Raw genomic sequence first — 90,777 nt, forward strand, 5'->3', positions numbered from 1 at the left:
CAAATAACGTTAGTATAACACTATTTGCCTTTGATAAAGGTGAAGAAATAAGTACACATTCAGCACCCGGAGATGCCTTAGTATATGTAACTGAAGGACAGGTTACAATAACAATTGGAGATAATGAGCCTGTTATAGTTAAGGAAGGTGAAATAATACTAATGCCGGCCAACATACCTCATGGTTTAGATGCTCATGAGAAATTTAAAATGATGTTAGTTATAGTCAAAGGATAAACTATATTGAGTTTTACAAATATAAAAAAGCTGCTTTTAAACTCGAAAATTCTTAACCTTAGGCTAAGAATTTTCGAGTTTTCACTCTTTTATTTTTATCAAATAATATTTGAATCAATTGTATTTTTACCTTCTTTGTAGTGATTCAATCTGCAAACAGCTGGGCCTTCTATAATATCACCTTCAAAAGTAAATCTTGACCCATGACAAGGGCAATCCCAAGATGATTCTGCACTATTCCATTTTAGTTCACAACCTATATGTGTACATGTTATATCAACTATATGAAGCTCACCATTTTTATCTCTATATGCTCCGTATCTTTCTCCATCAATTTCTACTATTTTCCCCTCATCACTTTTTAAATCAATATTATGTTGCCCCGCATTAAGTTTTCCTTTTATTAACTCCTTTGCAACATCGAAATTTTCCTTTGCAAAGTTCGTAATTCCTTCAGTTGAGATATGGCGCGATGGATTATAAACCTCCTCATAAGGGCTTTCCCTCTTAACTATAATATCCCTTAATATATTCGCAGCTGCCGTTCCATTTGTCATGCCCCATTCGCCATAACCTGTAGCCACATAAATATTTTCTGATTTAGAAGTAAGATTTCCTACATATGGCACACCATCTAGTGTTATGTAATCTTGAGTTGACCATCTATATAAAAACTTCTCAACATTAAAATTTTCCTCTGCAAACTTTTTTAAATTATCATAATGTTTCATCATGTCGCCGCCATGAGCGGTTTTATGGTCTTGGCCCCCAATAATTAACATCTGACCATCTCTATACTTTTGCATACGAAAATACCACCCTGCATCTCCTGCATCTACAAATGTACCTTTTGACAAATCATCTTTTATTTTAGCAGTTACCACATATGACCGCTCTGGTCGAAGTCTTGCAAAATATAATCCTAAACCATCATAAAAAGGAAAATGTGAAGCTAAAACTACTTTTGAAGCTATTATTTTAAATCCTGTATCTGTTATGACAGTATACAAATCATCATGCTTTATATCTACGGCTCTTGTATGTTCATATATTTGACTTCCATTTCCAGAAATGTTTTCAGCAACTTTAAGAAGGTATTTTCTAGGGTGAAATTGAGCTTGATTTTCAAAGCATAGTGCACCCTTTGTAGAAAATGGCAAATCCAACTTTTCTATGTATTTTGCTTTTATGCCTAGGCTTTTAGCTGCTTTAGCTTCTGCCTTAATAGTCTCTATATAGTTTTCATCCGTTGTATAGATATATGCTGGCAACCTATGAAAATCACAATCAATATTGTATTTTTTTATAGTGTTTTCAATAAAATCTATGGCACCTTCATTTGCATCCGCATATTGCTTAGCTTTTTCAATTCCCATACGACTTATTAAATTACTATATATTATATCGTGTTGTGAAGTAATATATGCCGTAGTATGTCCTGAAGTTCCCTGGGCTATTTTATCTGCTTCTACTAATGCAATTTTGAAGCCTTCATTTTTTAAAAGGAGAGCAGTTGTAATTCCTGTAATCCCACCTCCTATAATTACTATATCAACTTTGATATCTTTTTCTAAAGTAGGGTAGTTTGTTTCTGTAGTTGAATCAAGCCAATAAGATTTAGGGGTTAACTCATCATTAATACTAATATTTTTTTTTTCATTCATAAATTTACATCCTTCCTTAAATAATAATGGATGTATTTATTTTGTGTGTATATGTCTAAAAATATGTATATTATTAATAATGCCTTTACAGCTAATAATGAATATTAAAATTATCAATTAAGGGAACTATAAAAAAGCTAAAGTTTGCATAAGATAGACCCTTAGTCAGTTAATTTTGAGACAACTATGCCTCTTTTTTAACTGTCTACCTTATAGGGTCCATTTTAGTTTGCTTTAGCTTTTTTTAATTCAGTTATTTTAATTCAAATCAATGGAAAATTGCTATTAATCCTAGCATTTACATTTATCACTGATTCTTTCTTCCCACCAACCAAAAGCTATTCTACCGGAAGTTAAAAGTTCTGATGTTTCTGGATTTGATAAAAATACTAAAAAGTTACCACCCTCACCAATAATTATTTTTCCATTTTCACTCTCCACTAATGTTGTTTCAGGAAGGGCACGTCTTACAAAAGCCTTTATTCCTCCAGTTGGTTCACCGTTAACATTAGATGCATATTCTAATTTCACCTTTGCTATAGGCGATGGTTCAATAACTAAATTTGTAGGAGTTACAGGCGCGTATTTAATTTCTGACTCAGGAGGAGTTGAGTTAAACCAAAACTGTGCACGGAAAGGTGAATCTGAAACATCTGTTACAGTCCACACATTAACATACAGTGTAACTCCTGAATTAATTGGATTGTATAGTCTTGCCCAAGCACTTGTATTTTGCCCAAATACTAAATTATCAGCATATCCAATAAAATATTGTCCAAGCAAAGATTCATATAGCTCGATGGGGATATTAACACTTTTCGTTAAGGATTCTTTTATATTATTAATATTTTTATGACTCATTGTAATAACACCTCCCTATATTGTATTTAAATTATTAACATATCGTGACATTAAAATTTTCAATTAGGTGCCACCCACATGTCAAGTTACATGTGGGTGTTTGTACTATCTTGATTCAAACTAAAATACGATTTGACATAACACTCTATTCCTACTATAATTTGCTTAATATAAGATCATATATCACATAAGGAGATTTAAAATGAATAATAATAAATTTAAAGCAATGTTAGTTTCGGAAACAGAAAACAATGAATTTCAAAGAAAAATTGTAACAAGACAAATAAACGATCTACCAGAAGGTGATGTAATAATAAATGTAAAATTTTCTTCACTAAACTATAAAGATGCTCTTTCTGCTACTGGCAATAAAGGCGTAACTAGAAATTACCCACACACTCCTGGAATCGATGCTGCAGGTATCGTAGTTGAAAGCAATAATGATAACTTTAAGGCTAACGATAAGGTGCTTGTAACAGGTTATGCACTAGGAATGAGTACCTCAGGAGGATATGCAGAGTATATTAGGGTTCCGGCAGAGTGGGTTGTAAAACTTCCTGAAAACCTTTCTCTGCGAGAAAGTATGATTTATGGTACAGCAGGATTCACTGCTGCCCTATCAGTTTGTAAACTGGTTAACTCAGGTGTTAAACCCAGTGACGGAGATATATTAGTAACAGGTGCAACAGGCGGAGTAGGTAGTACCGCCATTTCAATCTTAAGTGTGCTTGGTTATAATGTCATTGCAGCTACAGGCAAAGCTTCTGAAAGGGAAATGCTCCTGGGAATTGGTGCAAAAGATATAGTTGATAGAAAAGATATGGATGACAATTCTGGAAAAGCACTATTAAAGAGTAGGTGGGCAGGAGTAATAGATACAGTAGGTGGAAATATTTTAGCTACTGCAATTAAATCAACTAATTATGGCGGTAGTGTCACTAGTTGTGGAAATATTGCAGACCATGAATTTTCAACATCTGTGTATCCCTTTATTTTGAAAGGCGTCACATTGTTTGGAATTGATTCTGTTAAATGTCCTATGGATACCAGGCTTATGATTTGGAATAAACTATCCTCGGATTGGAAGCTTGATAATTTAGAGGCTAATGTGGATGAAGTATCTTTAGAAGGATTAGATGAAAAAATTGATATGATATTAAAAGGTAAGCACAAAGGTAGAACTATAGTTAATCTTGATTTATAGATTGGCATAATACTATATATAGATTCGTTTAATATGAAAAATAGTCTGTGTATCTCTTAAGGATTACACAGACTACTTTGTTTTATAAGTTCTTATATTACTAATAGCTATTTGATTTATATCTAATCTGTTTTTGCTCCAAAGGTATAAATCAAAGTTTAGCAAATTTACTAAAAAAAGACACGTTATATTGAATCATAAGGCGACGCCCACTTGCCACGTTGGCGGCACCTTACTATTTCTTCTTAAATCTTAAACTTCTGTACCAATTCATTAAGCTTTTGTGCAAGTTCTGCTTGCATCTGTGAGGTTTGTGCTACTTGCTCCATAGCTTTTGTGGTTTCATCAAGACTAATTTGAATCTCTCCTGTACGTTCTGCTGAAAGCTGTGAATTTTCTGCCAAAGTTTGAACTGCCGTACTAACTTGATTTACTGTAGCTTCCACCCCTTCTGACATTAATGCAATTTCTTCTGACATGGCACTTATAAATTCCCCATCCTCGCCATATTGTTTTCCGGATTTTGAATATTCTTCTAAAACAGGTTTAATATTTTCTATAATAAATTTAAGTATCTCATTGCTGTTTCCAGATAAATTTTTAAATGCATCTTGGACTTTTACTATTGTACTTTGAATGGTGCTTACAGTTTCCGAGGATTTTTCTGCAAGCTTTCTTACTTCATCTGCAACTACTGCGAAACCTTTCCCCTGTTCTCCAGCTCTAGCGGCTTCAATAGCCGCATTTAAGGCAAGTAAATTAGTTTGTGCTGCAATTGCTGCAATTCCATCAGCCATAACTTTTATTTCATCTACAACTTTTCCGTCTTCTATAGCTTTTAATATATTCTTTTCCTTTTCTTCATAAATAGTATTACTTTTTTCCAATGCGTTTTTAGCATAGGTCTGAACTTTTTTGGCTTTGTCTTTAATTTGAACAGCATTACTACTACCCTCCATAGCCTTTGAAGATAGTTCTTCCATACTTGCGTTAACTTCTTCAACGGATGCAGTTATTTCCTCTGTTGTAGCACTAGCTTCTTGAACCGAGGTATTTATTTCCACTGTTGAACGGTCTATAACTTCTATTCTAGATGTTATTTCCTGAGTTGTAGCTGAAAGTTCTTCAGATGATGCACTCATATCAGAAGAATTGTTCATTATTTCTTTTACTAAGCTACTTACATTTTCCTGTGCAGCATCTAAAGCTAACGCTGTTTGTCCAAATTCATCTTTTCTTGTAATAGTAATTGGGGTAGAGAAGTCATAAGAAGCTAATCTCTGTGCTAACTCTTTTATCTTGGTTAATGGATCCATTATATTCTTACTTAATATGTACCCCATAAGAATTATTATTAAAAATGCTATGGCTGTATAAATTATAATTGAATTTTTAGCCTTATTAAATTGGGCTGTATTATTTGAATTTACCTGCTCAGCTGATTTTGTATTTGTACCAATTAATTTAACTAACTCATCAAAGACAGCTTGTCTTATTGAGCCTTCCTCTGCATTGTAAATTTTAACAGCTTCCTCATAGTTTCCTGTTTTTACAAGCTCATTGACCTTTGTTTTTAATTCTGTATATTTTGCTAATTGATTTTCAAAATTATTGTAAGTTTTTTCTTCTTCTGATGATATAATTAGGCTTTTATATTCATCTTGCATTTTTTTATTTTTATCTGTTAAATCGTTATTTACTTTTATTTGCTCATCTAATTTCGAGTTATCTCTTTCAAAAATAATTCTAAGTATATTAGCACTACCATAATTTAAATTTCCTTTAATTTCTTCCAAATCTCTAATTGCCATTAGATTGTTACTATAAATAGACTTAGAACCCTTATTTATCTTTGATGAACTTGATATACCCACCGTTCCTATTAAAACCATAAAAATACAAATCACTGAAAATACTAATATTAGTTTTTTCTTTACACTTAAATTAATAAAAAACTTCATTTTAACTCTCCCCTTCTTTTTTTATCATATGTTCTTTAAGATCCCGTACCTAAAGTGGTTTACTATAAAAAAATCTGATTATGCCATAACCACACTTTTTTAATATTTAAAATAATCCTCCTGTCGATCCCCCTTTAGGAATACATTCATGCCTAATCCTATATTTCTAAAGTAATCATTTAAGTTACGTGCTTTTTATTTTTAAATCTGTTCTGAAATAATTATAATCTTATACCCTATTATCGTTTAAATTACTATATACTTTACATTTATATCAGCCTTTTTTTGTAATTTTTTAACTAGTTTTGCAACTTACACTTATTAATAACATATTTCAATCATTTATTTGTTTTTTTTGCAATTAGTTTCGTCAAAATACCTGTTATTTTTACAAATCTAATCTTAATAAAACTCATGCCCCTATTATAATCAAAACAAAAACCAAATGCGCTGGTCCAAGAATTTCAATTCTCTCTACCAACGCATTAAATATATTATATTGGTGCCACCCACATGCCACTTGCCACGTGGGTGGCACCACCTATTTTAAATTTATTAAAAGTTCTCCGGCCTTTACTTGTTGGCCTTCTTTAACAACAATCGACTCAACTACACCTGCTACACTGGCGCTTACTCTAGTCTCCATCTTCATAGCCTCTACTATCATTAATGGTTGATTTTCAGTTACTGTATCACCCTGAGCAACTAAGATGGCTGAAACAGTTCCAGGTATTGGAGCCCCAATCTCTAATGGATTTGATGGATCCGCCATTTCTGTAGATAAAAATTCTTGTAGAGCTTTGTTATTTCTGTCTTTTATTTTTATTTCTCTTCTGTTTCCATCCACTTCGAAAGCAACAGCTTTGTTGCCTTCGAAATCCAATTTACCAATTTCAAGTAGCTTTATCATGTAGGTTTTTCCGTCAGCAATTTCAGCTTCACAAGTTTCACCTTCATTAAGCCCGTGGAAAAAAACATCACTTCCGATTCTACTTAAATCTCCAAACTCCTTAGTGTATTTTACATAGCCATCGAATACCTCAGGGTATAAGGAATAGCTTAGTAAATCTTTTTTATCTGGAACAATATTAAATTTTTCTATTAAGTGTTTTTCTATGGCAGCGAAATCTTCATCAGGAAGCAATTCACCTGGTCGTGTGGTTATTGGCTCCGCGCCTTTTAGAACTAATTTCTGAAGCCTTTCTGGAAATCCTCCCATTGGTTGACCCATCATTCCTTTAAAGTATGCTACAACAGAATCTGGGAAAGCCATATTAGCTCCTTTGTCGTATATATTTTCTGGTGTAAGTTCATTTTGAACCATAAATATTGCAAAATCTCCCACCATCTTAGAGGATGGGGTTACCTTTACAATATCCCCTACCATATCATTTACAACTTTATACGTTTCTTTAATTTCGCTAAATTTGTGTCCAAGACCAAAACTTTCTACCTGAGGTTTAAGATTTGAGTATTGGCCTCCTGGAATCTCATACCTATAAATTTCAGCGGAACCAGATTTAAGCCCTGATTCAAATTGGTAATAAACTGGCCTTACTGCATCCCAATAATCTGAAATGCCTTGAATTCCTTTGAGTTCTATGCCGGTATCTCTGTCAGTATTCTTAAGTGCTGCAACTACTGAGTTTAGTGCTGGTTGGCTTGTAAGTCCTGACATACTATTAAAGGCAGTATCTACAATGTCCACACCAGCTTGGGCCGCCATAAGGACTGTAGCAACTCCATTGCCCGTAGTATCATGGGTATGAAGATGAATAGGCATTCCTACTTCTTTCTTTAGTGCATCTATTAGCTTAAAGGCAGCATGAGGTTTAAGTAAGGCAGACATATCTTTTATTCCTAAAATATGAGCTCCTGTTTTTTCAATTTCCTTTGCCAGCTTTATATAGTAATCCAAATTGTATTTATCTTTTTTATTATTTAAGATGTCACCGGTGTAACAAATGCAGGCTTCTGCAACCTTACCACTTTTAAGAACTTCTTCTATTGAAATTTCCATTCCTTTTAACCAGTTTAGAGAGTCAAAAATTCTAAAAACATCAATGCCAGTATTTGCAGATTCTTTAATAAATTCACGGATTATATTATCCGGATAATTTTTATAGCCTACTGCATTTGCTCCACGTATTAGCATCTGTAAAAGTACATTTGGAATTTTCGTTCTAAGCTGAGAAAGCCTTTCCCATGGTGATTCATTTAAATAACGGTAGGCTACATCAAAAGTAGCTCCCCCCCACATCTCAAGGGAAAACAAATCTCCTCCATAAACAGAAGTAGCATTTGCTATCTTTAACATATCCTTTGTTCGCACTCTAGTTGCCATTAAGGATTGATGGGCGTCTCTCATAGTGGTGTCTGTTAAGAGTAATTTATTTTGATCTTTAACCCATTTTAAAAGGCCAACAGTTCCCTGCATATCTAAAATCTGTTTTGTTCCACTTAATTTTTCTGGTATTATAATTTTAGGAACTTGTGGCACATCATAAAGCTTTTTAATACCATTAGTTTCATTTACCACTTTTTCTCCAATGAATTTCAGCACTCTACTTTCTTCATCTGCCTTAGGCGCAATGGATATTAATTCAGGATTTTCTTCAATAAAATCTGTATTACATTCTCCCTTTAAAAAAGTAGGATGGTTTAATACATTAATTAGAAAACCTATGTTAGTCTTTACTCCTGTAATTTTAGTTTCCTCTACAGCTCTTATAGACTTCTTTATAGCATCTTGAAAGGTTCTAGACCAAGATATATTTTTTACGAGTAGACTATCATAGTAAGGACTAATTACAGCTCCCGCAAACCCATTACCACCATCAAGTCTTATTCCAAAGCCAGAGCCGGTTCTATATTCTTCTATTTTCCCAGTATCCGGTGCAAAATTATTAGAAGGGTCCTCTGTTGTTATCCGGCACTGAATAGAATAACCGTGAACTTTAACATCATCTTGGCAAGAGATTCCAATATTTTCGGAATCTAGTGCGTAATCTTCCGCTATCAAAATTTGACTTTGAACTATATCAATGCCCGTTACCATTTCTGTAACGGTATGTTCAACTTGAATTCTGGGGTTCATTTCTATAAAATAATGATTTCCATGAGTATCAACTAAGAACTCCAAGGTTCCAGCATTTCTGTAATTTACTGATTTAGCTATTTTTATTGCATCACTACAGATTTCATTTCTTTTTTCCTGAGATATTGAAAAAGCAGGAGTGTATTCTACAACCTTTTGGTGCCTTCTTTGAATAGAGCAATCTCTTTCATGCAAATGAACAATATTACCAAACTTATCTCCAAGAACCTGTACTTCTATATGTTTAGACTTTTCAAGATATTTTTCTATAAAAAGCTGATCAATACCAAAGGCTTTCTTCGCCTCACTTTTAGCACTTCTATAGGCAGAAGATAATTCTCCTTCATTTCTTACAATTCGCATACCCCGTCCACCGCCACCAGCAACCGCCTTTAGCATAACAGGATATCCACATTTCATGGCCAGGCTCTTTGCCTGCTCAAATGTTTCAATATTTTTTTCATCACCAGGTATAGTAGGTACTCCTACTGATTTTGCTACTATTTTAGCTTTAATCTTGTCTCCAAGCTTATCCATCATTTCCGCGGTAGGTCCTATAAATTCAATACCTGCACTAGCACACTTTTTCGCGAATTCAGGGTTCTCTGATAAGAAACCATAGCCTGGATGAATAGCGTCCACTCCTTTTTTAAGTGCGAGACTTATTATCTCCTCAATATTTAGATATGCCTCAACAGGACTTTTGTTTTCTCCAATTAAATAAGCTTCATCTGCCTTAGTTTTGAACAGTGAATATTTATCCTCATTGGAATAAATTGCTACGGTACGAATCCCAAGCTCATGACAGGCCCTGAAAATTCTTATGGCAATTTCGCCTCTATTTGCTACTAGTACTCTCTTAAATTTTTTCACTGTTATTACCCCCTGTATTAAGCTTTTGTGCACTTTATTATTCATTATTCACTATAAACTAGGATACAGTATTTTCACCTAAAATGCAATTTTATTTTTTCTAACCGTCAAAATGGTGCCACCCACGTGGCAAGTGGCATGTGGGTGGCACCATAGTATTTATGTCTAGTGTATTTTGGATCCAAAAGGGATGAGCCCAAGTTTAGCAAATTAAAATGCTGAATTCCAAATGGTATTCCAATAATTGCAATAATTGCAGTATAAGTTTTTGATTAATATATATTCCTAAATGCAATATATATTTGACATTTAGACTTTTAAGTATTACAATATTATTATAGGGAGGTTTTGCCATTGAAAAATAAACGTATGAAAATCGCTCGTGTAGAATGCGATTTATCACAAGAACAACTTGCAGAGAAGATAGGAGTCACAAGACAGACAATTGGTATGATAGAAACTGGAAATTACAATCCATCACTTAATCTTTGCATTGCCATATGCAATGCATTAAATAAAACTTTAAATGATTTATTTTGGGGGGAATGAAAATGAAAAACAGTAAAATTAAGGACGAGAGAGTTGTGCAGCAACAACGTAAAATAGCTAGCGGTGCGTTTCAATTAGTTTCTATGTTTTTATTAATCTCAATATTGTATAAACAATTTATATTAAATGAACCTTTTAAAGCTTATATGACGGAATTCATTGCATTTTTTGGTGGTTCACTCTATATTGTTTTGGGAAATCTCATGAAAGGTAGTGACGTATACAACAACTGTACTGTTGGTACAAAAAAACATGTGATGGGATGGTCCCTACTCAACAGTTTGGTTACAAGTTTAACCATCACAACAGTTTTAGTAATACAAAACCACACAAAACATTTACAAAGTCAACAAGAGAGTTTTTCTTTATTTATGGAAATCACTATTGTTTTTTTAATTACATTCGCTATGTCTCTTTTAATTTCTTGGGGATTGAGATGGATTTCAAAAAAACGTGCAGATAAAATTGCTAAACAATATGAAGAAGGGCAATAAAATGCCACCCACAGCATGTGGGTGGCACTTTATTATGTTTTAGAAATTAATTTAATTTGTTACAGTTTTTAGATTTCCAAAAAATCTACCCTCTCCTAATAAACTCTTCAATGTCCTTTCCAATAAGATTTAATGCTCCCCTCCAAAAATCTATTGAGTGAACATCTATATCCATTGTTTTTGCAATATCAACAATATTATTTTTACTTGAAACACTTAAGAAATTATTATATTGGGGTACAAAAGCCTCTCCACTTTTTATATATTCTGCATAAAGACCTTTAGAAAATATTACCCCAAATGAATATGGGAAATTTAAGAATTCATTATCAGCCATAAAATAACCAACTTTATTCATCCACATATATGGATGAACAGTTTGAGAATCAATACTCTCACCATAAGCTTCTATCATGCAATTGTGCATTAATTCATTAAGCTCTTCAGCAGACAATGGACCGGATCTTCTCGTTTCAAATAATTTATTTTCAAATAAGTACCTAGCATAAAAATCAACAATATAATAACCCGCATCTGAAATACTTTTTTCTAAAACCGATAACCCTTCATTGCTTGGCAAAATATTAAGTAATTCGCTGTTTACTATGGTCTCACAAAATATCGAAGCTGTTTCTGCAATCGGTGTAGGATAATCTGTATTTAGCATCTTTTCATTTCTAAGACAATAACTATGATAAGCATGTCCAATTTCATGCGCAATAATACCAACATCACTAAAGTTCCCTGTAAAACTCGTCATTATTCTGCTCTCTTTTATTGGAAAGATATCAACACATAGCCCATAGTTCCCTTTTTCATTTCTTGGCTCTGCATCAATCCATCTATCCTCAAAGGCCTTTTTTGCAAACCTTGCAAGTTCTTCACTGAAAGTTTTAAAGCTTGATATAATTAAATCTTTCGCATCTAAATATGATATTTTTGTATTAGCATTGCCCACAGGCGCAAAAACATCATAAAAGGGCAGGTTAGTTTTATGTCCCAGAATTTGCGACTTTTTATTATAATATTTATGAAACATGGGTAGGCTTTCTTTTATAGCAGAAACCATAACATTTAAAGTTTCACGATCCATTCTTGAGACCCTTAGTACTTTTTCTAAAGGTGATTTGTACCCTCTCATATCATAAATAGTAAGCGCTTCTCCACTAATTCCGTTTAGACATGATGCAGATGCTTGTGATATGCTTTTACATGCATTAGCCTCTCCATAATAAGCTGCTTTTCTTGCAGACTCGTTTTTATCATAAGCCATATTTCTCAGCTCAGAAAGTGACATTTTTTTTGATTCACCTTCAATACTTATATCAATTAGTGTGGTAGATGCAAGCTCCATATATAGTCTTTGCCATGCTTTAGAGCCTGTACTCTGCATTTTTGCAATTAGGACTTCTGTGTCTTCACTAAGTAAATATTTTGACTTAAAAAAAAGCTCTTTAAGATAAAAACGGTGATCTATAAGATATGGTGAATTATTTATTAGCTCATCTATATCATTAAGTGAATTAAACCATTTATTAAACACAACAAATGTCTCTATCACTGATAAATCCTTATACTCAATCTCATCTAAAACCTTCATTGCATCTAAATTTGTGCTATCTGAACTTGAAATTAACTCTGCATAACTAGATAAACAGGAATATAAACTTTTATATTCATTATAAAGCACTAAAAACTCTTCAATTTTTAAAGTAGCGCCCTTTCTATCTTTCAAATTTTTTGTGGTCCAATTTTTTAAATTTATTATATGATCATTAAAAAGTTCCATATCACCTTTAAATTTTAGGGAATTAAAGGAAATATAAAGTGTATCTAAATTCCATGTTAAATCCATATAACCAGCTCCTTAAATTATAATTTAGTTCTCTATTTTATCAATTCATAATTTTATTATACTCTAAATTTTATCATTATATCTTTATTTTGGTGATCATACTACTTTCTTTCTGGTATGTTACCACTTATTAAAAGCAGGATATGTTTAATTTTTCATATAATCCCAGTTCTAAAGAATTAACGCCATGGTCTTTAATTTATTATTAATATCAATATTATTTTTATATTTTTTGATACAATATTTGAGTTTTTTTAACATGCCTAATAATAAAGATTAAAATGGTAATACTAATTTTATACATACATCTTTATCAATTTATGAAGGTTAGGCATTTTCAAAAAAATAACATGTCAAAAATCTTAGAAAATGATTTGTTATTTTTTTAAAAATGCCTTAATAGGTGTAAACATGTTAAGCAAAATTCTAAGAAAAATTAAATATCTCAAAATAGTAAACAACACAAAAAATTACGAACAACCCATGAGCAATGAACAAATTACTCCTATTTCAAAAGACATTAAAGATAATTTCCAAAAAATTAAGGGTATTTTTGAAAATGACATGGATATAAATATACATCAGTTTCTAATAGGTAAAAATAATATGGAAGCCTTGGTTATTAATATGGAAGGCCTAAGCGAAACACGGGTAGTAAATAATAATATACTTGACACTTTAATGTGGGAAGTACGCAAAATCCCTATTGATTATATTCTTAACTTGGAAAACATTAAAAATTATGCAATAAGTAGTAATAAAATAAATGAAGTATCTACTATAGAACAAGCAGTAGATGGAATATTGAATGGTAATGCACTTCTTTTTCTAAATGGAGAAGACACTGCACTGGAAATAGGCACGCAATCCTGGGAGCATAGGGGAGTTGAAGCGCCACAAACAGAAGTTAGCGTAAGGGGCCCTCGGGAAAGTTTTACGGAAACAATGAGTGTAAATACATCACTTGTTAGAAGAAAAATAAAAAATTCTGATTTAAAGATTGAAGAGATGGTAATTGGTAAAAGGACTAAAACTAAAATATGTGTCGTATATCTAAATGGTATTGTAGATGTTAAAATTCTAGAGGAAGTAAGATATAGATTAAAAGCTATTAATATTGATGCTATTCTTGAGTCTGGGTATATTGAAGATTTTATTAAAGATGCACCATTTTCTGTATTCCCCACAGTTGGTAATACAGAAGTGCCAGACAAATTTGCAGCGAAAATACTAGAAGGAAGGGTTGGTATTCTCACAGAAGGTACACCAATAGCACTAACTGTACCCTTCCTTTTTGTGGAAAGTTTGCAGGTTGCTGAGGATTATTATTCCGCATCTTTTTTAGTGACACAGATAAGGCTATTAAGGTTAATGTCATTTCATTTGGCTATTTTCGGCCCTGCAATTTATATTGCTTTAACAACTTTCCACACTGCTATTATACCAGAACAGCTTCTACTTATAATAACGGCAACAAGAGAAAAAGTTCCTTTTCCTGCGGTTGTAGAAGCATTGCTTATAGCAATTGCATTTGAAATAATTAAAGAGGCTGCAGTACGTATGCCACGTGCTATAGGTCAGGCGGTAAGTATAGTAGGGGCTCTGATTATGGGGGAGATTGGAGTTAACTCAGGGCTCGTAAGCCCCATTATGCTTATAATAATATCATTAAGTGGAATTATGAGTTATTTATTACCCTCACAGATGGACTCAATTACATTACTTAAATTTCCATTGTTGATAGCTGGAGGTGCATTTGGGCTATTCGGAGTAATCTGGGGTTACATATTCATGATCATTCACCTTGCCTCCTTACGTTCTTTTGGAGTTCCATATTTTTCTCCAATTATGCCTTTTAATTTAAATGGTATGAAGGATTTTATCATAAGAGTTCCATGGTGGTTAATGAATACAAGGCCTAGCTCCATAGGGTGGAGAGCATCTGAGCGTGCTTCTAATAACGGTAAACCTGCTCCCAGTAATGGTAAGGTTGGTGATAAACAAAAATGAAAAAGAAGTTTAGCTTTATAATAGTGCTGATATTTAGTACCATACTCCTAACAGGATGTTGGGATTCAATTGAACTTAATGAAAAAGAAATAATCTCTGCAATTGGTATTGATAAAGCAGATGAAAAGGGTAAAATAATTGTTTCATTTCAAAGTATAATAACTGAGCGTATATCCACTGCCGTAAAGCCCGGAAGTGATAAATCTAATGTTCACTTAGTTTTGATAACAGCAAATTCTATATCAGATTCACTAGTAAAGTATAATGCAAGAATAAGTAAAATACCTGAATTTGACCACACTAGCATTTATATCCTTGGAGAGGATATCGCAAGAGAAGGCGTTAACTCATTCATTGATGGTATATTCAGAAACTACGAATTCCGTGCCAAAAGTGATATTATGGTATGCAAAGGAAAGGCATCTGATATTCTTCGTAAAAAAATTGAGACTACAAACCTATCAGCTGATTTTATAATTAATCTTTTAGACCGTGGTAATCATATGGAGACTGTTCCACGAGAGAGTTTACATACATTCATGCTGAAGCTTTCAAGCAAAACAACATCACCAGTGATTACACAAATTGAAATTAAAGAGAATAATGAATTGGAGGGTGGTGACATTGGCTATGGCGGATGTGGAATTTTTAAGAAAGATAAGCTGGTTGGATATCTTAATTCAGATGAAACTATGGGATTACTGTGGCTGACTACAAAAATGAATAGATTAATTCTGGCATCAGGATATCCAGGTACTGTCAGTGAAAATTTAAGCCAGCAAATACTAAACTCAAAAATAAAAATAAGACCTAAAATAATAAATGGAGAAATTATGATGTCTTTAGATATTTGGGAACACGGCAATATACGTGAAAATAATAAAGGTATAGGTATAAATTCGCCTGAAACCATCAAAATACTTGAAGATGGTTTTGCAAATGAAATTAAAAGACAAGTTGAAGGCACTCTTAAAAAGCTTCAAAAGGAGTATAAAACAGATTCTCTTGGCTTCGGTGAAATAATTCATAAGAAATTCCCCAAGCACTGGAAAAAGATTGAATCAAAGTGGGATGAGATATATCCAACCATAAAAGTAGAGGTAAATGTTAAAGTAACATTAAAAAGTACGGGCAAGATAATTAATTCTACAACCCACTAAAAGGAGTTGGAGTATTTTGTTTCTAAGAGAAGAAAAAATATCTGGTCATCAGGCTTTAATGCTTATACTTGCAGGTGCCGTAGGAGATATATTTGTAGTTATAAGTGTACCTGCAATTAAATATTCTGGAAAAGATGCTTGGCTTTCAATTTTGCTTGCATACTTTATTGCTACAATAGATGGCTTACTGTTAATTAGCTTGGGTCGTCGTTTTCCAAAAAAAACATTTATTCAATATCTGCCTGTAGTTCTAGGTAAATTCATAGGAAAACTCGCTGGCCTTTATTATATTTTAGGATTCTGGTTAATGGCTCCAATAATTATGAGGGATCTTTTAGAATCGCTGCACCCGTTCTTTCCTTTCACTCCACCAATTGTAGTAAACATTCTAATGTCTCTATTAATTATTTATGTGATGAGAAGTGGGTTTGAGGTATTTGCTAGAACAACAGAATTATTTATGCCAATAATCATTACTTTAATAATTTTGATTTTAGCTTTTAATGTTAAAAATGAAGATTTTTCAAATATATTACCTATTCTTGAAAATGGTTTTATGCCCATTTTGAGTAGTCAAGTTGTGCTCTTCCCCTTTGCAGTAGAAACAATACTTTTTATGGCATTGTGGCTTCCATGCTTGAACATAATAAAGGAAAGTAAAAAAGCTGTGCTTATAGGTATGACCACCACAGGAATACTTTTGATGTTTTTAATAATTTCAATAATAGGTTTTACTGGTATCAATATGACAACAGAACTTGTAAATCCTTTCCATTATATGACACGTTATATTAGTATTCCAAGTTTTCTTGGTGCATTTGATGCATTTTTTATTGCACTCTGGATGTTAGCCAGTTATATTGAATTATCAGTTTTCTACTATCCTGAAATTGTGGGAATGGCTCAATGGCTCAATCTAAAAGATTATAAGTCATTAATTATCCCCATGGTAGCTATTAATGCAGTTCTAGCTATGGTACCACCGAATATTATCCAACATTTGAATTTAGATCTTTTAAAAAATCCTATTATACTACTTCCATTAGGTATATTGATTCCAATTATATGGTTTATAGCAGTAGTTAGAAAGCTTGATGAATCAAAAAAATAACAAGCATACTCCCTTTGGGAAACACTTAACATATATTTTTAAGGAACATAAGAGCAGCCATTTAAATGGCCGCTCTTATGTTCCCTAGTTGTTAAAATATTTGGTTCAAATATCCCGTTTTCCAAAGACTAAATAACCTGCAAAGCAGAATATTATAGAATATATAGCAGATAAGCCTAATGCAAACGCAAGTGTTGTACCTTCAATAGTTGCTCCCACAGTAACAAATGTAGAAAAATTAGAGGTTCCAAAAGGAAGATATTTCCCCCAACTAAAATACATAGCCAATAATTGCGCAATATTGCTTCCCACTAAAAGTAAGAATAGTGAAAATCCAGTTGCAATTGAGCGTGAACGAGATACTGCTGAAATTGTAAAAGCTAATATCACATAAACAAGCACCTGAAGAAAATTAAGTGCGAAGATAATTGCTGTTTTTAATGCAGCTGATATATATATTATACTGCTACTTGTCCACATCATTTCCTTAATTCCTATGCCATTGAAACCAAAAAATATACCTATCATAATAAAGTTCAACAAAAATGTTGTTACCAAAAGTACAAGGCCATAAAGTATGGTAGTCAGTAGTTTTGCAGTAAGAATCTCCCACCGCGTGTAAGGACGTGATATCATCATCTTCATTGTACCTTCAGAAAATTCACCTGCAACTAAGGCCGAACAGGATATTATTAAAAGAAGTGCAATAATCCCACCATAACCAGCGTTTGTAGCAAACTCTGAGCTTCTTTGCCAAACACTTTTTTTAGATTCTGGCTTGATATTGTTATTAATTCTGTATTCACCTTCTGCTATACTCTTTTTCGTCAATCCTATGAGTACTTTTACCCCTTTATTTGTATCGCTTTCCGATTGTTTTAGCTGAATTTTTTGTAAGTCAACATTCTTCTGTAGTTCTTGTTTCCAATTTTCAGAAACACTAATAGTATTTTTAACCTTCTGAGATACAGTGTAATATTTAAAAATACCAGTTGCTGCTATTATAATTATAATCATTATTAATAACATTATTTTTGTAGAAAGTCTTTTCCATAACTTTGTATTTTCTATTGAAACAAGTGTAAAAAAACTGCCCATTTTATTTTCCCTCCCCTGTAAGCTTCATAAATACATCTTCAAGTGATTGACTCTCTTGTTTGTCCATACCCAAAATCGCTATGCCTTCTGACGTTAATGTTGTAACTATTTCAGGAACACGCTCCTTGGTTGTTTCTATATGTATTCCATCACCCAAGATACTACTATTTATATTGACACCTGTTAGAAGTGAAACTGCTTTTTCATTGTTATCAGATTTTAATATAAGAACTGTTTTATCATCCTTCTGTGTCATATTAAGAAGTTCTGCAACGGATTTTATTGTTATAATTTTGCCTTTATGGATTATACCCACACGGTCACACATCTGCTGCATTTCACCTAGAATATGACTAGAAACAAACACTGTAAGACCAGTTTCTGATGAAAGTTTTCGAAGCAGCTCTCTCATCTGCTTGATTCCTGCTGGATCAAGTCCATTTGTAGGCTCATCAAGTATAAGAAGTTTTGGGCTGTGCAGAAGCGCTTGGGCAATGCCTAGACGTTGCTTCATTCCTAAAGAGTAAGTTTTTACCTTGTCCTTTATCGCCCTCTCAAGATCCACAATTTTCACAACCTCATGAATTCTTGCCTCATCTACACCTTTGTATATTCTCGCAAATATTTTAAGATTATCCAGACCAGACATATAGTTATACATATCCGGATTTTCAACTATGCACCCAATATTGCGCATCGCTCCTTTAAAATCCTCTTTTACTGAGCATCCCCCCACATAGATATTTCCCTCAGTAATTTTAGATAATCCAACAATCATCTTAATAGTAGTGGATTTACCAGCTCCATTAGGTCCCAAAAACCCAAATATTTCTCCTTTTTTAAGTTCAATTGAAATATCTGAAACTATTGTTCGCTTACCAATTACTTTTTTTAACTTTTCAATTTTCAATACTTCATCAGTCATAATGTACCTCCCCAATTAATATTCTAATTTATATAAATGAATTCATTTTATTGCTTATAAAAGTATCATAAGTATGAATTTTTCTATAAATGATTTAGACCTCACTTATAAAAAATAGCACAAAAGATGAACTATATAAGCGATTGTGTGTGAAAGGCAAAAAAACGGCCACAATCGGAACAATAAAAGCATTATGCTATTTTAAAGTAGATTAAGATTGATTTATAGGGAGCTTAAGCTGATTGCCACTGCTAAGAACGAGTTATATATTATAAAAACTTGAAATTTCAGGTAAAATATAGTAAAGTTAAGGCAAGTTATTACAATAACCAAGGTAAAATTACATTCTTTTTTCACCATGAATGAGGTAATTTAATAGACCTTAATCTGAGTTGATACTAGGAGGATACACAGATGAATGTGTTAATAGTAGAGGATGATAAATTGCAAAGGAAAAATTTAAAAAACATGGTACAGCAAATAGATAAAAATATAACCATATATGAATGTGAAGATAAAGATGAAGCTCTAAAAATTTCAAATATCAATAATATAGATATATTTTATATAGATATTTCACTAAAAAATTCTTCAGGATTAGATTTTGCAATAGCTCTACGACAAAAACCAAGATACGAATTTAGTTTTATTATCTTTTTAACAACTCATATTGAATATATAAAACAAGCCTTTAAAGAAGTTCATTGTTATGACTATATCCTAAAGCCTTATGATATATCCGATGTTATGAATATGACAAAACGATATATATTAAATGGTAACAATATAGTAGAACCTAAAAAGGAAAAACGCTATGTGGTTTTTGAAGTTAGAAAAGGTATTAAGGTAAAGGTATTTGTTGATGAGATAATCTTTATAGAGGTTGATCTTCGAATATGTTTGGTTCATACAGTAAATGGTGTTTATAATATTAATAAATTAGCTCTAAAGAATATTATTAAGCTCGTAAATTGTATCAATATACTTCAGTGCCACAAGTCCTTTGCTGTTAATATTAATCATATAAGGGAGATACAACATATAAATAGTAAATTGAGTGAAATTCACTTTGAAAATTATGATAAAAATGCTCTTTTAGGCTACAAATTTAAAAGTACAATAATTGAGAGTTTTCAATAATCATATCAAATTAAATTTGTTATGTCAGGAGTTGAATAAATGAAATATATACTACAAGAGTTTTTAGTGAATTCTATAGAATTGACTGTATTTATACTATTATGGTCAAAGTTTTCTTTTAAAAATGAAAATAATTGGTTTAAAAATTTCTTTATAATTTTAATAGGCGGAAGCATAATGGTTGCGACGACCAGTATGAATGTTTACTTAAATGTATTTATTAATTTTATAAGTCTAATATTTTTAGTTAAATTCACTTATAAAAAACCATTTATCAGAACTACATTAGAATTTGTTATATTTTTTTCTATAAATATAGTTTTGCAATCACTTCTTATTGCTGTTGCTACCTTAATTGGATTTAAATATTCAGATACATTTATAATGAATATTACGCTTATTTTCTTTCAATTAGTTTTAGTCATTTTCACATTAAGATCCGATTTTGCTGAAAAAGCAAGAATTTTTCTCCAAGTAGATTCTAAGATATTATATTATTTTGTAATTAACTTAGGATTATACTCATTATTTTCCAAGTTTATATGGGAATATAATCAAAATATAATATTGAACAATTTACTAGTATATATTTTCATTATAATATTTATGTTATCTACAAACATATTTTTATATTATTATATAATTAAAATAAGCGAAGATAAAAAGGTTTTAGAAGTTCAGAATAAGTATGCCCCTATTTTAATTGATATAGTAGAGGATATAAGACGGAAACAGCATGATTTTAAAAATCATTTAAACACCATAAATGCAATAGTAGAAATATCAAGCCAGCAAGAAGTTAAGCATGAATTAAAGAAGTATATGAGTTCACTTAAATATTCAAATAATCTTATAGAAGATATTCTATATATAGATAATATTATAATTAAAGCTATACTCTATAATAAATTATCTGAAGCGGATAGATTAAATATAAAATTGTTATTTAAGGTTACAAATAATTCATTAGAGAATAGTTTAAATGACTATGAAATTTCTGATGTACTAAATAATCTCTTGGATAATGCTTTTGACGCCATTAAAAATAGTAACAATGATAAAATCGTTATATTAAATATTCTTACTGAAGGAAGTAGTAATATTGTAGAGGTGAAAAATAGTGGAATAACAATAAAACCAAATAATATAAGAAACATTTTTGATATAGGGTTTTCTACTAAAGAAGGAAAAAATAGAGGCTATGGTCTTTACAATATAAAAAGGATAGTTGAAAAAACTGGCAGTGATCTTCAGCTGTTCTTTGAAGATAATTATACTGTTTTTAAAATATCCTTCAAGCAACCTTCTATGGGGAGTAGGTTCCCCACAAAACACAGAATAAATAACATAAGTGTTAATGATTAAATTTCTTTTCATGTTGCTAAATAGCCGTTTTACGTGTTTTGAGTTGTATTAAATCAAAAAAACCATACAATATAAACTAGTAATGTATTTAACATTACATTGCTATAATTATAACAAATTTATTTATTAAAGGAGATCAACCTATGCTTATCGTGCAAAACCTTAGTAAAAAATATTCAAAAGAATTAGTTGTAAATAATATTAGCTTTCAAGTTAATGAAGGTGAAATTGCTATTCTTTTGGGACCAAATGGTGCTGGAAAAAGTACCACAATAAAATGCATTACTGGACTATTAAAATATGAGGGCTATATTGAAATTTGTGGATATAAAAATAAAAGTGTTGAAGCTAAAAAATTGTTTTCCTATGTTCCAGAGGTTCCGGCTATGTTTGATTTACTCACGGTTTATGAGCATATAGAATATATGGCGGCAGCTTATGGAATAAAGGACTATAAAGAAAAGGCGGAAGAATTACTTGAAAGATTTGACCTAAGTGATAAAAGAGGTAAGCTTGGCAAAGAATTGTCAAAAGGTATGATGCAAAAGGTAAGTATTTGTTGCGCCTTACTAACAGCCCCTAAGGTAATATTATTTGATGAGCCCTTAATGGGACTAGATCCTAAAGCAATAAAAGAACTAAAGAAGGCCCTTGTAGAACTCAAAGAAAAAGGCTCTTCTATTTTAATAAGTACTCACATTATAGATAGCGTTGATGAAATTTGGGACAAGGTGTTAATAATGAAAACTGGAAATATAGTTCTATCCGGTACAAAGCAAGAGCTTATGAATAGACATGAGAGCTTAGAAGAACTCTTCTTTGAAGCCACGGAGGATAAAGAATGAAACCATTAATCTATATACTAAAAAAATCCGTGAAAAATGGTTTTCTTGAACTAAAGCGAAAGCCAGCAAAGCTAATTGGCTATCTTGTAGTTTTTATACTTTTGTCTCTAACCCTTATTTTCAATGGCGGTAAAGATGGAAAGCAAGACATTTTAGATCCAGCCTTATACAATGCTATTGTAGGGGTGGTTATTTTACTATTTACCGTGCCGGATCTTTATTCCTCCATAAATAATGGAGCCACTTTTTTTCGTGGTGCAGACATAAACTTGGTGTTTACATCTCCTGCTAGTCCTCAGAAAGTTTTAGTATATGGATTTATAAAACAAATATACACTTCCTTTATAGCAGTATTTTTTATTTTATTTCAAGGCCCTACCCTTTATCGCTTTAGTAATATCAAGTCCTATGGAGTTATTGTAGCTGTCTTTGGCTTATTCCTTATGCTGATTTTCAACTCAATATTAAAGATATTATTATATTCAGTAGCTTCTAAAAGTGTTAAAAATAAATTTTTATTAAAATCCGCTTTTAAAATTTTAGGATCAGTTGTACTTATAGGCTACTTTATAGAATTATATGTGACTAAATCACCAGGAAATGCTATTGTATCCCTCTTAAATATTCCTGCTATTTCTTATATTCCTGTATACGGATGGGTAAGGGCAATTATAATGTCTTCAATGAATGGTATACATCCAACTTTCTTTGTTTACATAGCTCTGATTATAGCGTTTGCTACTCTTTGTTGTTATATAGTTTATTCTATTAAACTAGACTATTATGAAGATGTTTTAGCTTCAACGGAATTAAAAGAAACAGCTATCTCCGCCACCCGTCGGGGCGAAAAAGTATTTATGAAAACTGGCAAAAAGCCTAGAGTAAGAAAAGTTCAGTATACTAAAAAAGGAAAGTTCGCCTCTGCTATATTTTGGAGGCAAATATTGGAGTATAAAAAGACTGGTTTTGCATTTATAAACATAGGGTCTATTATGTATGGAGTTGTAGCCATAACCGCTGGATTATATAGCCCACTAAAGGATTTAAGAATGATTTTAGGTGGAATGATATATCTTCAATTGATCTTTACTTTTGCTAGCAAGTGGCAAAAGGATTTATCAAACCCCTATATTTATATGCTGCCAGATCATGCCTTTAAGAAAGTTATTTATGCTACCACAGTTGATAATTTTAAAAATCTCATTGATGGAACTATCGTATTTGTAATAACAGGCATATTATTTAAAAGTAGTATCCTTCTTATTCTTCTTAATATAATAGCCTTTGTATCAATAGGATCTCTTTTCATATATGGTGGAATTCTTACAAGGAGAATTTTAGGCAGTGGTAATAACATAGTGTTTACCTCTCTTATAAGAATGGCTATCTTAATTCTAATATTAGCACCTGGAATAGTTCTTTTAACTGCATTATATAGTTCTGTGGGAATGCTCCTAGCCTACATGATTTTTATCGCCTATAATCTCATATTTAGCAGTTTAATTTTATTCCTAGGAAAAGGAGTATTTGAAAATATTGAATTGTAGAGTTAGCGAACATAGGCTTTAAAAAAGTTCGACCCAGGTAGCGAAGGGTCGAACTTTTTTACTTGCTTAAAGATAAATATCAGAAAATACAACATTTATCTAATTCCTATCCATACACATTTATTTGAATTTATTTAACTTCTCTATTAATTCATCGAAATTCTTTTTAGCTATGATTTCTCTCTCCTTATAGTTTCCAATTTTTTGTTTATTTAAATTTTCATTTTTTTCTAAATTTACTAACTCTTCTTTTATAGTTTCTTTAAACCTTGGGATGATATTTATTATGTTTTTTACTCCATAAATATATTCATCATCGTAAAGCTTAAAACACTCAAATAAACCTGATGTAAGTCTACCATCTGAAAACATATAAATATATCTATCTCTCATTTCATCTGATAAATCAACTTCAATCTTATCCTTATACAACCTAAAAATAACATCATTCTCCTCAACAAAAATAGGAAATATCATAGAAAAAAGCACCATGTTTTTCTTTTCTTCCTCCATAAAGCCTGAGAAATCATTCTCATTGAGTTTCTCAATTATGTCCTCTGTAAAAATACACTTGCGTATTTCTTTTCCCAATTTACTTCTTAATTTTTGCTCCTTCTCATCAGATAACAGATTATCTATTGAATCAAATAATTTATTTAGTGGGCTTCTAACCTCATCTTTTTTCATAAACAATACCTCCACAATTAAACACATTATATTTATAAACACAATTTAGTTTTCCCTGAAAATATTATATACACTATAAATTTATTTTAAAAACACAAGAAACATCCTCCATAAAATAGGATATAAAAGAACAGCAACAATTCCTGAAATAGCCATAGTTATGCCACTCATCGCTCCCTCTGTTTCGCCTATTTCCATAGCCCTTGCTGTTCCCAGCGCGTGAGAAGATGCACCCATAGCAATTCCCAGTGCAACGCTATCATTAATTTTAAGTGCATTATATAAAAGTGGTCCACAAATTGAACCAATAATTCCTGTCATTATTATAGCTACAACAGTAATTGATGAAATTCCACCTAACTGATTTGATAATGCAATTCCTATAGGTGTTGTTATAGACTTTGGTATCAAGGATTCAATAAGTACATGGTCAAATCCAAATAATTTCGAAAGAAATACCACACATAAAAATCCAGAAATAGCACCGCTAAAAATTCCTATAAGTATTGCAATAGCATTTTTTTTAAATAGTGCAAATTTCTTATACATGGGCAAAGCAAGCGCCACTGTGGCAGGATATAGAAAAAAGGAAATTATTTGGCCTCCCCTATTGTAGTCTTCATATTTAATATGTAATTTTGCAAGAAAAAATATTAATATAATAATGGCTATCATAAGTGGATTGAAAATTGAAAGTTTTCCTTTCTTCTTTATATAAATTCCAATTTCATAAGCCATAAGGGATATTATTACACCAAAAACTGGTGAGGAAATTAGATCATTCATGTTTACATCCACTCCTTAGAAATTTAACTACCAATGCTGTTACAATCCAAACTAAACACGTGGAAACAACAACTATAATGATAAATGGTATCCATTTTCCTTTTAGCACGCCAAAAGCTGTCATTAGACCTACCCCAGCGGGAATAAAGAAAAAAGACATGTTTGATAAAAGAAACTCGCAAAGTTCTTCTATCATTTCAACTTTTACTATCCCTATTTGCAGTCCTAAAAACAGTAAAATAAGCCCAATAACCGCTCCTGGAATTGGTAAATTAAATACTAGTTGTAATACGGTTCCAATTAGATATGGAATCAAAATAATCATTAACTGTCTTAAGTACTTCATTATTTCACCTACTTCTTATATAATATTATCATGTCCAAAACATTAAAACCTATTTAGGTATACCATTTTTTCATTTAACAGTCAAAAGCGAGACATAGAAGTTTAGGGCTTAGTAAACGATAATCATAATTTCATAGATATAGAAATGTCTCATTTACTTACTTTCCCTAAAAAAGTGCTACACACGTTGAAAGTTGGTGGCATTTCGTAATTATTAACAAAAAAGGAATATAAGTAGACTTGCTTAAACGAATCTACTTACATTCCTTTTCAAATTAGGGTTTTATATATCTATTTTTTTCAAGCTTATCTATGCATTTGATAAATTGTACTGTTAATATATTCACTCATACAGTTCCCCCCTATTGAATTAACCCGTACTATAAATACTTTCCAAAAACTCTCTCATCAAATCCAAGCAAATTCCCTTACTATACTCAGCTGTAGACTTCTTATCATCACTAGGTGCTATAATTTTAATATACTCTTTCTCTAAATCTTTTAGAATAATTTGAAGTTCTTCCTTATTAACCCCTTTAAGACTATTTTCAAGCTCTCTGGACCGTACAACTCTAGACCCTACTGCTCCAAATGCCATTCTTATATCCACAATTCTCTCATGTTCCAAAATATAAAGCCCAATAAAAGACGCCTTTGCAAGAGAATTAGATCTTTTTGTGCCTACTTTCTTATAGTAAAATGATTTGAGCCCATTTGTAGGAATTCTAATTTCCACGAGAAGTTCCTCTGATTTTAAATCTTTTTTACCTGGCCCCAAAATAAAATCAGCTACTGCTATTTCTCTTGTTCCACTTAAGGACTCTATTATTAATATAGCGTCTAATGCATATAAAAGTGGTAGTATATCTCCTTCTGAGACCACATTGCATATATTTCCTCCTATGGTAGCAGCATTTCTAATAGTTGGAGATGCCATAGCTAATATTATTTCATTAAAGTAGTCCGGTAATAATATATTTTCTTCTAATTCAGCAAGTGTACAACCAGCTCCAATGAATAAATGCCTTTTATTTATGCTAATATTTTTAAGTTCTTGTAAATGCTTTATGAGGACAATATCACTATCAAAGTCAGATATTCCTCCAGACCATTTCTTTGTTTTTACCATTAAATTAGTGCCACCAGCTAAAATTATGCATTTTCTTTTATTTAAGAGCCCCAAGGCCTCTTCCTTGCTTTTAGGTATAAAAGTTTCTGTCACGGTACTTCCCCCTTTTTGAAGCTAAAGAAATTACTTTATATAATCATATTATACCATGTGTAAAAAGTAAACTTAAAGTAAAAACTCCATGGCTCAGCCATGGAGTTTTTATACATAATTTTATATTTATTAAGATTCAATATTCTCATCGGTTTTTATTTTGTATTCCTCATTCATTAAACCAAATTTATTTAGAATATAGAAAGTAAGTGATAATACAACGCCTGTTATAGCAGCAAATGCCATACCTTTGAACTGAACTTGCCCAACAGTAATACTAGCACCACTTACCCCAACAACAAATGTAACCGCACCTAAAACCATATTATAATTTTTACTAAAGTCAACTTTTTGCTCAACAAACATTCTAATACCTTGAACAGCTATTATCCCATAAAGAAGCATTGTAATGCCTCCCATAACTGGTGCCGGAATTGAAGATATGGCAGCAGCTATTTTACCTATGCAAGAGAAACAAATTGCAAGTATTGCAGCTCCTCTTATTACCCATACAGAATAAACACCTGTAATAGCCATTACACCAATATTTTCTCCGTAGGTTGTATTTGGCGGTGAACCTGTAAATCCTGAAATTACGTTACTGATACCATCTCCAAGTAATGAACGGTGGAGTCCGGGATCCTTCATTAAATTTGCTCCGGTTATTTTTCCAGTTACTATCAAATGACTGATATGTTCTGCAAAAACAACTATAAATGCAGGAGCCATTATAGCTATGGCACCAATATCAAACACCGGAGCCTGGAATTTGGGTAAAGCAAACCATGGTGCAGCCGCTATTGCAGCAGTATCAACCATTCCCATAAAAAGAGCAAGGATATATCCCAGTATTACAGCTGTAAGTATTGGTATGACTTGAAAAAATCCTTTAAAAATAATAGATCCAATTATTCCAACGCCCAATGTAAAAAGAGATACAATCAAAACATTAGGTACGACAACATATGGCAAAACTACCTTGCCTACAGCTGTTGCTGCAGGAGCTAGGCCCGCCTGTACCGCTGCAATTGGTGCAAGTTCAAGTCCAATAATCGCAACAACTGCGCCCATAACAGCTGGAGGCATTACGACATCAATCCATTTTATTCCAAATCGTTTCACAATAAAGGACATTAATATAAAGAATAGACCAAAACAAATAAATCCTGCCTGCGCGTGACTAAATCCTCCATATGATCCAATAATTAAGAAAGTTGGTGCTAGGAAAGCAAAGCTCGAACCAAGGTATGCTGGTATTCCGCCCTTAGTAACAACGCTGTAAATAAGTGTGCCCACACCATTCATAAGTAAAGCTATTGCAGGATTTATTCCAAATAGAATTGGTACTAGAATGGTGGCGCCAAACATTGCTGTCAAGTGTTGGAAACTGAGAGGTATAGTCTCTAGGATTGGTAGTTTGTCTTGAATTCCTACGATACGTTTCATTGTTTCACACTCCTTCTAAATATTTACGGATAAATAATTATTTAAAACAGTGCAATAAACTCTGGGTATAATTCACTGCACTGCAAATAAATCCATTAGATGGCAGGTTACTTATTTAGTGCTGCATATATTTTATTTGCTGTAAATGGCGTCTCAAATATCTCAACACCCGTGGCATCCGATATGGCATTTCCTATGGCGGAGGTTACCGAAATCATTGGGTGTTCTGCGCAGCCCCTTGCACCGTAAGGTCCATCAAGTTGTGGTGTTTCTACAAAATGAAGTTCTATGCCTCCTGGTAAATCCTGCATTGTTGGAATTTTATAATCCACGAAGCTTTTAGTTAATAATTTACCCTCTGAATTATAGATCATGATTTCTGACAATGCTGTTCCTATACCTTGTATTATTCCTCCAGTTACTTGCCCCTTAACCAACATTTCATTCATAACCTTTCCAATATCAAGAGCAGATACTACCTTTAAAATTTCCACATCCCCTGTATGGGTATTTACTTCAACCTCAATGGCATGAGCACCAAATGTCCAGTCAAGAGCTGGAAGTCCCTGCCCTGTTTCTTTATCCAAAATTGTTAACCCTTGTGCAATGCTCTTTCCCCTTCCTATAAGGGGTCCCCCAATGGAGTTTCCATTTGGATATGAATATCCCACTGCTATTTTGTCATAGTATAATTTATTCTCTGGCCGCTGCTTAACATAAACACATTCATCACCTATTTCAAGTTCATGGTGGGCCGCATGTAATACAACTGCTGCTAGCTCAAAAATCTGCTCCATCATATCATCACAGGCTTCAATTATGGCATTGCCAGCTAGAACTGTCATACGAGACGCAACAGTCTGCCAATCATATGGTGCAGTATCTGTATTTGTATCAGCTACCACATGAATTTTCTCAAGGGGTATATGGAGCCTTTCTCCAATTATCTGGCCAAGTGCTGTATAGGTACCCTGACCCATATCTATTCCTCCAACATTATACCTTATGGACCCGTCCTCATTCATTTGAATTATAGCTGATGAGGCTGAATTCGTTGGCATAGCTGGTGCCTTATGAAGTACTGCTATCCCCTTACCTCTATATTTACCACTACTGAATTCTAATGCTTTTTCTTCTTTCGTTTTAGTTTTTTTCCATTCAATTCCCTTTGCTACTATGCTTAGGCACTTACTAACATCTCCAGAGTTTTCTGTTATAAGTTCTCCAGTAATTGTTTTTGACCCTGGCTTTAATAAATTTTTAAGCCTAAATTCCAGTGAATCCATACCGAGTTTTTTTGCTATAAGTTCTCTTTGACGCTCTACTGCCCAAAAAAACTCTGCATGTCCAAATCCTCTATATGCCGTACCAAATATATGGTTTGTATAAACGGTATAGGAATCAACCTTTACATTATCTATTTCATATGGTCCCGCTGCGGAATAACCCGATGCTCTTCCAATATTTACGCCATAATCAGCATATGCTCCAGCATCCCATAAATACTCGATTTCCTCTGCTATAATTTTACCATCTGACCTAACACCTGTCTTAATCCTAGCTGTTAAACCTTGTCTGCAAGGCATTGTTGATATTTCCTCTTCCCTAGTAGCAATAAATTTAACAGGTCTTCCCTTTGCTGCTCTAGATAATAGTGCAATTAGTGGTTCAATATGAATTCCCGATTTCCCACCAAACCCTCCACCTATATAGGGAACTGTTACTTCAATATTTTGTATTGGAACTCCCAGTGCTATGCTAAATAAAGTACGAATTGCATAGGGCGATTGGGCACTACTCCATATCTTGATTTTATCTCCTAAGCCCCATTTTGCTATAACTGAGTGTGTTTCCATTGGGATATGAAGTACTTGAGGTACATCAAATTTATTCTCAACTATAAAGTCTGACTCTTCGAAACCTTTATCTATATCCCCTTTTCTTAGCTTAAAATGATTTGCTTTATTAGTACCGGCCTGAGGAAAGAAAACATTTGGAATTGTTTTATAATTACCCAGATCCTCATGTACTAGTATAGCGTCAGGCTTTATTGCTTCCTCAACGTCTTGTAATACTGGTAGAAGTTCATATTCAACTTTAATAAGCTCAATGGCTCTTTCTGCAGTATCAATATCAACTGCAGCAACCGCAGCAACTGCTTCCCCAAAATACCTTACCTTACCAACTGCAAGGATTGGTCTATCTACAATATATATCCCCAATTTTTGAAAGGCTTCCATGCCAGTTAAAACTGCTCTAACCCCAGGTAATTTTTCTGCGAGACTTACGTCGATACTCTTAATTATTGCATGTGCGTAGGGACTTGTTTTTATTTTTGCATAAAGCATAGCAGGTAATTTTATATCTTGAACATACTGTGCTTCTCCCGTTACCTTTTCTATTCCATCCGTCCTTGGTACACTTTTACCTACAAAATTATATTCCATGTTCTTCACCTTCACTTGCAGCGGCTTCAACAGACTCTATAATAGTCTCATAGCCAGTACATCTACATAGATTACCTTGCATAGCTTCTTTTATCTCTTCCCTATTTGGGTTTGGTTTATTATTTAGCAAGGCCCTAGCAGACATAATCATTCCGGGTGTACAGAATCCACACTGAAGACCATTATGTTTTATAAATGCTCTCTGAAGATTTGATAAATGACCATTCCTAGCCTCTCCCTCAATTGTACGAACGTCTCCTTCTGCCGCTTCCATTGCCATTACCAAACAGGAATTTACAGACTTTCCATTTAAAATAATAGTGCAAGCACCACATTCTCCGGCTCCGCATCCTTCTTTAGTTCCTGTAAGACCTAAGTCCTCTCTTAAGAACCTAAGTAGAGTGCTATTTGAAGATACTTCTGCAAAAACTTCATCTCCATTTACAAACAAATGTAATTTCTCCTTCATAATTAATTCGCCCCCCCGAGATTCCTAAGAATTTCACTTGTCAAATATTCTACCATGGTTATCCTATACTCTTTAGTTGCACGTACATCGCTTATTGGCTTTATTTTACTAATAATATTATCAGTAATTTCTTTAATGCTATTTGTAATCTCTTCTTTTCTATAGTTTCTAAAATCTTCAATTAATATTGGTGTTGGTGCAACTGCACCTAGAGATATTTTAAGTGTTCCGTCATTTTTTAAAAATGCTCCCACACTTATTTGTGCAAGGTCATGACCCTTTATTCTTGATTTTTTAAGATACCTTCCTGTACCCACTGTGGGTGGAAAAATAATTCTTGTTACAATTTCATTTCCTTTTATGGCGTTTTTCTTTACTCCAAGAAAAAATTCCCTTAAGGGTATTTCTCTTTTACCATTTACTGAATAAGCTTCAACCCTGCCTTCAAGTACTAAAGACGCTGGTAGCATATCACCACCCGGTGAGGAATTGCAAATATTTCCTATCAACGTTGCTCTATTTCTAAGCAAACTATTTGCAAGTGTTTTTGCAGCCTCCACTAGAATGCTGTAATTTGTTTTTACGTCACCCGACTCTATTATGTCATTTAAACATACTGCTGCACCTATGGACAGTCCATTTGAATCAGTATAAGTAATATTCGAAAGTTCCTTTATTGCTTTAATATCAATTAAATATTTACATATTATTGCTCTATCCTTCAGTGCTATGATTATGTCTGTCCCTCCCGCTAGAACCTTTCCATCATTTCCGTACAAATCTAACAGTTTGGCTGCCTCATTTAAGGTTTCTGGCCTTAGATACCTAATATCCTGCAATTTAATCCCTCCCATTTTTATAAAATCCTATCATTAATAGCCATCTTAAATTTTAAAAATAATAAATTTAAGATGGCTTTTTTAACACTTAATAAGGAGTTATTTACTTATTCATAGTATCTTTAGTACTCTGGTAATCCTGCAAGAGATACGACCCATTGCATTTATGTTTATAGGGACAGTTAATAAAAAATTAAAGCGCCGTCTCCTTTGACAACCAATACTTACTAACTGTCCCTAGTGTTAGTAGTGTTAGTAGTACTAGTAGTGTTAAACAAATAAAAACATGTGGACTATTATATAGCTTTGAAGATAAATCCAAAATGATCCTTGCCAATGCCTTCTTTTACAACTCCAACTGTTGATATAAGTTTCATCCCTATCTCAGGGTTTTCCACTTCAAGTTGTCCTGTTACAACAAGGCCATTTGTGAATTTAACAATTCCAAAACCCATATATGGTTTCATATAACCCTCTGGAAGATTATATACTTTCGTATAGGTCACAAGGGTTACTTCACCCCCTAATGGAACTTCTTCAAACTCTCTATTTACACAGTTTTTACATACATAATGCTTAGGATGATGAAGTTCACCACAAGCTGTGCATTTATAAGCATACATTTTTTCCTCCATGATTATTCCTCCTCCTTAGTGAGTATCGTTGCAACAACATTATTTCCGAAACCACCAAAGTTAACACAAAGACCAGCTTTAGCACCTTCTACTTGACGTCCTGCAGCTTCTCCCCTTAGTTGCTTTACAATTTCTACAACCTGGGAAACTCCAGTTGCTCCAAGTGGATGTCCCTTTGCTTTTAAGCCCCCTGAAGTATTAATTGGCATACTACCTCCAATCTTTGTTTCTCCATTTCGAGCTGCTATATGCCCCTCACCCCTTTTGAAAAATCCAACCTCTTCCGATTCAACTATCTCTAGTATTTGGAAGGCATCATGAAGCTCTGCTACATCAATATCTTGCGCTGTAAGTCCTGCCATTTTATATGCCATTTGTGCTGCAAGACGAACAGCCAGTAAATCCGTAGGTACTTCTCTTTCAGCTACTGCATGCGTATCTGTGGCTGAGCCTATGCCTGCTATTTTTATTGGTTTTTTAATAAATCTATCTGCCTTGTCCATGGCACATAATAAAACTGCTGCTGACCCGTCAGATACAGGACAACAATGATACATTCGAAGTGGCTCTGCAACGTATGGATTCATTATATGTGCATCCTCATCCTCTGTTATGCAATAAAGATTAGGCACCACATGTATATGTGCTACTGGGTTATGAACTGCATTCTCGTGATTCTTAACTGCTACTATTGATAAATCCTTTTCAGTTATCCCATACTTCTCCATACATAATTTTGTAAAAAGTCCTGCGAAGGCTGGAAGTGTTAGTCCATAGTTATATTCAGCCTCTGGGTGTAGCATAGTGGCAACGAAATCCGTTCCTTCCCAGCCGCTAACAACCCTCATCATTTCTCCACCAACTACAAGCACACAGTCACACATACCACTGGCTATAGCCATATATCCAAGTTTTATAGCCGATGCTCCCGAGGCTGGCCCATTTTCTATCGTTTCAGCCATTGCTGGTCTTAAGTTCAAATAATCCACAAGTGCTGATGCGATACCACTTTGTTTATTAAGGATACCTGCACCCATTGTTGCTACAAAAACCTGATCAATCCCATGTCCAATACCTGTTTTTACACCAGCATCATCTAGTGCCTGGACTGCGGCCATACTAAGCAAGTCAGAAAACGTTCCGCCTGACATTTTACCGAATTTACTATGACCTACTCCTACAATACCAACTTCTCTCATCTTTTATACCCTGGAATTTGAGAATAAGTTTCTGGTAGAATTGGATGATCTGCAGTTTTAAGTAATTCTTCCTTCACAGGACGGCGGCCACCGAGTTTAGTTCCTTTATGCTTTTCCCACAAGGCTTTAGTTAACACATATGTTGGTACTCCACCTAGCTCATGCCAAATTTCTGGTCTTGATTCAAGCTCATATTCAATCATCCATCTCTTAAATCCATTTGGACTTTCAGCAACGATCCAGACTTCTTCTTGATTTAGAAAATCTAAATGATATTCCATTTTTGCTGCAAATAATTGTGCTCCAATTCTAAGTCCTTGTTTTAATGTCATGGTATGATAGGACATTCCTACCTTTTCATCAACCATACGACCATTAACAATTCCGACCAAAATTCCATCTATTGTTCCAATTAAGCAATATTCATCTTTTACTCTATATCTGTAGTAACCTAAAAGTTCAGAGTATATTCTAGATGCAACAATATCATAAAAGTCAGCCTCAACTGTCATAAGTGGCTTTACCGCTTCTAAAATGTGTGGTACTTCTTCCCTTTTGATTTGACGAATTACTAATTTTTCTCCAGTGGCCATTGTAATATACTTAGCTGGATAAGGCACCATTTGTGACTCTACTGGCCTAAGGCTTTGTTCCATTTTATCTACTATCATTGTTTATCATCCTTTCATATCTATATTTTTTTCATTTCTTTAGAGTTTATCTGGTTCTTGCAACAGTTTTTGTTTTATTAAAAACTACTCTGCATCAAAGGCAACTATACGGGATATACAGGATTCTCCACCTTCAAATCTCCATGGGAAACATCCTATTATTAGTCGCCTGCCAAGTACCTTATCAATATCTCCACCAAGATTTTCAGCATGAATAATGTTAAGAGGGAATAGGTCATAATGCATAAATTGATAATCATCCTCTGGCCAGAAATCTTCAATACCTTTACCGTCATATTTAGCTTTTAAGTATTTATCTGCACGTCTTGCTTCTTTCGGAGCCCATTCACGAATCTTTGTGTTCATTGGATGATCTGCCGAACCACAGTCTACACCTATCCATTTAAATTCCATTTCTTTACACCAATCAGCAAATTCCTTTGTAGGCCCTGGATGTCTCATCATTACTCTTTCCTCGTCTGCTTCCGGTTCATCCCAGCCATATTTATGATAGCCAGTGTGTATAATTAAAATATCACCTTTTCTAACATCTGCTCTATCCATTATGTCCTTTGAAGTATAAATTCCATAATCCTCAGCTATATCTGATATATCAACAACAACTCCAGGTGCCACAAGTTCCTCTAGTGGGATACTTGCTATATCTCTTCCATGTGTACAAAAATGTAGTGAACCATCAAGATGAGTACCAACATGATTTGAGTGAGTTAGTACTTGACCATTTGCGCCATTGGATGACAGTCTTTTGAAAAACTTGATTTCAAGTGGCTCATAGGTTGGCCATGCTGGTGTTAAATGACTAATTTTTTGAGTTAAATCATACATTTTCACATTTTTAAAAGCATCAATAATATTCATAATATACCCTCCATTTATAATAAATTATTTTAAATATTTTTCACAATAAAAGAAGTAAGTGCATCTTCAAAACATTTCATTGGTGGATGAACTACACCTGCTCCTACTTGGCCAATACCGGCTCTATTGCAAGCAATTCCAGTATTTATTACAGGTAATATCCTTGTTTCAATAACTTTTCTAATATCAATTCCAGTTGGTGTTCCCCTAAAATTCATATTTGGTATTTTAAAGGCATTATTTTCGCCGCAGGTAATTTCATACATACTAGTTGTATAATTTATAGCATCCTTTGGTGTTCCCCCTACAAATTGAACAATTGCTGGGGCAGTTGCCATGGCAAACCCACCTATTCCTGCTGTTTCTGTTATGCAGCTATCTCCAAGGTCAGGGTTCGCATCCTTTTCCTCAAAGCCTGGGAAATAAAGACCTTCCACCAGTTCACAAGGTGCAGTAAACCATTCATCGAAAGTACCAGCCATTCTAATTCCAAAATCCGTACCATTCCTGGACATGGTGTAAACTACTGTACTGTATTCTATATTTTCAAGTGGGTCTAAGCTGCATTTGCATGCTGGCATAGAGATATTTAAGAAAAAATGATCATTTTTATCTATGAAAGTGAGCACATCCGCTTTTATATCGTCTGAAAACTTAGTTTTGACTATAAACGGTGCCAGTTCCCTAAATAATAGTGATGTTCCTGCTTTATTTCTGTTATGTCCCTCATCACCCATTTGAATCATTTGTGCAAGTATTGTTTTAACATCTATACTACCCTTTAAAATCATAGCGGCCTTAATTACAGGTGCTAGGATTTTTTCCATCCAGTCTAGTTTTTCAATTACCTCTGGGCTAAAAGCTCCAAACCTTAGAACTTTCCCCAGCCCCTCGTTTAGTGTACAATATGCATAATTTCCGAAGGTTTTGTTTTGAAGCTTCCAAACAGGCATTGAATAGGTTACAACCCCTGCCATAGGACCTACTGTATTGTGATGATGACATGGATCAAATATAATTTCTCCAGACTCTGCTAGTTTTTTTGCCTCTTCTTCGTTTGTAGCAAGCTTTTCATATATTAATCCGCCTATTATAGCGCCCTTAACTGGCTCACTCATTCTATCCCATGTTATTGGTGGCCCTGCGTGAAGAATTGTATGTTTTGTCATTCCTGGAATATCAATACCAGCCTGACCTATACCAACAATTATTGGCTCAGCTGAAAGTAACCTCTCCATTGCAACCTTGTTTGCACTTTCAATTTTTTCGCTTATGCTCGCTTCTTCCAAAGCAGAAAGTTCCATACTTGCCTGGGTTGGTGGTCTCCAATTAACATGCATACTCTTTACATTTTGCTGCTTTAAGTCTTTCTGAAAAGACTCTAGTCCCATATTTATAACCATAAGTTTCTTACTGAATAATTTATTTATCGCGGTCATCTTCCATCCCTCCTTTATATTTTATTTAATTTTCCAAGAATTAATGAAGTTAGTTTAACAGCTTGAGCATTAGAAGGCATTAGTATAACTCCTGCTTTTTCCAGTTTTTCACTTTGGGATTTGTAGTTTTGAGGGTCGACCTCAGTACCACATATATACCCAATTACACATAAATATTTATTTTTGTCTTTCATAACTTTCTTTGCATTTATTATAGTTTCAAGCATTTCTCCCGCTGGATCTACGTTTGATCCATAACCCAGCACAAAATCCATAAGTACTATGGCAACTTCATCGTCCGCAGCTTCCTTTGGAAGCCTTTCGACCCTAGCCACTGGATCTATCATAGGATGTGGCTTTCCAACAGTGAAGTCATCGTCACCGAGATCAATGCATGTGTGTTCGAAGCTAATGTGTACATCCGCAAGTCTAAGCTCTGGTGATAATGGAATATTAGAGTATATCCTATAGCCCTGCGTGCGTAGCATCTTCATTGCCTCATCTGCCAAGGTTCCACCGGTATATAGTGCTCTTAAATATTTCTGACCCTTACTAAATTTTTCGCATTCGCCTTGGACAATTTCATTAATCTCCACATCTGTTAGCGTAAAGCCAGTAAAATCTTCAATTTTCTCTCCCTTTGACAACAATACTGCTTTTCTTGCTGCGTCCTCTAGATCCACACTTGAATATGCACCATGCTTTTCGATTTCGATTCTATCTCCACCTATAAAGCTCGCAACAACTGGCTTGTCAGTGTTTTTCACCATATTTAATATTTTTTCAGCTACCTCTGGTGCTGGTGGTTTAGATATTAAAACTATAACCTTTGTATCGTAGTCATCGATTAAGGCTTTAAATCCCTCAATCATCATAATTCCACCAACTTCGCTTTTAAGATCTCTTCCTCCTGTACCAATTACTTGGGATACACCCCCACCCATCTTATCTATAATGACCGTAATCTCCTGTGTTCCTGTACCAGATGCTCCCACGACACCTATATCTCCCCGCCTAACAACGTTTGCAAAACAAAGGGGTACTCCATTGATAATTGCAGTTCCACAGTCCGGTCCCATAACTAAGAGTCCCTTATCTCTACCTATTTTCTTTAATTCAATTTCTTCCTCTACCGTAACATTGTCACTGAAAAGCATTACATGAAGATTATCATTTAATGCTCTTTTCGCCTCACAGGCCGCATATTTTCCAGGCAAGGATATAATTGCCATGTTAGCATCCTTTAGACGCTTAACTGCAGCGCTAAGCGTTGTTGGTTTATATTCTATTGCTGAGTCATCCTTGTCCGCCTTAGCATTTAATAATTCATCAACCTTTTTAATAATCATTTCTTTTGAATTTTCATCATCGCTTACCGCAGCTATGAAAAAATCATTAGGTGTTAATCCCCTTATTTCATCATTTGCTAAACTCAGATTTTCTGTTAATTCTTTATTCAAATCTGTACCCATTCCAACAATAACTTCTTTTACATTTGGCATTTTTTTAATTTCCTTAGTTATTAGCATGAGTGTCACTGAATCATAGTAAGTATTTTTTCTAATATCCGCGCAGTGATTCATTTAACCAAAACCCCCTATACTTTAAATTAGTCATGATCCTAAGTCCCATATAGATTCCGAGTGCTGTGTCAGTTCCTGATGTTTCACCGTATCCAATAGCATCAATTAACGCTTTAATAATACGTCTATGATTTTCATCATCATCATTATTATCAAAATTTAAAATTACTGCCATTAGATTAAGTACATACTCATTTGTCTCACCCGCTGATGAATGCTTTAACATTTCAGAGCTAACTCTAGTTGTTTTATCTAAGCTTGAGCTAATGATTTTACTATTAAATTCATATATTCGCTTCTGACTTAATTTATAATAACTTCCCATATATATATATGTAATCATTACACCGCTAATAAAATCATCCATTGCTGGTGTAAGTCCACATCCAAAACCTATAACTGTCCGTGCCGCGGGTCCTATTCCATCCATATCTACTTTTATCAAATCATTAATGAAATTCATAAACCTATCCACTATAAATTCAAAGCTTTTATCAAAAGGACATTCATGAAAAGAAACTAATTGAAGTTCTGGTAGTTTACCTGCAAGCATATTTATGAGTGGACCCATACCATCAAGCTTTCCAAGTTTTCTTAGACCTTTCTCAATGATCTTTATGTTCTCTAAAAGTTGATTCTCCGAACATCCTGACGCATTAGCTTCAGCAAGTGAAGACCACTTTTTAGCATTATTCATAGTTATAAATAAATTCACTTGTGTACAATAAATTTTACTTTCACTAAATTCAAATATCAGACCTTTTGTTATATTAAGATCTTTAAAATCAACTTGCTCTCCGCCATCCACAATCACACTCATTGGAGACATTTTCTTCCCTTCAGTCAAAAGTGTTATAAATAATTCATCACATTCAATATTGCATGCATTTTTAAAGACAGAATGAACATGTCCTTGTAATTTCCCTCCTTTCAAAATGATCTTTTGGAGATTTCCACATACAAATAATCCCTTCACTAAAACCATCCCTTTACTATAAATCTTACTATTAAATTTCTATTTTTATTCATTAATTCCTTTATATGTATTTAACAATCATTCTATTATTTCATTGTTAACAATTACTAACATACTTAAAATAACTAACATATATTTAAATATATTGTAAATTTATATGTTAATAATCAACAAAAAAGCTGACTCACAAGGAGCCAGCTTTTATTATATTTAAATTAAATCCATTGCCTTAAGTGCAATCTCAAGATTAAGTCTACTGTCCCCATTTTCTAAGTCCAGTCCAGTAATATCATGTATCTTTTGTAACCTATATATTATTGTATTATAATGCATGTACATCTTTTCAGATATTTTTTTCTTATTGCCATCGCATTCAAAATATGTCTTTAAGGTTTTTACAAGTTCAGCATTATTTATCTTATCATAATCTATAAGTGGCTTTATTGTATAAGAACAAAACTCGATAAGTTCACCCTGAAGACCTTCAAAAGCTAGAATTCTATACAATCCTAAATCATCGTAGTGTTTGATATTTTTTCCATTTGTTTTGCTTAGATTTTCTACTATTAATTTTGCTTGTCCATGGCTTTTGTATAATTGTGTAGCTTCTTCATAGGAACGTCCTATACCTATTCTTAGCTTATCTACTTCAATTTTTTTTGAAGCCTCATCCAATACCTTCTGACAGAAGTTAATGACCTCACTCTTTATTGTTTGGGGACTTTTACTTACTTCACTTCCATAAAGTATTAATATCCTATCGCTTTTATCAACATATACTATTTTTTCCCTATGAAGCTTTGCTATTCTGCCCGTTATAAAGAATATTTCATTTATATTCTCATGTGATGAACTCACCTTACCCATCGCCAACTTATTCAAAACATATAGATCCTTTAAAAGAATTACAATGACTGTATATTTAAGATTTTTACAAAAATTAAAGGTTTTTGCTCTTTCTAATGCTCTCTTTTGCCTATTTTCATTATCACTAAGTAAATCGTCGAAGAACTCAAGTTTATAATTGCTCTCCATGTTATATAAAGAAAGCTTTTTAACAAAATCCAATGCTATTATATGTACATATGATTCTATAAACATATTATCGAGGGGGGTTAATGCCCTTTTATCAATCCAAATAAAAATGCACCCATATTCAACATTTTCTATAACTATTGGAATAGTTACTCTATCGACAATCCTTACTCCAATTTCATCCCTGTATACTTTATAACTTCCACTTTCATCATAATTATTCTCCTCAATATACTTAAGACTTATATGTTCATATATAATATCTTCAATTATATTTCTATCATCCTCATTACAAATAATTTCGCTGCTATCACTCATATTTTCGTAGATGGCTAAAGAATTATCTATATTCTCATAAAGCTTTCCAGCTATCTCCTTTAGACTACCACCCCTCATCATTATGTTCATAACTTCCCTGTTAAATTCATCAATTTTTATGAGCATATTCATTTGATCATTAATTACCTCAGTAAGTATACCTGATATTACATCCGTATGAGAAACACTAAAAGGTACTTCAATAATAGGAAAACCTATTTTATCTGCAAGGTCAATGACACCCCTGGGCAATTCGTTAACATATCTACCTACCTTAATACCAAGACCAGCCACGCCTTTTGCATTTAGTTTAGGAATAAGTTCAAGAAGTACTTTAATATTATCCTTTATAGAATAGGCTGTTGTAAGTAAAAATTCTCCCTCACCAACCCACTCTATAATATCTGGCACCTCCATAACATTTACCTTTGTAATTCTTTTAGAAATTCCTGTAGCTCCACCTATAATTTTAGCCTCGCGAAGTATCTCAAGATTTAGTAATTTTTCTAATGAAATTCCTGAATAACGATACAAGTAATCACATCCTTAATATTTAAGTTCCCGACTCAAATATTCACCTTTCCCACCTGTAAAAATACCATCTTTAACTACAAATCTGCCCTTAGAAATAGTTGAGCAAACCTTTCCTGTTAGCTCTATATCATTGTATATATTGTAGTCCACCTTTGAATGATTTTCCTTTATAATATGATGTTCCTTATGGTCAAATATAACTATATCCGCATCCGAACCTGGTAGCAGTGTGCCTTTTTTAGGCCATAATCCATGTACCATTGCAGGGTTTTTCGTGAACTTATCAATTATTTTCTCTCCGAACTTTGCGTACATAAGTGGGAAAGAATATTCTACCCCTCCTATACCCATAGGAATTTCATCAACAAATTCTCTGTTTTTCTCTGAAGAATTAAAAGGGCAATGATCTGTACCTATTGTAAAAACATTATCTATTTGATCATTTAATTTTTTCACTTCCCTATCACTTCGAAGTGGTGGTGTCATGGTGAACAAATAACCATTTCTCTGTAGGTATTTAGAAGAAGAAAAAATAAAGTAATGTGGACAACTTTCAATAAAAAAATCCACATTGAGAATAGAATCATAGTTTTGTTTAAGTCTCTCAATAGTTGTCCCACAACTGGTATGAACAATATACATCCTTCCATCTCTATACTTAGTCATTTCAGCAAGCTTTATAACCTCACTTATTTCCGCCAGAGCAGGTCTTGAGCTTTCATGCTGTAGCACATGTATTTTCCCCCCTTCAAGTACTAGTCCATCATTTTCTGAATGTGCAAGTAAAAGGGTTCTTGTTTCTTTAGTATTTCTGAGTAGTCTATCTATAGTTCTGTCCTTTGTACGCCTGTTAGAACTTGAATAGGTAGTAAATAGTTTTATTGTAGGAATTCCTAAGGTTTTAGCTTCATTCAAGAAACTAATAGGTTCTTCATCTAAATCAGCAATCGTTGCATGAAATGCATAATCAATTACACTATCTAAAGCCAAGGCCCGCCTTAGATCAAATGCTTTTCTTAAGGCTAAATTATTTTTTACTGGATCTAAAAAATCAATATATGTGGTAATACCTCCAAAAGCTGCAGTTTTTGATCCATTATAAAAATCATCTACTGAAGTATGACTTCCTGCTGTAAGCTGAAAATGCACATGAGGGTCGATAAAACCTGGTAATATGTCTCTTCCCTTCGCATCATATTCTTCTTTAACTTCCAGTGTCGCATGGGAAATCGTTGATATTTTACCGTTTTTTATATATAAATTCCCTTCATACCAATGACCTTCTATATATATCCTTCCATTTACAATCCCTAAATCAAACATTTACTACACCTTCCCCTTTCTTTATAATGCAAATCTATGAACATAAAAAATACTACTTTTGAACAGGCTACGATGGTTAGTCTCATAATAAACTAGGATAATAACTTGTTATTTTAATGGGACTCACAATCAAAGCATGGCAGTTCATACATACCATCCCAAAGTATATCTCTATAATTTATAGGATCTGTATCTCCTTCAGTACTAAATAATAATACAATAGAATTTTTATCTAATTTAAGCTGTTTTTTTATGGGCTCTACATGTTTTTTTTGCATAAGAATGGATAATAAGCCTATACCAACAGCTCCGGATTCTCCTGAGACAATTTTTTCATCCTGTCCTAGTGGATTTGCTAGAATCCTCATTCCTCTTGCAGTTACATAATCAGGACATGTACAATAGCAATATGCAAAATCTCTTATTATCTCAAAGCCCATAGGAATAGGTTCCCCACAAGCAAGTCCTGCCATAATAGAATGAAGGTTTCCGTCTACCTTATGAGGACTCCCATCATTAATGGATGCAGACTTAAACATACAAGCTGCGTTAGTTGGCTCCATAATTGTTACGACTGGATGATTCTCCTTATATAAATTCACATATGCTCCCAGGACCCCACCTGCCATAGCTCCTACCCCTGCTTGGAGAAAAACATGCGTTGGTTTTGGAATTCCTAAATCAATAAGTTGCTGAGTAGCCTCATATCCCATGGCAGAGTAACCCTGCATAATCCACATAGGTATTTCAGTGTAGCCTTCCCAAGAGGTATCTTGCACCATTTGCCAGCCATTATCCTCAGCCTTTTGCAAGGCATATCTAACAGTATCATCATAGTTTAAATCAGTTACTTTAGCCTCTGCACCCAGGTCTTTAATAGCTTGTACACGTCTAAAGGCTGCACCCTTTGGTAAATATACTACTGCCTTTTGACCTAGCTTTCTCGCAGTCCAAGCTACGCCCCTTCCATGGTTACCATCTGAACAGGTAATGAAAGTGATTTCTCCAATTGTTTTACGTACCTCACTAGACTTTAACTCTTCGAAACTTGTATCTTCTATATCTATACCTAGCTTTTGGCATAAAAACTTACCAATGGCGTAGGAGGCACCTAACATCTTAAAGGAATTTAAGTCCATTCTTTTAGACTCATCCTTAACAAAAATATTCTTTACACCAAGCTCACTTGCTAAATTTTTTAATTCCACTAAGGGAGTTATGTTATAATCTTTAATGGTTTCATGAAAAGTTCTTACCTTTTGTAGCTCCTCTTCACGTAAAAATTCTGGATAATTGGCTTTTTTATCTCTATGCATATTTTTAGAAAAAATAGCTTGTATTTTATTCTCATGCAATAAATTCATAAATATCACCTATTCCTTTTGTATTGAAATTTTTAACATTAAGTCCAATTATTACAATAATTATATCATGTTTTTCTTTTTTAATACAATTTTATATTTATTTTTTACTACTACCAATATCATATTTATAAACCCATAAAAAAATTACACAACAGTGAAAATAAAAATAAAGCAGTAGGAATACCTACTGCTTTATTTTTTCCGCTAATTATATTCCCTTTCCAAAGGCACAATCAGGATATTTGCACTCCTCACATTCATTGCAAAGCCCACCATGTCCATAAGCTGCAAAATCAGCATAGTTCAATTTTTCCCTTGCAAGTATCCTTGGCAAAACCAAATCAAAGATAGTTGTTCTACTGTACATTACGCATCCTGGAAGTCCAAGTATTGGGATATCACCTTTATAAGCTAATAAAAACATCGCTCCGGGAAGCACTGGTGCCCCATAAGTTATAAGCTCTGCTCCTGTTTTTAAAATTGCTGATGGAGTAACATCATCTGGATCTACTGACATACCACCTGTACAAATCACCATGTCACAGCCCTTGTCTATCCACGCTTCAATTGCCCCCTTTATCATATTCTCATCATCTGCAAGTATAGATTGTCCAAGGACTTCACAACCATATTCCTCCACTTTTCTTCTTATTACTGGACCAAAAGCATCCGCTATTCTACCGTGATACACTTCACTACCTGTAGTAACAATTCCCACTTTCATTGCTTTGAATGGTATTATACTTACAATTTTATCATCACCAATTAAATTCTCTGCACTTTTTATCTTCTCCTCCTCAATTACAAGAGGAATAACTCTTGTTCCTGCAACCTTTTGACCTTTTTTCACAGGGTAATTATTGTGCAATGTAACTAGAATTATCTCCCCTAAGGAGTTAAGCTTGTATAATAGATTTGTATTAATTACAAGTAGTCCAGGGTAATCTGCTATGAAATTTATTTTCCCCTCTTTTACTTCACTAAAGGTTAGTCCTACTCCTGCTGTAAGGGCTTTCAGGCGCTCTGCTGCATCATTCTCATGAAGAAACCCTTCTTTTTTTTCCCATACAAATAAATTTTCTTTGCCTATGGAAAGTAATAATGGTATGTCTTCCTCTTTAATTATATGTCCTTTTTTAAATGCTATATCCTTTACTACTCCTGGAATAATCTGTGTAATATCATGGCATAAAACGGATCCAACTGCCTCGCGTGCAGGTATTTTTTTCATATTATTCACCTCTAATTAATATAGTATATCTAAAAATCCACCTTTTTTACATTCTTTAAATGCTGAAGTGTCCCAATATTACCCCTCTGTAGCTTGAGTCATTAAATACAGTACTGCTTCTAATACTCCACCTGCTATATTTCTTGCTTTATCAGAAATCGTATAACAATTCATTTTTTCAGACAACCTTGGATCGATATCTGCAATTTTAAACCCCTTAGGTACAAGGATTCCACTACGCAATATTCCCCTCACTAATCCAGGCATTGTTGCTTTTATTTCGGTTTGTCCAATATAAGCAATTACTTCATCCACTTGGACTACAGTTCCAATGCCCGCAACATTCTTCATTATTCCCGCGCAGGGGGAATGTATAACTCTTTTTTTAGAGTAACCCATAATGGTTCCTGGAATCCCTGTATTTTTCTCCGCTTCTCCACGAAAAATCACCCTACCAAGATTATGCCCTCTAGCTGTTTCTATCACCACATCTACATCAATACCTGCTATAAATCCAGGTCCAAGAGCAATAGTTATATCCGCCATATCTCTTGTTGTTCCCATATTTCTTTTAGCAATAATAGCATCCACTACAATTTTCGGTTTTATTATTTTAATATATTTACCTCGCTGATCTATAATCACTGGAACTTTTTTGCAGGTCCAGGCATTTTCTATTTCACTTAAAGAGCATACATGTACTGCTGTAATTCCTTCAATTTCTACTTCTCCTTGATATACCGCTTCACCAAAAGAAACATCTCGCCTTATAGACGTAGGCTGTGCTACTTCTAAAACTAATACCCTAAATCCACTTCTATGCAATTTTTGAATCGTACCCGATGCTAAATCTCCACCACCACGTATAATGACAATATCATTAAACATATTCATTATTCTCCTCTAGTTTTAGAATATACTCATAATTTTCATTAGTATCAACATCAAATAATGCCCAACTATCCTGTATTTCTATAAATTTAACCCCGTATAAATTTTTATTTATTATTGTTTTTCCACCAACATCTCCCTGTAACTCTAAAAACTCTTCCTTAAAGTTGTCAGGAAATATTACAGGATTTCCTCGCCTTCCATTACACCGCGGAACTATTATATAAGACGAATCTTCTATAAACTCACGAATTAACCTTTTTATTGTATCTACATCTAAAAAAGGTTGATCAGCCGTAAAAAACATATATCCATTTGTTTTTGAAGCATTCCTTACACCCAATTTAATAGATTCACTTATTCCCTTAACTGCATTTTGATTTTTAATAACCTTTAGGCCATGTCTATTGCCAATTTCTATTATTTTTTCGTCCCTGCCTACAAGAATAATCTCTGAAAACCCACACTTTTCAATAGTTTCTATAGTGTTCTCTATCAGTGATTCCCCTCTATATTTTAAAAGAAGCTTATTCTTTCCCATTCTCCTTGAGTAACCAGCTGCTAAGATTATTGCACTTATGCTCATTATATCACCCACTTTCGTACTTAACTACATTAAATTAACTAAATCTCTTGTTTTTTACATACTCTGTGCCAGCAATTTATCCTTTACTATAGTATACATTATTTTTTAAACTTATAATGAATACACCATATATTAATTTTTTTAGATTTAAATTTACACAGATAAATTCTGAGTTCATGAACTGTTGCCCTTATTACTCATAGGCTGCTAAACAATTAATAATTGTTTAGCAGCCTACATGGAATTATCTAAAATATATGCCAGTTTTTAAACTTCCAAGGATTACACTATCTAACTTTCCCTTATTAGCTGAGTCTACTTTATTAACCAAGGACCTAGCTAATGCTAAATCCTTTGGAGTTTCTACTTTATTAATGTACAATATTCTTTCTCCCTGAGCTGCCTTGAACAATCCTCGGGGATGCAATATTAGATTAGATAGGTGTTCAAGTTTAACAGTTTCTCCCTGTTTTGCCCCAGTTAATTCACAGAATATCTCATTTCTATGAACACTATCCTCATTGATTAACATTCCAACTGATTGTATATCTATAATCCCTACCGTTTTGGTGGTATTACAGTATATAACTGGTTCAAATTCATTCCAGCCCTTCAATCTTTTTTCCTTTGCTCCATCTGCCTCTATTAGTATATAGTCAAAATGTGGTGCAAGCTTATCTAGCTCTTTGAAGCTAAGTCCCAATATTTTATTTTCACTGTTTACACCTGATCCTAACACATAAACTCCATTTTCACTCATAGCAATATACCCAGGTAGTCTTTCACTATCAGTACAAATAAAATCATACTTATCATCTAATGGAATATATATTTTAGTGGTTGTAGTTACCAGGACCCTATTACTCTGTCGTAGCTCTTCTGCTAGCTTAGACATCATAGTAGTTTTTCCACCTGCACCTACAATGGATATAATATCTTTATTCTTTAATCCAAGATAATTACTGAGTTTCATAACATCACCCATTTGTTTATTTTTTCTTACTGTAAGGTGTATGGTCCATAGGGAGCTTCGTCCTAAATTCCCCATCATAATTATAATAGGCACCGGCTACAGCAGGGGCGGTAGGTATTGAACATATCTCGCCTATTCCTTTTGCTCCATATGCAAGCTTAGTATTTCCTCTACCTAATATAATACATTCTATTTTTGGTACTTCTGTAGCTTTAAATAAGCCTAGTGTGGCGAATTTTGCAGTTGGTATACTTCCAATAAGTGGATAATCCTCTGTTAGCGCATATCCTAGGCTCATAACAACACCACCTTCAATCTGTCCCTCAATATTTTTAGGATTCACAGGAGTACCAACATCATGAACTGCTATAACTTTCTCAATTTTACCCTCATCATTCAAAATAACAACCTGAGTAGCATATCCATAAGCTACATGACTTATAGGGTTTTGCTTAATTGAATTCATTTTATCAGTTATGCCTTTGAATTCTCCATCAAATTCTTCACCCTCTAAATTTTCTAATGATTGATAGCTTAGAGTGTCAAGAAGCTTTATAGCTGCTCTTTTTGCTGCCTCACCTGTAAATAATGTTTGGCGTGAAGCTGTTGTATTTCCAGAATCAGGGCAAGTTAAAGTATCTGGCGCTGCGTATACAACTTTTTCTACTGGTATATTTAGAGTTTCACAAACTATTTGCGTCAATATAGTTCCAAGTCCTTGCCCAATACAAGCTGCACTGGAATGAATATATACTTTGCCATCTTTTATAATTAGTTTACATCGCCCAATATCAGGAAGCCCTACCCCAAGACCGCTGTTTTTTATAGCACAAGCTATTCCTGCTTTAGGATTTTGCAAACATATTTCTTTTACTGCGTCTAGTGTTTCAACAATTGATGTGGATGCATCTGCAATTTGGCCATTGGGAAGTACCTGACCCGGTCTAATTGCATTTCTATATCTTATTTCAAAGGGAGTAATTGAAGCCATTTTAGCAAGCTGATTTAAATTACTCTCTATTGCAAAACAACTTTGCGTTACTCCAAATCCTCTATAGGCACCAGCCGGTGGATTATTTGTATACACCGCTTTTCCAACTATGTCCACATTGTGATAATTATATGGACCTGCTGCGTGAGTGCAAGCTCTTTGCAGTACAGGACCGCCTAATGAAGCATAAGCTCCAGTATCTGCAATTATAGTAGCTTTCATAGCTGTCAAATATCCATTTTCATCACAGGCAGTTGTAAACTCCATCTCCATTGCATGACGCTTGGGGTGTACCATTATGCTTTCCCTTCGACTTAATGCAAACTTTACAGGTTTGTTTGAAACATAAGCAAGAATCGCCGCATGGTGTTGAACACTCATATCCTCTTTTCCACCAAAACCACCACCAACTATTTTACTTATAACTCTTACTTTACTTTGATCTATTCCTAAAGCCTCTGCACATTCCTTTCGTGTTTGATAAATTCCTTGGTCTGCGCAATATATTATTATCCCACCACTTCCATCAGGATTTGCAACTGCTGTTTCGGTTTCTAGAAAAGCATGTTCTGTAAAGGGTGTACTATATTTATTAGTTACTACATATTTTGAACTTTTTATATATTTTTCTGCATTACCAAATACTAAGTTTTCAGTTGCCAGTATATTACCACTTGCATGTATCTGAGGAGCATCACCCTTTAGCGCATCCACCGGACATGTAACTGGAATTAATTCTTCAAATTCAATTTTAACTAGTAATTTAGCTTTCTCTAATATTTCTGGAGTCTGCGCTGCTATTAAAACTATAGCATCTCCTATACAGTGAGTTATCTTACCTCGAGGTATTAATACATCCCAATCTTTTGTAATGTGTCCTACCTTTTGATTTCCTGGAAGCTCATCCGCTGTAATTACTATATGAACCCCTTGCAGTTTTTTAGCTTCACTAATGTCTATACTTTTTACTAGGGCTCGTGGATATTTAGTTCTGACTGCTCCACCATAGATCATTCCCTCTATTCGCATATCATCTACATATTCTGCTATCCCCATAACTTTATCTACTGCATCAATTCTATTTAAATTTTCTCCAACTAGTGCTTTGCAGATGCCTTTAGGTACTTCTGTATTCTCTCTTAAAATTTTAGCAGCGAGTTTCACCGCTTCTATTATTTTTACATATCCAGTACAACGACAAATATTATTCTTTAATGCATTTTTTATTTGATCCTCAGTTGGATTTTCTACCTTATCAATTAAGCCTTTTGAACTTATAACCATTCCTGGGGTACAAAAACCGCACTGCACTGCTCCAGCTTCCATAAAAGCATAGCCATATACATCTTTTTCTCTTTCTGACAATCCATCAACAGTTATAATATTCTTATCCACAAGTTTACCTGTTTTTAACACACATGCTTTTTTTGCCACGCCGTCAACCAGAACCATACATGTTCCACAGGCACCTTCAGAGCAGCCATTCTTAACTGATGTTAAATTCAAATCCTCTCTTAGAAAAGTAATTAATTTTTTATCTTCACTTGCTTCAACCACATTACCATTTACAACAAAGTTAAACATTATTGCCACCTCGTTTTATATATTTTCCTAAATTTTCATTTATAATATTTCCATCCTCTACAATATGCGATCCTCTTAGAAAAACCTGTTTAGCATAACCTATAGTTTTAAACCCTTCATATGGTGTATAATCCACATTTTGTTTTTGATTGTCCACAGATATAATCCTCTCAGCTAACATATCCCATATAACTATATCCGCATCACTTCCAACTTGAAGTGTTCCCTTACGTGGATACATTCCAAATATTTTTGCAATATTTTCGCTAACTAAACTACACATTTGTTCTTTAGTTATCCTACCTTTTTCTACTCCATAAGTGTACATAAGGATTGGTCTATGTTCAATTCCTGGTATACCACTTGGAATTTTACTAAAATCCTTTATACCATGTTCCTTTTGGCCTTTAAGATTAAAACTACAATGGTCTGTTCCAATTATGTCTATATCTTCAGCTAGTAGTGCTTCCCATAACCTTTCAATGTCATCTTTTTTCCTGAGTGGTGGTGACAGTACATACTTAGCACTTTGAAAATCCTCTCCTAAATACAAACTATCATCTAAGAGGAGATATTGAGGACATGTTTCTATATATACCGTTTGCCCTCTTTTCCTTGCTTTTAATACCACTTCTAAGGCTTCTTTTGTACTTAAATGTACAATATATATAGGTGCTCCCGCTAAATACGCAATATCTATAAATCTTGATACTGCCTCTGCTTCAACCATGTTAGGTCTTGACAATGGATGTGCAGCTGGCGATGTATTCCCAGAGCAAAGTTGCTCCTTTATCATAGTATCTACAAGATCACCATTTTCACAATGAACACCAAGTATACTATTATATTTTTTTAAGCATTTTAAAATATCATATATATCCCCATCATTAATACGTAAATTGTCATAAGCCATATATGCTTTAAAGGATGTTATACCCTCTTTGCACATTATTTCAATTTCATTTTTAATATCTTCGTTCCACTCTGTTATCGCCATATGAAATCCGTAATCACAGCTTGAAACGTTCTTAGACAGGTTATGCCAATTATTAAGGGCTTCACTTAGAGTCTCCCCTTTGTTCTGCGTTGCAAAATCCAAAATCGTTGTTGTTCCACCTATGATAGCTGCAGCAGTACCGGTTTTAAAATCATCAGCAGTTCTGGTGTATCCTGTATCTAAATCGAGGTGAGTATGAGAATCAATAAATCCTGGAAATACTAAGCATCCAGTTGCATCTATAATTTGTGATTTATCCTCTTCTAAATTCTCACCAATGCTTACAATTATTTCACCTTCAATTTTAATATCAGAAATATAGCTTTTCCTAGGTGTTACAATAGTTCCGCCTTTAATAATAATTGACATTTAAATCACCTCATCAATTTTTAAATCATATAACTATAATCAGTGATTACAGCCCAAATCATATTCTCAATATCTTTCGGTATTCCTGTATTATTATCTTTAAGATTAACTTCTAATACCTTATCTTCTAATCTGATTTTTACAATATTTTCATCCTTATTAATTAATACAAATCCCTGGTTTTCACTGTTTTTAAAGTCTGATTCTGTAGCAAACAGTGTAAACTTTTCCTTATATGGAGCGCTGCTATATGGACAGAAAGTTTCACAGTTTCCACATTCATTACAAAGTTTATCAAGGTGAATTATCTGATGCATTGTATTGCCCTTCACTTTTATAGTAACATTTGCACGATTAGGACATACGTCAACACATACTTCACATATTGTTGAACATTGAAGGCATCTTTCAGATTCATCAATACCTTCAGTAGCCATTTTAAGTATACCTTTTTTTGCTGTTATCCCATGAATATCACTACTTAACCTATCTGAATGTATTGTGAAATCATAATTTTTTTCTTGTTTAACTACATCTCTTGCGAATTTTGTTGCATGTGCTATGCCTTCAACTACTGTAGCAGGACCAAAAAGCCCATCTCCCGCAACATACACTTTTTCTATATTTGTTTCTAATGTTTCCATATTTACAACAGCTTGTTCTCTTTCATTTACCATAATATTATTTTCTTTGAATATCTTAGTATCTATCTTCTCCCCAACTGCTGATATTAAAATATCTGCTGGTATATCTATCATTTGTCCCGTGGCAACAGGTCTACGTCTACCACCCTCATCTGGCTCGCCCAGTTTCATAACCTCACACTTAAGAAGACCATTACTGATTTTAACTGGTGATAATAATTCCTTAAATTCTACTCCAGCCTCTATTGCTAGTCTTAATTCTTCTTCATCTGCAGGCATGTATTTTTTAGTTCTACGATATACTAAATATACATTATCTACTCCAACCTCTCTTTTAGCTGCTCTAGCTGCATCCATAGCCGTGTTACCACCGCCTACAACCACAACATTTTTGCCAAGGGCGAGTTTGCTATCTCCACTTCTTAGTCTCTCTAAGAAATCAATTACATTAATAACGTTTTCACCTTCAATATCTAACCTACCTGGTTTCCAAGCACCAATTGCAAGTAAAATATATTTATATCCCATTTGTCTCAACTTATCTACAGAATTCTGCTCTGAGTTTAGGTGAACTTCAACTCCCAGACTTTTAACAAGCTCTATGTCCTTTTCAACAGTTTCACTTGATATTCTAAATTCAGGAACCACATGTTTTACTATTCCACCTAATGATTCACGTTTTTCAAAGATCGTTGCACTAATCCCTTCTCTTGCAAGGAAATAAGCTGCTGCAAGTCCTGTAGTTCCTCCACCAACTATTGCTACTCGGACATTACCTTTCTCTGTTTGTTTAAGTTCTGAAATGTAGTTTTCATATGCATTTTCTGCTGCCTGTAATTTCATATTTCTGATATTAACTGACTCATCACAGAAAATTCTACTACATTTGCTCATACATGCATGACTACATACTGTTCCAGTAATAAATGGTAGCGGATTTTTTTGAACTATAACCCTTAATGCTTCAAGATGTTTACCTTGCCCTACAAGACGTATATATTCTGGAATATCTTGATGTATAGGACATCCATCTTGACAGGAAGCAACAAAGCAATCAACTAGTGGAACTTTTTTATTTATTTTACGACTAGGAATTGGTTTTATAGGCTTTATATGATGAATATCTTTTACTGAGATATCTTTTAATTTTTCTAATTTTTCATTATCTATAACATATTTGTTTTTATATTCTACTTTTTTTAATGTTTCAGCAATTTGAACACATCTCTCATATCCACCAATTTTTAAAAGTGTCGTTGCTATAGTTATAGGCCATATCCCTGTTTCAAATATATCCGCTATATTGAAAAAGTCTGCTCCTCCTGAATATGAGATTTTAAGTTTTCCATTAAATTCTTTTGAAAGCTTAGAAGCTAGCGCTATTGATAGTGGATATAGAGATTTTCCTGACATATACATCTCATCGCCTGGTAATTCAGCATTTTTAATTTCAACTGGCAATGTATTAGTTAGCTTAACCCCAAAGGACAAATCACTGTTAATTGCTAATTCTTGAAGACGTCTAAACATAGAAATGGCATCCGGATATTGTAAGTCTTCCTTAAAATGGTGATCATCAAACGTCAGGTAATCATATCCCATACTATCTAAGGTTTTTCTCGCAAATTCATAACCCATTATTGTAGGATTACATTTTACAAAAGTATTTAATCCTTTTTCTTTTATTAGGTATGAAGCTATGCGCTCAATTTCTTTTGATGGACATCCGTGTAATGTGGATAATGTTATTGATTTACTTACCTTAGGTGATATACTTTTAACATATTCACTATCTATATTTTTAAACTTTTCTATATTGTCTAATGCATAGCTAGTACATTCACTCCATATATTACTCTTAGTTGCATCTTTAAGACCCATAATAAAATCATCTATTTTAGGTGAACATATCCCCCCAAAATCATAGCCTACACTCATATTAAAAATAAATCCATTAGGATCTCCAAGTTTTAACTCTTTTGATAACAGTTTTAACGCAAACCAAGCTTTAACATACTCATCGTATGCCTCAGGAACTCTAAGCTCTGTTGACCACTCTACGTTATAGCACTCATCCTCTGCTCTTATGCATGGCTTTGACACAGGTAAATCTTCTCCATCAAGGGTTTGCACTGTTTTTAATTCAAAGAATCTACACCCAGAAACATAAGCTGCAATTATGTTTTGTGCTAACTGTGTATGTGGACCAGCTGCTGGACCAAAAGGAGTTTCAATTTTCTCTCCGAATATTTCAAGCACCTTATCATCCTGATTTTTAAAAACTTTGTTTACTCCAAATATCTTTCCATATTTCTTGTTTTCCTCAATAATCCACTCCATTAATTCTTTAAATGGAATAGGTGTCATTCTATCACCCATATTTAATACCCCCTAATTTTTATTGATTAATTTTATTCCATAATTCACTTGATAGTTCTCTTGATTTTGCCATAATTTTCTCAGTATCAACACCCAGAATTTTACGGTCTTTCATAAGCACTTTACCATTTATCATTGTAGTTGTTACGCATCTTCCATTAATTCCAAATAAGATATGAGAGTTTGCGTTATTCGCATTTAATGGTGTTAGTGGATCATATTCTGCTACTATAATGTCAGCGTAGGCTCCCTTTTGTATAACTCCAAGAGGTTTTTCAAAAAATCTATTGGCAATCTTTGCATTGTTATCAAAAAGCATTAGTGGTACTTCTCCCCATGCAACCGTTGGATCACAGTTATGGTGCTTGTGCAAAATATTTGCAACCTTCATGGACTCAAACATGTCACTTGTGTATCCATCTGTTCCAAGCCCTACAGTTAATCCTTTTCGTACAAGCTCTAGCACAGGTGTGCATCCAACAGCATTACCCATATTAGATTCTGGATTATGTACTACCATTGTGTCAGTTTCCTTTAATATATCCATCTCAGCAGGGTTAATGTGTATACAGTGAACAGCAATAGTTTTACTTCCCAGAATATCAAGGTCAAATAAATGGTTCACTAATCTTTTATTGTATTTTTTCAAAGAATCGTATACATCATCTATACCTTCTGCCGTATGCACATGATATCCAGCATTATAAGGCATATTTTGCGCACAATATTCTAGTGTCTTATTACTTAATGTAAATGATGCATGAAGGCCCATCATACCCTTTTGCATATCAGAAGGATCATTTTTAGCTGCCTTCATAAACTCAACATTTTCACTAACAGCTTGTCTCATTTTTTCCTGTCCATCTCTATCAGAAACTTCATAACATAGGGATGTACGAATTCCAAGTTCTTTAGCTACATCTGATATATTAAATAAACTTCCTTCAATATTACCGTAACTTGCATGATGGTCGAAAACAGTTGTAACACCATTTCTTATGCAATCTATATAGGTTGCATATGCACTATATTTTGTATCCTCTAATGTTAATAACCTATCTATCTTCCACCACATTCCGGAAAGTATATCGCCAAAACTTTTAGGGTCATAATTATTAATAGAAAGTCCCCTAGCAAAAGCACTATATATATGATGATGAGTATTAATCATTCCTGGCATAATTAAACCATTTTTAGCATCTACAAATTCAGCACCCTGATACTTTTTCTTCATTTGCTCTGTGTTTCCGAGATCAACAATAATATTAGCATCAATACATACACAGCCATCCTCAATAAATGTATTATTAGCATCTCTAGTCAATAACTTACCATTACCTATTAATATCATAATACTCCTCCTAAAATATATTTATAATTCTAAAACTATACACAAAGAATTAATTGATTATTCTTATTAATTCTTTAAATTCATTCTATCACCGTTTTCCTATTTTAGTCAATTTGTTTTAAAAATATTTTTGCAAATAAAAAATATTTTTGCAAATGTTGTTGATTTTAGAAAAAAAAGTTGATATACTGAATTTATAAAATATTTATAAAATTCTTTTAACTTCAGATTTTTTATCTAAGTGGAGGGACTTTCAAAATGATGATTTAACTCAGTTACATTAATAACTAAAGAATAAAAAATATAAGCTATATAATATAACACTATAAAACTATGTTCATATTAAAATGAATTTAGTTAATAACAATGTAGCTTAATAACCTAGGAGGTTCTATTATGAACAAAATAAAGTGGGTATCAAATAAACTACCCAAAACAGACAATAAAATATTAAATATAATGTCCCCTGAAAAAATTGCTAAGGCAGCTTCCTTTCACAAAAGTTTCCCGGAGTATACTCAAACACCCCTAGCTAAACTAGATAATATGGCTAAATTCCTTGGTCTTAAAAATCTGTATGTAAAAGATGAATCCTTCAGATTTGGCCTAAATGCTTTTAAAGTCTTAGGTGGTTCTTTTGCTATAGGTTGTTACATAGCAAAAAAATTAGGTAAAGATATATCTGAGCTTCCTTATAATACTATTACCTCAAAAGAAGTTCTTAAAGAATTCGGACAGACAACTTTCTTCACGGCAACTGATGGAAATCACGGAAGAGGTCTTGCCTGGGCAGCCAATAGATTAAATCAAAAATGTGTTGTCTTTATGCCAAAAGGTTCATCAGAAATTAGACTTAAAAACATTCAAAAGGAAAACGCTACAGCTACAATAGAAGAAGTAAATTACGATGAATGTGTCCGCATTGCCATGGCTGAATCAGCAAAGGTCCCTGGTTCTGTGGTTATCCAGGATACAGCTTGGGAAGGTTATGAAGAAATTCCTACTTGGATTATGCAAGGTTATGGAACAATGGCAATGGAAGCAAACGCGCAACTGCATGATGCTAATTGTGATGCACCAACTCATATTTTCATACAAGCTGGAGTAGGTTCTCTTGCTGGTGCAGTTCAAGGATATTTTGCAAACGTTTATCCGAATAACCCACCAATAGTTACTGTGGTAGAGCCAAATAAAGCAGATTGTATATTCCGTTCAGCCACAGCTAAAGATGGAGATATACGAATTGTTACTGATGATATGCAAACAATTATGGCAGGACTTGCCTGCGGTGAGCCAAATACAATAGCATGGGATATTTTGAAAAACAATAGTTCATTCTTTGTATCTTGCCCAGATAATATTTCTGCTAATGGTATGAGAATACTTGCTGTACCTCTTAAGGGAGATCCTAAAGTTATTTCTGGCGAATCTGGCGCTGTAACAATGGGCATTCTCTTTAACATTATGAAAAATGAGGAGTTAAAAGATTTAAAGGAAGCTTTGAAGCTTGATGAAAATTCAAAGGTTCTATTGTTTTCAACAGAAGGAAATACAGACCCGGATTTTTTCCGTGAAATTGTTTGGAATGGTGATTATTCATCATTATAATATATTAATATTAGGTAAATAATTTATACTAATTATAGGAGGAATGTATTATGGATTTTAACGCTATTAAAGAAAAATCACAGGGTTATGAAGCACAAATGACAAAATTTTTACGTGACTTAATTGCTATCCCTGGCGAAAGCTGTGGAGAAGAAGGTGTTGTTAAAAGAATAGAGCAAGAAATGCTTTCTCTTGGTTTTGACAAAGTAGAAATTGATCCACAAGGAAATGTTTTAGGTTATGTTGGAACAGGTAAAACTCTTATAGCTTTTGATGCTCATATTGACACTGTTGGTCTCGGAGAGCTCAGTAACTGGACTTTTGATCCTTATATAGGCTTTGAAACTGAGGAAGAAATTGGTGGACGTGGTACGTCTGACCAACTTGGCGGTATCGTATCAGCTGTATACGGCGCTAAGATAATGAAAGATCTTGACATGTTAAGCGAAGACTACACAGCTCTCGTAGTTGGATCAGTACAGGAAGAGGACTGTGACGGAAACTGCTGGCTGCACATCATAGAACAAGACAAAATCAAACCTGAATTCGTTGTAAGCACAGAGCCAACTGATAGCGGTATCTATAGAGGACATAGAGGACGTATGGAAATCCGTGTTGATGTTAAGGGTGTTTCATGCCACGGTTCAGCTCCAGAAAGAGGAGACAACGCAATCTACAAAATGGCTGAAATATTACTAGATGTCAAAAATCTTAACACAAATGATGCTGCTGATTCTACAGAAATCAAAGGTCTCGTAAAAATGTTAGATAAAAAATATAACCCTAAATTCGAAGAAGCGAAGTTTTTAGGACGTGGTACTGTAACTACATCAGAAATATTCTTTACTTCACCAAGCCGTTGCGCTGTAGCTGACTCTTGCGCAATTTCATTAGATCGTCGTATGACATCTGGAGAAACCTGGGAAAGTTGTCTGGAAGAAATTCGTCAACTTCCAGCTGCTAAAAAATACAATGCTGAAGTTACTATGTATAAATATGACAAAGAAAGCTGGACTGGCCTTTCATACCCTCAGGATTGCTACTTCCCTACATGGGTTATTCCTGAAGATCATGCTGTTGTTAAGGCAATGGAGGAATCATACAAAGGAATGTTCGCAGCGACAAGAAGCGGTTCTAATAGCACTGATGAAATGAGAAAAGCTCGCCCACTTACTGATAAATGGACATTCTCAACAAACGGCGTTGCTATAATGGGTCGTCATGGAATACCATGCATAGGATTCGGACCTGGTGCAGAAGCTCAGGCACATGCTCCAAATGAAGTAACTTGGAAAGCAGACCTGGTTAAATGTGCTGCTGTATATGCTGCTCTTCCAACAATTTACTGCAAAAATAAATAAAGTCCTATGTTGCTAGAAATGCTATCTCTCTTCACTAAGCAATTCTAATCGGATTTTATTAAAATATCCTAAAAATCATAAACTCGCTATCGCTCAAACATATAATTTTCTTAACGGCTATTTCAATAAAATCCGTTAAGAATTGCTAAGTTCGTTCAAATAGCATTTTACACAACATATGACTTTTTAGCGTGCTAAAAGATGGAATAAATAATCTTAAATAAAAAGGAGACTATTAAAATGGCTTTAATGGATAAATACGTAACCAAACTTGACTCATTAGATTTTAAAAAAATGTATAATAATGATTTTCTACTTACATGGGAAAAAACAAAAGATGAACTAGAAGCAGTTTTCACTGTTGCGGAGGCTCTTAAAGAATTAAGACTAAATAATATATCATCAAAGATTTTTGATAGTGGTCTTGGAATTTCACTATTCCGTGACAACTCAACTCGTACAAGATTTAGCTTTGCTTCTGCATGTAACCTCCTTGGTCTTGAAGTTCAAGATCTTGATGAAGGAAAATCTCAAATTGCACATGGTGAAACAGTAAGAGAAACTGCTAATATGATTTCCTTCATGGCAGATGTTATAGGTATCCGTGATGATATGTATATCGGAAAAGGCAATACTTATATGCGCGAAGTATCAAAATTTGTACAAGAAGGTAATGAGGAAGGCACTTTGGAACAACGCCCAACTCTTGTTAGCTTACAATGTGATATAGATCACCCTACTCAATGTATGGCTGATGCTCTTCATATTATCAATGAATTTGGTGGAATTGAAAATTTAAAAGGTAAAAAAATAGCTATGTCCTGGGCATATTCTCCATCATATGGTAAACCACTTTCAGTTCCTCAAGGAGTAATTGGACTTTTAACTCGTTTCGGTATGGATGTTGTTCTTGCGCACCCTGAAGGTTACGAAGTTATGAGTGAGGTAGAAGAAATTGCAATGAAAAATGCTAAAGAATCTGGTGGTTCATTTACAAAAACAAATTCTATGGAAGAAGCATTTAAAGATGCTGACATAGTTTATCCTAAGAGCTGGGCTCCATTTATTGCTATGGAAAAACGTACAGATTTATATGCAAAAGGTGACCAAGCTGGTATAAATTCACTTGAAAAAGAGCTGCTTGCGCAAAATGCTGAGCATAAAGATTGGCAGTGTACTGAAGAGCTTATGAAAACTACAAAAGATGGAAAAGCACTTTATCTTCACTGCTTGCCAGCTGATATCACAGGACTTAGCTGCGAAGTTGGAGAAGTTGATGCTTCTGTATTTGATCGCTATAGAAAGCCACTTTACAAAGAGGCTTCTTATAAACCTTATGCAATAGCTTCCATGATCTTCTTAAGTAAAATTAAAAATCCACAAGGAGTTTTATCTATTCTTGAGAAGAATAATAAAGAGCGCAAGATAAAATAACAACTTGGTTTAGATTCCATGAAAGACTTCATGGAATCTAAATTTTATACAATCTTTACTGCAAAGGGTTACATTCTTGTAGATAATAACAATATATTCTGTAGCAAATACAACGACTTTTTACTCAAAACCACATACCTGCCTACCTAAGAAGAATACAAGTCGTATTTACTGCGGTTATTCAAGGAGGATTAAGATGAGAAAAAGAAGTTTAACAAGTAACAAAATAAATATATCAAACAATCACGTGGATTCAAAACTACCCTTTAGAGAGCTCTTTCCACTTGGGCTTCAGCATGTTTTAGCAATGTATGCGGGGGCTGTTGCAGTTCCACTAATTTTAGGATTAGCACTAGGACTTAATGCACACCAAGTTACATTTTTAATTGCAGCTGATTTATTTACTTGCGGTCTTGCAACTCTCCTTCAGTCTTTGGGAATTGGGAATATTCTAGGTGTTAAGATGCCCGTTATTCTTGCATGCTCTTTTATTGCAGTTTCACCAATGATTTCCATAGGAAAAGAATACGGCCTCACCACTATCTATGGTTCAGTAATAGTTGCTGGTATTATACTTGCACTATTGGCTCCTATATTCGGTAAAGTAATTCGAATTTTCTCACCAGTTGTGACAGGTTCACTTATTACAGTAGTAGGCCTTTCGCTTACCTCAGTTGCTTTTAATAGCGCAGCAGGAGGTGTTGGAAGTAAAAGCTTTGGGGATCCTAAAAATATTGCGCTTGCGGCTTTTACACTAGTTATTATTCTGATCATAAATAAATATTTCAACGGATTTGTACAATCAATAGCAGTTCTCATAGGACTTGTAATAGGTACAATAGTTGCATCTTCTATGGGAATGGTGAACTTCTCAGCTGTGAGCGATGCAAGTTGGCTACATATTGTTACTCCATTTTACTTTGGGGCTCCAGTATTCAGACTAGATGCAATAATCACCATGACAATAGTTTCTTTAATCACTGCTGTTGAAGCCCTTGGTGTATTCATCGCTGTAGGAGATATAGTTGAAAAACCAGCAACCACTGAAACTCTAGTGAAGGGTATTAAAGGTGAGGGCATAGCTCAAATCCTTGGGGGTATATTTAACTCATTTCCATACAGTACATTCTCACAAAATGTTGGGCTCCTAGTTTTATCAAAAGTTCGTACCCGCTTTGTATGTGTGTGCGCAGGTGGCATTCTTGTGACATTAGGTCTTATTCCTAAATTTGCAGCTTTAGCAACAACTATTCCAGCACCTGTGCTTGGCGGAGCAACTCTTGTAATGTTTGGTATGGTTGCTGTAACGGGTATGAGAATTTTATCTACAGTAGATATGAGCAAATCAAGTAATTTATTAATCATAGCATCATCAGTCGCTCTTGGAATGGGAGGAAAAATTGCACCAACTGCATTTGCAGAGCTTCCACACTTTTTAAAGATGATACTTGAAGAAGGACCTATTGCAGCTGCAATAACGGCAATCATCTTAAATATCTTTTTTAATTGGAAGGAAATATTCAATAGTTCAAAACCAATGACTGACATTCAGGAAGAGCTTGCTTCATAAATATAGTCTAAAATTAAGGCTAAATGGAATTCTACATTCCATATAGCCTTTTATTACAAAAATCAAATTTATTATAGGGGGTATAATTTTATGAACAAAAAAATAGTAATTGCATTAGGTGGTAATGCTCTTGGCACTAATTTAGAGGAACAAATGGCAGCTGTAAAATCAACCGCTAAAGCTATCGTAGACCTTATAGAAGACGGTAATGACGTTGTTATTTCTCACGGAAATGGTCCTCAGGTGGGTATGATTAATGTTGCAATGAGTGAACTACATAAAAATAATCCTAAATATTCACTATGCCCTATGTCTGTATGCGTGGCAATGAGTCAAGCTTATATTGGTTATGATTTACAAAATGCACTAAGAGAAGAGCTTCTAAATTGTAACATAAACAAAAATGTTTCAACAATAATAACACAAGTTGAAGTAAATCCGAGTGATAGTGCTTTTGAAAATCCAACAAAGCCTATCGGAAGTTTCATGACAAAAGAAGAAGCTGATATTGCTGTTAAAAATGGTAAAAAAGTTATAGAGGATGCAGGTCGTGGATATAGAGAAGTTGTTGCCTCACCAAAACCAGTAGGTATTGTTGAAATTGAAACAATAAAATCACTTGTTAATATAGGACAAGTTGTCATTGCCTGTGGTGGCGGTGGTATACCTGTTATAAAAGAAGCTAATCACTTAAAAGGTGTAAGTGCTGTTATTGATAAAGATTTTGCTAGTTGTACTCTTGCAAAAGAACTCAATGCGGATTGTCTTATTATTTTAACAGCCGTTGAGAAAGTTGCTATAAACTATGGCAAACCAACTGAAAAGTGGCTTGATAAAGTTACCACTGCTGAAATTAAACAGTATGCAAAAGAAGGACACTTCGCACCTGGTTCAATGCTACCTAAAGTAGAAGCTGCAATTGATTTTGCATCATCAAAAGAGGGGAGATATTCACTTATAACACTACTCGAAAAGGCTAAAGATGGTATATCAGGTAAAACAGGTACTATCATAAAATAACGCAAACTAAATTAAGGGGGTTTTTTTATGAGTTCTAATCAAAAGTCTTTACTATTCCAATATGATGGCACACCTTCACTTAAAGAAATTATACCGCTCGGCATGCAGCACGTTGTTGCTATGATTGTAGGGTGTGTTACACCCGCTCTGATAATTGCTGGAGTTGCAAACCTTACTGCTGCCGACAAGATTTTGCTTGTACAATCTTCACTTTTTTTTGCTGGTATAGCAACCTTAATTCAAATTTTTCCACTGGGCAAGGTCATTGGTTCTCGGCTACCTGTAATTATGGGAGTAAGTTTTGCATATGTTCCAACCCTGGCTGCTATTACCGGTGAATTTAATATCGCTACGGTTTTTGGGGCCCAAATAATAGGTGGTTTAGTTTCTATAATTTTCGGAATATTCTTGAAGAAACTTATAAAATTCTTTCCACCACTTGTTACTGGTACAGTTATATTCTCCATAGGATTATCCCTGTATTCAGTTGCTATTAAATATATAGCTGGTGGCGTTGGTTCTGCAACTTTCGGCTCTCCTAAAAACTGGGCTGTTGCTCTAATAACACTTGGTGTTGTAATGTTTTTAAATTTCTTTACAAAAGGAAATCTCAAACTAGCGTCTATTTTAATAGGCATGATAGTAGGCTATGTTATTTCTATATTTCTTGGAATGGTATCCTTTGATGCGGTGACTTCAGCCGGACTTTTTCAAGCTCCAAAACTTTTACACTTTGGTATAAGCTTTAATACTACAGCTATAATATCTATGGCTATAATGTACATTGTAAATTCTGTTCAAGCTATAGGCGATTTATCAGCTACAACAGGTGGAGGTATGGATAGAAATCCTACTCATAAAGAGCTTTCCGGTGGTATTATTGGAAACGGATTTTCTAGTATAATTGGTGCACTATTTGGTTGTATGCCAACCGCAACATATAGTCAAAACGTTGGTATAGTAATTACAAATAAAGTTATCAATAAGTGGGTATTTGCTTTTGCTTCTTTTGTTGTAATTTTATCAGGTCTTATTCCTAAATTTGCTTCATTGCTTACAACTATTCCTCAATGTGTTCTTGGTGGAGCGACAATCTCTGTTTTTGCCACAATAACAATGACAGGAGTTAAAATGATTGCTTCAAATGACCTTACAATGAGAAATTCAGCGGTGGTAGGTATTGCAATTGCACTAGGTATAGGTATTGTTGAAGTTCCTAATGCATTTGCTCTATTCCCAACATGGTTTATATCTATATTTGGGAAATCATCCATTGTTGTTACAACATTAGTTGCTATAGCACTGAATCTTATCTTACCTAAAGATAATGCTGAATCTGCTGTTATTAGCAATGATAAAAGTAAATCAAAAAGTGCTTAAAAAGATTAAGTAACTTTTATACAAATAAAAAAACAATTCGCTTATCATCTAAAGCGAATTGTTTTTTTATTTCTGCTATATTATTTGTAATATCTTTATTATTTATTCCAACCAGTAAAAAACAATTTAAGAATAAACAATACTGCCAAAATATAAATTACAACTGAAACTTTCTTCCTTTTACTAGCATCTCTAGTAAATATATTGTTTATGATGTTTAACACTGCATAGGAAAGAATTCCTATAGTTAACCCGTCTCCTATACTATAAGTTAGTGGCATTAATGAGATTGTTAAGAAAGCAGGAATGCCCTCTGTAAAATCACTGAAATCTATCTTAACTATACTTTCCATCATAAAATATCCTACAATTATTAGTGCTGGTGCAGTTGCGCAGGATGGAATTGCAATAAATAGTGGTGAAAAGAACATTGCTACTAAGAATAATATCCCTGTTACAACGGAAGCAAGTCCAGTCCTAGCGCCTTCTGCAAATCCCGCTGCACTTTCTACATAAGTGGTTACAGTTGAAGTCCCAAGGAAGGCTCCCGCTGTAGTACCTACGGCGTCTACCAGTAGCGCACGTCCACAATTTTTCACGTTACCATCTTTATCAACCATTCCAACTTTTGAAGCAACTCCTACTAAAGTTCCTACAGTATCAAAAAAATCAACAAATAAGAAGGTTAACATTATTACTAAAAATTCTAATATCCTAGTTGTATCCTTTAAGTATGAAAAATCCAGTTTATTTGCAATTGGAGCTATTGATTCAAATTTAAATATACCTTTTGGTGTGCCTATTTTTAAAGCTGCCGCTGCTTCTGGTGATGTTATTGCAAACAACCAAGCCAGTAGGGTGCTTGCAACTATTCCCCATAAAATAGCTCCTCTAATTTTTTTCTTTGATAAAACTACAATTATAATTACCCCTATTACAGTTATTAATACCGTAGGAGATGTAAAATTACCCATAGATACCTTTGTTGCTTCATTAGTAACTACTATACCAGCATCTACAAACCCAATAAAAGCAATGAAAAGTCCAATACCTGCGGTAACCGCTAATTTTAAAGTTGTTGGTATAGCGTTAACTACTGCTTCTCTCACACTAGTTAGTGATAATATAATAAAAATAACACCTTCTACAAAGACAGCTGCCAATGCTACTTGCCATGGAACTTTCATTCCAATTACTACAGTATAAGCAAAGTATGCATTGAGTCCCATTCCAGATGCTAGTGCAAAAGGTAGATTTGCATATAATCCCATAGCTATAGTAGTAAGTCCTGCTGTTAAACAAGTTACTGTTACTACAGCCCCAACCGACATTCCTGTAGCTCCTAAAATGTTAGCATTAACTGCAATAATATAGGCCATGGTTAAAAATGTCGTTATCCCTCCAATAACTTCTTTTCTTACGTCACTTCCATTTTCTTTAATCTTAAAGTATTCCATTAGTTCCCCCCATGTTTTTTATTATTAACTTGCACTAGGAGTTACTCCTAGTGCAAAATTAAAACATTTTATTCTAGTCCTCATGCTTACAATTGTTGCAATGGTGTTTTTTAGTTTTTTCTACAGCATTTAATATATTTTCATAACCGGTACAACGGCAAAGATTACCGGAAAGTTGTTTTTTAATTTCATCTGTGGAATACTCTTTGTTATCTTCAATAATAGGCACGGCTGACATAACAAATCCACAGGTACAAAACCCACATTGCACAGCTCCTTCATCAATAAATGCTTCTTGGATATCTGATATATTTCCCTCAGAATCCATAAGGCCCTCAACTGTACGAATTTCCTTACCTTCTGCCCAAATTGCAAGATAAATACAAGAATCAAAAGCTTCACCATCAATAAGAACAGTACAAGCTCCACATTCTCCAACCTCGCAACCTTTTTTAACACTCGTAAGGCCTAGCTGATTTCTCAGAACATCCGTAAGTGACTCTCTGTCATCTATCATAATTTGTTTAGCTTCACCATTTACTGTGCAGTTTAAAATTCCATTAGCCATTGATTACGCCTCCCGATTTTCTTATTGACTCCTTTAAGGCCCGTTTGCTGAGTTCGCATACAAGCTGAATACGGAAGTCTTTAGATGCACGCCAAGAAGAACGAGGATTAACTTCACTTTTTGCTACTTCTGCAAAAATATTAAGCATTTCCTCAGAAATTTTCATTCCCTTTATAGCTTCTTCAGCCCTGTGGCATCTCATGGGCACTGGACCTGCAACACCAAAAGCAAGATGTACATCTTCAATAGTAGCTTTATCTGCGCTAAGTTTGCAAGTTACACTGCATCCAAGGGTTGCAATGTCCATTGCATTACGCATAGCATATTTAATATAATTACCTGTAAAATTCTCGTAATTTTCTTTTGTAATATAGATAGCTGTAAGTAATTCGCCAACTTTCAGACTGACTTTTCCTGGTCCTACATAGTACTCTGAAATAGGAATAACGCGCACACCAGTAGGTCCTTCGATTTGGAGTTTAGCATTTAGTGCAAATAACGTGGATGCACTATCTGCGCTTGTAACTCCATTTGATATATTACCCCCAATTGTTCCTATGTTTCTTAATTGTGGCCCTCCTATATCATCAACAGCTTCTCCAAGTATTGGAATATATTTTTGAATAATCTCATTTTTTGTTATATGTGAAAAACTAGTAAGGGCACCTATCTTTATACTACCATCTTCACTAAGTGTTATTCCTCTTAGCTCTTTTATTCCATAAATACTTACAAGGGAGCACCCTGCAATCTTTCCATGACGAATACTGATAAGTACATCACTTCCGCCTGCAATAATTACGGCTTTAGGCTCCAGTGTAAGATGATCTATTGCATCCTTAACCGAAGTTGCCTGATATATTTTTTCTATATCATACATTGTTATTTCGCCTCCATGTTTATATCAAATTTTCCTTTTTAAATTTTTCTACAAGTCTTTGTGGAGTTAGTGGAGCCTTATTGAACTTAACTCCTGTGGCATGCAGCAGTGCATTTCTAATTGCAGGTGCAACAGGAATCGCAGGTGGTTCTCCTAGCGCCTTATTACCAAAAGGCCCTGACACATCATAGGTTTCTACAAACTGTGCTTCTAAATGCGGTGTATCCATAATAGTTGGAAGCTTATAGTCAAGTAGATTATCATTGAGCATTCTACCTGTCTTTTCATCAAATAAAAGCTGCTCAGTTAACCCATAACCCAGGCTCATACTCATGCCACCATGCACCTGTCCTGCAGCAAGTACAGGATTAAGAATTGTACCACTATCATGAACATTAATAACTTTAATAACTTTAATTTTGCCCACAGGGATGTCAACTTCAACTTCAACAAAACATACTCCAAAGGCAAATGTATTTGATTTGCATTGGTTTGTTACCTCTGATGTAATGTGGACAGATTTTTCTGTATTATAAAGTGCATGCATGGAAACTTCTTTAAGTGAGGCTAAAATCTCACCTGTTTCTTTTTCTACAATATTATTGTCTTTAAGATCAAGGTTGCCTATAGGAAGTCTTAACATGAAATTCGCATGTTCTATTATTTTTGCTTTAAGTTCCAAAGCAGCTTTTTTAGCAGCCATACCTGATACATAAGATTGCCTCGATGCATAGGCCCCTGTGTCAAAGGGTGTAATATCAGTATCTTGAGTTGATATAATGTGTACGTTTTCAGAAGGAATGCCTAGCACTTCTGATACCATTTGTGTAAATACCGTATCTGCTCCTTGACCTATCTCTGTGGCACCCATTTGAACTTGCACAGATCCATCTTGATTAAGCACAATCCTACAAGCTGCCGTTTCTAGTGATATGGGGAACACCCCTACTGCATAACTAAATATCCCCATACCAACACCGCGCCTTACAGGACCTGTTTGATTTTGATATTCTATAAGTTTATTATCCCAATCAATATATTTTCTGCCTTTTTCAATGCATTCTACAAGACCATTACTATTACATTTAACCTGATTATCAACAAACCCTAGCTTCATGGCGTTAAGTTTTCTCATTTCTATCTTGTCGACACCCAGTTTTGTTGCTACATCATCAACATGAGATTCAAGAGCAAAAGTGATTTGTGGTATACCATAACCACGCATAGCACCAGATGCTGGCATATTTGTATACACTGAGTACATATCACCTTTAGTTGCAACTTCATCATGATATATCTGTTTAAATGCATGCCCTGCTTTATTTGTCACACTATGTCCATGAGATGCATAAGCCCCTTTGTTACCATACATTTCTAACTTTCTAGCAACAAAACGTCCATTAGCTCTTACATAGCTTTTAATTTTAATTTTCATAGCGGTACGAAGACGAGTATTAACAAAATCTTCTTCTCTTGAAATATCTAGTTTAACACATCTGCCGCCAATAGCCTGGCACAAAAATGCATTAAGTGGCTCATAAAGAACCTCTTGTTTATTACCAAATCCTCCACCTATATATGGTTTAATAACTCTAATTTTCCCCCAATCAATACCAAGAGCTTGCCCAATTACACGGCGTGCAATATGAGGAATTTGAGTTGATGATACCACAACCAATCTTTTACCCTCAGCATAGGCATAGGATATTGGATTTTCAAGATGACAATGTTTAACGGGAGAAAGTTCATACTCTCCTTCAAAAACAATGAGTCCCTCTTCTTTTATAGCATTATCATAATTACCAATTTCATAACTTGTGTGTGCAAGAATATTGCCCGGATACTCCTCATGAATTATTTTTGCTCCTTCTTTTAAAGCAGATTCAATAGAAATCAAGGGCTCATATTCCTCGTATTCAACTTTTATAAGATTAATAGCTCTTGTGGCAATTACACTATCCGTAGCCACTACTGCTGCTATATCGTCACCATAATATCTAACTATTTTATTTAGTAATTTCCTGTCTGCAATATCCATATGAGCAGGGTCTAGTGAATATGGATGCCCCGCTGTTGGATATTGAATATCAGGAACGTCAAAGCAAGTTACAATTTTCACAACTCCCTTTAGTTTCATGGCCTCTGAAATATCAATAGCTTTAACAACGCCACTGGCAATAGTACTATGAAGAATTTTAGCAACAAGAGCATTATTTAATTTAAAATCATCTGTAAATTGTGCACGCCCAGTTACTTTATCAAAAGCATCAACCCTATTAATACTTTTTCCAATACTCATCTTGTTCCCCCTTATATAATTATAGAAATATGAGCTTTTATTTTATATAGTTATATATACTAAATTTAGATATACCGAAATATTCTGAAATTTTATCACCTGACTTTGTTATAAGAAACGCTCCAGCTTCATTTAAAAACTGTATAGCTTTTATTTTATCTTCTTTATTCATAAGTGCAAGCGGCTTGCCAATTACCTTCACTGACTGCTCAATAAGATCATCCAATAAGTCATTTACATTTCGAGGAATTTTTTCTAATTCACTACTTTCCTCTTGATGATTTAACAGGGATTTTATAGAATTTTCTGCTATAGTTAATTGTGTAATATCATAATTTATACAAAAAATCCCTGTAGGTTCATTATTCTCATCTCTTATATAAATACTACTAGATTTGAGCACTCGGCCATCATGAGTTTTTGTTAAATAGCCTAGTGAATCTTTTGAATCATGTTTTGCATTATTAAGCGCTTCTATTACAATATGAGATGCTCCATCACCTATTTTTCTATTGGTAACACGACCATTTTCTATGCTCATAATTGTATTTTGTAAACTTTCAGCCTTTAAATCGTGTATAACCACTTCACAATCATTCCCAAAGTGTTGTACGATGCCCTTTGCTAACCTTTTTAAAAAATCTAAATTCATATCATCTTTCATAATGCATCCTTCCTATATTTAGCATCCGCTTATGAATTTTTTTGCCACAGTATCACTTTCATAATAGAGCTTCTCTTCATCAATATTTACAAGTATACCATTTTTTACTACAATCTTGCCATTTACAATTGTATAATCTACAGTCCCTTTATACCCCACAGTACTTAGTAATGATTTAGGATCTATATCCGCACCTATAAGTTCTAGCCTGCTCGTATTTATCATAAATAAATCTGCTGCCATTCCAAGGTCTAATTTTCCAATATCATCCCTTCCCAGAACCTTTGCACTACCCTTTGTAGCTATTTTCAGTATATCATAGGCTGTGGGAGCATTTTTACCTGAGTTTAATCTGTGAAGTAAAAATGCAACTCTCATCTCTTCTAACATATTGGAGCCATCGTTGCTAGCACTCCCGTCAACTCCAAGCCCAACAGGTACATTGTACTTTAACATTTGTGGAACCTTTGCAATACCTGATGATAATTTCATGTTAGATATGGGACAATGTGCAATCCCCGTCCCGGTGCTTGCAAGTAATTTTAGTTCCTCATCTGTAAAGTGAATACCGTGTGCAAACCACACGTCAGAACCTAACCAACCCAAGCTTTCCATATACTGAAGTGGCCTCATGTTAAATTTTTCTAAAGTGAATTTTTCCTCATCCACTGTTTCTGCAAGATGTGTATGGAGTTTAACCCCAAGTTCTCTTGCAAGTTTTGCTGATTCACGCATTAAATCCCCTGTAACACTAAAGGGTGAGCAAGGAGCAAGGGCAACTTGACTCATAGAAAAACGACTTTTGTCATGAAACTTTTTCACCAAGCGCTCACTGTCTTTTAAGATATTGTCAACAGATTGAACTACAGAATCTGGAGGAAGCCCACCATCCTTAATACTTAGAGACATACTTCCTCTTGATGCATACATTCTAATACCAAGTCTTTTTGCGGCCTCAAACTGGGTTTCAATGAGATTATTTTGATGCTCTGGAAATACGTAGTGGTGATCAAAACAAGTTGTACAACCTGTTTTTAAAAGCTCCCCCATTCCACAAAGGGAGCTATACATAATAACATCACTATTTATATTTTTCCATATCTCATACAAATATTTTAACCATGGAAATAATTCCATATTTTGAACCTGCGGGATATTTCTACTGAAAATTTGGTAAAGATGATGATGTGTATTAATAAGTCCTGGATACACTACCATATTTGTAGCATCTATAACCTCATGAGCTGATTTAACGTCCTTGCCAATATATTTAATTTCACCATTTTCAATGTACATATTTATATTTTGGAATACATTGTCCTCATCATCACAGGTTACAAGGTACTTAATATTTTTTACAAGTATTGAATTTTCCATAATATTCTCCTATAGTAATTATTAATTAATATTTAGTATACTTCTAAATTCAGTATCTCACCTCATAAATATTCTGTCAATTGTATTTTAGAATATAATTTATAAACTGGTATGCTCAAATTTTATTACATCAAACAGGCCTCTATCAGTGATTTTAAGTTTAGGAATAACCGGTAATGCCATAAAAGCTAAAGTCATAAATGCATTGACATTCTCATTTATTTTTAATTCTTCCATAGCAATTTTATTAAGTTTTTCATGGCCTTTTGATACAGTTTCTAAATCGGAACTTGACATAATACCTCCAATATCTAGTGGTAAACATCCCTTTACCTGGCCATTTACTACAACCACAAGGCCTCCACCAATTTCTATTATTTTTTCAGCAGCTATTTTAACATTCTCAGGACTGCTGCCTATAACAATTAAATTATGTGAATCATGTGCTATAGTGGATGCAATCGCTCCATTTTTCAGGCCATATCCTTCAATTAACCCCTTACCAATATTGCCGGTGCCATTATGTCTTTCAAATACATAGATAGGCAAAATATCAATTGCTTCATTATATACATAATATCCGTTTTTATCTACCTTTACCTCTCTATTTACACTTTCCGTAAAAAGACTATGGTCCATAATTTTAATGACTTTTGCAGTCTCAGCTGATATTTTTATTTTTAAGTCCTCCTGCGTAAATTCTTTAATATTAACACTATTAGAAACCACTTCTAATAGCTCACTATCTTCCTTTATATGTGTGTACCAATCAGGTAATATTTGTTTCCCCTTTTTAAAAGTTTTTAGCACATTAAAATCCGTTAAATTATCTACTATTATAAAATCTGCTATATAACCAGGAGCAATTGCTCCAAGGTTTTTAAGACCATAGCATTCTGCTGAATTTAATGTTGCCATTCTAATAGCAGTTATAGGATTTACACCCCCTTTTATGGCAAGTCTAATATTGTTGTCTATATGGCCTTCCAGCAGTATATCCTTAGGATGCCTATCATCTGTACAAAAGGTAAATCTACGCTCATTATTGGGATTTACAGCACCAACTAAATCAAGTAAATTCTTCGCAGCAGAGCCCTCTCTTATTGCAACATAAATACCATTCCTAAGTCTATCCATTACCTCTTTATGGTTCATACATTCATGATCTGTTTTAACACCAGCTAGAGAATAGGCATTTAATTCTTTTTCCTTGATAATAGGTCCGTGTCCATCTACTATTTTATTATATTTATCAGTAAGCTCAAGCTTCCTCAGGATACCTTCATCTGTAAAAACAACTCCTTGATAATTCATAAGTTCTCCAAGGCCCAAAACTCTTTCATGTTGCATAAGTTCTTCTAAATCCTCTGCTTCTAGTATTGCACCTGACGTTTCATATATAGTGGCAGGAACGCAAGATGGTAGCATAATATATACATCAAGAGGTAAGTTTTCACTGGAATCAATCATATATTTAATCCCCTCAAGCCCTTTAACATTAGCTATTTCGTGACAATCAGAGATAACTGTGGTGGTTCCCCTTGGTAATACCGCTCTTGCAAATTGATATGGTGAACCCATTGATGACTCTATATGCACATGGGAATCAATTAAACCTGGAACTATATATTTTCCTTCACCATCGATTGTCTCTATTCCTTCATAATCACCTATACCAATAAATATACCATCACTAATGGCTAATTTACCATATATAATCTCTTGTGAAAAAACATTTATAACATTACAATTTTCAATAACTAAATCTGCTTTTTTTCTACTTGTAGCTACCTGGATTAAATTTTTAGTTCTACTTGAATTCATAATAATACATCCCCTTGATTACAATTTTAAATTATATTGATGTATTTGACCTAATTTATTTTCTTCTATTTACTGTAAAAATTTTTAAATTTTTACCATTATAATATGTCCTTTATTTGTTCAGATTACCATTTTGACAAATAAAAGTCAACGCAATTTGCAAAATATTTTAGCAATTCAAAAAGCTTTTGTAAATCCTATTGATTTTGAAAATAAACATTGATATACTTAATTTCTAGAGGATTTGTAAAACTAATTTTATTTATACTATATTATTGAATTGCGAGGTCTTAAATGAATAAGGATTATAGTTTTGATTTTTTAAAAAGATTAGCAAAAGGTATTTCAGCTCAATTCGGAAGAAATTGTGAAGTAGTTATTCATGATCTATCTGATGGCCACGTAGATTATCCAATTATATTTATTGAAAATGGCCATGTAACGCACAGAACAACAAGTACTAGCGCTTCACGTGTTGTCCTAAATGCACTAAAACATGTTTCTGATTCACTAGAAGATAAATTGAATTATCTTACCAAGACTCATGATGGTAAAATTTTAAAATCAAGTACCATATATATACGAGATAATGAAAATAAGCCCATGGGTATATTTTCTATAAATTACGATATTACTGAGCTTACTATAGCAAAAAATTGTATAGATTCCTTAATTAGTCATAAAGAGGATATTAAAAGTGCAGATAAAATTCCGCAGAATGTAAATCAACTACTAGATGACTTATTAGAAGAATCCGTACTAAAAATAGGTAAACCAGTTGCTCTTATGAGTAAAGAACAAAAAATACAAGCAATTCAATTTCTTAATGATGCCGGTGCTTTTTTAATTACAAAGGCTGGGGATAAAATAGCAGATTTTTTCGGTATTTCTAAGTACTCCATATACAATTACGTTGATATTAAAAATAAACTTTAAGTAAGGCGGTGTGAAAATGAATGAATTTATGAAAATCGCTATTGAAGAAGCACTACAGGGAATGAAAAATGATGAAGGTGGTCCTTTTGGCGCCGTTGTTGTTAGAAATGGTGAAATTATTAGTAGCGCTCATAACGAAGTTGTTAGTACCAATGACCCTACAGCCCATGCTGAGGTTGTAGCACTAAGAAAAGCTTCTAGTACACTTGGTAGATTTGATTTATCTGACTGTGAAATATACTCTTCTTGCGAACCTTGTCCTATGTGTTTTTCGGCAATTCACTGGGCTAAAATAAAAAAACTTTATTATGGCTCAACTAGAGAAGATGCCGCAAATATAGATTTTGATGACCAATATATTTATGATGTAATAAAAGGAACTGCAAAGGTCCTGCAAGTTGAAGTAATCCAAATCAATAGAGAAGAAAGCCTTGAGCCTTTTAAAAAATGGAAAAGCAAAATGGATAGAGTCCAATATTAGACCATAAGACAAAGCACTGCCCTTCAGTAATATGAAGGGCAGTGCTTTGTCTTATTTTAATACTTCTTCATTAATACAAGTATCTGGTTTTTCACCCATAAGAACTTTACTAATATTTCTAGCTGCAATTAACCCCATATTTCTTCTGGTTTCCATAGTAGCTGAAGCGATATGTGGAACAATTACAACATTGTACATATCTAGAAGTTCTGGCTCAATGTCTGGTTCATTTTCATATACATCAAGTCCAGCTCCCCATATTTCACCTTGCTTAAGGGCTTTAACTAATGCTTTTTCATCAATTACAGGTCCTCTAGATGTATTAACAATAACTGAAGTTTTTTTCATCAGTGAAAATTCCTTTTCACTAATATAATGAGTAGTAGAAGGTAACAATGGTACGTGTAATGAAACAAAGTCCGCTTCCATGAGTAAGGTTTCTTTATCCACAAAAATAGCGCCTAATTCATCTTCTATTTTAGAATTACGCCTTAGACCAGTATAAAGTATTTTCATATCGAAAGCCTTAGCTTTCTTTGCAAAGTTAAAACCAATTCGCCCTGCCCCTATAAGTCCTAAGGTTTTACCAGTAATATCTCGTCCTAGAAACATCATTGGATCCCAAGATTGAAAAGCACCATTTCTTGTAAATTTATCTGCTGGCACTATTCTTCTAGATACAGCCATAAGCAGTGCCCATGCAAGGTCTGCAGTTGCATCATCTAAGACTCCAGGAGTGTTAGTAATAATTATGCCTCTTTCAGTAGCTGCAGCTATATCAATATTGTTAAAGCCAACACCGTAGTTAGCAAATATCTTACACTTAAAGCCAGCTGCGCTTAGCACCTCACTATCAACATTATCAGTTATAAGACATAAAACTGCATCCATACCTACAACCTTTTCCAATAGCTCCTCTTTTGTTAAAACTCTATCTTGTGGATTTATCTCTACTTGGAAATGTTCTTCTAAAAGTTCAATAGCCTCATCTGGAATTCTTCTTGTTATGTAGACTTTTTTCCTATCCATCGTATTCTACCTCCTGCAATTATAATGTCCACCTATATTAGTACGTTTCATTGATTCTTACAGTTAATATTTAATTTTAATTCCTGTATATAAATGATATATTTATATTATACTTCATCATATACCACGAAAAAAGTAAATTTTAAAATAATACACAATATATTCTGTTCTAGTTGTCTAATATTCACATTTATTTGTTTTTAGAATTATTCATAAATTTCCACAGGAGTATTCATTTTAGTATATTCCCAAATAATCTCAATATCATTATCTGCTAGGGCAATACATCCTGCAGTCCAGTCACTTAGGATCCCCCCGCCATGTATTCCTATTACTCCACCTAAAGGAGTATTCCAATCCGGTCTTTTACCATTTTTAATTTTTATCTCTACTTCTTTCAATGCAAGTTCGTCTATTAAACCATTTTCTAATCCCTTTTGGGCATCTTCCACATTAGGATAATTAAGTCCTAAGAATAGGTTATATTTACTTTTATCATTTCTAGTGCAAATATTATATTTGCCTTCAGGTGTTTTCCTATCACCTTCTATAATTTTATCACCAATAGGCTCTCCCCCTAATACAATTTTAAATTTTCCTATTAGCTTATTATCTCCATATAATTCTAATATCCTTATGCTTTTATATACCTTTATAGCTACATCCTGTGGTTTGTCTACAGGCTTTTTAAAAAACAAGTCCTCATCCTCGAGAGTCCATGTAAATTGTCTATCTGCTTCATCCACTTTATAAAAACTGGAATCGCATGCTTTAGAGTTTTTTTTATAAAATTCATAGGCTCCTACTACCCCTACCGCAAGCATTGCTCCAATAACCATATTCTTTTTACTCATTTATATCTTCCTTTCTTTGTTTATCTCTATATTTTTCCATTATTTTTTTCTTTAAATTTAATTTATCATATTATTCCAAATATATCAATTTCTAATTTCTATAGCTTCTATTAATGCAGTTCTACTATTTAACATCTTTCAAATATAAGTTCATTGCTCTGTTTGCCTACTTCTTTTATAATCTTCATTTTCCTTAAGCAATATGTTATTTTTCTTACTTTATATACAGTAATTTTCAGTATTTTGGCTAATTCTTTATTTGTAAAATTTGCGGGTAGTTCTTCTGGTAAAAATCGCAAAAAATCTTTTCCTTTTTTAAATGTTACTTTCTCTACTACCTGTACTAACTTTCTATCCACAATGCTAATACCTTTTCTTCTCCAGCTTCCTTTGCCATCCTTACACCTTATTTCTTCCTCTTTGGTCATTAAGATTTCTAGTATAAAATTTTCTTCATCTATCAAATCAGGTATCCTAATTAACTCATCAAATAAATCCACTAATTTCCCTTTTTTAGGAGATTTTCTTCTGCTAATTACTTTATCCGTACCTTCCATTGTTACTATATATTTTTCTATAGCTATAGGGTGTACTAGTGTAACCATGTTATATTTAACCAAGGCTCTTAGTTTATTGCCAATGGCACTAAAATTTCTTGTTTGTATTTCTATTAATGAATCTTCCCTTACTAAATCGATTATATATTTATCTACCTTTACCTCTAATCTATCCCCAGGCATAGCATACCATTGCTTAATGGATGAATGTAGTGATTTCTCATTGTTTATGTTTATTCCTGATTGCTCCACAATATAGACTATATCTTCTGTTTCTCCCATTTTTTCTCCTCACATTTATATATATTAAAATTCTCTTTCAAACTTTTTATATCTAGTTCCTTGAAAGGTAAGCTTCCCAACGTCCCCTTCTGCGAGTAATCCAAATTCACTGCCGCTTATTTGTAACTCCATCCTATCTCCACTCTCCACTTCAAAGGTTGCATGATAAAATGTACTACTACTATGAATGGGCTGATTATCATTCATGCTACCGCGACTCGACGTATGTGTCCTTTTAGTTACTACCTTTGCTTTTACTGATAAAACAGGTTTTTTATTATTATTTGACCATTGACCTATGCCTTTAATTATTCTGAATATAATTATACCAAATATCAGCACAAACATAATGGGAAATATAAATTGGATAATGTTAAACATAAACATTTGTTTTCCATCCCCTCTTATTTACTTATAATATATTATATAATAATCATACCAAAAATGTCATGATAAAGAAATTAATTTCTCCTGTTTGCCTTGCAATAGAAGAAAAAACTCTTAATCAAATTTTGTATTTACATGCTATTTGTGTATCAAGGCACACTATAACATACTATACTATTAGAAGGTGATGAATATGAAAATTACAATACTATCTGATACTCATGTAAAAAAACATAGCGATAAACTTTTCAAATTCATAGATAATATATCTAGAGAATCTGATATGATAATTCATGCAGGTGATTATGTCTCCTCTAGCGTGGTATCAAAATTAAGAGAGCATAAGAACTTTGTTGGAGTATGGGGAAATAATGATAAGGGATACATCAGAGACCTATTAAAAGAAAAGCTAATTATACCAGTGGAAGGATATAAAATTGGTTTATACCACGGTCATGGTAATGACAAAAGTACACTTGAGAGGGCTTACGCGGAATTTAGTGGAGATAAAGTAGATATAATAATCTTTGGTCACAGTCATCAACCACTAATTATAACTAAAAACAAAGTTCTTATGATAAATCCTGGTTCACCCTCTTACAAGAGGCGGGAGCCATGGTATTCTTATGTTATTTTAGAGATTGAGGATAAAAAAATAAACGTTCAATTAAAATTTTTTAATTAATATTAAAAACCATTATTTACAATTTAAAGTATCCAAGGAAGGTTTCGCATACAGTGGAATACATGACTAACATTTTTCTATAATCCAGCATATATTATATGGAATAAATAATTCATTGAAATTATTTATTCCATATTTATATTTGTTTATATTAATGGAGATGAAAAAATGCACAAGAATGACTTCTTGTTACAAATATATGGAGTATCTGGAATATTAGGTTTTCTTTCCGAAATGTTTAATAGCATGCAAACCTCTTATATTATTCTTTTAGTGCTTATTATTTTAGATACTATTACAGGAATATCTACTGCTATAAAATATAAAAGATTTTCCAGCACAGGATTACGTAAAGCTACTAAAAAAATTATCACTTATTCCATTTGCGTAATTACAGTTAAATTGCTGGAAACTATTTTAAATCCCTTAATAACCACCAGCATATTATCCCAAACTATTATAGCTTTTCTAGCAATTACTGAGAGTGTTAGTATTTTAGAAAACCTACCCCTACTGGGAGTTCCTATACCTTCTAATATTCTGCCTATATTGATTACAACCTTAAAGATACCAGGATTAACTGCTATGATAGCAACTTCGAAGGACAAGCATAGTGAATTTTCTGATATTGACGATATAATAAATTATCAAATTCCAGCTTTCGAAGATAAATATATCCGAAACTTTTTAGAAATTAAATGTGATGTAATGAAATCTACTATTAATCAAATCATTCTTATAGATGAAACTCCTAATGATAATCCAGATATATTGTTTTATAGGATTCTTTCCACAATAGAGTTAGGCCTTAAGGATATGAACAAGAAATGGTTAGAAGAAAAAATTCCACCTAAATATATTGAAAGCTTTTCTAAAGTTAATCAACCAAAAGTAGATAACTGTTTAGAAAAACTAAAAATTATTTGTTATTCCACAAAAACAACAAGTGAGAAAAAAGCTCAAATTATTGATTGTATTATAATAATTTTATATCAAACAATAATTGATGCACGTAAAATCATATAATTTTAAATCCTAGATTTAAACGGATCTAGGATTTATTACTTTTATTTATTAATAATTTTAAAAATTAGTTTTAGTTGTTCCATATTCCCTTATATTCACATAAATAGTAGTAAGGAGGCGAGTATATTGAAAATTGATGCTGTTTTCGAAGGTGGTGGAATGAGAGGTATAGGCATACTTGGTGCCATAAATTGTATAGAACATCACGGATATGAATTTCAAAGAGTTGCTGGTACTTCTGCTGGAGCTGTTATTGCTGCATTAATTGCCGCTGGTTACAGTGCGTTGCAAATAAGAAAATTGCTTTTAGAAATAAGCTTTCTTAAATTCATGGACAAAGATAAACTGCAACGATTACCAATTTTAGGGAAGCCCTTAGGAATTATAAAAGAAAAAGGTCTATATTCAGGAGATTATCTTCAAAACTTTATGGATAATTTACTTAAACATAAGGGGATAAGTAAGTTTAAAGATGTATGCGTTAATGGAGAGTATAAACTTAAAATTATAGCCTCGGACATAACAAATAAAAAATCTATTGTAATTCCCAGCGACCTTGCAAACTATGGCATCGATCCAATGGAATTTAGCATTGCTAAAGCTGTGAGGATGAGTTGTTGTATCCCATTCTACTTTAAACCTGTTCAACTTCTTACACCTTCAGGTATAGCCTATATTGTAGATGGAGGAGTTACATGCAATTTCCCACTAACCATCTTTGATGTAAATTCAATACCACGGTGGCCCACTATAGGTTTTAGATTTAACATAGCTGATGATAATAAAAATATACTTAAGGCTAATGATTCATTTTCTTTCCTAATTGCGGTGGCTCAAACCATGTGTAAAAAAAACACCAGTGAATATCTGAATGAAGAAAATTTAATTCGTTCAGTTATTATCCCAACATATGGAATAGCCCCTACAGATTTTAATCTTTCCAAAGCAACTGCAATTCATTTGTACAAGAGCGGTTATATAAGTGCTAAAAAATTTTTAGAAAATTGGGACTTTCAAGATTATATAAATAAATACAGATACAATTAACTTTTCCCCTGTCCACTAAAATGAACAGGGGAAAAGTTAATTATTTTAATCTTCTTCTATTTCAGTAACTTCATATCCTACTTCTTCAATAGCATCTGTAATTTCACTATCATTTATTTCATCTTCAAATTCTGCTGTAGCAAATTTTTCTTCTAAGTCAACTTTTACTTTAGTAGCACCAATGTCCAATAAGGCTTCCTTAACATGACTTACACAATGACTGCAACTCATTCCATCAATATATATTTTTTTCTTCATTTATAATTCCCCTTTCGATTGTTAATTTATATTATTATATATGTTTCATTTTAGATTATATAATCAATAAGTCAACTTAATTTTATATTAGTGGCACAAAATCTTTTTATTTTATATTTAAAGTATTATATCCAAAAACCCAAAATAAATTCTACTTTATATATTTTGCCTCTTATTTTAATTTTAGTTTTGATAACCTCTTCACTAATTCTAAAGTAAAGTTGTCTAATTCCTTTAATACAAGTTGCAAATTTGTTATCTCGTCTACTCCATATTGAATGCTAGCTGCTACGCTTTCCGTAGCATCATTATTTTCTTTTGAAATATTTACTAAATTTTCAATCTGATTATTTATAGTAGATGCATTTGCAGACATTTCCTCCGTAGCTGATGATACCTCTTCTACCTTTTGTGAAACGTTGCCAATAGCACTAGATATTTTATCAAACTTACTGGCTGCAATGTCAACATAACTATATACCTCTTTAACCCGATTTGCCACACCTTCCATTGAACCACCTGCAGCTGCTATTCCCCTTTGAACTTGTTTAATAAGCTCAGATATTTCTTCTGCAGATTTTGATGATTGTTCTGCTAATTTCCTTACTTCATCTGCAACTACTGCAAAGCCTTTACCTTGCTGCCCAGCTCTTGCCGCCTCTATAGACGCATTTAGTGCTAATAAATTGGTTTGCTTAGATATAGCCGTAATAGCATCTATTATACCATTTATTGCTTCTGATTTTTTATCTAACTCCTTAACTAGTTGTGAAGTATTTCCTACTTCCACAACTATTGCTTTTGACTTACTTGCAAGTTCCATCATTGTTTTATTTCCATCACTTGCAGTATCTTTAGCCTCAATTGCTTGCTCTGTAACCATTTGTGAATTACTGGCAATTTGACCTATTGCATCATTAATATAATGAATACTATCAGCAGAACTATTCAATTCTTCCGTCTGTTTATCTATCCTTGAAGCAATATTTCCAGTCAATGTATTCATTTCTTTAAATCCTTCTACATTTCTGTGAAAGGCATCCGTAAATTTTTCTTCAACATCATAAATTTCCTTAGAAGTTTTAGTAATATGAACTAAAAGTTCTTGGAAGGTATCTAACATTTTATTGGTGGATCCTGCTAGTTCACCTATTTCGTCATTACTATCTATTTGTATTCTTTTTGTTAAATCGCCTTCTAGATTAGACATATCGCTCATTTTTTCTACTAATACATTTATTGATTTAGTTTGGCTTTTAGTAATTTTCCTCACCATGAATTTTATGATTAAAAGAACTATAATGGAAAATATAATTGCACCTAACAAAATTAATAGTTGCGCTTTCAATATAGTATCTAGCTTAATTTTCAATACTACTAAGGTATTCATTCCCTTTTGTGTCTTCATAGGTATATATGTAGTCATGGAGGATGTCCTATCAATTACGTCTCTTTGCACCTCCGAAGTTGTTGATTTACCAGTATTTATAGCTTCTTCAATTATTTCTTTATTAGCAATATCTTCAAAAACATCTCCAAATTTGGCAGGACTTTCTTTAGCTTTATCTACAATATATGTCCACTTATTATCCCCATTTAAAGTGACTATAGATATTTCTTGTATGAAATCCACTCCTTTGTCACCTAAAAAATTTATTCCATTATTAAGCTCCTTATAAATGTCACTATTCTCTTTTTCACTTAAGAACTTATCATAATCTACTTTTTCTAGCCTATTACTAATTGCCGTAGTAAGCACCGGTCCTATTCCCACTACTACTTTCTTAACAGTTGATTGAAGCAATAAATATGTAGCAACAATTATTATTAAAAATATAGAAATTATTAGTAACATTATTCTTTTACTCAACTTATCACTTATAGAGGTTTTCTTTTTCTTATGTGTAATTTGTCTCATGTTAATCCTCTCCTTATATGCAATTATTTTTTAGAATCTATAATAAAATAGCTAATTTTTAGCTATTTTCTTCATTCCTGTAATTATAAATAGCATTAATCCTATCACTGCAATAATATCCCCTATACTTATGGCAAAGTTTCTTAAGAAAGTTAGTGGGATAATATCTCCCAAAAACCATACTCTAGTATTTTCATTTATTAAGGAATAAAGGCCTTCCTTGCTCATATTTAAAGTAAGGCCTGCTGCTTCTGCTGCTTTAGCACTTACTGGCATGGCTCCACCATTTAAGAAAATCGGAATAGCATTTAGAAGAAATCCTAATCCCATAAGCACAATATACTTATTTTTTCTATTAAAATAAATAAAAATTATAAGTAAAATATACATGATTGAATCTAATATATATGTAAAGATACCTATATTAAAAGAAACTTTTCTTATGGAAACAACAATAAAAAATTCTATAAAGAAAGCTATAAAAACAAGATATGTGCATTTTATATCTACATTTTCTAGATTTCTTATATTTCCTTTTAATATATATCCAATAATCAACGCAAAAATTAACGCTTCAATAAACATTTAAATCCCCACTTTACTTTTTTTGTTTCTCTAACACTTTAAAATATGCTTTTACTACCTTTGGATGAAATTGAGTTCCAGAATGATTTTTGACTTCCTCTATAACCATATCATTATCTAAAGCTTTTCTATAAGGCCTATCTGTAGACATAGCATCTATAGAATCTGCAAGTTGCACAATAAAAACATCAAGGCTTAACTCTTCAACTATTTTCCCATCTGGATACCCATTCCCGTCATATCGCTCATGGTGATTTCGTATAATGGGTAGTATATTTTCAAGATTTTTAATGTCTTTTAAAATATTATAACCTATCTGAGGATGGGTTTTTATGATATCAAATTCTTCCTTTGTTAGCTTACCAGGTTTGTTTAAAATATGATCATCAATTCCAATTTTTCCAACGTCATGAAGTAAAGCTGCCATATTTAATTGTTCAATTTTCCAGTCATTATATTTTAATTCTTTAGCTATACTGGCTGAAATTTCCGCAACCCTTTGAGAATGTCCTTCTGTATACTTGTCCCTTGCCTCCATGGCAAGCATTATTGCATTTACAGTTTCCACATATTGGGATTTAGATTGTATATATAAAGAAAAAGTGTACCTTGCTAATACTATGGGAAATAACACAAGCATTACACCACCATAACTGTATAAATTGAATACATAAGCTAATAGTATTCCAAAAGGAGTCATAGCAAAAGTATTTAATAATACCAGTTTAAAATTACCTAAAAATGAATATAAAATACCTTTTTTATTGGTCATTGAAAATACAATTGATATAATAAAAGTATTAATTATATAAAATACAATTCCAAATACAATAATTGGTAATAGGTTGCTATCTAATTTACCATTATATTTAGTTCCACCTACTAATTTGTAAAAGTAACTACCATATAAAATAGGCAATGTAAATCCACAACAATTAAATAATGTTCCGTAAAAAGGGGTATTAAATACATGCTTATATTCATTATTATTTTTAAACACTCTAAATAAAAAACCTAATACTAAAATTATTACTGCATTAAATGTGTTAAATAGAAGAAATGAAGCAACTGTAATCGCAAAACTTGTACTAAAAGAAATTTTTCTATAAATCACTGTAAGACTTTCTGTTAAAACTGTTAAAAATACAAAAAATATAAAAACATCAAATCTTATTGAGGTAAAAATTATGTGTTCTATTTTAAAGAAAACAAGGAAAGATATAAACGTTATAATATATATAGTTATAATATATATTTTTAAATTTAGCGGCAATTTCTTCATTATTTTCCTCCTATATATATTAAAGGCCGATAGTCCTAATTTACCAAATCCAACTAGCTGTCGAACCACCAGCTATAGCAAGTGCTAATATAGCTAATAATATTGTAGTTAATTTTTTCATTATTAAAATCCCCCTTTGATTTAAATTAATAGGGCTACGCTATAACCTATCATAATTTCTCTCCGCTAGGGTAAACAATTAAAATAATAATTTCATAAACTAATTTTAAAAAACAGTAAGTTATCGGCATCGGCCCTTAAAGCAAGTTCATAAGCCACTTAGTGGCTTTTTAGAAGTTCTAACAGTTGTTAAATTTTTTTTGTACTCTTCTATTTATAGCTGCTAGGGTAGCTTTTGCAATAGCTTCATTTATGTCATTTTTCACAATAGCAGATCCTACCATGGTTTCTTCTGATTCATTTATAACCATATTTACGAGCACTGATATAAAGGTTATATCCCTATTAGTAGTACTTATTACATCTTGTACATCAAATATAAAGACTTGTCCAAGAATTTTTTCTACAGCATCAATAGTCGCCTTAGCTACTATTTTTTTTCTGTTTGCTGCAGTTTTTATTCCCACTTGTGTTACGAAAAATTCTTGTTCTTCATAAAGGAGTTTAACGCTGCACTCCAACATGTTTGGTTGAACATTTAAGGAAATGCCCCCAAACTTTATTCTTTTAATAGGGTCACAATCATCTGTTTCAATTTGTGCAATACTAATAACTTTTCTATCTATTCTATAATCAAAAGAGGTTAAAAGAATAGACTCAATATCTCTAACTATTTGCTTTGGTGCCCTTAAGGTATTAGCCAGTATATGCATCTCTTGAATATCATTATCTTGCTGTATTATTTTTGTACTAACAACGCCATTTAATTTATTTATCATTTCACTAAAAATATCAAAATCCATAATATACGCCTCTTTCCTTCAATAATAAGCAAATTATAGCACATCTAATAATGATATACAAGATTTTACATATTCCCAATATAGCATTACAGTTCGTCTAATATTAACATATTATTGTGGAATAATATATAAATTTTATCCTAAATTATACTATTTTTTTTTATATTTCCATATGTGTTTTTGTGCTTATAATCCAGTTCATATTTTCACATTGTCCAAGTTTATCTAATGTCTTTATCACAGTTTTCCATCTATTTGCAATAATCAAAATTAACTAATTATTTACTAGATTTTTAGCTAAAATTCTATTATAATATATTTGATGCAGCATGCTTGAAATTTTATGAATATATGAATAATAAGATTTACTTTGAAATGTATATCGATGTGCCTCTTTAATTTTCACGTATATTTAATACATTAACGACATTAGTTCATATATTCACTACAAAAATAATATAATGTTATTTATTAAAGTTTAATTTTTCACAATATTCAAGTGTAATGCAGGATTAGATAGGTGAATTTTAAATTTATAATTCATCTATATGTAATCATAGATCTTAAAGGAGGTATATTTTAGTGTGTTCTAATTGTTTAAACGGAGAAAGTTTTATAGTTTTAGAAAAATTTATTAATGACCTTCCAAGTAAAGAAGGTGCTCTTATCGAAGTGCTTCACAAAGCACAGGGTTTATTTGGCTACTTACCCCAAGAGGTACAAGCTTTCGTAGCAGAAAAGCTAAAAATTCCAGTTTCAAAAGTTTACGGTGTTGTGACTTTCTATTCTTACTTCACTATTAAACCAAGAGGCGAATATGTAATTAATGTTTGCATGGGAACTGCATGTTTTGTTAGAGGTTCCGGAGATGTACTTGATGAGTTTCAGAAGAAGTTAAAAGTTAAAACTGGTGAGACTACTAGTGAAGGTAAATTTACATTAGGTTCATTAAGATGTGTAGGGGCTTGTGGTCTTGCACCCGTAGTAACTATAAACGATAAGGTTTATGGCCATGTTACAGTAGATCAAGTAGATCAAATACTAGCTGAGTATGCGGAGTAGGGGGGGGAAATACATTGAATAAAATTAATTCTTATGATGAACTTAAAAAAATTCAAAATAAATATAATACATTACTAGAACTTAGGGAAATGAGCGAAGAAAAGGAACTAGCTTCTGACGGAAAACGATGTACAAGGTATTTATCAGTTTGTGGTGGTACTGGCTGTAAGTCCGCTCAAAGTGATGAAATACTCGCAAATCTACAAAAGGAAATCGCAGCAAACGGACTAACGGATGAAGTAACTGCTGCTATTACTGGTTGTTTTGGATTTTGTGAAAAAGGCCCCATCGTTAAGGTTTCTCCTGATAACGTATTCTACGTTAATGTCAAACCTTCTGATGCAGAGGAAATAGTTAAAGAGCATTTATTAAAAGGCAACATTGTTGATAGACTTTTATTTGAAGAACCAAGTTCAAAAATAAAAATAAAAAAACAAGAGGATATGCATTTCTATAAAAAGCAGGTAAGAATTGCTCTAAGAAATTGTGGACTTATTAACCCTGAGGACATAAAAGAATACATAGCTGAGGATGGTTACTTAGCCCTGGGCAGGGTAATTACAGAAATGTCCCAAGATGAGATTATAAAATTAATGATCGATTCAGGTTTAAGGGGCAGAGGCGGCGGCGGCTTCCCAACAGGCAAGAAATGGGCTTTCGCTAAGATGTACGATGCTGATCAAAAATATATAATTTGTAATGCTGATGAAGGAGACCCAGGTGCTTTCATGGATCGTTCTATTCTTGAAGGGGACCCACACAGTGTTCTAGAAGCTATGGCAATAGCGGGCTTTAGTATTGGTGCTTCAATTGGAGATATTTATATTAGAGCAGAATACCCTCTTGCAATTAGTAGATTAAGAATAGCTATAAGCCAAGCTCGTGCGTGTGGCCTCCTTGGTAAAAATATTCTAGGAACTGATTTTAGCTTTGATATAGAGATTAAATACGGTGCTGGAGCTTTCGTATGTGGAGAAGAAACTGCATTAATTCAATCTATCGAAGGTTCACGTGGAGAACCAACTAATAAACCACCATTCCCAGCTCAAAGTGGATTATGGAATAAACCAACTTGCGTTAACAATGTTGAAACTCTTGCAAATATTCCAGCTATCATTAACAAAGGTGCTGCTTGGTATAGTTCTATAGGAACTGCAACCTCTAAAGGAACAAAAGTTTTTGCGCTTGCTGGCAAAATAAATAACGTTGGGCTAGTCGAAGTTCCGATGGGTACTACACTCAGAGAGATAATATTTGATATCGGTGGCGGAATTAAGAACGGCCGTGAATTTAAAGCGGTTCAAACAGGCGGTCCATCAGGTGGATGTATTACAGCAGAATTCTTAGATACTCCAATAGATTATGAATCGCTAGGTGCTATAGGCTCTATGATGGGTTCTGGCGGTATGATTGTTATGGACGAAGATAATTGTATGATTGATATAGCTAAATTCTATTTAGAATTCACTGTGGAAGAGTCTTGTGGTAAATGTACTCCTTGTAGAATAGGAAATAAACGTCTTCTTGAAATGTTAGAAAAAATTTCAAAAGGAAACGGAACAAAGGAAGACCTTCATAAATTAAAATCACTTGCAAATACCATTAAGGACACTTCACTTTGTGGACTAGGACAAACTGCTCCAAATCCAGTATTAAGCACTATGAAGTACTTCAAGAGTGAATACGAAGCTCACGTTTATGATAAAACTTGCCCAGCTGGAGTATGTAAAAACTTATTAAGATACACTATCACGGGTAAATGTATCGGCTGTACAAAATGTGCAAGGCAGTGTCCAGTAAACTGTATTAGCGGAAAAGTTAAAACATTACATGTTATTGACCAGGATAAATGTATTAAGTGCGGTGCATGTCAAACTGCATGTCCAGTTAATGCAATCGTAAAAAAATAACATCTAAACAAGTTTTTAAATATAAAATATAAGAAAGAGGTGCACGCTGTGAGTTTAATTACTCTTACTATAAACCATCAAGAAATTCAAGTAGAACAAGGCACGACTATTCTACAAGCTGCTAGAATGTTAAATATAAATATACCTACATTATGTCATTTAAATATGCATGATGGAAAAACTACAAACCATCCAGGTTCTTGTCGTGTATGTGTTGTTGAAGTTATCGGACGCAGAAACTTAGCTCCTGCCTGTTGCACTCCTGCTACAGAAGGAATGGTCATTAAGACAACTTCAATTAGAGCTATTAAAGCACGAAGAACTGTGCTTGAATTAATTCTATCTGACCATCCACAAGACTGCTTATTATGCGAAAAAAATACTGTTTGTGAATTACAAAGATTAGCTGCTGAACTAGGTGTTCGTGAAATTCGCTATCAAGGTGAAATGTCAACTTATCCTATAGATAATTCAAGTAGCTCTATTGTTAGGAATCTAGATAAATGTATATTATGCAGACGTTGTGAAACTATGTGTAATGAAGTTCAAACTGTTGGAGTTTTATCCGGTGTAGGCAGAGGCTTTGAAACTGTCGTATCTCCTGCTTTTGGACTACCAATGGGAGAAACAACTTGTACTTTCTGTGGAAAATGCGTTTCTGTATGTCCAACTGGTGCCTTAACAGAAGTTAATAACACTTCTAAAGTTTGGAATGCTCTTGATCAAAACGAAAAAGTTGTTGTTGTTCAAACTGCTCCTGCAGTTAGATCTGCATTAGGTGAAGAATTTGGGCTTCCACAGGGTACTCCTGTTACTGGAAAAATGGTTGCTGCACTAAGAGCTTTAGGCTTTACTAAAGTATTTGATACGGATTTCGCAGCTGACTTAACAATAATGGAAGAAGCTAGCGAATTTATTCATAGATTACAACATGGTGGGAAACTTCCAATGCTTACAAGCTGTTGTCCTGGTTGGGTTAAATTCTTTGAGCATCAATTTAATGATTTATTAGATATTCCATCTACTTGTAAATCACCACAACAAATGTGGGGTGCCGTTGCCAAAACATACCTTGCAGGAAAAATGAATGTAGAGGCAAAAGATATGATAGTTGTATCTGTAATGCCTTGTCTTGCAAAGAAATATGAAGCTGCAAGGCCGGAGATGGCTACAAATGGAGTACCAGATGTTGATATAGTTATAAGTACAAGGGAACTGGCTAAAATGATTAAAGAAGCTGGGATTGATTTTAATTCATTACCAGAAGAAGAATTCGATAATCCATTAGGGGAATCTACTGGTGCTGGAGTTATATTTGGTACTTCTGGCGGAGTTATGGAAGCAGCACTTCGTACTGCTTATGAATGGTTAACAAATGAAACACTTGAAAGTGTAGATTTTGAAGCAGTAAGAGGTATGGAAGGCATAAAAGAAGCATCTGTAAAAATTAACGATCTTGATGTTAAAGTAGCTATTGCAAGTGGACTTGGAAATGCTCGTAAATTATTAGAGGCTATTCGTGCCGGAGAAGCTGACTATCACTTAATTGAAATTATGGCTTGCCCTGGTGGATGTATTAATGGTGGTGGACAGCCTTATGCAAATGATTATAAAGATATATTAACAAAGAGAATGTCTGTTTTATATAGTGAAGATAAAAACAAGACTATAAGAAAATCTCACGAAAATCCATACATCAAAAAAATATACGAAGAATTCCTTGGAGAACCATATGGCGTTAAAGCTCACGAACTTCTTCATACAGAATATGTAAAACGTAAATAGTCATAAGTAAAAAAACAGCAGATATAACGAGGCCACTGAAAAAATGGTTGTTTTTTCAACTGGGTTCCTAATTTGAACAAAAAAAGCATGAGATATCCATATTTTTGGATATCTCATGCTTTATATTTTTATAATTAAG

General features: G+C 33.5%; 74 protein-coding genes (1 of these 74 running past the window's edge). 25 read left to right on the forward strand and 49 right to left on the reverse strand.

Annotated elements, in window-relative coordinates:
- A protein-coding gene (locus KPL50_RS05300) for a cupin domain-containing protein (RefSeq protein ID WP_216297410.1) crosses the window boundary here: on the forward strand, positions 1–236 show its 3' portion. 106 nt of this gene lie to the left of the window's left edge; the window shows 236 of its 342 coding nt (coding positions 107–342); its start codon lies off the left edge, out of view; its stop codon occupies positions 234–236.
- 98 nt (positions 237–334) lie between these two features.
- Here the strand turns inward: KPL50_RS05300 and KPL50_RS05305 are convergent, their stop codons facing one another.
- Positions 335–1,900, reverse strand: coding sequence for an FAD-dependent oxidoreductase (locus KPL50_RS05305; RefSeq protein ID WP_216297411.1), 1,566 nt, complete (start codon positions 1,898–1,900; stop codon positions 335–337).
- A 291-nt stretch (positions 1,901–2,191) separates the two neighbouring features.
- Positions 2,192–2,761, reverse strand: coding sequence for a DUF6143 family protein (locus KPL50_RS05310; RefSeq protein ID WP_216297412.1), 570 nt, complete (start codon positions 2,759–2,761; stop codon positions 2,192–2,194).
- Between the two features lie 202 nt (positions 2,762–2,963).
- Here KPL50_RS05310 and KPL50_RS05315 point away from each other — a divergent pair, with 202 nt between their 5' ends.
- Positions 2,964–3,965 (forward strand): YhdH/YhfP family quinone oxidoreductase, encoded by a 1,002-nt coding sequence (locus KPL50_RS05315; protein ID WP_216297413.1) that lies wholly within the window; start codon positions 2,964–2,966, stop codon positions 3,963–3,965.
- A 245-nt stretch (positions 3,966–4,210) separates the two neighbouring features.
- Here KPL50_RS05315 and KPL50_RS05320 read toward each other — a convergent pair whose 3' ends face one another.
- Both KPL50_RS05320 and KPL50_RS05325 read right to left on the reverse strand, forming a co-directional pair.
- On the reverse strand, positions 4,211–5,926 hold the full coding sequence (locus tag KPL50_RS05320; RefSeq protein WP_216297414.1) for a methyl-accepting chemotaxis protein: 1,716 nt from the start codon (positions 5,924–5,926) through the stop codon (positions 4,211–4,213).
- Positions 5,927–6,467: 541 nt separating this feature from the next.
- Complete coding sequence (locus KPL50_RS05325; RefSeq protein ID WP_216297415.1) at positions 6,468–9,896, reverse strand: pyruvate carboxylase; 3,429 nt, start codon at positions 9,894–9,896, stop codon at positions 6,468–6,470.
- Between the two features lie 354 nt (positions 9,897–10,250).
- On the opposite strand from KPL50_RS05325, the gene KPL50_RS05330 reads away from it, so the two are divergent.
- Positions 10,251–10,445: a helix-turn-helix transcriptional regulator gene (locus tag KPL50_RS05330; RefSeq protein ID WP_164959102.1), complete on the forward strand. Its 195-nt coding sequence runs from the start codon at positions 10,251–10,253 to the stop codon at positions 10,443–10,445.
- 2 nt (positions 10,446–10,447) lie between these two features.
- Positions 10,448–10,939, forward strand: coding sequence for a DUF6773 family protein (locus KPL50_RS05335; protein ID WP_216297416.1), 492 nt, complete (start codon positions 10,448–10,450; stop codon positions 10,937–10,939).
- Between the two features lie 85 nt (positions 10,940–11,024).
- Here the strand turns inward: KPL50_RS05335 and KPL50_RS05340 are convergent, their stop codons facing one another.
- Positions 11,025–12,794, reverse strand: a complete 1,770-nt coding sequence (locus tag KPL50_RS05340; RefSeq protein WP_216297417.1) for a M3 family oligoendopeptidase — start codon at positions 12,792–12,794, stop codon at positions 11,025–11,027.
- A gap of 411 nt (positions 12,795–13,205) precedes the next feature.
- On the opposite strand from KPL50_RS05340, the gene KPL50_RS05345 reads away from it, so the two are divergent.
- From KPL50_RS05345 to KPL50_RS05355, 3 genes are read left to right on the forward strand one after another with little or no spacing between them, the layout of a single operon-like run.
- Positions 13,206–14,804: a spore germination protein gene (locus KPL50_RS05345; RefSeq protein ID WP_216297418.1), complete on the forward strand. Its 1,599-nt coding sequence runs from the start codon at positions 13,206–13,208 to the stop codon at positions 14,802–14,804.
- The gene (locus KPL50_RS05350; RefSeq protein WP_216297419.1) at positions 14,801–15,964 is read left to right on the forward strand and encodes a Ger(x)C family spore germination protein; all 1,164 of its coding nucleotides are present in this window, start codon (positions 14,801–14,803) and stop codon (positions 15,962–15,964) included. Before KPL50_RS05345 ends, KPL50_RS05350 begins: the two co-directional genes overlap by 4 nt.
- A gap of 16 nt (positions 15,965–15,980) precedes the next feature.
- Positions 15,981–17,075, forward strand: coding sequence for an endospore germination permease (locus KPL50_RS05355; protein WP_216297420.1), 1,095 nt, complete (start codon positions 15,981–15,983; stop codon positions 17,073–17,075).
- Between the two features lie 105 nt (positions 17,076–17,180).
- Here the strand turns inward: KPL50_RS05355 and KPL50_RS05360 are convergent, their stop codons facing one another.
- Both KPL50_RS05360 and KPL50_RS05365 read right to left on the reverse strand, forming a co-directional pair.
- Positions 17,181–18,173, reverse strand: coding sequence for an ABC transporter permease (locus KPL50_RS05360; RefSeq protein WP_216297421.1), 993 nt, complete (start codon positions 18,171–18,173; stop codon positions 17,181–17,183).
- A gap of 1 nt (position 18,174) precedes the next feature.
- On the reverse strand, positions 18,175–19,098 hold the full coding sequence (locus KPL50_RS05365; RefSeq protein WP_216297422.1) for an ABC transporter ATP-binding protein: 924 nt from the start codon (positions 19,096–19,098) through the stop codon (positions 18,175–18,177).
- A gap of 414 nt (positions 19,099–19,512) precedes the next feature.
- Between KPL50_RS05365 and KPL50_RS05370 the strand changes: the two genes are divergently transcribed.
- The 4 genes from KPL50_RS05370 to KPL50_RS05385 all read left to right on the forward strand — a co-directional run bounded on the left by KPL50_RS05370 (position 19,513) and on the right by KPL50_RS05385 (position 23,995).
- On the forward strand, positions 19,513–20,238 hold the full coding sequence (locus KPL50_RS05370) for a LytTR family DNA-binding domain-containing protein (RefSeq protein ID WP_216297423.1): 726 nt from the start codon (positions 19,513–19,515) through the stop codon (positions 20,236–20,238).
- A gap of 39 nt (positions 20,239–20,277) precedes the next feature.
- Complete coding sequence (locus KPL50_RS05375; protein ID WP_216297424.1) at positions 20,278–21,603, forward strand: sensor histidine kinase; 1,326 nt, start codon at positions 20,278–20,280, stop codon at positions 21,601–21,603.
- Between the two features lie 143 nt (positions 21,604–21,746).
- Positions 21,747–22,448, forward strand: a complete 702-nt coding sequence (locus KPL50_RS05380) for an ABC transporter ATP-binding protein (protein WP_216297425.1) — start codon at positions 21,747–21,749, stop codon at positions 22,446–22,448.
- On the forward strand, positions 22,445–23,995 hold the full coding sequence (locus KPL50_RS05385) for a putative ABC exporter domain-containing protein (protein ID WP_216297426.1): 1,551 nt from the start codon (positions 22,445–22,447) through the stop codon (positions 23,993–23,995). The genes KPL50_RS05380 and KPL50_RS05385 overlap by 4 nt, the downstream gene beginning before the upstream one ends.
- 120 nt (positions 23,996–24,115) lie before the next feature.
- Here KPL50_RS05385 and KPL50_RS05390 read toward each other — a convergent pair whose 3' ends face one another.
- The 26 genes from KPL50_RS05390 to ssnA all read right to left on the reverse strand — a co-directional run bounded on the left by KPL50_RS05390 (position 24,116) and on the right by ssnA (position 56,189).
- Entirely contained in the window at positions 24,116–24,682 is a 567-nt protein-coding gene (locus tag KPL50_RS05390; RefSeq protein ID WP_216297427.1) for a hypothetical protein, read from the reverse strand.
- Positions 24,683–24,763: 81 nt separating this feature from the next.
- A complete protein-coding gene (locus tag KPL50_RS05395) occupies positions 24,764–25,468 on the reverse strand; it encodes an LrgB family protein (RefSeq protein WP_216297428.1) in 705 nt (234 codons plus the stop codon).
- The gene (locus tag KPL50_RS05400; RefSeq protein WP_216297429.1) at positions 25,461–25,814 is read right to left on the reverse strand and encodes a CidA/LrgA family protein; all 354 of its coding nucleotides are present in this window, start codon (positions 25,812–25,814) and stop codon (positions 25,461–25,463) included. The genes KPL50_RS05395 and KPL50_RS05400 overlap by 8 nt, the downstream gene beginning before the upstream one ends.
- Before the next feature lie 370 nt (positions 25,815–26,184).
- Positions 26,185–27,036: a xanthine dehydrogenase family protein subunit M gene (locus tag KPL50_RS27690; RefSeq protein ID WP_216297430.1), complete on the reverse strand. Its 852-nt coding sequence runs from the start codon at positions 27,034–27,036 to the stop codon at positions 26,185–26,187.
- Positions 27,037–27,165: 129 nt separating this feature from the next.
- Positions 27,166–28,482: a uracil permease gene (uraA, locus tag KPL50_RS05410; protein WP_216297431.1), complete on the reverse strand. Its 1,317-nt coding sequence runs from the start codon at positions 28,480–28,482 to the stop codon at positions 27,166–27,168.
- A gap of 107 nt (positions 28,483–28,589) precedes the next feature.
- A complete protein-coding gene (locus tag KPL50_RS05415; RefSeq protein ID WP_216297432.1) occupies positions 28,590–30,929 on the reverse strand; it encodes a xanthine dehydrogenase family protein molybdopterin-binding subunit in 2,340 nt (779 codons plus the stop codon).
- On the reverse strand, positions 30,919–31,398 hold the full coding sequence (locus KPL50_RS05420) for a (2Fe-2S)-binding protein (RefSeq protein ID WP_216297433.1): 480 nt from the start codon (positions 31,396–31,398) through the stop codon (positions 30,919–30,921). The genes KPL50_RS05415 and KPL50_RS05420 overlap by 11 nt, the downstream gene beginning before the upstream one ends.
- Before the next feature lie 2 nt (positions 31,399–31,400).
- Positions 31,401–32,237, reverse strand: a complete 837-nt coding sequence (locus KPL50_RS05425; protein ID WP_216297434.1) for a xanthine dehydrogenase family protein subunit M — start codon at positions 32,235–32,237, stop codon at positions 31,401–31,403.
- 296 nt (positions 32,238–32,533) lie between these two features.
- Positions 32,534–32,872, reverse strand: coding sequence for a Zn-ribbon domain-containing OB-fold protein (locus KPL50_RS05430; protein ID WP_216297435.1), 339 nt, complete (start codon positions 32,870–32,872; stop codon positions 32,534–32,536).
- A gap of 2 nt (positions 32,873–32,874) precedes the next feature.
- On the reverse strand, positions 32,875–34,071 hold the full coding sequence (locus KPL50_RS05435) for an acetyl-CoA acetyltransferase (RefSeq protein WP_216297436.1): 1,197 nt from the start codon (positions 34,069–34,071) through the stop codon (positions 32,875–32,877).
- Entirely contained in the window at positions 34,068–34,742 is a 675-nt protein-coding gene (locus tag KPL50_RS05440; protein WP_216297437.1) for a hypothetical protein, read from the reverse strand. Before KPL50_RS05440 ends, KPL50_RS05435 begins: the two co-directional genes overlap by 4 nt.
- A gap of 84 nt (positions 34,743–34,826) precedes the next feature.
- Entirely contained in the window at positions 34,827–35,621 is a 795-nt protein-coding gene (locus KPL50_RS05445; protein WP_216297438.1) for a cyclase family protein, read from the reverse strand.
- A gap of 29 nt (positions 35,622–35,650) precedes the next feature.
- The gene (locus KPL50_RS05450) at positions 35,651–37,060 is read right to left on the reverse strand and encodes a DUF1116 domain-containing protein (RefSeq protein WP_216297439.1); all 1,410 of its coding nucleotides are present in this window, start codon (positions 37,058–37,060) and stop codon (positions 35,651–35,653) included.
- Positions 37,061–37,074: 14 nt separating this feature from the next.
- Entirely contained in the window at positions 37,075–38,643 is a 1,569-nt protein-coding gene (gene fdrA, locus KPL50_RS05455) for an acyl-CoA synthetase FdrA (RefSeq protein ID WP_216297440.1), read from the reverse strand.
- Positions 38,621–39,619 carry a DUF2877 domain-containing protein gene (locus KPL50_RS27695; protein WP_216297441.1) on the reverse strand — a complete coding sequence of 333 codons (999 nt, stop codon included), beginning with the start codon at positions 39,617–39,619 and terminating at the stop codon, positions 38,621–38,623. The genes fdrA and KPL50_RS27695 overlap by 23 nt, the downstream gene beginning before the upstream one ends.
- 210 nt (positions 39,620–39,829) lie before the next feature.
- A complete protein-coding gene (locus KPL50_RS05465; RefSeq protein ID WP_216297442.1) occupies positions 39,830–41,506 on the reverse strand; it encodes a PucR family transcriptional regulator in 1,677 nt (558 codons plus the stop codon).
- 12 nt (positions 41,507–41,518) lie between these two features.
- Positions 41,519–42,829, reverse strand: a complete 1,311-nt coding sequence (locus KPL50_RS05470) for a dihydroorotase family protein (RefSeq protein WP_216297443.1) — start codon at positions 42,827–42,829, stop codon at positions 41,519–41,521.
- A gap of 113 nt (positions 42,830–42,942) precedes the next feature.
- On the reverse strand, positions 42,943–44,193 hold the full coding sequence (dpaL, locus tag KPL50_RS05475; protein ID WP_216297444.1) for a diaminopropionate ammonia-lyase: 1,251 nt from the start codon (positions 44,191–44,193) through the stop codon (positions 42,943–42,945).
- Positions 44,194–44,401: 208 nt separating this feature from the next.
- A complete protein-coding gene (locus tag KPL50_RS05480) occupies positions 44,402–45,424 on the reverse strand; it encodes a molybdopterin-binding protein (protein ID WP_216297445.1) in 1,023 nt (340 codons plus the stop codon).
- A gap of 78 nt (positions 45,425–45,502) precedes the next feature.
- Positions 45,503–46,312, reverse strand: coding sequence for a selenium-dependent molybdenum cofactor biosynthesis protein YqeB (gene yqeB / locus KPL50_RS05485; RefSeq protein WP_216297446.1), 810 nt, complete (start codon positions 46,310–46,312; stop codon positions 45,503–45,505).
- Positions 46,305–46,913 (reverse strand): molybdenum cofactor cytidylyltransferase, encoded by a 609-nt coding sequence (gene mocA, locus KPL50_RS05490; RefSeq protein WP_309245140.1) that lies wholly within the window; start codon positions 46,911–46,913, stop codon positions 46,305–46,307. The genes yqeB and mocA overlap by 8 nt, the downstream gene beginning before the upstream one ends.
- A gap of 232 nt (positions 46,914–47,145) precedes the next feature.
- The gene (gene yqeC, locus KPL50_RS05495) at positions 47,146–47,952 is read right to left on the reverse strand and encodes a selenium cofactor biosynthesis protein YqeC (RefSeq protein ID WP_216297447.1); all 807 of its coding nucleotides are present in this window, start codon (positions 47,950–47,952) and stop codon (positions 47,146–47,148) included.
- Positions 47,891–50,449 (reverse strand): selenium-dependent xanthine dehydrogenase, encoded by a 2,559-nt coding sequence (xdh, locus tag KPL50_RS05500; protein WP_216297448.1) that lies wholly within the window; start codon positions 50,447–50,449, stop codon positions 47,891–47,893. Before xdh ends, yqeC begins: the two co-directional genes overlap by 62 nt.
- The gene (gene hydA / locus KPL50_RS05505; RefSeq protein WP_216297449.1) at positions 50,442–51,815 is read right to left on the reverse strand and encodes a dihydropyrimidinase; all 1,374 of its coding nucleotides are present in this window, start codon (positions 51,813–51,815) and stop codon (positions 50,442–50,444) included. Before hydA ends, xdh begins: the two co-directional genes overlap by 8 nt.
- A 20-nt stretch (positions 51,816–51,835) precedes the next feature.
- Positions 51,836–54,838: a putative selenate reductase subunit YgfK gene (ygfK, locus tag KPL50_RS05510; protein WP_216297450.1), complete on the reverse strand. Its 3,003-nt coding sequence runs from the start codon at positions 54,836–54,838 to the stop codon at positions 51,836–51,838.
- 19 nt (positions 54,839–54,857) lie between these two features.
- Positions 54,858–56,189 (reverse strand): putative aminohydrolase SsnA, encoded by a 1,332-nt coding sequence (ssnA, locus tag KPL50_RS05515; RefSeq protein WP_216297451.1) that lies wholly within the window; start codon positions 56,187–56,189, stop codon positions 54,858–54,860.
- Positions 56,190–56,582: 393 nt separating this feature from the next.
- On the opposite strand from ssnA, the gene dpaL (KPL50_RS05520) reads away from it, so the two are divergent.
- The 6 genes from dpaL (KPL50_RS05520) (at position 56,583) to KPL50_RS05545 (ending at position 64,562) form a co-directional block, all read left to right on the forward strand.
- Positions 56,583–57,797, forward strand: coding sequence for a diaminopropionate ammonia-lyase (gene dpaL / locus KPL50_RS05520; protein WP_375372905.1), 1,215 nt, complete (start codon positions 56,583–56,585; stop codon positions 57,795–57,797).
- 50 nt (positions 57,798–57,847) lie between these two features.
- Positions 57,848–59,158: a YgeY family selenium metabolism-linked hydrolase gene (locus KPL50_RS05525; protein WP_216297453.1), complete on the forward strand. Its 1,311-nt coding sequence runs from the start codon at positions 57,848–57,850 to the stop codon at positions 59,156–59,158.
- Positions 59,159–59,398: 240 nt separating this feature from the next.
- A complete protein-coding gene (ygeW, locus tag KPL50_RS05530; RefSeq protein WP_216297454.1) occupies positions 59,399–60,592 on the forward strand; it encodes a knotted carbamoyltransferase YgeW in 1,194 nt (397 codons plus the stop codon).
- A gap of 196 nt (positions 60,593–60,788) precedes the next feature.
- A complete protein-coding gene (locus tag KPL50_RS05535; RefSeq protein ID WP_216297455.1) occupies positions 60,789–62,162 on the forward strand; it encodes a nucleobase:cation symporter-2 family protein in 1,374 nt (457 codons plus the stop codon).
- 90 nt (positions 62,163–62,252) lie between these two features.
- On the forward strand, positions 62,253–63,182 hold the full coding sequence (arcC, locus tag KPL50_RS05540; RefSeq protein WP_216297456.1) for a carbamate kinase: 930 nt from the start codon (positions 62,253–62,255) through the stop codon (positions 63,180–63,182).
- Positions 63,183–63,209: 27 nt separating this feature from the next.
- Complete coding sequence (locus KPL50_RS05545) at positions 63,210–64,562, forward strand: uracil-xanthine permease family protein (protein ID WP_216297457.1); 1,353 nt, start codon at positions 63,210–63,212, stop codon at positions 64,560–64,562.
- Positions 64,563–64,660: 98 nt separating this feature from the next.
- On the opposite strand, the gene KPL50_RS05550 is transcribed toward KPL50_RS05545, so the two are convergent.
- The 7 genes from KPL50_RS05550 to ade form a co-directional block, all read right to left on the reverse strand.
- A complete protein-coding gene (locus KPL50_RS05550) occupies positions 64,661–66,019 on the reverse strand; it encodes an NCS2 family permease (RefSeq protein WP_216297458.1) in 1,359 nt (452 codons plus the stop codon).
- A 73-nt stretch (positions 66,020–66,092) separates the two neighbouring features.
- Entirely contained in the window at positions 66,093–66,587 is a 495-nt protein-coding gene (gene xdhC, locus KPL50_RS05555) for a xanthine dehydrogenase subunit XdhC (RefSeq protein ID WP_216297459.1), read from the reverse strand.
- Entirely contained in the window at positions 66,580–67,467 is an 888-nt protein-coding gene (xdhB, locus tag KPL50_RS05560; protein WP_216297460.1) for a xanthine dehydrogenase subunit XdhB, read from the reverse strand. Before xdhB ends, xdhC begins: the two co-directional genes overlap by 8 nt.
- A 19-nt stretch (positions 67,468–67,486) precedes the next feature.
- On the reverse strand, positions 67,487–69,766 hold the full coding sequence (gene xdhA, locus KPL50_RS05565; protein WP_216297461.1) for a xanthine dehydrogenase subunit XdhA: 2,280 nt from the start codon (positions 69,764–69,766) through the stop codon (positions 67,487–67,489).
- 37 nt (positions 69,767–69,803) lie between these two features.
- Positions 69,804–70,430, reverse strand: a complete 627-nt coding sequence (locus tag KPL50_RS05570; RefSeq protein WP_253200464.1) for a transcriptional regulator — start codon at positions 70,428–70,430, stop codon at positions 69,804–69,806.
- A gap of 18 nt (positions 70,431–70,448) precedes the next feature.
- Positions 70,449–71,807, reverse strand: coding sequence for an 8-oxoguanine deaminase (locus KPL50_RS05575; protein WP_216297462.1), 1,359 nt, complete (start codon positions 71,805–71,807; stop codon positions 70,449–70,451).
- Positions 71,808–71,906: 99 nt separating this feature from the next.
- Entirely contained in the window at positions 71,907–73,631 is a 1,725-nt protein-coding gene (ade, locus tag KPL50_RS05580) for an adenine deaminase (RefSeq protein WP_216297463.1), read from the reverse strand.
- Between the two features lie 294 nt (positions 73,632–73,925).
- Here ade and KPL50_RS05585 point away from each other — a divergent pair, with 294 nt between their 5' ends.
- Together KPL50_RS05585 and KPL50_RS05590 are read left to right on the forward strand one after the other, a co-directional pair.
- Positions 73,926–74,567: a transcriptional regulator gene (locus KPL50_RS05585; RefSeq protein WP_216297464.1), complete on the forward strand. Its 642-nt coding sequence runs from the start codon at positions 73,926–73,928 to the stop codon at positions 74,565–74,567.
- Positions 74,568–74,583: 16 nt separating this feature from the next.
- Entirely contained in the window at positions 74,584–75,048 is a 465-nt protein-coding gene (locus KPL50_RS05590; protein WP_216297465.1) for a nucleoside deaminase, read from the forward strand.
- Positions 75,049–75,099: 51 nt separating this feature from the next.
- On the opposite strand, the gene KPL50_RS05595 is transcribed toward KPL50_RS05590, so the two are convergent.
- The 4 genes from KPL50_RS05595 to KPL50_RS05610 form a co-directional block, all read right to left on the reverse strand.
- A complete protein-coding gene (locus KPL50_RS05595; RefSeq protein WP_216297466.1) occupies positions 75,100–76,077 on the reverse strand; it encodes a D-glycerate dehydrogenase in 978 nt (325 codons plus the stop codon).
- Positions 76,078–76,283: 206 nt separating this feature from the next.
- Positions 76,284–76,931, reverse strand: coding sequence for a murein L,D-transpeptidase family protein (locus KPL50_RS05600; protein WP_216297467.1), 648 nt, complete (start codon positions 76,929–76,931; stop codon positions 76,284–76,286).
- 128 nt (positions 76,932–77,059) lie between these two features.
- Positions 77,060–77,770, reverse strand: coding sequence for a hypothetical protein (locus KPL50_RS05605; RefSeq protein WP_216297468.1), 711 nt, complete (start codon positions 77,768–77,770; stop codon positions 77,060–77,062).
- Between the two features lie 24 nt (positions 77,771–77,794).
- Positions 77,795–78,157, reverse strand: a complete 363-nt coding sequence (locus KPL50_RS05610; RefSeq protein WP_375372903.1) for a DUF2500 domain-containing protein — start codon at positions 78,155–78,157, stop codon at positions 77,795–77,797.
- A gap of 193 nt (positions 78,158–78,350) precedes the next feature.
- On the opposite strand from KPL50_RS05610, the gene KPL50_RS05615 reads away from it, so the two are divergent.
- From KPL50_RS05615 to KPL50_RS05625, 3 genes are all read left to right on the forward strand, one after another.
- Positions 78,351–78,842, forward strand: a complete 492-nt coding sequence (locus KPL50_RS05615; RefSeq protein WP_216297469.1) for a metallophosphoesterase — start codon at positions 78,351–78,353, stop codon at positions 78,840–78,842.
- A gap of 168 nt (positions 78,843–79,010) precedes the next feature.
- On the forward strand, positions 79,011–79,868 hold the full coding sequence (locus tag KPL50_RS05620) for a phage holin family protein (protein ID WP_216297470.1): 858 nt from the start codon (positions 79,011–79,013) through the stop codon (positions 79,866–79,868).
- A gap of 126 nt (positions 79,869–79,994) precedes the next feature.
- On the forward strand, positions 79,995–80,915 hold the full coding sequence (locus KPL50_RS05625) for a patatin-like phospholipase family protein (protein ID WP_216297471.1): 921 nt from the start codon (positions 79,995–79,997) through the stop codon (positions 80,913–80,915).
- A 45-nt stretch (positions 80,916–80,960) separates the two neighbouring features.
- On the opposite strand, the gene KPL50_RS05630 is transcribed toward KPL50_RS05625, so the two are convergent.
- From KPL50_RS05630 to KPL50_RS05650, 5 genes are all read right to left on the reverse strand, one after another.
- Entirely contained in the window at positions 80,961–81,173 is a 213-nt protein-coding gene (locus KPL50_RS05630; RefSeq protein ID WP_216297472.1) for a heavy-metal-associated domain-containing protein, read from the reverse strand.
- A gap of 172 nt (positions 81,174–81,345) precedes the next feature.
- The gene (locus KPL50_RS05635) at positions 81,346–83,091 is read right to left on the reverse strand and encodes a methyl-accepting chemotaxis protein (RefSeq protein WP_216297473.1); all 1,746 of its coding nucleotides are present in this window, start codon (positions 83,089–83,091) and stop codon (positions 81,346–81,348) included.
- 51 nt (positions 83,092–83,142) lie between these two features.
- Positions 83,143–83,676: a DUF5317 domain-containing protein gene (locus KPL50_RS05640; RefSeq protein ID WP_216297474.1), complete on the reverse strand. Its 534-nt coding sequence runs from the start codon at positions 83,674–83,676 to the stop codon at positions 83,143–83,145.
- 13 nt (positions 83,677–83,689) lie between these two features.
- The gene (locus KPL50_RS05645; protein ID WP_216297475.1) at positions 83,690–84,958 is read right to left on the reverse strand and encodes an HD-GYP domain-containing protein; all 1,269 of its coding nucleotides are present in this window, start codon (positions 84,956–84,958) and stop codon (positions 83,690–83,692) included.
- 299 nt (positions 84,959–85,257) lie between these two features.
- Entirely contained in the window at positions 85,258–85,881 is a 624-nt protein-coding gene (locus tag KPL50_RS05650) for a hypothetical protein (RefSeq protein ID WP_216297476.1), read from the reverse strand.
- 582 nt (positions 85,882–86,463) lie between these two features.
- Between KPL50_RS05650 and KPL50_RS05655 the strand changes: the two genes are divergently transcribed.
- The 3 genes from KPL50_RS05655 to KPL50_RS05665 are packed head-to-tail and all read left to right on the forward strand — an operon-like array spanning position 86,464 to position 90,638.
- Positions 86,464–86,943, forward strand: a complete 480-nt coding sequence (locus KPL50_RS05655; RefSeq protein ID WP_216297477.1) for an NAD(P)H-dependent oxidoreductase subunit E — start codon at positions 86,464–86,466, stop codon at positions 86,941–86,943.
- A 14-nt stretch (positions 86,944–86,957) separates the two neighbouring features.
- The gene (locus tag KPL50_RS05660; protein WP_216297478.1) at positions 86,958–88,853 is read left to right on the forward strand and encodes an NADH-quinone oxidoreductase subunit NuoF; all 1,896 of its coding nucleotides are present in this window, start codon (positions 86,958–86,960) and stop codon (positions 88,851–88,853) included.
- 48 nt (positions 88,854–88,901) lie between these two features.
- Complete coding sequence (locus KPL50_RS05665) at positions 88,902–90,638, forward strand: NADH-dependent [FeFe] hydrogenase, group A6 (RefSeq protein ID WP_216297479.1); 1,737 nt, start codon at positions 88,902–88,904, stop codon at positions 90,636–90,638.
- Positions 90,639–90,777 lie beyond the last annotated feature (139 nt).

It is taken from the genome of Clostridium sp. CF012 (assembly GCF_018861755.1).
In the GTDB taxonomy this organism is placed as follows: Bacteria; Bacillota; Clostridia; order Clostridiales; family Clostridiaceae; genus Clostridium_AD.

Bases quoted from the DNA above. Each gene is read 5' to 3' on its own strand.
- KPL50_RS05305 (WP_216297411.1), bottom strand. From the start codon at position 1,900: ATGAATGAAAAAAAAAATATTAGTATTAATGATGAGTTAACCCCTAAA.
- KPL50_RS05310 (WP_216297412.1), bottom strand. From the start codon at position 2,761: ATGAGTCATAAAAATATTAATAATATAAAAGAATCCTTAACGAAAAGT.
- KPL50_RS05315 (WP_216297413.1), top strand. From the start codon at position 2,964: ATGAATAATAATAAATTTAAAGCAATGTTAGTTTCGGAAACAGAAAAC.
- KPL50_RS05320 (WP_216297414.1), bottom strand. From the start codon at position 5,926: ATGAAGTTTTTTATTAATTTAAGTGTAAAGAAAAAACTAATATTAGTA.
- KPL50_RS05335 (WP_216297416.1), top strand. From the start codon at position 10,448: ATGAAAAACAGTAAAATTAAGGACGAGAGAGTTGTGCAGCAACAACGT.
- KPL50_RS05340 (WP_216297417.1), bottom strand. From the start codon at position 12,794: ATGGATTTAACATGGAATTTAGATACACTTTATATTTCCTTTAATTCC.
- KPL50_RS05345 (WP_216297418.1), top strand. From the start codon at position 13,206: ATGTTAAGCAAAATTCTAAGAAAAATTAAATATCTCAAAATAGTAAAC.
- KPL50_RS05350 (WP_216297419.1), top strand. From the start codon at position 14,801: ATGAAAAAGAAGTTTAGCTTTATAATAGTGCTGATATTTAGTACCATA.
- KPL50_RS05360 (WP_216297421.1), bottom strand. From the start codon at position 18,173: ATGGGCAGTTTTTTTACACTTGTTTCAATAGAAAATACAAAGTTATGG.
- KPL50_RS05365 (WP_216297422.1), bottom strand. From the start codon at position 19,098: ATGACTGATGAAGTATTGAAAATTGAAAAGTTAAAAAAAGTAATTGGT.
- KPL50_RS05370 (WP_216297423.1), top strand. From the start codon at position 19,513: ATGAATGTGTTAATAGTAGAGGATGATAAATTGCAAAGGAAAAATTTA.
- KPL50_RS05375 (WP_216297424.1), top strand. From the start codon at position 20,278: ATGAAATATATACTACAAGAGTTTTTAGTGAATTCTATAGAATTGACT.
- KPL50_RS05380 (WP_216297425.1), top strand. From the start codon at position 21,747: ATGCTTATCGTGCAAAACCTTAGTAAAAAATATTCAAAAGAATTAGTT.
- KPL50_RS05385 (WP_216297426.1), top strand. From the start codon at position 22,445: ATGAAACCATTAATCTATATACTAAAAAAATCCGTGAAAAATGGTTTT.
- KPL50_RS05390 (WP_216297427.1), bottom strand. From the start codon at position 24,682: ATGAAAAAAGATGAGGTTAGAAGCCCACTAAATAAATTATTTGATTCA.
- KPL50_RS05395 (WP_216297428.1), bottom strand. From the start codon at position 25,468: ATGAATGATCTAATTTCCTCACCAGTTTTTGGTGTAATAATATCCCTT.
- KPL50_RS05400 (WP_216297429.1), bottom strand. From the start codon at position 25,814: ATGAAGTACTTAAGACAGTTAATGATTATTTTGATTCCATATCTAATT.
- uraA (WP_216297431.1), bottom strand. From the start codon at position 28,482: ATGAAACGTATCGTAGGAATTCAAGACAAACTACCAATCCTAGAGACT.
- KPL50_RS05415 (WP_216297432.1), bottom strand. From the start codon at position 30,929: ATGGAATATAATTTTGTAGGTAAAAGTGTACCAAGGACGGATGGAATA.
- KPL50_RS05420 (WP_216297433.1), bottom strand. From the start codon at position 31,398: ATGAAGGAGAAATTACATTTGTTTGTAAATGGAGATGAAGTTTTTGCA.
- KPL50_RS05430 (WP_216297435.1), bottom strand. From the start codon at position 32,872: ATGGAGGAAAAAATGTATGCTTATAAATGCACAGCTTGTGGTGAACTT.
- KPL50_RS05435 (WP_216297436.1), bottom strand. From the start codon at position 34,071: ATGAGAGAAGTTGGTATTGTAGGAGTAGGTCATAGTAAATTCGGTAAA.
- KPL50_RS05440 (WP_216297437.1), bottom strand. From the start codon at position 34,742: ATGATAGTAGATAAAATGGAACAAAGCCTTAGGCCAGTAGAGTCACAA.
- KPL50_RS05445 (WP_216297438.1), bottom strand. From the start codon at position 35,621: ATGAATATTATTGATGCTTTTAAAAATGTGAAAATGTATGATTTAACT.
- KPL50_RS05450 (WP_216297439.1), bottom strand. From the start codon at position 37,060: ATGACCGCGATAAATAAATTATTCAGTAAGAAACTTATGGTTATAAAT.
- fdrA (WP_216297440.1), bottom strand. From the start codon at position 38,643: ATGAATCACTGCGCGGATATTAGAAAAAATACTTACTATGATTCAGTG.
- KPL50_RS05470 (WP_216297443.1), bottom strand. From the start codon at position 42,829: ATGTTTGATTTAGGGATTGTAAATGGAAGGATATATATAGAAGGTCAT.
- dpaL (WP_216297444.1), bottom strand. From the start codon at position 44,193: ATGAATTTATTGCATGAGAATAAAATACAAGCTATTTTTTCTAAAAAT.
- KPL50_RS05480 (WP_216297445.1), bottom strand. From the start codon at position 45,424: ATGAAAAAAATACCTGCACGCGAGGCAGTTGGATCCGTTTTATGCCAT.
- yqeB (WP_216297446.1), bottom strand. From the start codon at position 46,312: ATGTTTAATGATATTGTCATTATACGTGGTGGTGGAGATTTAGCATCG.
- yqeC (WP_216297447.1), bottom strand. From the start codon at position 47,952: ATGATGGGGAATTTAGGACGAAGCTCCCTATGGACCATACACCTTACA.
- xdh (WP_216297448.1), bottom strand. From the start codon at position 50,449: ATGTTTAACTTTGTTGTAAATGGTAATGTGGTTGAAGCAAGTGAAGAT.
- hydA (WP_216297449.1), bottom strand. From the start codon at position 51,815: ATGTCAATTATTATTAAAGGCGGAACTATTGTAACACCTAGGAAAAGC.
- ygfK (WP_216297450.1), bottom strand. From the start codon at position 54,838: ATGGGTGATAGAATGACACCTATTCCATTTAAAGAATTAATGGAGTGG.
- ssnA (WP_216297451.1), bottom strand. From the start codon at position 56,189: ATGATATTAATAGGTAATGGTAAGTTATTGACTAGAGATGCTAATAAT.
- KPL50_RS05525 (WP_216297453.1), top strand. From the start codon at position 57,848: ATGGATTTTAACGCTATTAAAGAAAAATCACAGGGTTATGAAGCACAA.
- ygeW (WP_216297454.1), top strand. From the start codon at position 59,399: ATGGCTTTAATGGATAAATACGTAACCAAACTTGACTCATTAGATTTT.
- KPL50_RS05535 (WP_216297455.1), top strand. From the start codon at position 60,789: ATGAGAAAAAGAAGTTTAACAAGTAACAAAATAAATATATCAAACAAT.
- arcC (WP_216297456.1), top strand. From the start codon at position 62,253: ATGAACAAAAAAATAGTAATTGCATTAGGTGGTAATGCTCTTGGCACT.
- KPL50_RS05545 (WP_216297457.1), top strand. From the start codon at position 63,210: ATGAGTTCTAATCAAAAGTCTTTACTATTCCAATATGATGGCACACCT.
- KPL50_RS05550 (WP_216297458.1), bottom strand. From the start codon at position 66,019: ATGGAATACTTTAAGATTAAAGAAAATGGAAGTGACGTAAGAAAAGAA.
- xdhC (WP_216297459.1), bottom strand. From the start codon at position 66,587: ATGGCTAATGGAATTTTAAACTGCACAGTAAATGGTGAAGCTAAACAA.
- xdhB (WP_216297460.1), bottom strand. From the start codon at position 67,467: ATGTATGATATAGAAAAAATATATCAGGCAACTTCGGTTAAGGATGCA.
- xdhA (WP_216297461.1), bottom strand. From the start codon at position 69,766: ATGAGTATTGGAAAAAGTATTAATAGGGTTGATGCTTTTGATAAAGTA.
- KPL50_RS05570 (WP_253200464.1), bottom strand. From the start codon at position 70,430: ATGAAAGATGATATGAATTTAGATTTTTTAAAAAGGTTAGCAAAGGGC.
- KPL50_RS05575 (WP_216297462.1), bottom strand. From the start codon at position 71,807: ATGGAAAATTCAATACTTGTAAAAAATATTAAGTACCTTGTAACCTGT.
- ade (WP_216297463.1), bottom strand. From the start codon at position 73,631: ATGAATTCAAGTAGAACTAAAAATTTAATCCAGGTAGCTACAAGTAGA.
- KPL50_RS05585 (WP_216297464.1), top strand. From the start codon at position 73,926: ATGAATAAGGATTATAGTTTTGATTTTTTAAAAAGATTAGCAAAAGGT.
- KPL50_RS05590 (WP_216297465.1), top strand. From the start codon at position 74,584: ATGAATGAATTTATGAAAATCGCTATTGAAGAAGCACTACAGGGAATG.
- KPL50_RS05595 (WP_216297466.1), bottom strand. From the start codon at position 76,077: ATGGATAGGAAAAAAGTCTACATAACAAGAAGAATTCCAGATGAGGCT.
- KPL50_RS05600 (WP_216297467.1), bottom strand. From the start codon at position 76,931: ATGAGTAAAAAGAATATGGTTATTGGAGCAATGCTTGCGGTAGGGGTA.
- KPL50_RS05605 (WP_216297468.1), bottom strand. From the start codon at position 77,770: ATGGGAGAAACAGAAGATATAGTCTATATTGTGGAGCAATCAGGAATA.
- KPL50_RS05610 (WP_375372903.1), bottom strand. From the start codon at position 78,157: ATGTTTATGTTTAACATTATCCAATTTATATTTCCCATTATGTTTGTG.
- KPL50_RS05615 (WP_216297469.1), top strand. From the start codon at position 78,351: ATGAAAATTACAATACTATCTGATACTCATGTAAAAAAACATAGCGAT.
- KPL50_RS05620 (WP_216297470.1), top strand. From the start codon at position 79,011: ATGCACAAGAATGACTTCTTGTTACAAATATATGGAGTATCTGGAATA.
- KPL50_RS05630 (WP_216297472.1), bottom strand. From the start codon at position 81,173: ATGAAGAAAAAAATATATATTGATGGAATGAGTTGCAGTCATTGTGTA.
- KPL50_RS05635 (WP_216297473.1), bottom strand. From the start codon at position 83,091: ATGAGACAAATTACACATAAGAAAAAGAAAACCTCTATAAGTGATAAG.
- KPL50_RS05640 (WP_216297474.1), bottom strand. From the start codon at position 83,676: ATGTTTATTGAAGCGTTAATTTTTGCGTTGATTATTGGATATATATTA.
- KPL50_RS05645 (WP_216297475.1), bottom strand. From the start codon at position 84,958: ATGAAGAAATTGCCGCTAAATTTAAAAATATATATTATAACTATATAT.
- KPL50_RS05650 (WP_216297476.1), bottom strand. From the start codon at position 85,881: ATGGATTTTGATATTTTTAGTGAAATGATAAATAAATTAAATGGCGTT.